We start from the raw sequence: 107,077 nt of genomic DNA, 5'->3' as shown, positions 1-107,077 counted from the left end.
TTTGGCGCGACGGTTACCGTTATCAGAAGGGGGGCGTCATGCTGAGTGAGTTCACCCCCAAGGGGCAACAACAGGCCGATCTGTTTGCCCCGTCATCCGCTCAATCGGATGCGCTGATGGCAGTGATGGACCAGATCAAAGCCAAGGGATTGGGGCGCGTAGGCTTTGCCAGCCAAGGCTCGGGGTCGCCTGAGTGGATGATGCGACAAGAGCACCTGAGCCCCTGTTACACCACCCGCTGGGAGGACCTGCCGCTGGCGAGGTAAAAGCCACAGAAGGTTGAAACAGTCTATTCAAAGCTCGCTGGACAGGTAAATTTTGGACGGGAAATTTTTTTCCAAACGAGGAACTGATACAACAGAGAGCGCCAACTTTCGCAAGAGTCAGTTACCTTTTGAGAAAGGTGAGAGTTAAAATTTCCTCCACGGCCAATTAACCACATATGACCATTCCAGCCCAGATGACACTATGTTATTGCAGAAGTTCTGATGTTAGGCATACGGTTAGGCATACATTAATTTTCTGAATTGGCGATTTTAATTTAAGATCAATTAGTTAGTCATTAGGTTCAACATCCCCCAGCCCACCAAACGTTTGGAAAGGGCCGCCTCGCAAGAGGCGGCCCTTTTTATTTCTCCGTTTTCGGCAAACACCCAACCCGCACAATATCACCGCTGATCTAGCTATGGCTTACAAAGTGTTGTCGGTTCAGGCATCAGGGTGATGGTCATGGCGATGCTCATGGTGTCACCGCGCTGCAGCAGACGCAGGCCGGGGTGACCGGCCATATGGTGGGCATTGGCGGCATGACTCTGGGGCTCAAGACAAACAAAACCGCTCGCTTCATCCGGCTGATAGAGCATCAGGAAGGGGGCGTCGCTGGCCACCTTCAACCGCTGCCGACGAGCGGGATGCTCCAGCTCGGCCGTACCATGCCAGCCACCGTAACAGTGGTTGAGCCACCCTTGTGGGCGCTGCCACTGGCGAAAGTCGAGGTGGGGTGCCAGCCTGCTCGACCAGTCGGTCGGCAGATGATCCGGCCCCTCTTGCCAGACGCCGCTCGCCAGAAAGCGAATCTTTGTCTGCTCGTCGCGCCAGAAGAAGGGGTGAAAACCAGCGCCGTAGAGACAGGGCACCTCCCCCAGATGGGTCAGACTGATGCGAGCCAGCAGGCTCACCCCCTGTAACCGATAGTCAATCTCGGCCAGATAGTGAAAAGGGCCGCATTGGCTGGCAAGCTGCAGCGTCACCGAACTGGCTGAGCCTGCCACCCGCTGCCATGGCAGCAACCAGCCATCGCCATGCAGGAAGAAGTCGGGATCAACCGGGCTTTCTGGCAAACGATGCTCCTCCCCCCACAACTCAAAACAGTTGCCTGCTACCCGGTTGGCCAGCGGCACCATGGGAAGGAGGGCGCTTTCGCCGGGATGACAAGATGCACCGGGGTCACTATCGCGCAGCAACGGTCGCCCCTGCTCATCCTCCAGCCCCAACACACAGGCTCCTTGGGTTGAAACCCGCATCCGAAGATGCGGGTTGCTCAATGTGTAAACCGTCATGCCGAGGCGCTAGCCTTGGTCGGCGTCAGCTCAACCTTACCTTGGGCCAGTTGGGCTTCCAGTGCCTCCAGCGTCACCCCTTTGGTCTCAGGCACCTTGCGGTAGATGAAGATCAGCCCGGCAAAACAGATGATGCCGTAGAGCAGGAAGCTGCCTGCGGCCCCCAGCCCGGCGTTAAGCAGCGGGAAGGTGTAGGTCAGCACGAAGCAGGCGATCCAGAGCGCCAGCGTACCGGCCGACATCGCCAGCCCGCGTACCCGGTTCGGGAAGATCTCCGAAAGCAGCACCCAGGTCACCGGCGCCAGCGTCAGCGCATAGATGGCGATGGCCGCCAGCACCAGCAGCAACACCGGCAAGCCCAACACGCCGCTAGCATAGGCCGCGGCCATCATGCCGTAGATGATGGTGAGACCAGCCGAGCCAATCAGCATCAGCTTGCGACGGCCAAGCTTGTCCACCATGGGCAGCGCAATCAGGGTAAACAGCAGGTTGATAAGGCCGGTGGCGACGATGGATTTGAGGGTGCTGTTGATGTCAAACCCGGCGGAAGCAAAGATCTCCTGCGCGTAGTTGAAGATGACGTTGATGCCGCACCACTGCTGGAACACCGCCAGCACCATGCCGATGATGAGGATGGGACGCACCGAGGGTTTGCCCAGCTCCGCCAGCGATACCTTGTGCGCCGACTCACCCACCAGAGTCTGGCTGATCTCGGCCAGCGTCTGCTTGGCATAGCCATCCCCGCCAATCTTGCCGAGCATGCGGGCCGCCAGCTCATACTGACCATCTTTGGCCAGCCAGCGCGGTGATTCCGGCACGAAGAACATCAGCACCAAAAACGCCAGCGCCGGCACCAGTTCGGCACCGAACATCCAGCGCCAGCCGGACTGGCCGTTCCAGGTCGCCAGAATATCGGCTTGGGTGGCGTTGCTCGCCACCGGATCGGCGATCATCAGGTTGACCAGCTGAGCCGCCAGCACACCGATGACAATGGTGAGCTGGTTGATGGCAACGAACTTGCCCCGCTTGTCGGCTGGGCTTATCTCGGCGATGTACATGGGCGAGAGCGCAGAAGCCAGACCGATACCGATCCCCCCCACGATGCGATAGACCACGAACAGATCGAAGTTGCTGGCCGCAGCCGTGCCCCATGCCGAGATGGTAAACAGGATGGCGGCCAGGATCAGCGGCTTCTTGCGGCCGAAGCGATCCGCCGACCAGCCGGAGATAACAGCCCCCAGCACACAGCCCACCAGCGCCGAGCTCATGGCCCAGCCGGACTGGGCCGGATCGGTGATGGAGAAATAGGCCTCATAGAAGGGCTTGGCCCCGCCGATGACCACCCAGTCGTAACCAAACAGCAGACCTCCGCAGGCGGCCACCAGGCAGATCATCCAGACGTAGCCCATGTTGAGCCGGTGCGTATCCGAGCGATGTTGAGTGTGTTCCATGACTCATCCTTATTATCTTGTCGATTGTAGGGTGCAGTGGCGCCCCGTACCGTGGCAGGGCGCCCGTCGTTGTTATGGCAGTGATGGATTGAGTGACAGCTCGCGGCAGATCAGGGCAAACAGCTGCCCCTTGTCGTGGGCCGGGTTGAGGGTCAGCAGCTCGCGCAGGGTTTGGGCACACGCTTCGCGCTGATCCAGCCCCAGCAGGCCGAGGGCCCGGACCAGCAGGCAGTGCTGGTGGTGTTTGTGCTGCGGATCGTCATCCAGCACGATGAGGTCGGGCAGTGAGACGGCGAAGAAGTCCGCCTCGACCGACTCGCCCATTGCCTGCTCGGCCCAGCCGACCATCCCTTCAAAGAGACGCTGCGCCTCGGCAACCCGTCCAAGACAAGCCAGCGCCATACCCTGATAGAAGAGATAATCCACCGGCTGATCGTTGTAGTAGCGGCTGGCCCCCAGTGAACCCTGACCCAGACAAGCCGATTGCAGGCACTGGGCCGCCAGACTCTGGTTGTCACAGGCCAGATGGCAGAGCGCCAGCAGGTAGTGGATGTCGTTGTCGGTCTGTCCCACCAGACGCCCCTCTCCCAGATTGAGAGGGTAGTGCAGCGCCTGTTGCAGCAACGGAATAGCCTGCTCGTGGCGTCCCTGAGTCATCAATGCCAACGCCCGGCGCTGCTGATTGATGAGGTACTGACCGGTCACCTTGCCCTCGCCCCCCTCCCAGGGGTGAAATTCGCGCAGCCGCAAGATCTCCGCCGCAGCCTCCAGCTGGCCGGTGATGTGATAGAGGCTGAGCAGTTCGGCGGTCAGGTCATCGCGCTTGAGGGCCACCTCACGATGCGCCTCCAGCAGCGCCAACCGCTCGCTTGGCGCCATAGCGCAGCGCTTGTGCAGTTGATCCAGCTCGAACAGCAGTCGCGCATCGTCCGGCTTGAGAGCAAAGGCCCGACGGAGGCACTGCTCGGCCGCCGCCATATCACCCGCCTTGTTGAAGTGGTGAATACCGAGGTTGCGCCAGACCGGGGCAAAGTCCGGTGCCTGCTCGCACACCCGCTGCCACAAGGCAATCGCCTGCCCGTAGTTGCGCTTGCTGTAGTGAAAGCAGCCCAGCAGATAGCTGGCAAACCAGCTGTGGGAAAGCTGCGCCAGCATGGCCAACTCGCCTAGGGTGTTGGGGAAGCGCACCTTGCGGCCAAACGCCTGCTCGGCTCGCGCCAGCAGGGCATCCTGCGCCTCACCTTCCGGCAACAATGCAGCCTCGAACAGCAGCGGCAGGGTCTCCTCCACCTGCAGTGTTGAGAGCAGTTGCTGCGCCAGCTCGGGGCGACCCCAGCTCAGCAGTTCGCTGACGAGGAAGCAGAGGTTGGTGCCACGCCCGTTGCACAGGGTGCGCAGCGCTTCAAGATCGTTTGGCTGCTCGCTTGCCAGCCAGCGCAGGAAGGCCAGCTGATAGTGAAGTGGATAACGAACGCGTTGCTCGTCGATATAGGCGATGGCTGCCTCCGGCTCACCAGACTCCAGCAGGGCCAATCCCTTGAGAGCGATGGCGCCGTAGTGGGTGCCGTTGACGGCAAGACTCTTCTCGACAAATTGCAGTGCCTGCGCGGGATCCCGGCGCACCATGGCGATGCGGGCTAGTCCGAGGAAGCCGCTGTCGCGGCAGTTGCCACTCCAGGTCGCCTTGTAGAAGTCATCGAAGGCGGCATCGAACTGGCCGAGTCGCTCCTCGATATGGGCCCGCAGCAAGCTCGCCTTGCCACACTGGGGGTTCTTGTTGAGGCGATGGGCACGGGTTAGCGCCTGATTGACGTAGACCAGCGCCGGCTCATAGTTGGCACGGTTGTACTCCAGGGTCGCCAGCGACAGATTGCAGCGATAGTCGCCGCCATCCAGCTCCAGCGCCCGCTGGTAGTAATCAAAGGGCGAGCGGCTGGCGTGCAGATACTGCTCAAGATGCTGACCGATGAAGTAGAGCTCGTCGACCGAGTTGAGATTGACGGCGGGCTCCGGCGCCGTGGCCGGATCCGGCAAGGCTTCGCCTGCGGGCTGATGCTCCAGATAGCAGAGGATCGTCTGACCCTGCTCATCCAGCAGACGAACCTGTAAACGCCCCTCGCTGGTGATAGCGAACGGCTCCAGCCAGGCCTGACCCGGCTGCAGATCCAGAGGTTGCGTAAACAGCACGCCCCCCTCGTCGCTTACCTCGAAGCTGGCCCCGAGAAGTGGCGCTACCGCATAGACCCCGCAGACGAGGCCGTCATCGCTGCGCTCCAGCTTGATGGCGGCGCGGGTGTTGGCGTTTTGCAGAGTGCCCAGGGTGTTGTAGGGCAGGAAATTTTGCACGAACACCTTCTCTTCACCAGCATCCAGCCAGGTGAAGTCGGGCTGGTTGTCGGTATAAACCCCGGTCATCAGCTCGATATAGGGGCCGTTGTCATCGGTCAGGTTGCGATCCCAGGCCAGACCGAAGTCACAATTGCCCCAGCTCCACTGCTTCTTGCCCGGCGACACGTGGTGATCCGCCACGTGCAACAGGCCGCCCTGTTCATCATGGCAGTAGGCGCCGACGAAGTCGTAGTCAGACTTGTCCGCCATGTAGGAGGTGGGCACCGGAATATTGCGATAGCGGGAGATATCGACCCCGGCGGAGTAGTCCACCTTGTAGTAGGTGCCGCGGGCGATGGGAAAGGCACTGACGTCACGCTTGCCGTGGTCATAGACTGCGGTCACATCGGGCGGGAAGACGCTCTGGTGGGCATCGCCCCCTTTCACCGCCGGGTTGGACCACCAGAGGAAATGGCGCGGCGTGTCATTGCCGTTGAACATCTTGCCGGTGATCTCGATAAGCGCCTTGTCGGGATAGAGGGTGAAACCCGCCATCACCTGCAGACCGCGCATCGGTTCCACCTCACCGAGCCAGACGGTCTTGGCGCCGCCCTCATGCTCCGCGATGGTGAAATCCACCGGCATGAAGGTGGTGGGTCTGTGGTGCTGCGGCCAGTTGAACTCGATGCCGCCGGAGATCCAGGGGCCCACCAGCCCCACCAGTGCCGGCTTGATCACTTCGTTGTAATAGACGAAATCACGATTCATCACCTTGTCGTAGGCACGGTGGATGCGACCGCCCAGCTCCGGCAGCAACATCACCTTGATGAAGTCGTTCTCCAGCCAGACCGCCCGATAGGACTTCATCTGCTTCTGACCGGTGAGGGTATCGATCACCCCATAGGGATAGACGGCCCCCGAGGAGCCCTGATAGACCCGCTTCTCGAGAAACATGGGGTTGGGATCTTCGGCGCCCACCTCGTAGGTCGGCAGGGTGATGGTTTCGACCCAGACCTTGACATCAGCTCTCATCAATCTCGCCTCACTTAATACTTGTTAGTAAAAATTTCAGTGAGACCAGATTAGAATGGTTAAACCACCATTAATTGCTGAAAGATCACGCAATACAGTAAGCGGAGTTTAGTGAAGTGATGAGCACAGGGTTGAACAACCAGAAGGTACGCCACCACAACAAGCAGGTGCTGCTGGCTCTGCTCTACCAGCTCAAGGAGGCGAGCAAGTCCACCCTGGCGCGCCATTGCGAGCTCTCCATCCCGGCGGTCAGCAAGATCCTCGACGAGCTGGTGGCCGAGGGGGCCATCAGCCACAGCGAGCAGAACCTCTCCCAACGCGGCATCAATGGCGGCAGCTACCGCATCGCCAGCGGCCAGGGGGCGATCCTCTGCCTCAATATCAGCCCCACCAGTCTGGAGAGCATCCTGGTGGACAACCTGATCACCCCCCTCGACGACTACGCCGGCCAGAAAATTGCGCCGCAAACCCCGGACGAGCTGCTGCGCCTGATCGAGACCTGCTACTACCAGCACAAGCGCCGCCACAAGGGGCTGGCGATCCGGCTGGCCATCGCGGTACACGGTCAGGTCAACCCGGCCAGCGGGGTGTCGCAGACCATGCCACAAGCCCCCTGGCACGCACCGGTCGAGCTCAAGTATCTGCTGGAGGAGCGCCTCGGCTGCGAGGTGATGGTGGACAACGACTGCATCATGCTGGCGCTGGCCCAGAAGTGGCAGGGAGCGGAAAACGTCGGCGATTTTTGCGTCATCAACGTCGACTACGGCATCGGTTCAGCCTTCATCATCAACGGCCAGATCTACCGGGGTGCCCTGTTTGGCAGCGGCCAGATCGGCCACACCATCATCAACCCGGATGGCAGCGCCTGTGCCTGCGGCCGTTACGGCTGCCTGGAGACGGTCGCCTCCCTCTCGGCCATCAAGAAGCGGGCCCGGGTCTTCCTCAAGCAGCAGGGGGCGGATCCCGCTGCGCTGGCGGAGGGGCGTGTCGGCACAGCCCAGCTGCTGGCACGCTATCAGCAGGGAGAACCCATGATCCGGGCCATGGTGGATGAGGGTGCCCGCGCCATTGGCCTGAGCCTCTACAACTTTCTCAACATCCTCAACATCAACCGTATCTGGCTCTATGGTCGCAGCTGCGGTTTTGGCGAGGAGTGGCTGCAGACCATCATCCACCAGACCGGTGCCAACCCGTTCGACTGCAGCGATGCCGTCAACGCCACCCACATCCGTTTTGGCCAGCTCAGCCGCGCCCAGCAAGTGATGGGGATTGGCTATCTCTACGTTGAGCGCGAGCTGGGAGCGAGTCAGCCCGCCACCCGATAGCGCCCCCCTACAAGTTGAATGCAGGAAAAAGGAGTAGCCAGCACTGCCAGTTCGGCTGCTCCCAATGTCGCTTGTCGCCCCACAAACCGAAACAAAAGTTGCACGCTTTATGGTGTACTTCACCATTTCACCACGGATAAGCACCATCAAAAATACAGTTTAAAGCTGCTTGAAGAGCCATAAACATCAATACAACACCATGTTTTAACTAGATATAGGTAGCCAGCACCGGGTTATCGTTCCACAGAGTGCGCCACCAGTGAAATCGTTTTCTTTTTAGACAGAGAACCTGAGTTAAATCAAATAAAGTTGCATATCATCTTTGGTATGGTGAGGAGATACCAAGCGATCCTCTCTGTCGCTTCCCTGCTGGCTCCGCCAGATGCAGCATTTTCTGCGCCTTGAAAGCGAGTTATGACGCCATGATCACCATCACCCTCGATGGGGCTCAGTTGACGGTTGACCCGACCAGAACCCTGCTCCAGATAGCAAAACAGCACCAGATCGATATCCCCTCCCTGTGCAGTGACAACACCAGCGCTCCCAAAACGCCGTGCGATCTCTGCGTGGTCGAGATTGCCGGGCTCGGCATCCGGTGCGCCTGCGAGACGCGCCCCAAGGCAGGGATGATGGTCACGACCCAAAGCGATGCCCTGCGCGCGCACCGTCAGCAGGCGCTCGGCCGCATCCTCGCAGATCACTACGCCGATTGCGAAGCCCCCTGCCAGCGCGCCTGTCCGGCCGGAGTGGACATTCAATCCTATCTGCACCACATCGCCATGGGGGAGCACGAGGCAGCGATGGCCGTCATCAAACAGACCCTGCCGATGCCCCTCTCCATTGGACGGGTCTGCCCCGCATTCTGCGAGGCGGAGTGCCGCCGCGCGCTGGTGGATGAGCCGCTGGCCATCCGCCAGCTCAAGCGCCATGCCGCCGATCTCGATCTGGCCGAGGTTGCCCCCTATCAACCGGCAAAGAAGCCCGCCAAGGGCAAGCGGGTGGCCATTATCGGCAGCGGCCCGGGCGGCCTCACCTGCGGTTACTATCTGGGTTACGAGGGGTTCGAGGTCGACCTGTTCGAGGCGATGCCCGAAGCGGGTGGCTGGCTGCGCTACGGCATCCCCGAATACCGGCTGCCCAAGGCGATCCTCGATCAGGAGATCGACCTGATGTGCCAAAGCGGCATGCGGATCCACACCAGGCAACGACTGGGCCACCAGATCACCCTCTCGGCGCTGTGCCGCGACTATGATGCGGTCTGTCTGGCGGTTGGCGCTTCCAAGGCGGTGCCGATGGATTACCCGGGCAGCACGCTGGCCGGCTGTTATCTCGGGGTCGATTACCTCAAGGATCGGATGCTGGCCAAGCGGCTCACCACCGGCAAGAAAGTTGCGGTGATCGGCGGCGGCAATACCGCTATCGACTGCGCCCGCACGGCGGTCAGGCTGGGGGCTGACACCACCCTTATCTACCGCCGCACCCGTGCCGAGATGCCCGCCGAGGCATATGAGATTGACGAGGCGGAGCACGAAGGGGTTCGCTTCATGATGCTGACCAATCCGGTGGAGAATCTGCCGGACAACCGTGGTCGCGTCTGTCAGGTGCGCCTCGAGAAGATGGCCCTCGGCGAGCCAGACGCCTCCGGTCGCCGCCGCCCGGAGCCTACTGGCGAGTACCTCATTGAAGAGTTCGATACCGTGATTGCGGCGGTGTCGCAGCAGCCGGATCTCAGCTTTATGGAAGGAGAACCCCTCACCCTCCCCTTCACCCGCTGGCAGACGCTGGAGTCCCACCCCGACACCATGCACAGCGGCCACGGCAACCTGTTCGCCATCGGCGATCTGCGCCGCGGGCCCGCCACCGCCATCGAAGCGGTTGCCGATGGCCGCAAGGCCGCTCTGGCCATCGATCAGTTCCTCCATGGTGACATGATCGATCCGGTTCGCCCCTTCAACGCCTGCAAGGCTCCCACACTCAAACAGGTTGATCCCGCCCAGTTTGCTCACCTGAAAAAAGTCGCCCGCACCATCATGCCCCATCTGGCAGAGCAGGATCGCGAGGGCAGCTTTGCCGAGGTGGAGCGTGGTTTGAGTGATGCCGATGCCCGCAGCGAAGCCAGCCGCTGCCTCGAGTGCGGCTGTCAGGCCAACACCAATTGTGCGCTGCGCGACTACGCCACCGAATACAAGGTCGATCAGAGCGCTCTCGATACCAGCCAGTGCCAGAAGTTTGCAGTGGATAACAGCAGCGAATTTATCGTGTTCGATGCCAACCGCTGCATCGGCTGTGGCCAGTGCGTGCAGACCTGTGGCGAACAGGCGGTACAAGGGGTGCTGCGCTTTGCCAAAAACAACGATGGCTCCCTCTCGAACCGGCCGCAGTTCGACACGGGACTCTCGATGGGCGACTCCCACTGCGTGCAGTGCGGCGCCTGTGTACAGGTCTGCCCCACCGGCGCCCTGGTGGATGCCCGCGACAAGTCGCAGGGGCGCACCGAGCTGCTCACGCCGGTCAATACCATCTGTACTTACTGCGGGGTCGGCTGTGGTGTCACCCTCTATGTCGATGAGGCGAACAACCGCATCCGCTATGTGGAGGGGAATCGCAACTCGCCGGTCAATCAGGGGCTGCTCTGCGTCAAGGGGCGCTTCGGCTTTGACTTTATCCAGAGCGAGGAGCGCCTCACCACCCCGCTCATCCGCAAGGATGGCGAGCTGGTGCCCGCCAGCTGGCAAGATGCCATTGAGTTGGTTGCAGAACGCTTCACCGCCCTGCGCCAGCGCTATGGCAGCGATGCGCTGGCAGGTTTCTCGTCGGCCAAAACCACCAACGAAGAGAACTACCTGTTCCAGAAGTTCATGCGCCGGGAGCTTGGTACCAACAACGTGGATCACTGCGCGCGGCTCTGCCACGCCTCCACCGTTACCGGGCTGGAGGCGTCGCTAGGCAGTGGCGCCATGACCAACGACATCCCGAGCATCGACCACTCGGATCTCATCTTCATCATCGGCTCCGACACCTCGGCCGCCCACCCCATCATCGGCTCCCATATCAAGCGAGCCGTCACCACGGGCAAGGCGCGGCTGGTAGTGGCCGATCCGAAGCGGATCGAGATGGCCGACCACGCCAGCCTCTATCTGGCCCACCGCCCCGGCACCGACGTGATGCTGCTCAACGGCCTCATGCAGCAGATCATAAAGAACGAGTGGCACGACAAGGCCTATATCGCCGCGCGGGTGGAAGGGTTCGAGGAATTGCAAGCAGAGGTGCTCTCCCCCGCCTATACGCCGGACAAGGTAGCCCTTGTCACCGGCGTGCCGGCCGAGCAGGTGATCGAGCTCGCCCGCCTCATCGGCACCGCCGAACGCACTGCCATCTACTACTCCATGGGGATCACCCAGCACACCACCGGGCACGACAACGTGCGGGCCATCGCCAACCTGCAACTGCTGTGCGGCAACATCGGCATCGAAGGGGGCGGCATCAACCCGCTGCGGGGCCAGTCCAACGTGCAGGGGGCCTGTGACATGGGGGCGCTGCCCAACTGCCTGCCCGGCTATCAGAAGGTGGCCAACCCCGAGGTGCATGCCCGCTTCGCGGCCGCCTGGCAGCAGCCAGAGTTGCCGCGCACACCGGGCCTTACCCTCACCGAGACCATAGATGCCGCCTGTGCGGGCAGCATCAAGGGGCTCTATGTGATGGGTGAAAACCCGGTGTTGAGCGATCCGGATCAACATCACGTCATCGAAGGGCTCAAGCAGCTGGAGTTTCTGGTGGTGCAGGATATCTTCCTCTCCGAAACTGCCCAGCTGGCCGATGTGGTGCTCCCCTCCTGCTCCTTTGCCGAGAAGAGCGGCCACTTCACCAACACCGAGCGGCGGGTGCAGCGCATCTCCCCCGCCCTCAAGGCGCCGGGTGAAGCACGGGAGGATTGGTGGATCATCCAGCAGATCGCCAACGCCATGGGTGGCAACTGGCGCTATCAAAACCCGCAGGAGATCACCGCCGAGATCTGCCTGGTTACCCCGCAATACGCCGGCATCCAGTGGGACAAGGTGGGAGCGCAAGGGCTGCAGTGGCCTTGCAACGATGTGGCGCCCGAAGGCACTCGCCTGCTCCACGGCAAGCAGTTCACCCGTGGCAAGGGGGAGATGGTCGCGACCCCGTTCCGCTATGCCGCCGAACTGCCCGACGAGACCTATCCCATCGTGCTCACTACCGGCCGCCTGCTGGAGCAGTTCCACACCGGCACCATGACCCGCAAGACCAGGGGGCTCGACAAGCTGGCTGGCCCTCGGGTGATGATGAGCGTGGCGGACGCCCAGCGGTTGGGGATCAGCAACAGCGAGCGGGTGAAGGTCACCAGCCGCCGCGGCCATATCGAGCTGCCCGCCTTCGTCACCAAACGGATGCAGCCAGGAGTGGTCTTTATCCCGTTCCACTTTGCCGAAGCACCGGCCAACCGGCTCACCATCAATGCCACCGATCCCCACGCCAAGATCCCCGAGTTCAAGGTGGCGGCGGTGCGCATCGACAAGCTGGAATCCCCGTCGCAAGCTGGAGAGCTATCCATGCAGAAGGAGCCAGCCAAGCCAGACATTGAGGTTGCCTGAGGGGAGTAGCAAAACCTGAGTAGCCGCCTGCCGGGAGAGTTGGCCCACAGGCCTTCCTCCTTGGTATTGCGATAACAAAAGAGGGGTATGAGAAGGGGCTACCAACCAAAATGCACAAAGGGTTAGCTTCGCTGAGAAGCTAACCCTTTGTTTTATATGGTGCCGATAAGGGGAATCGAACTCCTGACCTTCGCATTACGAATGCGCTGCTCTACCAACTGAGCTATACCGGCTTGTTGCCAGTCAGATTCATGAAAAATGGCTGGCGTGTCAATCGAGCCAACTCAATTTTATGAGTTGGCTCATGGTGTTAGCGCCCGATTTACAGATCGGTAAACTCGGGAATATGGGCCCGACCGCGACTCTCGAGGAAATCGAGCAGGGCTCGGGGGGAGCGCACCAGGATCCGCTCCAGCGGAAAGCCCGCTTCGGTCACCAGACGGTGGCAATGGTCAAAATCGCCGAGGCTGAAAGCGACATGGGAATCGGAGCCGAAAGTGAGATAGGCTCCCAGATCTCGCGCGGCTTCAACGATGGCGCGGCAGTTGCCTTCGCTCCCCGGGCGCGAGTGAATGAAGGAGGAGTTGTTGATCTCCAGCGCCACCCGATAGTCCGCAGCCGCCTTGACCACCGCCTGAATGTCGATGGGAAATGAGGGGTTGCCCGGGTGGCTGATCATATCGACCCGGCCGCTCTTGATGGCGTTGATCATCGCCTGGGTGTGGGTTGCTTGGTCGCAGGGAGGGAATACCTGCTCATGAAAACCCGCCATGATCATATCGAGACGCGACTCATAGCGCTCTGGGAAATCGATCTCCCCGTCGAGGTTTTTGATGTTGGCCTCGATACCCCGCAGGATCCCCACCCCGTCCACCACTCTTGGCAATATCGGCAAGTTGGCAAAATGCCAGACATGAGGGGCATCGGCCATCTCGGGGCCATGATCCGTGGTGGCGAACAGCTTGATCCCCTTGGCTCTGGCGATGGGCAGATAGTCGTGGATGGTGCTGTAGGCGTGGGTGCTGGCAATGGTGTGAGTGTGGGTATCGACCGGGTACTTCATCTTCTCTCCCCTCATATTTTGAAGGGGCAGCATAACAAAGTAGGGGGAATTGGGCCACGCCGGCACTTGCCACACTTTGTCACAAAATACCGAGGAACTGACATAGTCTGAGCCGGACTGACTGGCATACTGGCTCCCGTCGATACATGCCTGAACTCGCATCGACAGTTTGCCGTCAGGATGATGCAAACTCACTTTCCCCACCGTCGCTCCCCGCGGCGGTTTTTTTTGCCTGTTTGTTACCCTCTGCCACCGTCCACCGGGCAAAAAAATGCCCAACTAGCAAGAAGCAGGTTGGGCGAGACTTAATGTTTAATTGCAGTGGCATAGATATAGAGTCTCGCGCTGTGGAGTTAGTTCCGACCTTTTTGTGCTTTTTCACAAAAAACATTCTGCTAACACCCGTTCACAATCTCTTGACACCTCGCGTTATGAAACGTACTTTTTAAACATTCGTTTAAGTGAGGTGTCCAGTGAGTAAAATCGATACCAAAAACCGTATTCTCGACGCCGCTGAAGTGCTGTTTGCCGAGCGGGGATTCGCCGATACCTCTTTGCGTCTGATCACCAGCGAGGCCGATGTCAATCTGGCTTCCGTGAACTATCACTTCGGCTCCAAGAAGGAGCTGATCCAGGCGGTGCTCGACCGCTATCTGAGCCTGTTCATGCCCGATCTGGATGCCCGCCTGCGGGTGCTGATGGAGCAGGAGCAGCTGACCCTGCTGCAACTCTTTGAAAGTTTTGTCGAGCCGCTGATGAAGCTCTCGGCCGTGCGGGCCAACGGCCCGGCCATCTTCATGCAGTTGCTGGGGCGCGGCTATATCGACAGCCAGGGCCACCTGCGCCGCTTTATCACTGCCCACTATGGCCCCATTTTGCAGCGGATCACCCAGGCGATCTCCAAGGCCAACCCGGCCCTCTCGCCGGCGGATCTCTTCTGGCGCCTGCACTTCACGCTGGGCACCGTCGTATTCACCATGGCCTCTGCCGATGCGCTGCGCGACATCGCCCTGGCCGACTTTGGCCAGCAGCTCGATGTGGAAGGGCTGGTGCGCAACGTTATTCCTTATCTGGCGTCCGGAGTCGGGGCACCAGTGGAGTCGACCAGGCTCTCCCTGGCCGTGTAACAACCAACAATAAATCAACGGAAACAGTGAAATAGAAGGAACTTCGGTATGATCACATTGCTTATCCTGCTGGTGCTGGCGATTGCCGTTGTGCTCGGCGTCCCCTCACTGCGCAAACAGTGGGTAACCCGTCCTGTGTTCGGCATCTTCAAGAAGATATTGCCGCCCTTGTCGGCCACCGAGCGGGAGGCCATGGAAGCCGGCTCCGTCTGGTGGGATGGCGAGTTGTTTCGCGGCAATCCCGACTGGAAAAAACTGCACGGCTACGGCAAGGCCGAGCTGACCGCAGAGGAGCAGGCCTTTATCGACAATCAGGTCGAAACCCTGCTCGCCATGGTTGATGACTTCAAGATCGTCAACGAAACCAAAGACCTGCCAGAACCGGTCTGGGACTATCTGAAGAAGGAAGGCTTCTTCTCCCTGATCATCCCGAAATCCTACGGCGGCCGCGAATTCTCGGCGATCGCCAACTCCACCATCGTCACCCGCATTGCCACCAAGAGCCTGAGCGTGGCGGTTACCGTCATGGTGCCGAACTCCCTTGGCCCGGGCGAGCTGCTGATGCACTACGGCACCCAGGCCCAGAAAGATTTCTGGCTGCCGGGGCTGGCCAATGGCAAAGAGGTGCCCTGCTTCGCCCTGACCGGGCCGGAAGCGGGCTCCGATGCAGGTGCCATTCCTGACAAGGGAATCGTCTGCAAAGGGATGCACAAGGGTGAAGAGGTGCTGGGTATTCGCCTCAACTGGAACAAGCGCTACATCACCCTGGCGCCGCGCGCCACCGTGCTGGGACTGGCGTTCAAACTCTATGACCCGGAAAAACTGCTGGGTGACAAGGAAGAGCTCGGCATCACCTGCGCGCTTATCCCCACCAGCCACCCCGGCGTGCGCGTCGGCGATCGCCACTACCCCATGGGTCTGGCGTTCCTGAACGGCCCGACCTTCGGCAAGGATGTGTTCATTCCGCTCGACTGGATCATCGGCGGCCCGGATTACGCCGGCCGTGGCTGGCGCATGCTGGTGGAGTGCCTCTCCGCCGGTCGCGGCATCTCGCTGCCTGCTCTGGGCACCGCTTGCGGTCACATGGCGAGCCGCACCGTGGGCGCCTACTCCTACGTGCGCAAGCAGTTCGGCATGTCCATCGGCAAGTTTGAAGGAGTGCAAGAGGCGCTGGCCCGCATCGGTGGCCTCACCTATCAGCTGGAAGGAGCCCGTCGCATGACTGCAGGTTCGCTGGACTTGGGGCAGGCACCGGCCATCGTCACCGCGATTTCCAAGTACCACATGACCGAGATGGCGCGCCAGATCATGGATGACTCCATGGACATCCACGCCGGTCGTGCCATCCAGCTGGGCCCGAAAAACTACACCGGCTACGCCTACATGGGGATTCCGGTCGCCATCACGGTGGAAGGGGCCAACATCCTGACCCGCAACCTGATGATCTTCGGGCAAGGGGCTACCCGCTGCCACCCGTATGTCTTTGCCGAGCTGGAAGCGGCCGCTGATACCGACGTGGAGCGCGGTCTTGAGAAGTTTGACGCCCTGCTGATGAAACACATCGCCTTTGGCGCCGGCAACTTCTTCGGTTCCCTGTTCCAGGGGCTGACTCTGGGTCAATTCAACAGCGCGCCGGTAGCCGGTGAAACCGCTCGCTACTACAAACAGCTCTCCCGCATGAGTAAAGGGCTGGCCCTGTGCGCCGACGTCTCCATGCTGATGCTGGGTGGCGATCTCAAGCGCAAGGAGATGATCTCCGCCCGTCTGGGTGATGTGCTGAGCCACCTCTATCTGGCCTCCGCAACCCTCAAGCATTACGAGGATCAGGGCCGTATGGTCTCCGATCTGCCGTTCGTGCAGTACGCGGTGGAGCGCAACCTCTACCTGATTGGTAAGGCGTTCGAGGGCTTCTTCCAGAACTTCCCGAACAAGGTGGTGGGTGCCGTGCTCAAACGCGTGGTGTTCCCGTTCGGCGTCGGTTACAAGATGCCGGCCGACGATCGCTGCCACGCCATCTGTCTGGCCATGATGAAGCCGGGTGAGTTCCGCGACCGTCTGACCGCACTCTGCTACGTGGGTAAGGACGAGGCGGATCCGGTCGGCCTGATGGAGCGTGCCTTCCAGGCCATGGTCGCAGTGCAGCCCTACGAGAAGAAACTGGTGCAGGCCCAGAAAGAGGGCAAACTGCCCCGCAAACTGGCGCTGCCTGAACTGGTGGAAGCTGCGCTGGCCAAATCGGTGCTGAGCAAGGATGAGGCAGACAAGCTGCTGGCCGCCGATGCCCTGCGCTACGAAGCGATTCAGGTAGACAACTTCGCCCCAGGCGAGCTGGAGGGAATGGCGCAGTCCAGCCCCATCCATCACGCCGCCTGACAAGCGATAATCAAAAAGGCCCCTTTCGGGGCCTTTTTTTATGGCAATAGCCACGCACTGACCGTTCGCACATCCTGCGTACAGCCAAGCAGGCCGGAGTTTGCTATCTTGCGGCCATCATTTGCGTTTAGAGCAAGCACAACCCATGAGCATTATTTTGGGCATAGACCCGGGATCGCGGATCACCGGTTACGGGGTTATCCGGGTCGTCGGCGGCAAGGCCGAATATCTGGGGTCGGGCTGTATCCGCACCGATTGCGGCGAGCTGCCCGAGCGCCTCAAGCAGGTCTATGACGGGGTATGCGAGATCATCACCCAGTTCAAACCCACCGAATTTGCCATCGAACGGGTCTTTATGGCCCGCAACGCCGACTCGGCCCTGAAACTGGGGCAGGCCCGTGGCAGCGCCATCGTCGCGGCGGTCAACGCCTATCTGCCGGTGAGCGAATACTCTGCCACCCAGATCAAGCAGGCGGTGGTCGGTACCGGTGGCGCCAGCAAGGAGCAGGTGCAGCATATGGTGACCCATCTGCTGAAACTATCCGCCACCCCGCAGGCGGATGCGGCGGATGCCCTCGGTGTGGCGCTCTGCCACCTGCACACCCGCCAAAGTCTGATCAAGATGGCAGGGCGCGCCAGCAGCTCGGTACGTGGCCGCTATCGCTAAACCTTGTTCACCCGCCCCGCTCACCTCGGGATCGCCAAATAAAAAAACCGCCCCGGATATCCGGGGCGGTTTTGTTTGGCCCATCAGCAAGCCGGGACGTAGCTAAAGACGAAATAGCTCGGCTTGGCACTCTGCGTTTGGCTAGACGAACAAGCTACCCGAGCGTACCGGAATACTCTCCTCCTGAGCTTGCAATAAAGGCAGCAGTTCGTGGTAACCGGCATGCAGCTTGTCGCAGGCAGCTTGGCATACTTCTGGATCCGCATGCTCATCCAGGGTGCACCACAACAGCAAATGCCCTCGACCATCCACCGTCAGTCTGGCCGGTTGCAAGGTAGAGAGTGGGCTGTTGACCTGCAACAGCAGCAACATGACGCCGGAGAGCATTCTGGTGGGAAGCGGGGCGAGCGGCAGTGCCAGCACATATTGTCCGTCGATCTTCTCGAACCATAGCTCTGGCGCATCCTCAAACCTGATCACCCTGCTCTCGCCCGCGGCGGGTAGAGCCAATCCCAGTGAACCCAACCAATCAATCAGCATATTTACTCCTTCATCATCCAGGAGCGAGCCTGAGTCACGGTGGTAGAGGAGAGAGGCTTGCTCCACGGTTTATTGCGGGCCCCATAGTTATCAGCCAGCTCCCGCAGGGCCTCATTGACCTCGACCGACGTGGTAGCGCCGACAAGTGCGTGCTCGGTTTTACGCAGGAGCGCCACATTGCTGTCCGGCTGACCGGGACGGAACAGGGAGGGGTAGATCACCTCATGAATGATGTTGTTCGCGACCGTTGCCACCTGACGACGGCTGGCCTCTTCCTTGCCCAGATCCAGCGCGGCGAAACGCCCTGCCGGGCTCGGTGTATCGAGCAACCTGGCCAGCGCAGGGTTGTCTGCCTGATTGAGCTGCGCGGCAAGCCACTGCTGCCGGGCCGGCGAGTCTGCGAGTGTGCCGAGCTGCTCCAGAGCCTGCGTCAGCGAGCCAGAGAGATCGAGTCGCGCCGAGGGATCCTGCTCCAGCACAGATGCAACCAGCACAGAGAGTTGCTCCTGAACTTCCTGACGAAAAAGGGCCGTGGTCTGGACATCCGGGGTGCGCTCTTCGGCCACCGCGGCAAAGTCCCGATCCGGGAGCGCCAGCAGCGCCGACTCCAGATCCTGGAACTGATAATCCTTGCGGCTGCTCTCCCGTCCTTCCAGATGCTGCCCAACCACATCGGCCAGCCTCTCCTGCAGATGCTGCTTGTCCGCATCGCTCATGGTGAAGTTGAGGGTGCCACTTAACGTGCCGCTGAAATCACCGCGCTCTGATTTGAGCGGTACGGTCACCACTTGATCGGTCAACCCGTCAAGCCCTCTGGTTTGCAACGCCGAGCGTGCACCGACGGGAGCCCCAACTACCCAGTCTGCAATCGCCCCCTTGCGAGTACCGCGATCGGCCGGTTTCCCGCCCTCTTCTTCAAACTTGAGGATCAGGTTCTCGTGCTCGGCGATGGTGGCGCCCCGGGCCTCGGGATGGATAAGTTCAGGCACCGGGACGTTGAGCATGACGCCACCATCTTGCAATGACAGCTTCTCCCCCTGCGCCAAGAAAGGTTGATGCTGCTCCTCCGGGCGACTGAACACCACCGGGAATGAGCCCGATATGTGCGCGGCGCGGGCAATCTCCATGTCTGGCGTCAGGCCGGCGTTAAACAGGATCATCTGGGGACGACCATCAAACATGCCAGTCCCCGTGATGTTCAACTCCTTGATGGCCGGGATGTGGCGACCAAGCAGAGCCAGATCGCCGAAGGTCACACCGCCCCCCTGTTCGAGGCGCTGACGAATGGCTGCGACGTCGGGTCTGGCTGCCAGCTCGGGGTGAGACTTCAACTGCGCCAGAACCGAACTGCGTGACTCCTGCTTGAGTATCCTTTCGAGCGGGACGGCATCCGACTGCAGACGCGGGAAGATGTTGCTCAACAGCTGTACGAAGCTGCCAAGTTTACCCAGCTTGAGTTTTTCGAGCACGCTGGCGATCGCTTTGCCCGCTTCGCCACTCATGTGCTGGGCCAGGCTGATCTTTTTAACCGGCGAATCAAGCAGGCTGATGAAGTCCATCTCGTCAGAGAGCGCCTTGAACTCGCTCGCGTTCATACCGGCAGCAAGCAGTGCGGCGGTAATGGCGCCGGCCGAGGAGCCAGAGAGTGTGCGGATCCCCTCCAGCTTCCCCTGCGCCTCCAGTGCCTGGATGGCGCCCGGATAGGCAGCCCCTTTGGCGCCGCCACCGCTGAGCACCAGGCTGGTGATGGGCGGCCGGGCCAGAGTAACGGATGCCGAGCCATCCTGCTGGCGGGTAATGGTCACCTGACGCGGGCCGCAGCCCTCACAGATCACATCGCGCTTGGCAGAAGCCGCCAACGGGGCATGGCTCACACTCTCCAGCCGGGGGCCGGATACGCCACCCAGAGTCGCGACAAGGCTGGGGGCACTCTCCTGCGGTCGGCCAGGTTGCGGCTCGACAGCAGGCGTGTGGGTCGATGGTGAAAGACTGGGGGCTTGCTGAATCTGCATGGCGCTTCTCCTGTTACGATGGAATTGTCCCCATTCTAGGGATGCAACCCATGGTCGTTTGGCAACAGAAGCCGCGATTTTGTCAATGGGGGGATTTATTTTCTCTCGTGAACATCGGCGCGCTCCAGTGTCACCGCCATCGCCCGCGAGAGCGCGTCGAGCTGGCCATCGAGGCTGGCATCGATGATCCCCACCTCGGTTTCGAGGATGCAGCCTCCCTGATCGAGGCGGGCATCTGCAGAGATCTCGAGATACCCGATCTCGGGGAAATCCTTGTGTACCCGGGCAATCTGATCGCGTACCGCCTGCACCTGCTCGGGATTGACCCGCACCGTCACCTGCTTCTGGTTGCTCACCAGCGAGAGCGCCTCGCGCACCACCTTGAGGGTGAGCGCCACCTGATCGTAATCGTGCAGGATCTTGCGCACCGCCTGCAGCACCACCTCGCTCATCTGTTGTTCCACCGTGCGGTAGTATTGCTGGCACTGCAGCTGGGTCTGGTGCACCAGCACAGCCTGCTCGAGGCTAGCCTCCTCGATGCCGGCCTGCCAACCGAGCTGCTTCTGCTCCTCATAAACGGCACGCGCCTCCTCGACGATATCGGCAGCCTGTGCCCGGGCGGCATCGACCAGCGCCTGAGCACTCAGATAGGCCTGATAGTCGTGACTGCGCAGGATCCGCTGACCGGGAGCCAGTTGCAGGTGTTCACTCTTTATTTCAACAAATGGCAGCATTGTGGCGTTACCTGTTTGGCAATTTTGAGACAGAGTGCGCGAGCGAGTGGCAGCTCGGCATCAGCCAGTGACCAGCCTGGGCGCAGGGGTGATACCGGCAAACGTAGCGCAAGGCGACGGGCCCAGGCGGGATGAGCGGTCCCCGCCGCAGCCAGCCAGAATCCCAAGCCTGCCGCCTCCAGCGAGGCGCTATCGAGCGTGGCGGGCAGCGGTTGCTGCCAGCCGGCAGGCCAGGGGCCAATCAAGAGGTCGAGGCGGGCGAGCAGCGATCTGTGCCCCTCCTCCCCCAACACCGCGATTATTTGGCGCAGCACAGGCGCTTGCAGGCAGTGGCGGATCGCCTCGCCATGGAGCACGGCGCCAAGCTGGCGCAGCACGAGCGCCAGCGCCTCGGCCGGAAAGAGCGCCAGCCCTCCAAGCTGCGCGGGCAGTTCGTAGTCGATAGCCAGTGCCAGCTCGTCGAGCAGGGCCTGATTGCAGGCAGGCAGAGTGCGCCACTCGGGCACGCTCGCCTGCAGCCAGCGCCACGAGGCGGGGAAGTGCTCCTCGTGCAGGTAGCTGGCCGGACAAAAGCGCAGTTGATAGGGGGTAAGGCCGACCGCCATCAACGACTCCGACGCCGGTGCCATATGAATTGGGCCAGGTTGGTGGTCACCACCAGCGCCAGCAGGAGCGCGATCAGTCCACCCAGCCGCCATCTGGATCCTTCACTCACCTCGATGGAGAAGAGGGTGGTATTGCGCGGCATCAGGGGGCTCTGGCGTACATCGGCCGAGGGTACCAGCACCACGCTGATCCGGTCGTAGGCAAGCCCTTCAATGCTGTTGTTGACCAGCTGCTTGATCTGCGGGATGTAGGTGTCGAGCTGGATATCCGCCGCATGCTTGATAAAGACCGAAGCCGAGGCGGGCGATGGCTTCTTGCTGATCCCCTCGTTCCCTTCGGGCAACACCACATGGACGCGGGCTACCAGCACGCCGTCGATCTCCGAGAGGGTGTGGGAGATCTCCTGGGCCTTGGCGTAGTTGAGACGAGCCCGCTCCTCGGTGGGCGAGGAGATGAGGCCATCCTTGGGAAAGACATCCTGCAGGGTGGAGAAGCTCTCGCGCGGATACCCCTTGCGCTTGAGCAGTTCAACCGCCTGCGCCACATCGGACTCCTCGACCAGCAGCTTGATGTTGCCATCCTTGTCAGGCTGCTTGTCCGAGGAGATCCCCTCGGTGCGCAGCAGCGCCAGCATCTCGTTGCCCTCTTTCTGGTTCACCCCGGTATAGAGCTCCACCTTGCAGCCACTGAGCAGCAGGGAGGTGCACAGCACCCCCATCAGCATCGATCTCTTCACACTACCTCACTGGGTCTTCAACAGGGTTTCTACGTTCTGGCTCATCTTGCCCACTGTCTTGGCAATGAGCTCCTCCTGCATGGTGATCCGCATCAGTGACCACTGCATCTGCATCAAACTGTTGGGGTCATCACCCGGCGTTGCCAGTTCGGCCTGCAGGCTCTGCTTGGCCTCGACAAACTGCTGCTTGATCTCGCCGATTTCGCCAAGCAATGTACCGCCGATCCCCTGAGCGCTGCCGCCCATCGCCTGCTCGAAGGTAGCGATCTGGGCACCGGGAACATCCGCCGCTTTCAGCTCATCCAGGCTGGTCACCACGGCCTGCGCACTTTGTGCTATCTCCATCACTCCTCCAGATCCAGTTTGTGTGCGTGACGCACCAGATTGTTGACCATGCCGTTGTGCGGGATCAGGGTCATCAGTTCGCGTCGGGCCAGCTCGGCCAGATAGTCGTTACCGGACAATGCCCCCTGCCCCCGCAGCTCTGCCATCACCTTGAGCAGCACCGTCTCCCGCCGCGACGAGAGCGGGTCAAACTCCCGCATCAGGGTACGCAGCTCTGGCAAGTCGATGGCCGCCACCACTGGCAGCTGGCGCTCGCCAAAGCGCTCAATCAGCTTGCTCGCAACCGGCTTGAAGAGCAGGTCGGCGACCCCGGCCGTTTTCTCATCCTGCTGATAGACCTGCCAGAGCAGCTCGCGCCGGGTGGCGGGAGAGTGTCCCTCCAGCAGCGCTTCCAGTGGAGTCCCCTCTTTCCAGCGCGTCAGCAGGGCACTGCTCTCCTCTTTGGCCAGCAGCCGCTCAAAATGTTGCCGCTCTGCCGCTGCAGGCGGGGGCAAGCCAGGCGGCGTTACTGCCAGCGGACGGATGCCCTGCTCGTTACCATCGACCTTCATGAGGCAATCTGTTCGCGCATGCCGGCGGCAAACTGCTGCAAGGAGGAGAGCTCGCTCTGCTCAAGCAGGGCCAACCGGCTCTGCAGTGCATCCAGCCGCGTCAGCCGCCATTCGCACAGGGCGAGCCAGGGTTCCAGTTCGGGGGTATCGCACCCTTTGCCCAGCGCCAGAGCCCCCTCGTAATCTCCCCGGTTCATCAGGGAGGAGAGGCGGATCAGGGTGACACACTCGCTCATCTGCGGATCGCTTGCGAGCCAGTCGGCGATAGCGGCGGCCTGCGAGTGACAATGATGACCGGTGCCGGCCACCGCCAGTTCGGCCAGTTGCCGTTTCAGTTGGCGATCCATCGTCACACCTTCTGCAAGATGCCCTGCATCAAATCTTTCATGCTGCGGGTCACGGTAGAGTTGATGTTGTAGATCACCGACCACTTGTTGATTTTGTGCTGCAGCTCGGCCAGCCTGGCGGGGTCATCGGGATTATCTTTAAGTGCGTCAATCGCAGCTTTTACGTCATTGTTGGCATCGTTCGCCTGCTTCTTCAGCGCCTCGGCGACGTTATCCAGGGTATTCCCCGGGTTAAAAATGGGTTCTGCCATATCTTATGCTCCTTTGATCTGCTCAAGTATCTGCATGCCCGCCTCGATGGCGTCCGCTTCCTGTTGCCACTGCCGGTACTGCTGCGGAGATCCCCCGCGCATCAGCTGGCGCTTGACCTCCCCCAGCGCCTGCACCAGCTGCTCCTGCAGCGTGCGGGCGAAGGCGGGATCAGCGCCGGACAGTCGCGTTTCCAAACTGGTCATCATGGCTTTCGCCCCCTTTCAATCTGACGATGTATTGCTGCTTGCCCTTGCTCACCACCACCGCATCGCGCTGGATAGAGAGGATGCGAACTCCGTTGGCTGTCGCCCCTCCGACCGGGTAGCGGCGGTTGTCCGCCAGGGTGACGTAGGGCACCCGACCGAGGGAGACACTGCGCACCTCGAACTCCAGCTCATCCTGACGGGGAGTTCGGCTCTGGTTGATCAGCTCCAGCATGGGGTGAGAGCCGAACTCGCGGCGAAACTGCAGTTGCAATTGCTGAAATTGCGCCAGCCTCGCCTCATCCAGCTGACCTGACAGCTCGATCCGGTCGCGCGATTCACTCACCCGCAGCAAACCGGCCAGTCCCTGCTCCTGCAACATGGCATCGAGTCGCTTGCGGTGGGCACCGGCTACCTGCACCCGGTTTTCGATGCCGAGTAGCCCCGGCACCTCCTGCTTGAGCAGGGATTCAATGCTGTTCCAGCGTTCATCCTGCACACTGATGGCTCCGCTCAAGCGCAGCCAGCCTGGCTCCTTGCCATTGCGGATCTGCAACTGCTCGTGACCGAGTTTTTGCAGGATGAAACCGGCGCCCTGACGCAGATCCTCCATGGTGCGCAGGTCAAGGCGATAGCTGAGCCCCTTGCCATCGAGATACTGCTGCAGGGCGAGGCGGTTGCCGTTCTCATCCACATAACCAGAGAGCAGCCAAAGTTCGGGGTCACTGCTGTTGAGCACCACCTGGCGATAGGCTGGCGCGGTCAGAAAGCGCTTGAGCTCCTGCTCATTGCGAGCGGTATCGCTCTCGCTGCTCCCCTGCCACCAGCCGTGGCCAAGCATCACGACCACCGCCATGACCAGCGACAGGCAGAGGCCAACCAGCCACCACTCGGCACTGCCGGCACGCCGCCGAGGTCGCGCCGGTGCCGCCATGGCAGGCAACGCCTCCAGCTGTTCGGGCAGCAATCGGCTGCTGTCGCAAAAACTCCAGAGCAGGGGGCCAGCCTCCAGCCGAGTACCGGCCATCAGCTGGGCGCCAGCCTCCAGTGCCGCGCCATCCTGAGTTGGCGTGATACCCTCAGCCCACCCCTGCAGGTTGATCCCTTCGGCCGACACCAGCAGCACCAGATGCTCGGCAGCCATCCCCTCGTCCACCAGCACCAGATCGGCCAGCAGCGGATCGGAGCCGATGACCAGACGCCCTTCCGGCAGGGCTACCTCTACCCCGCGGTTAAGCCCGCGATAAACGCGGCACTTCCAGCTCATCGACCAGCTCCGGCCGGAGTCGCCTGCATGCACCAGCTGGCCGCCGGGGTGCATTTTTGATCCTTCGCCATCTCGACCAGACGCCAGCCCAGCTCATTGCCCATCCGGCACTGGGTAAGGGCGGAGCTCTTGCCCCCCTGACGCAGCAGTTTCTGCACATCCCGCGCCGCTGCCAGCGGCTGGCACTGGGCGCCGCCCAGCACCTTGCCAAGGGAGAGACTCTGGTTGGAAATCTCGTCGACACCCAGCACTCCGGCGCGCAGATCCTGGCCATTGCCCAGCGCCAGATAGTGGGCGATACCGTCATCGATCAGACGAGGCTCAATGATAAAGAGCCGCACGGAACGACGGGTCTGGGTCTCCTTGCTGCGAAACAGGGCTCCCAGATAGGGGATGTCGCCGAGGAAAGGCACCTTGCTCAGGTTTTCACTCATCTCGTCGCGGTAGATACCACCGATCAGCAGGCTCTGGCCGTGGCCGACCCGGGCTATGGTGTCCACCACGGTACGGCTGATGGTCGGGATGCCGTCGATGCCGGAGCTGTTTGGCTTCTGATTGCCATCCTCGATATGGAGGCTCAGGCTGATCTCGGGCTTGTCGCCCATCTGGATCACCCGTGGCGTCATCCGCAACATGGTGCCGTAAGTAATGTCTTTCAGTTCTGCCACTCGCTCCCCACTGATCTTGACGTAGTAGGTTTCGCTGTGGTCGATCACCGCCTGGGTATTCTCCTGAGTCAGCAGGGTCGGACGGGAGACCACCTGGGCATTGCCCTCGTTCTCCAGCAGATTGACCCGGGCCAGCAGATAGTCGAGTCCTTTGGAATCCACCAGACTGCCGAGGGCGGCGCCCCCTTCAATGCCCTTGCGATCGCCGGTGGTCTTGATGATCACCTGCTGGTTGGATCCGGTGCGGATCCCCACACGCCAGTCCACCCCGAGCTGGGAGAGATCCTCGGCATTGATGTCGATAATGGAGAGAGCCACTTCGATGCGGGCCGCCGGTTTGTCTAGCGCCGCAATCAACTTGCCGTACATCGCCATCCGCTCCGGCGCATCGCGCACAATCACGGCGTTGAGAGAGGGGTCGGCCTGTACGATGGCCTGACCGGAGGCAACTTGCCCCCCCTTGCTCCCCTCGCCGTTCACCATCTGCACACCCGCATCGGAGAGCAGTCGGGAGAGGATGGTTGCCACGCCGGGGGCATCCACGCTGGTGTCGCGATACTGGATGGAGCGATCGGTGGCTGAGGCATATTTGAGCGGGAAGATCTCGATGGCGAGCGGCCCGGTCTTCTCGCTGCGCAGTTGGGACTGCTGCTCCAGTGCCACCGCCGTCTGCTCGATGAGTTCGAGATAGCGCGGCGGGCCCGAGACATAGACCAGCCGGTTATCGGCATCGGGGCGCCAGCCAAAGCGGGGTTCCCAGATACCGGCACGCTGCAGCGCCTGTTTCAGCTCGGCGGCACCGGTCTGTTCCAGATTGATGAGGCGAGACTGCACTTCGCTGTTCTTGAAGACGTAGAGCACGTTGCCGTCGTAGTACCAGACCAGGTTGTAGAGAGAGGCAAGCTGCTGCAGGAAGGCGAGCGGCTCGTCGTGCTCGAACTGGCCGTTGACCTGATCGTTGACCTTGTCGCTGACGACCACGGAGACCTCATAGTTGGCCCCGAAGTTGACCAGCACATCCCGCAGGCTCTCCCCCTCCGCCACATAGCTGTAGGGCATGGGCACCCAGTCGAGCTCCTGCGCTATCAGCGGACGCTGCCAGGCCATACAGACCAGCACCAGCCAGCAGAGTGGGCGGATCACTCTTTGCACGCTCAAGGGTGCCATATCATCTGTCTCCATTGCGGGGCCAGCACGGCCTCGGTCAGCTGGGGCTCCAGCCGCTCCAGCAGGGTGATGTGCTGGCTAATCCTGAGCTCCAGTTGTGCTTCGTCGAGCCACTCCAGCGCCAACCGGGCTTCCAGCTGCAGGTTGCCCAGCTCATCCAGCACCAGGGCATGCGGGGTGTGACGCCCCCAGGCCACCACCTGTTGCAACAGGCGCTTGAGCAGGGCCGGATCATGGCTCTCCCCCTCACCGTGACGGGTTGAGGTGAGAGGGGTGCTGAGCAGCAACTCGCTCGCTCCGGGGGTCAAAAAGAGGGGATAACCATCGAGTCGCAGATGGTATCTACCCTGTGCGTCGGCAACAAAAGGCCCTTGGCCAAGTTTTGCGGCCAATCGATTCAGTAGCGTTTGCATAGTTCCTCGGGCTATCTAAGGCGCGGGAGGCTGCCAGTAGAAGTGATCCTGAGCGAGGGCGATGCCCCGGCCCGTCAGCCACTCATGCAGTGTGTCACCAGCAGCGGCATCGTCGGGCAGTGCCTGCAGGGCTTGCCAGCAGGTGCCAAGCTCAAGCGGTACCGGCAGCAGCCGCTCAAAGGGGACCTGCTGCCCCTGCTCTGCGTACCAGGCCGGCCAGGCCTGTTGCAACCGCGCTTCACACTGCACCTGCAACTGCGCCAGCTCCTGCTCGCGTTCGCTCACGCTGGCGAGCTGTTCAGCAATCCGGCGCTCGAGGCCGGACGGTACATCGACCACGGTTTGCCAGAAGATAGACTGGGCATGGAGCTGACGGCGCATCAACTGCAGTTGATCAAGCTCATTGAGCCAGGCGCCATACAGCGGCTCCAGACGTTGTACCCACCAGCGGTGAAGGGGATAAAGCACCCAGTGCCACAGCCGCTGCGGATCGGCCAGATTGATGCTATCCCCCAGTTGCTGCAACCAGTCATCACGCTCACTGCCAGCAAGGCGCAGCAGCTGTTGCAGCTCATCACGGGAGACGGCCAGCGCAATATCGAGACGGCGCTGAAACCAGATGGACCCGAGCAGGCGCTCCAGACGGGTTCTTGGCAGCAGACGCTGCAGCAACGCCATCTGCTGGGAGCTGATCACGCCGGCGTCCTGATAACGGAGCACGGACTGTCGTCCCACCAGCTGGGCCAGGTTGAGGCTCTCTGGTTGGACAACGGCAACCCGGCGACCTGCAAAGAGGCCCTGATTGGGTGATGTGTGATCTTGCTGACTCATGCTATGCCTTGCTCATCTTGCTGCGGGCAATTTATGGAATAATGTTTCGGTATGCTGACTATTCTACCCATGGCTCTGCCCTGCGACTTATAAAAAACGTCAGATTATTTTAGTCCGGCGTTAATCTTTGCCATGACGGGCACGGCTCGGGGTACAGCCAAAACGGCGCCGATAACTCTGGGTGAAATAGGACTGGCTGGAGAATCCCGCCTCCATCGCAATATCGACGATGCTCATCTCGCTATTGAGTAATAACTGATGAGCGTAGAGGATCCGCTGTTCGCTGATCCAGGCTCGGGGCGATACGCCATATATTGCGCCAAACAACTCCTTGAATGTGGTTAGCCCCATGCCGAACTCTTTGGCAAATTCGCTGAGCTTCCACTCCATCAGATAATGTTTTTCCATGAACTGCTGCAACCGCTCGACCTGGCGATTGCTCAGCTGGCGCAAAATAGACATCAATTGCGGTCCCTGTTCGCCAAAGGCGAGCAGAAAAAGCAGCTCTTCGGTTCGCAACCGGGCCAATTCGGGAGGATGTTCATGCTCGATCAACCCCTGCAAGCCCTGGATGGACTGGTTGATCAGAGGGGATGCATGAAACGGCAGCAGGCTGGGAGCAATACCCTCAACCCGGCTGACCTCGCTCAGCAGTGAACCGAAACGCTGCAGAAAACCCTGCAAAAAGGAGTTGGAAAGGGGGATCCAGAGCAGGTGACAAGGCTCATCGCCGGTTGCAACCGCATAGCTGCCACGGCGCACGAATATCAATTCGTTGGGGGATAACTCATAGGTATCGGTGCAGTCCTGCCAGCTCATCGCGCCATCCAGGAGAACATATATTCCCTCCTGGCGGTGTTCAATGACGCTGAAAGCAGACATGCACCACTGGAGCAGGGCCATATCGCCCTTCTCTGTGGTTGTAATGCCCTTCATTTTTGTTTTCCTGAATCTGCGTGTATTGCAAGTAGCACCTCGGCAGAAAAAGGCTCCGTCCGGGTGGTTTATTATTGGTGTTTATTTTTCTTAGTTATGAATGTCATCATTAAGCGAAGACCATGAATTTAATCAACACTTAAATCAGAAGAAAATCCTACAACAATCACCAGCATAAAAACCAGCCAAAAATTAGAGTCATGACACTACTGATACAATTGATAACGCATTTATCAGGCCTTTTTCTTACGTCATTAAATAGTTCGTTACAGAAAGAAACGCTGCAACCCAGCTGATAAATTAATAACCAGTTGATTTCCAGCTTGTTTATTAGATACGGCTTATTATTGACACAATGGATAACAAGGGCGTGGCTGCAATGAAATTACCAATGGGCGACTATTTAAAACCTTAAAAACTTTTTGCTGAGCCGTTGCCTGAATCGCGCCATTGCCAATAAACCGCAACCGGGTACGCACATAGAGTTCACCCTCTCCCCACTGCAGAGGCGTCAGCCGCATATCAAAAACCAGAGGCAGCATGGTCAGCTCATAACGGGTTGAGGCTACCTGCAGTGGCCGTCCTTCCATCACGCTCAGAACTGTCACCTCCACGGTGGCAGGGCGAGGTAAATCGGCATTGAGGTGCACCTCCCCTGTCAGGCTCTGCGACACAGGAGGGACAACCGTGGTACTGACACAGCCACCGAGAGTCAGCAGCGCGAGCAAGAGCAGCGTTCTCATAACAACCGGATCCTTCTCTCGGTCAGCGGCTTGTGCTCGCCCTGCTGCAGGCGATCCAGCATCTGCTCCTGCGCTCTGCTCAGCGCAAGAGTGCGGCGCAATGCCGCCGCCAGCGGCACAGGTTCAACCAACGCATCACGGCCGCTCACGGCCCTACCGGCAAAGCAACCCGTCGCAGAGCGTTCTGCCGCAGATGCCAGCTGGCTGGCGCTCGATTCCTGGATCTTCATGGTCACACCCGTACTCCCATCACCTCGTCACTCTTGCTGAGCGGGCCAGGTCGTGGCTGCAGCAGCTCCTGCCAGAATTCGGCGTGCTCCAGCATGCTGGCCAGACTCTCTTCAAGCTGGGTCAGGGTCAGCCGCGAGGCCGACATCTGGCGGTAGAGTTGCACCGTCAGGCTCTCTTCATCGAAACCAAAGTGGAGATTGAACTGATACCAGTTGCGGTTGAAGCTGGCCAACTGGCGAAAGATCCCCTCACCCACCTGATGCAATTCGGCCACATCGACCTGCATCACCAGGTGATCCCGTTCGGGCACCAGAATGAGAGAGAGCTGCAAGTGCTCGTCAAAACAGAGTGCTGCCACCCCCTCCCGGTTCAGGGTCAGGGAGGGCAAACCATATTTGGTGGCAAACTCGGCGAGCAGCCGATTGATGATGACAGTGGCGTCCATGATTTCCTCCAGCAGAGAGGAGAGGATGGTAGCTCGCCATCCCGATGGCGGCTGTCACTCAGAGGCGGCTCTTTTAAGAAAAGTGGTCGGCACACGAAAAAGGCGCCCGTCGGGCGCCTTGCTGCCTGCTCGCGTCAAGCAACCCCGAAGGCTGCCTTGAGCGTCTGGTTGAGGGTCTGGGAGTACTGCTGCATCAGCTGCAGCACATCCTTCATGAAGTTGGCATTGAAGGCCATGTTGTCTTCAATCTTCTGCTTCTCGGTCTGGCTGATGGTCGCCTTGACTTCATCTTCCTTGGCCGTCGCCTGACTCTCGCCCTGGGCAACCTGCACCGCCGAGTTGCTCATCTGCCCGATGGACTGGATCACGGTACTGGCAATCTGTTGTCGGCTGTTATTGGTCTCAAACGATTTGTTCAGCGTATTGATGGCTGCTTCGTCGCTCTTGATCCTTGCCGTCAGTTCTTGTCCCGCGTCCCCCATCTCGAGGCCAGCAGACTTCTTCATATCCCCTATCTGCTTCAGCTCCTGCTGGCGCCCGGCGATATTGGCATTAAGCGCCTTGTCCTGCTTGATCGCCTTGGCAGACTTGTTCAGAGAGAGTCCTCCCGTAATGGCCGAAAAACCGGCCATTACACCGGATACCACCGCCATGACGATCATCAGCTTGGCGCCGCTGCGCATCTCGGCGACCTGCGCTTTCTGGCTGTCGATCACCTGCTGGTTCTCCATGTCGCGCTGGGTCAGTCCCATCTGGCGCGCCAGACGAGCGAGCTGGAAGAGCTGCGACATCAGGTCGAGAGTATCGTTGAGCACCGCACGGGCCTGTTCCAGCTTGGCACCGTCCAGCCGCTGGGTCGGGGCCGGCAACTCGGGGCCGCCCTGACGCTTGACCTCACTGCCGGAGGTGATGCCGCCGGCCGCATGGGTCGTTTCACGATTGCCTGCCGCAAGGGGCTGCTCGACCCCTTCGCTAAACAGGGCATTGGCACGGATCGGATTGAAGGTGCTGTCGTTAATGTTCATAGATCCATCTCCTTATATGGCGGCCGGTCTGCGGGCGAGATTGCTCATCATCTCGCCCCTTGCGCTGATCATCTCGAAGATCATCTCCATGGTCTGCTGGAACGCCTCCATGATCTGTGAGATAGCCTCCTTGAGCTTGTCGATCACCGCCTGCAACTGGGTCATCTCGCTCTTGCTCTGTTGCAAATCGGCCTGCGCATAAAGCGCAGCAGACTCTTTGGATGACTGAACCGATTTGGTCACCCCTCCGCTCACATCGAGCAACACGTCAGTGCCCTGGGTGCCCATCTTCATCACCTTGGCCGTATTGCCTGTCAGTTTCATCGCCTCGACCGACCCCTTGGCCGCAAATCGACCAGCCAGATCACCCACTTTGGTCACCAGCTTGGCGCTCATCTCCGCAGCCGTCCCGCCAATCTTCGCCCCCACCTTGGTAATGAGGCTACCGATGGAGGAACCGAAGCTGGCCACCATGGAGATGACGGCAAGGGCTATTTCGATCCCCATCAGAGCGGGCCCCAGCTTCTCCATCACCTCCTTGGAGATCAGGCCTGCTTCGGCGGCATGCTGCACTGCCATATTGACCATGCCGACCACGCCGGCGGCGATCATCAGGGCGCCAGCGGCAGCACCCACCCCGGTCGCCACCATGATGGCGCCGATAACCACAGATGCGATGGCGCTGAGCCAGCCAAAAATCTTGCCGAAGATGCCCGCTTTCTTGGCCTCCTTGGCACTCTCCTCAGCCTCTTTGATCTTCTCCTGGTTCTCGCCAATCTTCTTCTCGTTCAATTCACGAGCGCGCTTGATATCGTCGAGCTTCAGCTTGGTCTGGGTCCGCTCCAGATCGCTGGTGAGCTTGCCCAGCTCAATCTCGAAGGCGGCCGGCGAGGTAAAGGCCGCAGTCACCAGAGCGCCGACGCGGGGCAGCAGCTTGCCGCTGTTCTCCACGGTCTCGCGAACCAGCCGGCTGATCTCTGCCAGCACTTTCTGGCCGGGACGATTATTGCTGGCCGCCAGCGGAGGAGTCAGAGCGACACCGGCTGTACGGGCTGCACCGCTCGCCTGCGTAACCGCGGCATCGAGCCGGGTTTCACTGCGCGGCTCGGCAGCTGGCTGCAAGCCAGCTACATTACCGATGTTTCCCAGCGGGGAAACGCTTCTTTCATTGCTGATCGGGTTCATCTTGCTGATCCCTTCTGATTGCGATGGCTTCCAACATGACCTTGGCGCTTGCCGCCAGATCAGCCAGCTGCGGGTCACTGCCCGCCAGCAGGTGGGCCGAGTGGAAGCCACTCTCGGCCCCTGTCAAATCCCCCTGTTGCAACCGGCACTCGGCTGCATGAAACGGGAAACGGGGATCTTTCAAATCGAGCATGGCGCCGAAGCTGTAGCTCTGAACTGCCGTTTCGTACTCACCCATCGCCTGACGGCAGGCACCGAGCCCGAGGAAGTAACGCGGCTCGTAGTGATCCAGCATGCAGAGGGCCTGAAAAATCTTGTGGGCATCTTGCCACTTGCCTGACTGGTACTGCCCGAATGCCAGCGCATAGAGCTGCTCCAGGGTATCGCCGGAGATATCCTTCAACATGGCGATGGTGCCGCCATCGGCAAGGAAGGACTCCAGTTCGGCTTCATACTCCGGGGTCAGGGTGGTGTCGGTCTGCATGTAATCTCCTTAAATGGCGGCAAGAATGTCGCGCATGATGCTGTCGTATTTCTGGATAAAACGGTTGAGGGCTTCGATGGCCGAGTTGTAGCGGGAGCTGACATCGTTGAGCCGGGTGGTCTTCTCGCTCACCTGATCGTTGAGCGGACGTGAGCGGTCACTCACGCTGGTGGCAAAGTTGCCCAGCTTGTTGTTGTCCTTGTCGTACTTGTACTCGTTCTCGACCCCTGCCATCGACCCACTCTGCTTCTTGTCGCTCTCGAGGAATGTCTTGACCGACACATGACCGGAGGCGTCCTTGGGCATCTGATCCAGCAGCTTGAACTCGGGGCCCTCGCGGAACTTGGCGTCGTTCTCATAGCCATAAAGCTTGTAATCCATCAGATTGAAATCTGTCTTGAAGGTCTGGCTGGATGAGGAAGAGAGCGCCTTGTTGATCTCTGACTGGATAACCCCGTAGATCTTCAGCTCGGCGGTGAGCGCCTTGAGCTCTTCGTTGATACCGGTACGCTTGTTGTTCTGGGTAAACATCACCCAGGTGAAGGCGTCGATGACCTCCTGATCGATACGATCATCGGTATAGCGACTGATCTGCGCCACGACATCGGGGAGCGCCAGCGGTAGCACTAGGGTGCCGACTTGCTTGCTGACCTCATCGAGCACGTCATCGTTGCTCAGGTAGCGGGCAACCAGCCTCTCCAGTTGTGCCCGGGTCAGCCTGGTCGAATCCTCCTTGCTGATGGAGACGTTGTCTTTCAGCTTGTCGACCAGTGCCCGCTGTTTTGCATTGAGGGTGCCTGACTCGCTGGTTAGCCACTGATCAATCTGGATATGATTTTTGTTGCGGGTGTAATCAGAGATAATGCTCATCACGTCTCCTTAAATCATCAGTCCACGCATCATGGTGGGGCGCCGGCTCTTGCGGCTCTCCCCCTGCTGTTCCGGCAACATCGCCTGCCTGCGGCGAAACTCTGCAAGCAACTCCTGTTCGGCCACGGCGACCTGTTCGCCAGGTGCATTGAACAGCAGCTGGCAGGTCTGCTCCGAGAGCGCCAGGCCGGCCAGCATCTCCTGCAGCAGGGCATTGCGCTGCTCGCTGTCGGCGATGGCCTGTTCGGCTCGCTCGATCACATCGCTGTGGTGGGCAAAACGGGGTTGTTTCATCATGGCTCCTATTCTATGAGGCCCTTTTGGGCATGCCTGTCACGCAAGGCCGTCCTTTTGTCGTTTTCGCATCTCGCGCAGGGAGCAGACCTGCTCGGCCGCAAGCGCAAACCAGCCGGGTTCGGCTTCGCTGGCACCGGTCCAGTGGCGATAGAAGCGGCCCAGCCGCTCAGCGCTGAGGGAGCTGCCACGAAACACATCGACGTTGCCGTAGAGCTCGTAACCCGCTCCCAGCACCGCCAACGTCGCCTCAGCCAGCAGGTAGAGGGCGGCAAACGAGTTGGCAAGGCCATCCCGCTCGCCCTGACGGCGCACCAGCAGGATCCAGACCCGGCGCGTGTCGCTATCGACCCGCCAGGCGAGAGAGATGTGGCGATAGTGCAGGGCATAGCCGAGCTGGATCGGGGTCGCCCCCAGATGGTGAGGAGTCACTGTCACGCCGCGGGCCTGCAGCCAGGGGATGAGCGGATCGCCGTTCACAGGCAGACCCTGCCAAGCGGCTGGATATTGATCTGCTGGGTCAGCTCCTGATAGGAGAGCACCGGCAGGGCGTGGTAATCCCCCTCGATGAGCTTGCGAACATAGCGGCGGATATCCATGGAGACGATGAGCACCGGCTTGTTCTGCATCCGGGCCAGATCCCCCACTGTGTGGCGCACCTGATCAAGGAAGCCCTGGGTCACGGCGGGGTCGAGGGCAAGATAGCTGCCGGCGCTGGTCTGGCGAATGCCACCGCGGATCTGCTCCTCCACCTGCTGATCGAGCAGATAGGCGGGCAGGATGTTGTTGCCGTTGGCGTACTTGTAGCAGATGTAGCGCTTGAGGCTGCTGCGGATGTACTCGGTGAGCTGCACCACATCCTTCTCCTTCTGGCCCCACTCCACCATGGCCTCGAGAATGGCGCGCATGTTGCGGATCGAGATATCCTCCCCCACCAGCCGCTGCAGGATCTCGGTCATCCGTTGCAGCGGAATGATCCGTTGCGCCTCCTTCACCAGCTCGCCATAGCTCCCCTCCATCTGCTCCAGCAGATAGCGGGTCTCCTGAATGCCGATGAAGTCCTCGGCGTATTCGCGCAGCACATGGGAGAGGTGCCAGGTCATCACCTGATCCGGGGTGAGCGCGGCAAGGCGCGAGGTGTCGAGCCGAGCCTGATGTTCGCTGGCCACCCAAAGCGTGGGCTGCCCCGGCAACAGCGGCGTTCCCTCCTCGTAGGCGAGTCCCAGCAGATCGAGCTGAGAGGCGCTCTCCTGCACCAGCAGATGGCCCGGCCGCAACTGGCCGCGGGCCACTGGCACCTCCTGCAGCTGGATCAGGTATTCGCCCGCCCCCATCCCCTCGTTGAAACGCAGGTGAATGCCCGGGAACGGCACCCCGAGATCGAGATAGAGGGCACGGCGCACCCGTACCAACTCATCGTTGAGGGCGATGGCCTCCAGCTCGGCCTGCAGGGCGGCATCCACATCGATCAGGAGAGGCACCGTCATGGCAAACTCCTCCTTTTCACCCAGCTTGCCACGCGGTTTGCTGCCCGCCTTCGGCTTGCTGCGGGCGGCAGGGGCACCGGCCCCCTGTGCCAGCATGGTGGGCAGATCCTGGCTCTGCTGACTCTGCGCCTTGCGCTGGCGCAGGCCGATAAAGTAGCCCCCCGCCGTCACCACGGCGGCCAGCGAGAAGAAGGTGATCATGGGGAAGCCCGGGATCAGGCCAAACAGCACCAGCAACAGGCCGCCGATCAGCATCGCCTTGGGCTGGGCCACCACTTGGGCACCGATATCGGAACCGAGATCGGAGGACTCTTCGGACGACACCCGGGTCACGATAATGCCCGCGGTGATGGCGATCAGCAGGGCCGGCACCTGGGAGACCATGCCATCCCCCACCGTCAGGATGGAGTAGAGCTGCAGCGCATCGGCCGCCGACAACCCCTTCTGGGTCACCCCTATGGTGACCCCGCCGAGGATGTTGACGAAGATGATGATGAGGCCCGCGATGGCGTCCCCCTTCACGAACTTCATGGCGCCATCCATGGAGCCGAACATCTGGCTCTCCTTCTCGATGACACTGCGCCGCTCGCGCGCCTCGTTGACATCGATCACCCCGGCGCGCATGTCGCCATCGATGCTCATCTGTTTACCGGGCATGGCATCGAGCGAGAAGCGGGCACTTACCTCTGCCACCCGCTCCGAGCCCTTGGTGATGACCAGAAACTGGACGATGGTGATGATGAGGAAGATGACGATCCCCACCACCAGATTGCCCCCCACCACGAAGTTGCCGAAGGTGTAGACGATCTGTCCCGCATCGGCCTGCAGCAGGATCATCCGGGTGGTGCTCACCGAGAGGGCAAGCCGGAACAGGGTGGTGATGAGCAGCACCGCCGGGAAGGCGGAGAACTGCAGCGGCGAGTTGATATAGACCGCCATCATCAGCAGCACCACCGAGATGGTCATGTTGATGGCGATAAGAATATCGAGGGCCACCGGTGGCAGCGGCAACACCATCATGAAGACGATGGCCAGCAGCAGCACCGCCAGCATGATGTCCTTGCGCTCGCCAATCCGGCGCAGCAGCTCAAGGGAGCGTTGGTTCATTCTGCTCTTCCAGTTCGAGATATTGTTGATAGGCGAAACGGGCTTCATCCAGCCTGCCTGCCAGCTGGCAGGCGCGGCTGCGGCAGAGCCAGAGCGGGCCATCAGCCTCTCCTTCTGCCATCAGTAGGTCGGTATGACCGAGCGCCTCTTCGCCAACCCCCTGCCTGAGCAGGGCCACCAGCAGAGTGCGGCGGGCCGCCTGATTGGCGGGGTGGAGCTGCAACAACGCCACCAGCAGGGTGCTGGCACGATCAGGATGACCATACTGCAGGTGCAGCCAGCCGGTGAGCAGCAGCGCATCCTGCTGCTGTGACGAGAGGATCATGGTCATACCTTGTGCAGCAGATGGAGGGTCATTTGCATCAGTTGTTCATCCCCGTGCAGCTGCTCGAGCAGCTCACTGGCCGCCTGCAGCTCGGGGGTGGTTCCTTCGGCCAGCACGGCCCGCAGCCCCGCCATCGCCTGCGCAAAATCGCGCGGGCGCAGCAGATCGTGAAAGCCGCGATCCGGGGTGGCGAAGTCGAGCAGGGTGCGCTCCGCCAGATTGGCGGGATAAAGCCTGCTGATGTGGGGTTCGATGGAGTGGCCATCCGGCAGCAGGGCGTAGCGCCCCGGCAGGCTCTGCTCCTGCTCGTCGAGGCGGATGGCGCTGAGCTGCTCAATCCCGATATGGGCCGCGGTGATCCGGCTCATGGCGCTACCACGTCCTGTTGCAATCGGGTCAGGGTGCGTAGCGCCTGATGGAGCAGCGGCAGGGTTACGGCCCGCTCATCGAGGGTAACGAAGAGGATCAGCCGATCCTCCCCGAGCCAACCGCAGCGCACCGGCAGGGCGGGCGCCCGGGCGGCGGCGGTGAAACTCATGGCGCGGCGAATAGCCTCGCCGCTCTGGTGCCACGGCAGCGTGCGGGCCAGCCAGAGCGTCAGTTGCCCCTGATGGCGCTCCAGTTGCAGGGTACCGCTCTGCTCCAGCTCAAGCTGGATCAGGTAGTGGGGGTTATCCCCGATGGTGATGCCCAGATCCTGGCAAAACTGCACCAGCTGGGGTTCAATCCAGTTCATGACGACTCTCCGGACAACTCATCCTCTTCCCGCTCGATGGCGTTATCGAGCGCCCCCTGACAGCACTGCAGCAGGTTCTGGCGCTGATCCTCCTCACTGAACAGCTCCACCGGCAGCAGGCGGATCAGCCGCTTGAGCTCCTGATAGAGCTGCACCTGCTGATGTGTTTGCGTCAGCTCCAGAGCGACGCAGATCTGCTCCACGTCGTGCACCGAAGACCAGCGCTTCTCCACCAGCGCAATGAGATCGCCCATCAGATCAGAAGGCCCGTATGCCATGGGCCGCCCCCTCCTTCACCCGCAGCCACAGCTCGTCCACTTGGGCCGAGAGAGTGTTGAGCAGCCGCAGCTTGTGCATGTCGCTCATCACCCGCTCCAGCTTGACCGGGTCGAGCCAGCGCTGCTGACTGTCGAGATCGGCGCTCAGGGCCTTCATCATGAAGCCGGTCACCTTCTCCAGCGCACCGTTGCCAAAACGGCTATGAATATCGCGCCAGGCGGTGGAGAGGGCGCGATAGTCCTGCACCGCATCGCGATAGAGATCCCGCAGATCCTGCACATGGCCGAGCCCCTCACGGGCAGCCTCTTGCGCCGGGCCGGTAATGCGGGCGCCCAGCACGATGGCGCTGCCCTGCTCGTCGGCCAATTTGGCCAGCGCCTGTTCAACAAGTGCCAACGTACCCCGCATTTCGGGGCGACCGGCGAGGGCCTTGCGTGCCTGGGTAAGCGCCTCGAACTGCTCGCTCACCTCCCCCGAGTAGCTCTCGAGGTAGGCCAGCAGCTGGGAGAGGTTGGCCAGCCGGCCGCTACCGAGGTGGCTGATCATCTCCTTGATCTTCTGCTGGCGTTCGAGCTCCGGTACCTTGTCGAGGTAGTCTCCCACCAGCGCCTCTATCTCGCTGATGCGGGCCTGACTGTCACTCAGCTTGCGCTTGGCAAGGGAGAGCTCGGAGCGCTCGGAAAAGACGAAGGTGAGCTCTTCTGCCATGTCGCCCAGCGACTGGGTCGCGCTGGCCAGCACGACCTGCTCCCCTTGAAACTGTCCTCCCTGCAGGGGCACCTGACGGGGGGCATTCTCGGCGCCACGGGCTTCAGGTTGAGCGGTGGGAAGATAGGGATTGCTCTGGATAGTGGCCATGGCGGCTCCCGTAATGAGTGGATTGACGAGGATGGCATTATAAAAATCGCCCTCGGGCGCCTATGCCAAAATCGGCCGTGAATTTTTAGCCAGCTCGCAACGCTTTTCTAAAAAGTCCCGACTCGCGCTGAAATCCCCGCGTGCGACCATCGCCTATAGTGGCCACCGTTTTTAATGGTGCAGATCTCCCGATGTCCCTCTCCCTCGATCACATTCCTGGCCAGCTGCGTCACGCCATCGACGAGTGCCGCCTGATCCAGATCCGCGGCCGGGTCACCCAGGTGACCGGCACCCTGCTCAAGGCGGTGGTGCCCGGCGTGCGGATCGGCGAGCTCTGCCATCTGCGCAACCCCGACAATACCCTCTCCCTGCAGGCGGAGGTGATCGGCTTTGCCCAGCATCAGGCGCTGCTCACCCCGCTGGGGGAGATGTTCGGCATCTCCTCCAACACCGAGGTGAGCCCGACCGGTGCCATGCATCAGGTCGGGGTCGGTGAGCACCTGCTCGGTCAGGTGCTCGATGGCCTTGGCAACCCCTTTGGCGGCGGCCAGCAGCAGGAGCCTGCGGCCTGGTATCCGGTCTATCGCGATGCCCCCGCCCCCATGAGTCGCAAGCGGATTGAGCAGCCCATTTCGCTGGGCATTCGCGCCATCGACGGTCTGCTCACCTGTGGCGAGGGGCAACGGATGGGGATTTTCGCGGCCGCCGGCGGCGGCAAGAGCACCCTGCTGGCGTCGCTTATTCGCAGCGCCGAGGTGGATGTCACCGTGCTGGCGCTGATCGGTGAACGGGGCCGCGAAGTGCGCGAATTTATCGAGGCAGATCTGGGAGAAGAGGGGCTCAAGAAGGCGGTGCTGGTGGTGGCCACCTCGGATCGCCCCGCCATGGAGCGCGCCAAGGCGGGCTTTGTCGCCACCTCCATCGCCGAATATTTCCGGGATCAGGGCAAACGGGTGCTGCTGTTGATGGACTCCGTCACCCGCTTTGCCCGTGCCCAGCGCGAGATTGGTCTGGCCGCCGGTGAACCGCCGACCCGACGGGGCTATCCGCCCTCGGTGTTTGCCGCCCTGCCCCGCCTGATGGAGCGGGCCGGTCAGTCGGACAAGGGCTCCATCACCGCCCTCTATACCGTGCTGGTGGAGGGGGATGACATGACCGAGCCGGTGGCCGACGAGACCCGCTCGATCCTCGATGGCCACATCATCCTCTCGCGCAAGCTGGCGGCGGCCAACCACTACCCGGCCATCGACGTGCTGCGCTCTGCCAGTCGGGTGATGAACCAGATCATCGCGCCTGGGCATCAGGCACAAGCCGGTCGCCTGCGCAGCTGGCTGGCCAAGTACGAAGAGGTCGAACTGCTGCTGCAGATCGGCGAATACCAGAAGGGACAGGACAAGGTGGCCGACGAGGCGATCACCCGTATCGAGGCCATTCGCCAGTGGCTGAAACAGGGCACCCATGAGCCGAGTTCACTGCCCGAGGCGCTCGCCACCCTGGAGGCGCTGACCCGATGATCGGCCGCCTGCAACGAATAAAAGAACTGCGGCTGGAGCGAGCCGAGCAGCAGCTCACCGCACAGCAGGCACGGCTGCAACTCGCCCGCATCCGCCAGCGCGAAGCGGAGCAGGAGAGTCTCGACTACCGCCAGTGGCGCCAGGCCGAAGAAGATCGGCTATTTGCCATCTGTCAGGCGGAGCAACTCGATCGCAAGGGGCTCAAGGCGTGGCAACAGCAAGTAGCTCTGCTGCGGGAGAAAGAGGCCCACCTTGAGCAACTGGCCGCCGAACAGGGCGAACGGGTTGCCGAAGAGCGCATCCGCTTGCAGGAGCGCCAGCAGGCGGTACACCGCTCCCGCCAGCAGCAACAGAAATTTGCCGAATTACACCGTCAGGAGCTGGCCTCACAGCAAGCCCTGCGCGACTACAACGAAGAGCAGGAACAGGAAGAGTTCCGCCAGCAGATCAGGATGTAACCAGAGATGAACCGACTCACCGCCCCCCGCGCAGAACCCCGGGTTGCTGACGAACAGCAAGGCTTGCCGCGCGAACCGCACAAGGCGGATCTGGCGCAGCAGCAGCGCTTCGAGCAGGCCCTGCGCCTCGAGTCCGCACAACAGAAGAGAGCACGGGATCACAAAGCGCTGACCGGCAACCCCATCGGCAAACGGGATGAGCACCGCCGGACAAAGCCGGATGTCCCCCTTGCCAGCAACAAAGCGGCGGACAAGGAGAAGGAGCTGGCGGAAAGAAGGCTGACACGCCCAGCCCCGCGCAGCAAAACCCAGCATGACAAGCAGGAGGGCAACGATCGGCAGGAACTCCAGCCGCTCCCCGCGACCTTGCCGCAGATACGTGAGGGCATGCAGGCTCCCACTGCACAGCAAGGGCGTGAGACAGCACCCGCTGCTCTGGCCTGGATGTTACCGCGTGATGTCGCTGGCGGTCGTGAGTTGCTGAGCGCAACCGAGCCTGAGACCAAAGAGTGCTTTGATGAACATACCGCAGAGCTACCAATGGAGCGCCTCCCTCTGGCCAATAGCGACAGACGACCCGACGCTGCCGACTCTAGCACTCAAGAGCGTGTCGATGAACATCCCGTTGACCTGCCACTGGCTATGCCAACCGAAGCACTCATCAAACGAGAGCAGAGTGAACAACCAATGGAGAGCAGCCAGCTGACCGATAGCCACAAGCTGCAGGAGCACAGCGAGCTAGCCGCCCTGCTTGAGGTGGGGGAACGGCTGCAGATAGCAGACGAGCCTACCGAACAACTATCTGCGACCAGCGAGGAGGCGTTGCTTGCGCAAGAGAGCTTTGCCAGCTCGGCCATCCGGGTTCCACCTCTCAGTGCAACTCCGGGGGATCTGCTGCTGGCACGGGTTGCCCCGCGCGTCGATCATCACGAGCTGGGTCAACTACTCAGCCGGCTGGCGGTGGATATTCACCTTGAGCTGGGTCGCCCGGAGCGCCCCCCCATGCTCCAGCTCACCCTGCCCGCACTCGGGGAGCTTGCCATCCGCATCGAGCACCATCAGGGCTCGCTGCAGGTGGAGATGCTGGCCAGCGAACAGGGTTCCCAACTGCTCAATCAGGGACGCGGCGAGCTGATCGACCGCCTGCAACGGCTCTACCCCGGCGAGCGGATCGCCTTTGATCTCTTTACCCGGGGCGACAGCGAACAAGGGTCGCGCCAGAAACGATCCATCTATGACGAGTGGGATGCCGACGCATGACATCGATAGTCTTTCCCTCTGCCTCGGCGGCGGAGCTGACCCTGCAGCAACGGCTCAGCCAGTGCCGCCACCACTATGGCTGGAGTGGCGGCGAGCTGACGCTCGCCATCGCGCCGCTGCCAGCGTCCCTCGACTGCCGGTTGCAACTGCAGTGGAAGGGGCTCTCCCTGCCGCTGTTTTGCCATGGCGCCGAGCTGGCCCGCTGGCTTGCGCCAGACCTGCAACAGGCTGCGCTGTTCAGCCTGCCCGAGCCGCTGCAACTGGCACTGATCGAGCGCCTCGGGCAACCCCTTGGCGGCCTCAGCTGCTCGGCGCTGATACCGAACACCACCTGCGAAGCGGCCGGTGAGGCCGCGCTGCAACTGCTGCTCAAGCGGGAGGGGGCGACCCTAGCCCTCTGGCTGGCCGAGCCGGGGCCGCTGCTTGGCAAGTTGCCTGCGCGACCCGGCCAGCAGCGCCTGGCGCTCCCTCTCACCCTCTCCTTGCAGTGGGGGGCGATGGGCGTTGCCATCAGCGAGCTCGAGACACTGACCTGTGGCGATGTGCTGCTGCCGCCGCCCCACCCTCTGCTCGGCCAGCAGCTGCAGCTCTGCATCGAGGGACGCCCCTATGCCTACTGCCAACCCCATCAACAACATCTGGAACTGACCGCCATGCACAACGCCGCCCCCGATGATGCCCTCGATGCCACTATGCTTGAGCACCTGCCGGTGCAGGTCACCTTTGAAGTGGGCCGCCAGACCCTGGACTGGCACACCCTCACCACCCTGCAACCGGGCTCACTTATCGATCTCGGCGCCCCCATCGATGGCGAGGTGCGGATCATCAGCAACGGCCATCTGCTCGGCAACGGTCGGCTGGTGGAGATCCAGGGACGACTCGGGGTGCGGGTCGAGAGCCTCAAGAGCGAGTCGCCGTCATGATCCAGCTGCCGGACGAGCTAAACCTGATCGTCGGGCTGGCGCTGCTGGCCCTGCTCCCCTTTATCGCCGTGATGGCTACCTCTTTCGTCAAGCTGGCGGTGGTCTTCTCGCTGCTGCGCAACGCCCTCGGGGTGCAGCAGATCCCCCCCAACATGGCGATGTACGGGTTGGCCATCATCCTCAGCATCTATGTGATGGCACCGGTCGGTTTTGCCACCCAGGATTACCTGCGCCAGAACGAGGTGTCGCTGGCCAAATCCGAATCGGTGGAGAAGTTTCTCGACGAGGGGATGGCCCCCTACCGCGCCTTTCTGAAAAAGCAGATCAAGCCGCGGGAGCACGCCTTCTTCATCGACAGCACCAAGCAGCTCTGGCCCAGCGAATATGCCGACCGGCTGGAGCCCGACAGCCTGCTGATCCTGCTGCCCGCCTTTACCGTGAGCGAGCTGAGCCGCGCGTTCGAGATCGGGTTTCTCATCTATCTGCCCTTTATCGCCATCGACCTCATCATCTCCAACATTCTGCTGGCGATGGGGATGATGATGGTCTCCCCCATGACCATCTCGCTCCCCTTCAAGCTGCTGCTGTTCGTGCTGCTCGATGGCTGGGCCCGCCTCACCCACGGGCTGGTCACCAGTTACGGAGGCTAGGATGAGTCACGCCGATATTCTCCATTTCACCAGCCAGACCCTCTGGCTGGTGCTGATCCTCTCGATGCCGCCGGTACTGGTGGCCGCACTGGTGGGCACCCTTGTCTCTTTGCTGCAGGCACTGACCCAAATCCAGGAGCAGACCCTGGGCTTTGTCGCCAAGCTCATCGCCGTGGTGATCACCCTGTTTGCCACCACCGCCTGGCTTGGCAACGAGCTCTACAGCTTTGCCGACATGGTGCTGCTTAAAGTGCCGCAGATCCAATGACCCTCGAGAGCCTGCAGGACCAGATGCTGGCCTACACCCTGCTGCTGCCGCGCTTTATCAGCTGCTTCGTCATGCTGCCGGTACTGAGCAAGCAGATGCTGGGGGGGGCGATGATCCGCAACGGCGTGGTCTGCTCGCTGGCGCTGTTCGCCTACCCCATGGTGGCCGACACCCTGCCTCCCGCCATCGATGCCCTCGATCTGGCGCTCTTGGTAGCCAAGGAGGTACTGCTCGGCCTGCTGATCGGCTTTGTCGCGGCCATCCCCTTCTGGGCCGTCGAGGCGAGCGGCTTTCTGGTGGATAACCAGCGCGGCGCGGCCATGGCGTCCCTGTTCAACCCGAGCCTCGCCAGCCAGACCAGCCCCACCGGTCTGCTGCTGACCCAGACCCTGATCACCCTCTTCTTTTCCGGCGGCGCCTTTCTCGCCCTGCTCTCGGCCCTGTTCCAGAGCTATGCCAGCTGGCCGGTGACCCGTTTCTTTCCCGCTATCGGAGATCTCTGGGTGAGCTTCTTCTACAGCCAGTTCAGCCAGATGCTGCTGCTCTGCGCCCTGCTGGCGGCCCCCCTGCTGATCGCCATGTTTCTGGCGGAGTTCGGGCTGGCCCTCATCAGCCGCTTCGCCCCCTCCCTCAACGTCTTTGTGCTGGCGATGCCGATAAAAAGTGCCGTCGCCAGCCTGCTGCTGGTCATCTACATCAAGCTGATGATGGATCACGCCTACCGCCAGGTGCTGGCGGTAATGGATCCGCTGCAACTGCTTGCCCCCATTCTGGAGGCGCGATGAGCGGCGAAAAGACCGAACAGCCCACCGCCAAAAAATTGCGCGATGCCCGCAAGAAGGGGCAGGTGGTCAAGAGCAAGGAGGTGGTCTCCACCGCCATCATCCTCAGTCTGGTGGGTATGCTGATGGCGATGTCCGACTACTACCTCGAACATCTGGGTAAGCTGATGCTGATCCCGGAGTCCCACCTCAACCTCCCCTTTGCCCAGGCCCTCAACCATGTGGTGGAGAACTTGATGCAGGAGATGGCCTACCTCTGCATCCCGATCCTGGCGGTGTCGGCGCTGGTGGTGCTCGCCTCCCATATCGCTCAGTACGGTTTTCTGCTGAGTGGCGAGTCGATCAAGCCCGACATCAAGCATGTCAATCCGGTGGAGGGGGCCAAGAAGATCTTCTCCATCAAGAGCCTGATGGAGTTCGTCAAATCCCTGCTCAAGGTGAGCCTCCTGAGCCTGCTGGTATGGGTCACCATCGAGGGCAACCTGCAGGCGATGCTGCAACTGCCCGGCTGCGGCATGAGCTGCATCACTCCGGTACTGGGGGGCATGCTGGGCCAGCTGATGGCGGTCTGCGCCATGGGGTTTGTGGTGATCGCCATCGCCGACTACGCCTTCGAACACTACCAGCACATCAAGCAGCTCAAGATGAGCAAGGACGAGGTGAAACGGGAGTACAAGGAGATGGAGGGGAGCCCGGAGATCAAGAGCAAGCGCCGCCAGTTCCATCAGGAATTGCAGTCGAGCAACATGCGCGCCGACGTGAAGCGATCCTCGGTCATCGTCGCCAACCCGACCCATATCGCCATTGGCATTCGCTACGAGCGGGGAGAAACGCCGCTGCCGGTGGTCACCCTCAAGTTCACCGATGCCCAGGCGCTGCTGGTGCGCAAGATTGCCGAAGAGGAGGGTATCCCGGTGCTACAGCGCATTCCGCTGGCCCGCGCCCTCTATCGCGATGCGCTGATCAACAACTACATCCCCGCTGACCAGATCGAGGCGACCGCCGAGGTACTGCGCTGGCTGGAGCAGTGGCGCCAGAGCGAAGGGCCGCAGTGGTAACTGCTTGCGGGAGATCACCAGAGCGCGTCACCTAAAAAACCGCGACCCGGGTTAATATCCGGCCGATCCCTCTTTTTGCGATCCTGTGCATCACAATCATCAACCCAGAGATGTGCATGGATCTCGATACTCTACTGACCCGGCTTGCCCGACAGCTCGATGCCGACCAGCTCAATCAGCTCTCTGCCGACGAGTGGCTGTTGCTTGCCACGGATGGTCTCGCCCTGCAAATCACCCGAACCGACACCGGCCTGGTGCTGGCTTGTCGCCCCGATGACCGGGAGCTGGATCCCCGCTGGATGCCGCTGCTGCTCAGCTATAACGGCCTGCTGACCACCACGGGAGGCATGGTGATGGGATTGACCGGCAACCAGCGCCTGCTGATCCAGTTACCGATCGCCATCGCAGATGCCGATGCACTGGCCAGCGTGACTTTCAACTTCCTGCAACTGGTACGGGAGTGGCAATTGCGACTGCTTGCGCCGTGCCAACCAACCCTGCCCGAACCCGGCTCTCTTAATATGCTGTCTGCCATCAAGGGATAACTCATGAATACCACCTCAGCGACCTCACTGACGTCACTTTATCGTGACCTCCACTTATCCTCCGCTGGCAGCCAGCAGGAGCTGCGAGCCAGCAATGGCAACCTCTATCTCAAGGAGGGCAAGGGGCTGGTCTCCGTCGAGAGCCACAGGCTGGCTCACCGGGACGCCGCCATTGCCCAGGTGATCACCGCCATGAGCCGGGAATATGGCATGAGCACGGAAGAGGCTGGCAGCCTGCTGCGCAGCGTACAGGCAGATAGCGGCAAAGTGACGGTGGCGGATGTGCGTCAGCTGCACAACGAACTCACCCTCGGGGCCCGGCACCAGAGCGAACGCTCGCAAGAGTTGCAACAGGTCGCCGACCTGCGCAAACAGCAGCTCGCCTCAGCTACCCGCGCTCAGGGGCTCGCCCCCGATATTCGCACCCATGAGCAGCTGCGCAGCGCCATCACCCGGCAACACGGTGAGCAAACGCTCGCCCTGCTCGACGAGAAACTCCCCTCTTTCATGCACAGCAAGGGGATGCTGACTCCGCGCCATATCGAGACCATCGGCCAACTGCTCAACTCCGGCGAAGTGGCCCGCTTCCAGCAAGCCATCACCATGGTCACGCTCAACGCCAAGAGCCCGGTCGACAGTCAGGCAGCCCGCGCCGTTGCCATCGAACTGGCCAAACTGCCCATGAATCTGCTCAAGCAGGCCGATGCCGAAGGGCTGACGATCCGGGTCACCCATGACAATGTGACCACCTACCATACCCATCTGGCCGGAACGAGCGCCCGTGGTCATGGTGGTGGCGGGTGGGACAAGCTGCCGGGCGTCGGTGCCTTCGGCGGCAGTAAAGAGACCGTTATAGCCATGGAGCAGGATCGCTCGGGCAAATGGCAAGTGGGTAGCCATCACGGCTCGGCCAATCTGGTGTTGCACGAATTTGGCCACTCCATCGATCGTCTGGTGGGTGCCAGCACCACAGGTGCCAACTTGAGCCAGGACAGCGCCTTCTATGCGGCCTGGTACAACGACTATCACAAGCTGGGGGATGCCTACTTTCAGCAGGCAGGCCCAAAAGGGAACTACGAACCGGGACTGGAGGAGAGCTTTGCCGAAGGTCTGGCTCGCCTTTATGGCGACAACAATGCCTTCGCTCACTGGAGCCATATCGAGGCACAACTGTTGACACTCTGACAGGCCTCCCCTGTCCGGCAGACCCGCCAAAAGAACGGGGCCATCACTGATGGCCCCGTTCTATTTCTCACGTTGAATGGATTTACCCTACCCCACCTCCCCCAGCGCACCGATCAGGGCGTCAAGCCCCTGGTCAACCTTCGAGCGAGGGCAGCCGACGTTGAGGCGGATATAGCCTGTGCCTTCCGGGCCGTAGGTGTCGCCGCGCATGATGGCGACCCGGTATTTCTCCACCAGCAAGGCTTGCAGCGCATCCATCCGCTCGGTCGTGTCGATGCCAAGGCCGTTCAAGTCAATCCAGGCGAGATAGGTTCCCTCGGGCACCCGATAGTCGATGGCGGGGAAGGCGGCGTTGAGTCGCGCCGCCACATGGGCGAGGTTGCCGTGCAGGTAGGATTTGAGCGCATCGAGCCAGGCAGCGCCGTCCCGATAGGCACTGATATGGGCCAGCACCCCGAGAATGGGCGGCGATGATAGGCCATGGGCCGCCTTGAGCCGTTGCAGATAGGCGGCCCGCGCCGCGGCGTTGGCAATAAAGGCATAGGCACCGCCAAGGGCGGGGATATTGAAGGATTTGGAGCCCGAACTCACCAGTGCCCAGTGATCGTCCGGTGCCACCTCGCTCCACGGCAGGTAGCGGGCAAAGCTCACATCCATATGGATGTCGTCCGAGATGACCTTGACCCCGTGGCGCTGGCAGATGACGGCCATCCGGCCGAGTTCATCCCTCGTCCAGACCCGGCCGGTGGGGTTGTGGGGGCTGCAGAGCAGCAAAATCCGGCAATCGGGGCGGGCAGCCTGTTGCTCGAAGCAGGCCCAGTCGATCTGGTAACTCCCCTCTGCTTTTTTGAGCGGGCATGGCAGCAGCACCCTGTCGTTGGCGGTCAGCATATTGCCGAAGGCATCGTAGGCGGGGGTATGCACCAGCACTCCTTCGCCCGGCGCCGACCAGAGGCTCACCAGCTGGGCAATCACATAGATGACCGAAGGGCCGTAGACCAGCGTCTCGGGGTCGAGGCTCGCCCCGTAGCGGTGGGCAAACCAGTCGCTCACCGCCCCCTTGAAGTCATCGTGATTCCAGCGGCTGTAGCCAAATACTCCATGCTCAAGGCGGGTTGCCAGCGTCTGGCGAATGCAGGGGGCGGTCTCGAAATCCATGTCGGAGATGGTAAAGGGGAGCAGATCGGCATGGCCAAAACGGTCGGCCACATAGTCCCACTGGGTACAGTAGGTGCCGTGGCGGTCGACCACATGGTCGAAGTCATAAATATCGTGCATGAAGTTTCTCCCTCCATAAACAGGAGACATATTGGGAGAGGCAAACAAGGGGGGCTTGCGCCCCCCGTTCGGATCTTATTGGCCGGTTCAGGCCCCCATCAGGCTCTGCAGCTGGTTTTTCACCAGATGCACCTGCGGGCCGATCACCACCTGCAGGTTGTGCTCGTCGAGCTTGATCACCCCGATGGCGCCGTTTGCTTTCAATACCTTGTCATCGACCCGGCTCATGTCCTGCACCGACATCCGCAGGCGGGTGATGCAGTTATCGAGCGCAAGGATGTTATCGGCACCGCCCAGGGCGTTAAGGATGATTTCACCGTTGTAACCGCTGTTGCCAGCCTTCTTGCCTGCGGGCTGGGCAGTCTCGCTGGTTTCAATCTCGCGGCCAGGGGTCTTCAAGTTAAAGCGCACGATGGCGAAGCGGAACACGCTGTAGTAGATGGCAAACCAGATGGCGGCCGCGACCGGCACCAGATACCACTTGGTGGCGGTGCCTTGCAGCACGCCGAACACCAGAAAATCGATGAGGTTGCCGTCGGTGTTGCCGATGGTGACGCCGAGCAGCCCCATGGTCATAAAGCCCAGACCGGTCAGGATAGCGTGAATAACGTAGAGTACCGGCGCCACGAACAGGAACAGGAACTCCAGCGGCTCTGTGATCCCACCGATGACGCAGGCCACCACGCCGGAGACCAGCAGCGCCTTGATCTTGCCGCGATTTTCCGGGCGAGCGCAGTGATACATGGCGAGCGCCGCGCCCGGCAAGCCGCCAAGGAAGGCTGGCATCTTGCCCTGCGAGAGGAAGGAGGTGGCAGAGACCGAGAAGCCGTTGGTGTCGGCGCAGGAGAGCTCCGCGTAGAAGATATTGAGGGCGCCGCTCACCTCGTGACCGCACACCAGCTGGGTGCCGCCCGCTTCGGTAAAGCGGATCAGCGCCACCAGAATGTGGTGCAGGCCGAGCGGCAGCAGCAGACGCTCACCGGTACCGAACAGGAAGGGGCCGAAGGGACCGGCGTGGGAGATGAGCGCCCCGATGCCATTGATGCCGGCAGCAAACCAGGGCCAGACGAACGGCACGACCAAGCCGACCACACCCAGCACCAGCGCGGTGATGATGGGCACGAAGCGGGCACCGCCGAAGAAGGCGAGCGCATCGGGCATCTTGTAGGTGTAGAAACGGGCGTGCAGTTTGGCGACGATCACCCCGACGATGATGGCCCCCAGAATCCCGGTGTCGATGGAGCTGATGCCGAGGATCGATTTCACCCCGTAGGCCTTCTCCGCCGCCGCGTCACCGATGACGTTGGCCACGGTGAGGTAGAAGTTGATGGAGAGGTTGAGCGCTGCATAGCCGACGAAACCGGCAAAGGCTGCGACCCCCTTCTCTTCCCGCGCCAGCCCGAGCGGAATGGCCACCGCAAACATCACCGGCAGATAGATAAAGGCCACCAGCCCCACCTTGGTCATCCAGAGGAACAGCAGTTGCAGCACGGTATTATCGAGGAAGGGCATGCTCTGCTTGACCGCGTCGCTGGTGAGCGAGCTGCCGACACCGAGCAGGATGCCCGAGAAGGCCAGCAGGGCGACCGGCAACATAAAGGTCTTGCCGAGGCTCTGCAGGAACTCCCAGATGGTGGATTTGGCTTGAGGCTTGGCCATGAAACGGCTCCTTGTGAATAGACAGCAATGTCTGCGGCTGCCCTCCCCCGCTCGAGGCAATCTCGAAGCAAAAGGCGCGGGTCAGCATCAGGTTTTTCTGGATGATAAAACGTTTTATCAACTTACAAGTGCCGACAGGATCACAGAATGAGGGGGCTGGCTGGCAGCAGGATCCAAATTTGTGAGCCGGATCGGCCAGATGGTGATGTAACGTTTCACTTGGCAACCCAAGCAGGTATGCTGGGGCCTCTCTCTCAACTGTCCGTCGTCCATTCGCCCTATGTCGCCCAAATCCCTCTCTACCAAAGCCACCAAGATCACCGATGTCGCCCAGCGGGCGGGAGTGTCGGTCACCACCGTCTCCATGGTGCTCAACGGCAAGGGGCGCATCTCGCCGGCCACCGCCGAGCGGGTGCAGCAAGCGATAAAAGAGCTCGACTACGTGCCCAACAGCGCCGCCGCCAACCTGCGCAGCCAGCAGTCCAATCTGGTGGGGCTGATCCTGCGCGACATCACCGACCCCTTCTATACCGAGGTGACCGCCGGGGTGAGCGAGGTGCTGGAGCAGCAGGGCTATCTGCTGTTTCTGACCCAGTGCGGCCACAGCCCGGAGCGGCTGCAGCAGAGCATCCACTCCCTGTCGCGCCAAGGGGTGGCAGGCATCATCTTCAATCCGGTGCGCGGCGCGGCGGCCAAAACCCTGGAGACCCTGCTCGACTCCGAGCTGCCGGTGGTGTGCGCCGCCCGCTCCTACTATCGCGATGACGTGGACTTTATCGGCCCCGACAACACCCACGCCGCCAAGCAGGCCACCACCTACCTTATCGAGCAGGGGCACCGCCATATCGCCTATGTCGGCGGGCGGGCCGACTCCCTCACCCGCGCCGAGCGCATCGGCGGCTACTGCGCCAGCCTGTTGCAATATGGCCTGCCCTTCAAACCGGAGTGGGTACTGGAGTGCGAGCGCACCCAGCGCAGCGCAGCCGACACCATCGCCCAGCTGCTGCACCAGCACCCCAAGGTGACCGCCGTGCTCTGCCACTACCCCGAGGTGGCCCTCGGCGCCATCTATGGCGTCGAGGCGAGCGGCCGCACCGTGGGCAAGGACAACTACATCGGCCAGCAGGTGGCCCTGCTCGGTTTTGACGACGTGGCAGAGGCCGAACTCACCTCCCCCGCCCTCACCTTTGTCAGCTCACCGGCCCGCGAAATCGGCCGTCAGGCGGCAAGGCGCCTGCTGACCCGGATGCAGCAACCCGAGCTCGCCCCCAACCGCCATATCATCACCCCCAATCTGCAAAAACGGGAGTCGGCCTGAACTGGCTGGACAGCCCAAGCTCGCCCCACCCGCCATATCATCACCGCTCACCAACAAACCGCAGAAGCGGGCATCGGCCTGAGCTGGCTGGGCAAGCCCGAGCTCACCCCACCCGCCATATCATCACAGCTCACCAGCAAACCGCAGAAGCGGGAGTCGGCCTGAGCTGGCTGGGCAAGCCTGCAGCAGCGCAAACGTGAGCCTGCTCACTGCGCCGGCAAGGAGAGATTGAGAGCCAAGTGGAGAGGGATATGATGGGCGCCAGCCTCACTTCACGAGCCCATGTATGAGCCACCCGCACGACCAGAACCCGCCGAGTGAAATCCATCGCTGTGACAAATGCAGGGAGCGTACCCGCCATATCGTGGTGCTGGTCGCCCGCGATCACAGCCAGGACATCATGCCCAAGGACCCGCGCAAAGCCTTCTGGCAAGCCTTTACTTCCAGCAGCATCACCAACTGGGCGTTTGGTGAAACACTGGCCTACCAGACCACCCATGTAAAACATCTTATTTGTGAGCGGTGCGGGGAGAAGTTTCTGGAGTATTGATGGCTCCAGCCTGTCATCCGTCACACAACCAACCGAATAAACTCCCTCCATCCAGCAAGTAGTTTGTTGATCCTTGGCAGGTTTTTACCTACTGCCGGTTTTGCATCGCCCCCACCTTGATTACCATGGCTCACTTGGCAACCGGGATTGGGAGGGACGTTGCCGAGATCGCTCTGGCCACCATAGCGCCATCCCCTCCCACCACATCGCCGGTTAACAGCAGCAGAGTGGAGGCTGTCGTCCAGGGGCGGTAGCGTGCCGCTTGGCCACACCTGGGCCACAACCCCTCTCCAGCAATCAGCAAGGATCCCCCGCCGTTATGTTTGAGTACGTCGAAAAACTGCAAGCGCGCATCGCTACCATGGTCAGCCAGAACGAAGCCGGGATCCGGCAGGCGGCCCACTGGTTTAGCGAGGCCATCGTTCACAACAAGATGATCCATATGCTGGGCACCGGGCACTCTCATATGGTCGGGCTGGAGGGGTTTATCCGTGCTGGTGGCCTTGGCAATATCAACGCCGTGCTCGACTCCACCGTCACCACCGCCGATGGTGCCCTGCGCAGCTCGGCGCTGGAGAAGCTGCCGGGGCTTGCCGCCATCCTGTGGGAGGAGCAGCCGATTGCGCCGGGGGATCTGATGGTGGTCATCTCCAATTCGGGGCGCAACGCCCTGCCCATCGAGTGGGCCCAGCTTGCCAGAGCACGCGGCCACAAGGTGCTCGCTATTACCTCAGTGGCACAATCGGCGCAAAATCCGAGTCGTCACCCTTCTGGCCAGAAACTGATGGAGCTGGCCGATCTGGTACTGGACAACTGCGTGCCGCCGGGCGATGGCCTGTGCGAGGTCAATGATCGGGTCACCGGCGCCTTCTCCTCCATCTCCGGCATGGTGCTGATCAATACGCTGGTAGTCGAAGCGCAGAAACTGGCGCTGGCACAAGGCGTAACCCCGCTTATTTTCTCCAGCCAGAATGTGGATGGCTTTAATAACGATGATGTTTACCGCCATTTCCAAGGACGATTGAAGTCGATGTAAGCAATTAAGATCTTGTCGCGGTAAACGTTGGGCTTCACTTCGTTCAGCTCCAACCTACGATGTTTGGCCCAACATACGAGATGTTCCATAAAAGAGCACTCATAGATGCAACGAATTCTGATTATTGGCAACTCGGGATCGGGCAAGAGCTGGTTAGCGGCTCGATTGGCTGAGGGACTAACCATCCGCGAGGTCAATCTGGACACTATCGTCTGGCAACCGGGCGGCTTTAACCAAAAACGGCCCCAGCATGAGATTGACCATGCCATCCAAACACTTGCTCAAGAGCCCTCATGGGTGGTCGAAGGGGTATTTGGTACCCTGGTCGAGCAACTGCTTGATGCCGCTGATACCCTGCTCTTTCTGGATCTCGACTGGTCGGTATGCCGTGATTCGCTGCTATCGCGCGGATCACAAAGTGCCAAGCAACGGGATGCAGTGGCAGCCGAAGAGAGCTTTCAACAACTGCTGGTGTGGGCATCGGAATATGGGCTGCGAGCCGACAAAAGCTCCCGCCAATTCCATCAAGAGCTGTTTGATCGATTCCCAAACGACAAACACCGTTTCACGACTCGGGCAGAGGTAAATAGCTATCTCACGCAACTGACCACTCATAGCTAACGGGATAGACCGTAGGTTCGAATAGCGGAGCGTATTCGAACGTTCGCGTTATCACCTCTATCTTTTCAGCCATCCCCTCTCTTACCCCCCCTGCCTGTACATACAGGCGGTGCAATTCACTTTGTTCATTGCACCCTACGGTGCGTCTATGGCTGTGGTTTTTCTTGCCCGTTGTGGTGAGCTGTCCGGCAGCGATGGTGCAACCCATTTATCCAGCTTGTTCTGCTCACGCCTCCCCTGCGCCCGCCCCTCGCTTCCCGCCAGCGGGACCATTTCTGTGCGTTGGCTCACATCCCGCAGCCATTTATCACCTCACAAATTTACAGACAGAGCGCCCCCATTCGCTGAGTAAAAACTCACCACACGGCCAAAGCGCTGAACCACGAACAAACACAACCAATTGATTTTAATCATCAATAAAAATATGAGCGATTCAATCCGCCCCCGTTTCAGCAGCTGTTCAGCTTTGCGATCAGGGTCACACTCAAGGTGATGGCGCACAAAAATCCAGTTATTCGCACATTTGTCCGATAGGGTGACCTCTGCCCCGGCGCGATAATAGTCGGGTCAATTTTGTCTGCATGCCGGCCTGCAAGGGCGGCATGCCAACAGGCTCCGGCAACGGAGCGGGGAGAGCGCCATGATAACCACCTTGATCAATGAACATCTGATCAACCTCGATTTGAAAGCGACGCGTAAGGAAGAGGTCTTCACCGAGATGGCCCGCCTGCTGGTCGCGCAAGGCAAGGTCAGCGACGAGCAGCAGTTCGTCAAGGATCTGTGGGCCCGTGAAGAGCTGGACAACACCGGCTTTGAAGAGGGTGTTGCCCTGCCCCACGCCAAGAGTGCGGCGGTCAGCACCCCGGCCGTCGCCATCGGCATCAGCCGCAACGGCATCGACTACGGCGCCGAAGATGGCAAGCCGTCCAAACTGTTCTTCATGATTGCCTCCCCGGCCGGTGGTGCCAACCACCATATCGAGGTGCTGGCCGAGCTCTCCGCCAAGCTGATTGAAGAGGGCTTTATCGATGCCCTGCTGGCAGCCAAGACTCCGGCCGATGCGCTGGCACTGCTGCTGGCCAAGAAAGAGGAAGCGGCTGCCGCACCTGCGGCCAACAAGGGGCTGATCATCGGTGTCACCGGTTGCCCGGCCGGTATCGCCCACACCTATCTGGCGGCCGAGTCGCTGGAGCGCGCCGCCAAGGAGCTGGGTTATGAGGTGAAGGTGGAGACTAACGGCTCCATCGGCGTCAAGAACAGCCCGACCGCGGACGAGATCGCCCGCGCCGCTGCCATCGTGGTGGCCTGCGACAAGCAGGTGGACATGGCCCGCTTTGCTGGCAAGCCCCTCATCAAGACCGGCGTAAAAGCCCCCATCAAGGATGGCAAGGGTCTGATTGAGCAGGCGCTGAAAGCCCCCGCCTATGTGGCGGACAAGGATGAGAAGAAGGGTGACGAGAAGCGCGCCAGCGGCGGCAGCTCGGATCTCTATCGCTACCTGATGAACGGCGTATCGCACATGATCCCGTTCGTGGTGACCGGTGGTCTGCTTATCGCCCTGTCACTGGCCATCGGCGGCAACCCGACCCCGAGCGGCATGCAGATCCCGGAAGGGAGCATGTGGAACCAGATCCTCAACGTGGGCGTGGCCGCCTTCACCCTGATGATCCCCATTCTGGCGGGCTATATCGCCTACGCCATCGGTGACCGTCCGGCACTGGCACCGGGCTTTATCGGCGGCTGGATCGCCAACAACGGCAGCTTCTACGGCGCTGACGCCGGTACCGGCTTTATCGGTGCCATCATTGCAGGCCTGTTGGTCGGCTATCTGGTGCGCTGGATTGCCACCCGTCAGTACCACAAGATGGTGCAACCGCTGGTGCCGATCCTGATCGCCCCCATCGTCGGTTCCCTGTTTATCGCTGCGGTCTTTATCTTCATCATCGGCGCCCCGATTGCCGACATGATGACCGGCCTCAACGCCATGCTGCTCTCCATGAGCGGTGGCAGTCTGGTGCTGCTGGGTATCGTGCTGGGTGGTATGGCCGGCTTTGATATGGGTGGCCCGGTCAACAAGGTGGCGTTCCTCTTCTCCGTCGGCATGATCGCCTCCGGTCAGACCCAGTTTATGGGTGCCATGGCCTGCGCCATCCCGGCCGCTCCCCTTGGCATGTCGCTGGCTACCGTGCTTGGTCGCAAGCTCGGCATCTTTGACGAGTCCGAGATCGAAGCGGGCAAAGCGGCCGGTGCCATGGGTCTGGTGGGTATCTCCGAAGGTGCGATTCCGTTCGCCGCCCGTGACCCGCTCGCCGTCATTCCGGCCAACGTGCTGGGCAGCATGACCGCCGCTGTGATGGCCTTCCTGTTTGGCATCACCAACAGCGTTGCCCACGGTGGCCCCATCGTGGCTCTGCTGGGTGCCGTCAACAAGCCGCTGCTGGCCCTGCTCTGCATGATCTGCGGTGCCATCGTCACCGGCGTGGTCGCGGTTGCCCTGAAAAAGCTGCGGGTAAAAAAGAGTGACGAGGTAACCCTGGCCAAGGCGGCCTGAGTTCCTCCTCCCCGAGCTACAAACGCTCGCGAACCATAACAATGAGGCCACCCCGGGGTGGCCTCTGCTTTTTCCTTGTCTTTTTCCTTATCGGCCTCAACACCCTCTTTATCGCGCCCTCTCTTGCCACGCCAAAGCAGCGCCTCGTTTGCCGCGCCATTCCCTCTCCTCCCACCCCGATACCGGCGGAAATATCGCCAATTCCGGGTCAGCTCTGTGATTGCTCTCACGCTTTGCCCGCGAAATTGCAAAAACTAGGAAATTTTCCTAATTGCCCTAGGGATGGCTCTCAAGCCATTTTTTCCACCCCTGATTAGAGTCACCCCACCTGATGTCGTGACCCGCACCACGACGGGCAACATGCCCCGTCCTTCGGCAGCGGGCCCGGGTTTACACGGGCAGAAGCAGGCCAGCTGGCCACCCTTTTGCCCCCTTTCCGTGGCGTGACCTCCCATAACTGCACAACAACGCAAGGGGCGCGGCGGAATAGCGTCTATCTCGCAGAGGATGAACGAAAATGTTGAAATTTCTTGAACAGGTCCGGGTCCCCACCCTCGACCTGCCGGTAGAAGCCCGGCGCAAACTCTGGTTCAAGCCGTTTATGCAATCCTATCTGGTTGTATTTATTGGCTATCTGACCATGTATCTGATCCGCAAGAACTTCAACATTGCGCAGAATGACATGATCCAGTCCTACGGTCTCTCCATGACCGAACTCGGCATGATCGGCCTTGGCTTCTCCATCACTTACGGGGTGGGCAAGACCATCGTCTCCTACTATGCCGACGGCAAGAACACCAAGCAGTTCCTGCCGCTGATGCTGATCCTCTCCGCACTCTGCATGCTGGGCTTCAGTGCCAGCATGGGTGGCACCGGTTTCAGCCTCTACTTCATGATCTTCTTCTATGCCCTGAGTGGTTTCTTCCAGAGCTGTGGTGGCTCCTGCAGCTACTCCACCATCACCAAGTGGACGCCCCGCAACAAGCGCGGCACCTATCTGGGGATGTGGAACCTCTCCCACAACGTGGGCGGTGCTGGTGCGGCCGGTGTGGCGCTGTTCGGTGCCAACTATCTGTTTGATGGCCATGTGCTCGGCATGTTCATCTTCCCCTCCATCATTGCGCTGATCGTCGGTTTTATCGGCCTGCGCTTTGGTAGCGATTCACCGGAAGCCTATGGCCTTGGCAAGGTGGAAGAGCTGTTTGACGAAGTGGCGAGCGAAGAGGATATCGCCACCGAGGAGCAGAAGCTGACCAAGTGGCAGATCTTTGTGAAGTACGTGCTGCTGAACAAGGTGATCTGGCTGCTCTGCTTTGCCAACATCTTCCTCTACGTGGTGCGTATCGGTATCGACCAGTGGTCCACCGTCTATGCCCACCAGGAGCTCGGCTTCTCCAAAGACGTCGCTATTCAGGGCTTTACCTTCTTCGAAGTGGGCGCTCTGGTCGGCACCCTGATGTGGGGCTACCTCTCCGATCTGGCCAACGGCCGTCGTGGTCTGGTTGCCTGTGTGGCACTGGCGCTCATCATCGCGACTCTGGGTCTCTACCAGCACGCCACCACCCAGTTCATGTTCCTGGGCTCCCTGTTCACCCTGGGCTTCCTGGTGTTCGGCCCGCAACTGCTGATCGGCGTCGCCGCCGTGGGCTTCGTACCCAAGCAGGGCATCAGCGTGGCCGATGGCGTCAAGGGCACCTTCGCTTATCTGATTGGTGACAGCTTCGCCAAGCTGGGTCTGGGCATGATCGCCGATGGTACCCCCATCTTCGGCCTGACCGGCTGGACTGGCACCTTCGCCGCGTTGGACATGGCAGCAGCCGCCTGTCTGGTGCTGATGGCCTGTGTGGCGATTGCCGAAGAGCGCAAGATCCGCCGCATCAAGCGCGAGCTGAAAGCCGCCGAACTGGCGACCCAGACCGCCTGATAGCCATAACAACAGACGCAGATTGTTCAGGGCTACCCGCAAGGGTGGCCCTTTTTGTTTAGCCAAACTAAATACTCATGTGGCCCTTTTGCGCCATTTTTGCGGCTCAAAGCCCTATCGAGATCCCACTTTTGGCCGGGGCTTTTGGCAAAAAATCCCCGCCGGCGTTATCTTGTTGGCCCCCCGTTTCGCACAGTTCAGAGCCAATGAAGATCATTGCCGTCACCGCCTGCCCGACCGGCATCGCCCACACCTATATGGCAGCCGAAGCGCTGCAAAAAGCCGCCGCCGCCCTCGGCCTCAAGATCAAGGTCGAAACCCAGGGCGCCATGGGGATGGAGAACTCCCTCACCGCCCGCGACATCGCCAGCGCCGATCTGGTGCTGATCGCCTCCGATATCGACATCGAGCAGAAGGAGCGTTTCCTCGGCTGCCATATCCATCGGGTGAGCCTCGAAACCGTGCTGCTCGATGCGCAGGCAGTGCTGAGATCACTGCCCCGGCCCAGCTGATGCTAAGCCGCGAGATCACCTTCTACTGCCATCAGGGGATGAGCATTGCCCGCACCAAGCAGCTGAGCCGGCTGGCGGGGATGTTCAAATCCTGCATTCGCTGCGCCAACCTCACCCGGCGCCAGACGGTTATCGCCAGCAATCAGCTCTCCCTGCTCACCCTCGCCACCCAGCCCGGCGATCTCTGCCAGCTGCAGATCGAGGGCAACGACGCCGAGCTGGCCCATATGGCCTTCACCTGCTGGTGCGGCGAGCTGGGTCAGCCGCTGGTGCGCCCCACCAGTGCTGCGCTAGCCGAGCTGCGTCTGGCGAGCGCCCTGCCCGACTACCACTTCGCCCTGCGCCAGCTGGCTCACAGTCCCGCCACTTTGACCAAGAGCGAGGCGCTCGAGCATCTTATCGACCTGCTGCCCGCCGAGCTGGTCAGCAACAGAGCCGCGCTGGAGGAGGCGATCAATCGGCGCGAGCAGATCGCCGCCACCATCATCTGCCCGGGCCTTGCCATGCCCCATGTGCTCTGCGAGGGGATAAGCCAGCCCGCCCTGAGCCTGCTCAGCAGCCCGGCCCCCATCGAGTGGGGCTCGCAGCTCGGGCCGGTGCAGACCATCATCCTGCTGGCGGTGCCGACCGGCTGCGGGCGCGACACCCTGCTCCCCCTCACCCGGCTGGCCCGCGCCCTGATGGACGAAGTGATAAGCGGCGCCCTGCTGCAAGCAAGCTCGGCCCCCGCCAGACAAGCCATCGTGATTGAAAACCTGCTCGGTTGACCCTCGGCCGAAAGCTGCCAATTTTCCCGGGATCTCTTTACCTACTCCTCCCATTCATCCTGCCGTCAGCCCCCTGTGGTACACTCGCTGCCATTCCCACTTGCCAATCCGCTATTCGATGAAATCTGCCCGCTCCCGACTCTCGCTGCCAAACCGTCCCGCCCGCGATGGCGTCCCCCGCTCTGCTGCCCGACCAGCCGAATCCCGCCACGTTGCGGCGCGCAAGCCGGAGCTGGCCCCCGAGGATCGCAAGCTGCTCCTGCTGAACAAGCCCTATATGGTGCTCTGCCAGTTCACCGACGAGGCGGGCCGCGAGACCCTCAAGGATTACATCAAAGAGCCCGGCATCTACGCCGCAGGCCGGCTTGACCGCGACAGCGAGGGGCTGCTGCTGCTCACCAACGATGGCAAATTGCAGGCGCGCCTCACCCAACCGGGGGAGAAGACCCCCAAGACCTACTGGGTGCAGGTGGAAGGTATTCCGAGCGAGGAGCAACTGGCTGCCCTGCGCGCCGGTGTGGAGCTCAACGACGGCATGACCCTGCCCGCCGGGGCGCGCATCATGGATGAACCTGCGGTGTGGCCGCGCAATCCGCCCATTCGCGAGCGCAAGGAGATCCCCACCTGCTGGCTGGAGATCAAGATCATCGAGGGGCGCAACCGGCAGGTGCGGCGGATGACCGCCCATATCGGCCACCCCACCCTGCGCCTTATTCGCTACGCCATCGGCGACTGGACGTTAGATGGTCTGGCCCCCGGCGAGAGCTGCGCCCTGCCCGCTCCCGAGCTGGCGCCCGCCCCGCGCAGGGCACAGACGCCAAACAAACCGCGCGGCCAAGGCACGGGCAGCAACAATCAGCGCTCAGCCCAACCGACCCGAAGCCCGCATGGTCAGGGCCAGGGGCGCGACAGCCGTGACGCGAGCCCGCGCCCGGCCAATCGCAACGCCGGCCGTGGCACCGCGCGCCGACCGGCCCGCAGCAAACCCTCGGAATAACGCGCAGCCCGCTGACTATCGAACAGTAAAGAACAGCGCTGAATCGATCCCCCGCTTCGGCCGGGGCCAAACCGGTAACGAGACAAGGAGTCCTTATGAGCGATAACCTTCCTGCATCGCAGGAGAAAACGCCGCACGAGCGTATGCAGGCCAGATTGACGGTCGCTGCGCTGGTGCAGTGGCAGGGCCGCTTTCTGGTGGTGGAAGAGGAGATAAAAGGCCAGCGCCGCTTCAACCAGCCCGCCGGTCATGTGGAGGCCGGTGAAGATCTGCTCACAGCCGCCTGCCGCGAGCTGAAAGAGGAGACGGGGCTGACCGCCACGCCGACCGCCTGGCTTGGCACCTATCTCTACAAACCGGCCGACAGCGAGGCCACCTATGTGCGCACCGCCATCATCTTCGACCTTGAAAAAGCGCCTGGTCAGCACCATCCAGAGGATCCTGACGGCGATATCCTCGCCTGCCACTGGCTCACCCTGGAGGAGATCGCCGAGTGTAAAGCGGCCCTGAGAAGCCCCTTGGTGTGGCAGTGCATCGAGGATTATCTGGCAGGCACCCGCCTGCCGCTCTCTGCGCTCAAGGCGTTTATCCAGAGCTAGGGACAGAGCAGGCATCCGCTGGCAATCGCCACAAGAAAAACGATTTTCTGCCGCAAGGTTCCTGATGGGGACAGTGGCATGGAGATGTGACCGGGGGCGCAAAACTCTGGTAGAATACGCCCCGTTTAAACGAACTGGTAACTTCGACTAATGACAGACAACAGCCAAATCAAGGTGATCGTCGGCATGTCCGGCGGCGTGGATTCTTCCGTCTCGGCCTACCTGCTCCAGCAGCAGGGCTATCAGGTCGAAGGCTTGTTCATGAAGAACTGGGAAGAAGACGACACGGACGAGTACTGCTCTGCCGCCCAGGATTTGGCTGATGCCAAGGCCGTCTGCGACAAGCTGGGGATGAAACTCCACACCATCAACTTCGCCGCCGAGTACTGGGACAATGTGTTCGAGCACTTCCTCGAAGAGTACAAGGCTGGCCGCACGCCGAACCCGGATATCCTTTGCAACAAGGAGATCAAGTTCAAGGCGTTCCTCGAATTTGCCGCCGAAGAGCTGGGTGCCACCTACATCGCCACCGGCCACTATGTGCGCCGTGACGACAGCACCGGCCGCCCGCGCCTGCTGCGCGGTCTCGATACCAACAAGGATCAGAGCTACTTCCTCTACACCCTGAGCGAGAAGCAAGTGGGTCAGAGCCTGTTCCCGGTTGGCGATCTGGAGAAGCCGGAGGTGCGCCGCATCGCCGAGCAGCTGGATCTCATCACCGCCAAGAAGAAAGACTCCACCGGTATCTGCTTTATCGGCGAGCGCAAGTTCAAGGACTTCCTGGCCAAGTTCCTGCCCGCCCAGCCCGGTAACATCGAGACCGTGGATGGCAAGGTGATCGGCGAGCATCAGGGGCTGATGTATCACACCCTGGGCCAGCGCAAGGGGCTCGGTATCGGCGGGCGCAAAGATGCCACCGAAGAGGCCTGGTATGTGGTCGACAAAGAGGTCGAACGCAACGTGCTGGTGGTGGCGCAGGGCGAACATCCCCGCCTCTACTCCGATGGTTTGATTGCCAGCCAGCTGCACTGGGTGGATCGCACCCCGATCCGCGAGCCGCGTCGCTGCACCGTCAAGACCCGCTACCGCCAGCAGGATATCCCCTGCCTGATCCAGCCCATCGACGACGAGACCATCCGGGTCATCTTCGACGAGAAGCAGGCTGCGGTAACCCCGGGCCAATCCGCCGTCTTCTACGACGGGGAAGTGTGTCTGGGCGGCGGCATCATCGAACAGCGTTTCAGCCATCCGGTTTGAGCCAATAGCAGAAGGCAGCATACGTGAGCGATAAATTCCAAGACAGAACCATGGCCTTTGCCGGCATCTGCCAGGCGGCTGCGCTAGTCCAGAAGGTGGCCCGCGATGGCAGCTGTGACGAGGCCGCCCTGCGCGAGAGCCTCTCTAGCATTCTGGTGACCAACCCGAGCCACCCGCTCGAGGTGTTCAACAACACCCATCTGGCCATTCGCGACGGTTACCGCGCGCTGGTCGAGCAGCTGGGTGCCGACGGCAGCCAGAAGAATGCCGAGCTGACCCGCTATGTGGTGAGCCTGATTGCGCTGGAGCGCAAGCTGGCCAAGCGCAAGGACATTCTCAACATGCTGGGTGAGCGGATCAGCCAGATTGGTCGCCAGCAACAGCATTTCGATCTGCTCGACGAGCAGATCCTGGCCAACATGGCGAGCATCTACAGCGACCTTATCAGCCCCATCGGGCCACGCATTCAGGTGGCCGGCACCCCGCTGTTCCTGCAGCAGCCGCTGGTGCAGCACAAGGTGCGCGCCCTGCTGCTGGCAGGCATCCGCGCCGTGGTGCTGTGGCGCCAGCTCGGTGGCAGCCGCACCCAGATCATCTTCGCTCGCAAGAAGATGGTGGAACTGGCCAAGCGTTACTAATCATTGGCTTGCGCGCAGGCAGAGGGAGACAAGGTGAACAGCCGCACATCAGCCTTGATACACCCCGGCCGGCGCGCAAGTGAATACGGATCCCCCACACCAATCATCAGGAGTTCACCCCATGGAGCTGTCCGCGCTGACTGCTGTTTCCCCGATTGACGGTCGTTATGGCGACAAGGCCGATGCCCTGCGCCCTATCTTCTCCGAATTCGGCCTGCTGCGTTTTCGCGTTGAAGTCGAGGTTCGCTGGTTGCAGAAACTGGCCAGCCACGCCGGGATCCCGGAAGTCCCTGCCCTGAGCGCGGCCGCCAGTGCCCTGCTCGATGGCATCGTCAGCAACTTCAACGAGAGCGACGCCGCCCGCATCAAACAGATCGAGCGCACCACCAACCATGATGTGAAAGCGGTGGAGTACTTCCTCAAAGAGAAAGTCGAAGTGAACCCGGAGCTGGCGGCTGTCAGCGAGTTCATCCACTTCGCCTGCACCTCGGAAGACATCAACAACAACTCCCACGGTCTGATGCTGAAAACCGCCCGCGAAGAGGTCATCAAGCCTTATTGCGAGAAGCTGATCGGCGAGATCAAGCGTCTGGCCCACGAGTACCGTGACATGCCGCTGCTCTCCCGCACCCACGGCCAGCCGGCGACCCCGAGCACCATGGGCAAGGAGATGGCCAACGTCGCCTACCGTCTGGAGCGCCAGTACAAGCAGATCATGGCGGTGGAGATCCTCGGCAAGATCAACGGCGCAGTCGGCAACTACAACGCCCACATCAGCGCCTATCCGGAAGTGGACTGGCACCAGTTCTCCGAGGAGTTCGTGACCTCCCTGGGTCTGACCTGGAACCCCTACACCACCCAGATCGAACCGCACGACTATATCGCCGAGCTGTTCGATGCCATGGCCCGCTTCAACACCATCCTGATCGACTTCGACCGCGATGTGTGGGGTTACATCTCCCTGGGTCACTTCAAGCAGCGCACCATCGCTGGCGAAATCGGCTCCTCCACCATGCCGCACAAGGTCAACCCCATCGACTTCGAGAACTCCGAAGGCAATCTGGGTCTGGCCAACGCCGTGTTCCAGCATCTGGCGAGCAAGCTGCCCATCTCCCGCTGGCAGCGTGATCTGACCGACTCGACCGTGCTGCGCAATCTGGGCGTTGCCATCGGCTATTCCCTTATCGCCTATCAGTCCACTCTCAAGGGTATCTCCAAGCTGGAAGCCAACGACGCCGCCATGGCCGCCGATCTGGATGCCAACTGGGAAGTGCTGGCCGAGCCGATCCAGACCGTGATGCGCCGCTACGGTATCGAGAAGCCCTACGAGAAGCTCAAAGAGCTGACCCGTGGCCGCCGCGTCGATGCCGAAGGGATGCGCACCTTTATCGACACCCTGGAGCTGCCGGAAGCGGTCAAGGTTGAGCTGAAGAAGCTGACCCCGGCCAACTACATCGGTGACGCCCAGCGTCTGGTTGACCTGCTGAAATAAGCGGATAAATGAGACCTCCGGGGCCCTGTGCATGATCTGCAACAGGGCCCCGGTTATTTTATGTGGCACCCTATACACGGTTTGCAAGAGGGCTTGCCCGAGGCCGGCAGCCGCCTCTGGCAAGACCTCTCCTGACCTTTGTCGAACCCTTTGACGAGAAGATCTATGTACGAACTCAATCTGGATATCGCTCACTTCCTCGAGCACTACTGGCAGAAGCGCCCACTCCTTATCAAGGGCGGCTTCAAAGACTTTCAGGATCCCATCAGCCCGGACGAGCTGGCGGGTCTGGCCATGGAAGAGGTGGTAGAGTCCCGTCTGGTCACCCGTTTCGACGGCAAGTGGGATGCGGCCCACGGTCCCTTCGAATCCTATGACCATCTGGGCGAAGAGAACTGGACCATTCTGGTACAGGCCTGCAACCACTGGGCCCCCGAGGTGAACGAGCTGGCGGTGCCGTTCCAGTTCATTCCGGGCTGGCGCTTTGATGATGTGATGGTGAGCTTCTCCACCCCGCACGCGGGTGTCGGCCCCCACATCGACAACTACGACGTGTTCATCACCCAGGGTATCGGCAAGCGTCACTGGCGGGTTGGCGATGCCAAGCCCCTCAACGAGTTTGCCGCCCACGCCGCCCTGCTGCACTGCGAGCCGTTCGAAGCGATCATCGACGTCATCATGGAGCCGGGCGACATCCTCTACATTCCGCCCGGATTCCCCCACGAAGGCTACGCCATCGAGCCCTCCATGAACTTCTCGGTGGGCTTCCGCGCGCCGGATGCCAAGGCGCTTATCTCCTCCTTTGCCGATCACCTGATCGACAACGAGGTGCGTACCGAGCGTTACGGCGATGCCGACCTCAAGCCCCGTGCCCGTCACGGCGAGATCCAGCCCCACGAGCTGCACCGTCTGCGCGAGCTGATGCAACAGGCCCTCGATGACGAGACCCTGTTCAAGGAGTGGTTCGGCACCATGATCTCCGAGGCCAAGCACGATCTGGATGTCAATCCGGTCGAGCCGGACTACAGCGCCGAGGAGGTAGCCGACCTGCTGACTCAGGGTGAGCCTGCCATCAAGGTGCCGGGCCTGCGCAGCGTCTGGTTCAGCGGCGAGAGCCAGCAGTGCTATATCGATGGCGAAGCCTGGACCCTGCAGAGCGAAGATGCGGCAGCCATTTCGCTGTTGTGTGACAAAGACATCATCACTCAGGCCGATATGGTGGAGCTGGCCGATCAGGCTGGTTTCCTGCAACTGCTGACCCGACTGGTCAACCGCGGGTACTGGTTCTTCAACTGATCCGACAACCGTCGCGCAGAGATAAAAAAGGAGGGGTATCCCTCCTTTTTCTGTTTAATGCAGCGCACATCATTTATGAAAAAGAAAGAGCACCAGCATAGTCGCGAGCAGGGCTCCAACCAGGATCAGGGTCGTGGATGAGAAATGCCTCTGACCGTCCCCCGCTTTCCAATTTGCATATATCGTTGCCAACACATCACTGACCACCACAATCCCTGCCGTCAGTACAATAAAGCTCGCCATGCTCAAACTTTGTCCCGGAATAGCCAAAGTCAGCCATGAAATGATCACCCAGTGAATGCAGTAAATCGGGGTAACATTTTTACTCCAGCGACCCGCGATATCCTTGATAAAACCAGGTACATAACGTACCAGATAACTCAATATAGCGAGTTCAAATATGACACCACCAGTAAAAGTGATATTATCCGTCAAGATATGATGGTAATAACCAGTCTCAAGATTCATACCTGTTGGAATAGAGAACAAAAAATTGAAAAGGTATATACCGAAGAAAAATACGACTGCCGCAACAACCCCCGATATCAGATAAAACTTTCTTTTATCAGTGCAGCGGATCAGATAATCGCCAAAAATATATCCAGCGATGGGGTAAAATGCCCATGTCAGGAATGGGAAATATGAACTTTCATTACTTCCCCAAAAAAGTCCAGCCAGAGAAGATACGGGCAGAGTCTGGGTTTGCACTGGCAATAGCAAGATATTTATCAAGGCAAACACCAATCCGGTGATACCGATAGCAATCTTGTTAAACTTGAAGAAATTGAAGCCAGCAAACATGATCATTGCCAACCCTGAAAATTGCAGGATATCCACGATCATCAGCTCATTGAATCCCTTGTAGAGATAGCTGATGTCTGCGCTATTGAATCCCATAATTACGTTTGGGATGAATCCACGTACAAAACTGAGCAGGTAGGCTGTACATAGCAGAGCAAGACCACGCCAGGCCATTGATGCCGGTTGATTCTTCCTGGAATAATTTATGCCGATACCAAGCAGAAACATGAACATAGGGGCTGCAGGAATATCCCCATTAAAATCATTTATATCAGCCAGTAGTGTGTCCCATACTCCTGCATTAGCAAAAACCAATTGTACATGGATGATAATCATAAATAGCACGGCTAAGCCTCTGGCTATATCTAGCTCAGGTTGCCGACCACTGTTTACTTTATCCGGAGAAAACATATCTCACCTGCCTTTAATTTATATCGCTGGTTACGGCATAGCCATGCAACAATATGGCATTGCTAACAATGCCATAACGTATCACCTCAAACTTATAGAGAAACTCGTCTTATATGGTCATTCCACCATAAACGTCATAAACATATCAAAGAACACACCAAAAAAGGCGATACTGATACCAAATATAAAAAGATAGAGAGTGTGTCTATAATAAGTCAGAGCATCATCATCCTGACGAACACTTAATATTCTGAACAATACAAAGATCATGCTCACTGTGCCAGAGAACACACACATGCCGATCAAATATGCCTGCCACGCAGAGCCAACATGTTCGACGTCACCACGCACCCATGTCGCCATATAATTGAGCAAAAAGCCCAAGATAATACCGTTGGCAGTTACCATTGGTGCTCGTAGATTGGTTATTTTATCATCTTTCATTTACTCCCCCTGAAACCGGAATTATATTCACATCACCATACTATCATCAGCGCTTATGAAATATAGATCCCGGTTGGTTACATGGCAAGAAGGAGCAATACCATGCAAGGTATTACTCCATCTCCAGATTTATATCTCCGTCTGCAGTTAAATTATTGTGTCAGTCGTGATCTGCCTCAAGGATTTTTTCTGCCGCATAGTAACCAGATTGCACTGCTGCCTCAAAAGTCGGGTAGATCATATAGTCGCCCGCCAACACTATCGAGTCATCATCACTGTTATTCAGTTTGAGCAATCTGTCATATGCCCCCAATGACATCACTGGATAGCCATATGGGAATCGCTCAATATCGTAACCTGTAATTTTTTTGCTTGCTGCGGAAAATATTTTATCCAAATCACGATAGACATTCTTCAGCAACTCATCATCGCTCATGGTCAAAATTGACTGGTCATGGCTGGTCTTGGGAGCGATGTAGACAGAAATGATATTGGCTCGTTCTTTTTTCTGCTGGTCGTAAAACCGCTCAACCCAAGTAGCATCATAAACATCAGTGAAGAAGTAACTGTCTGGCACGGCCAAATCAAACGCCTTGTCAAATATCGGCGTATCAGAGAATAGTGCGACCGTAACATAAGGAGCGTAAGTAATCCCCTTCATGATCTCTTTACGCTCTGACGACAAAACAGCATCAGCGATCTTCAGAGTCACCGGAGCCGGGGTCGCAATGACAACTCTCCTGGCCAGGATAGTGGCTTGCTTGCCCCCTTTTTGGGTGTATACCACTGCATAATTTTCACCTTGTCTGGTAATACCGGTGACTGTACTCCCGGCTCTGAGCTTGCCATTCAACGCCTGCCCCAACTTATCAGTCAGCTCGGAGATACCCTTGGTAAAGGTGTAAGAGTTGGAACTCTCTTTTTTCGCCTCTGCATACTGCTCCGCAGCACTGCCAGGTTCATCATCCAGCACATAACCATGTTCGTCATCGTCATAATCAAATGCGACCTCGGGGATCAGACTCAGTGCAGATATCTCCTGCAGACCAGCCCCAAAAAGCCCACGGCTGGTCACATTGTATTTATCTATATAAACCTCAGGAATTCCATTCGCTGTTAACCAGCTTTTGGCATCCATATAATCCATTTTTTTCGTACGATCATTATATTCCGTATCAGGTATTTCATCGTAATGCTTATATTCTGATGAAATTAGTTTGATAAAATTATTATATGTTTCCAGATCACTATGCTTTATCAAATGTCTGGCAATACCATCACTACCATAACTGATAGATTCCCCATCATAAATAGCATCCATTGGTGAGGGAATTTCTTTCATTTCAAGACCGAGCTTGCTCACCATACCTGCCAGCACATCATCGGGCTCCCCCAGATATTCTGTACCTTTGGCATAGGTAAACTGTTTATGGTGTCCTGAAGAGGTACGCCCACCAACAGTGTCATTTTTTTCCAACAAGACAAGATCTTTATCTTTCAGAAAATATCCTGCGGTAAGACCTGATATACCGCCCCCGACGATCACTATATCATGAAACTCAACTTGAGCTGGCTGCACGCCAGACTCACGAGCACAAAGAATAGTTACCGGCAGCAAACAACATATACCTATGAAGGCAACCTTCTTATTTAAACTATTTCTTATATTATTCTGCATAGTGTCACCTCTATCTTTTCCATCACCCATTTTACGTTCATTAAGGGATGCGATTTAGACCGGAGGAGATAACCTCATCAGCTGCCCTTACACCAGATAAATAGGCACCATGTACCGTCTGAAAGAAGTGTCTCTCGGTCGCCTCACCAGCAAAAAAGAGACGATGTGCAACACTCTTCGCCAAATCGTCCCGAGCCTTGGGCGTTGCGCCCAATCCGTTGTATGAATAAGCTCCGATAGCATAAGGATCCGCACTCCAGCGTGTAATCAAGTAGCTCACCGGGTCTGGAATATCTGCACCATACATGGCTCTCAATGCTGCCATCGCACTGGACACTGTATCCTGATCGTCCAGCTGCTCAACATGAAGCGCAAACTCGGCAGCATTAAAGCCAATCAAAACTGGCTGATTGGTATGTCTGGCCAAGCTGACCCATTCAACCCATTGTCCTTTATTGCCAGTATCGGGGATATTGTTAATCCAGTCGTAGCGAGTATCCCAAAATGCATAGGGGAAATGGAGACAACATTTATTCAGCGTACCGACACCAAGTTTTCTAATTGCTTGTGCTTTCCTGCTTGGCAATGGTGGTTGAAATTCCACACGACCTGATTTCAAAACGCCCAGTGGTAAAGTCAGTATTACTTGCGCAGCTTGATATGTCCGGCTTTTTGTTTTAACGATAACCTCTGCATTACTCTCATATTCAATTTTTATAATTTCCTGTTCAAGCCGGATATCTAAATCCTGAGCAAGGTACTCGACGACGGACTGATAGCCGTTATACAAAACCCATTCATCACCAGAAAAATCTTCATCACTATCAAACCAATATGAAGAGAGCTGTTCTATGGACCCACCATACTCATGCTCTATGGTGCTACTTAAAACAAAATCGATAATTCGTTGTTCTTCTTCAGAGCGTGAGGAGTAGGAAAGGCGAGAGTAAATGCCATCCCGCAATGAGACATCACGTTCCGCATCCTGCAAAATCATTATTGCAGCAGATATTTCATCTTCAATCAAAGTAAGGCGTGCATACTGGGATGAACTCAGTTTATGAGAACCACCATAAAAAATATCTGCGCTCTCCGAATCGGTGGAAAAGTGCTTGATACCCAGCTCATCAGCCAATCTTGAAACAGGATTTTGCGGCCCGGCACCGTGAATCCATGTTGCCCCAAGATCGATAGCAGGCCCCGCCCACTGCGAAGAGGTATGCAAACGCCCCCCAATACGATCCCGGGCTTCAAGTACCAATACGTGGTATCCGGCATCACGCAATTTTTTAGCCGCGACAAGACCTGCCACACCGGCGCCAATCACTATGACTTGCCATCTATCGGTAACCGCAGAAATCAACTCGCCCATGGTATTAGCATCTCCTCTACTATGACCAAGTTGCCAGTAAACCGATTGGTTAGAGGCAATATTGTCACTGCAACCTGTAAAGCATTTCAGACAACATTCACTCAGTTTGAGCGACCGCTCAAAACTACTGTAAGGGCTTGCTACAAGTCAATAGCAACATCGCTATCAAACGCTGTTTCTTGAATCATGCAGTGAGAAGAATGGGGATGAGCCATCCAGCAAGCAGCCGCATCCATGCAGTGAATGTGATGGGGATACAGACAGGGGCAGAGAAAAAATACTATTTAAAATCAATAGTAATGCATGATTGAACATGACAGATGGCTCGTTTCACCATCACTACTGCCCTATGTGAAAACCTGTACGACAAAAGGCGCCTTATGGCGCCTTTTTTATTGCTATGGGCCCAACGGTTCAGCCAGGAATGGCGCCGCTGTTGAAGGTAAAACTGTAGCTATCGCCGCGACAGAGGCTCTGGCTCACCTCCAGCAGCTCCCCCTGCGCCGTGTAGCTGCGCTGCATCACGGCCAGCACCGGCATGCCGACTGGCAATCCCAGCATGGCGCTCTCGGTCTGGCTCGGCACCTGCTGGCGGATCTGGTACTGCTGGGCGACAGGCTCAATCCCCTCCTCCCGCCAGTGGGCGTAGAGCGAGCCCTCCAGCAGATCGGGACGGGGCAGGAACTGGCGAGGGATATAGGTGGTCTCGATGGAGGTGGGGTCATCGTTGACGCAGCGCACCCGGCGGATCTTGGCGATCTCGGTGCCCTCAGCCACCCCCATCAGGGCGGCCTGCTCGGCGCTGGCGGCCACCAGCTCGCGCGCCAGCCAGCGATCGCTCAGCGCCCCGAGCTGGCTCAGCTGGGCGGTAAAGCTGCCACCGGTCAGGTTGTAGGTAAACGGAGCGTGCACGACGGTGCCCTTGCCCTGCTGCTTGATCACCAGCCCCTGTTCCGCCAGCAGGGAGATCCCCTTGACCACGGTGGCCCGGGAGAGGGCGAGGCTGTCGGAGAGCTGACGCTCGGAGGGGAGCACGCAGCCGTGGGGCAGCAGTTTGCGCTCGATAGCCTGCTGCAGCCCCTGCGCCAGAATGAGATAGAGCGGCTCATCCCCTGCACAGGCCAGCCGTTGTTTCAACTCGTCAAACAGGTGTTCAGCACTCTCTCTCTGCATGGCGCTCTCGTCTAAAGATGCAAAAACATAAACAAATGGGTCCAGTCCACTTTACTTTAAAATGCGTTATGGTTCACACTGGACTGGCACTGGATGTATATAATACCCACTGGACTGCAACTGGACTACACAAAAAGGTGATCGATATCGTCATGACCCCATCAAGCTCTACCTCACTTCAACAGCAGCGTATTCTGGGTTGTCTCTATGGACAAGCGGTGGGCGATGCCTTTGGCATGCCATCGGAGCTCTGGTCCCGCGAGAAAGTGCGTGCCTTCTTCGGCTGGATCCATGACTTCCTCGACGGCCCCGAGGAGAACATCGCCGCCAACGAATTCGTGCGCGGCCAGTTTACCGATGATACCAGCCAGATGGTCGCCCTTATGGATGCCATCATCGAGGAGCAGGGGGAGATCAAACCACTGACTATCGCCCGCCACATCATGAAGTGGGCCGAGGGGATCGACGCCTTTAGCAAAAATATTCTGGGCCCTACCTCCAAGGGAGCCCTTATCGCCCTGCAGCAGGGGATCCCCCTTGAGGAGATCCAGGCCAACGGGGTGACCAACGGCGCCCCGATGCGTATCGCCCCCATCGGCTGCCTGATGCCGACCAGCAACAAGGAGGCCTTTATCGAGGCCGTGCGCCTTGCCTGCGTTCCGACCCACAAGTCGGATATCGCCATCGCTGGTTCAGTAGTTATTGCCTGGGCCATCAGCCGCGCCATCGAAGGGGCCAAGTGGGCAACCATTCGTACCGAACTGCCCCCCCTCGCGCAAGAGGTGCAGAGCCGTTTCGCCTCCACCTTCAGCGCCTCCCTTGGCCGCCGCATCGAACTCGCCTTCACCGCTGTCGACAAGGCACCGACCATCGAATCGGGTCTGGACGATATCTATGACCTGATCGGTTCCGGCATGGATGTGATTGAATCTATCCCCGCCGCGCTGGGCATAGTGGAGCTCTCCGAAGGGGATCCCATGCTCTGCGCCCAGCTGTGCGCCAACCTTGGCGGCGATACCGACACCATAGGTGCCATGGCCACCGCCATCTGCGGTGCCCTCAGCGGCATCTCGGCCCTGCCGCTGGCAGCGCGCCAACTGATTGATCAAGCAAACCGGATTGACTTCGGCCCCTATGCCGAAGCCCTTGCTCACTATCGGCAACAGGACGTATGACTATGAGCCAGCAAGCAACCGAGATGCAGCCGGAACAGACTTCCAGCGGCATCGATCTCATCCCTCCCCACGAGCGAACCAAGCAACCGGCGGAGCTCTTCTTCGTCTGGTGTGCCGCCAATATCGGCATTCTGGGGGTCGTCTACGGCGCCGTGGTGGTCTCCTTTGGCCTCTCCTTCTGGCAATCGCTGCTGGCGGCGGTTGCCGGGGTCGCCTCCTTCGCGCTGGTGGGGATCACCAGCATGGCGGGCAAGCGCGGCCGCACCACCACCCTCACCCTCTCCCGCATCTGCTTTGGCAAGCGGGGCAATATCGCCCCCACCGCCTTCTGCTGGATCAACCTGATGGGCTGGGAAGCAGTCAATCTGGTCACCGGTACCCTGACGCTGGCGGCGCTGTTTTCCGCCATGGGGCTGGCGGAGTCCCACTGGATCACTGCCCTCTCCCTGCTGCTCTTTGGCGGCCTGACCGTGGTGGTCTCGCTGCTGGGGCAAAATACCGTGCTGATGATGCAGAAGTGGATCACCCGCACCTTCGGGGTGATGACCCTGATCGTGGTGCTCTATCTGATGGCCAACGCCAACTGGCAGGTGATCATGGCGCTCCCCTCCGGTGACTGGCTGACCGGCTTTCTGCCCGCCGTGTCGGTGATTGCCGCCGGTACCGGCATCAGCTGGGCCATCGCCGGCGCCGACTACAGCCGCGACCAGAGCGAAAAATCACGCCCCGGCACCATCTTCTCATCCGTGGTGGTGGGCGCCTCCCTGCCCCTCATCCTGCTGATGTTCGCCGGCATTCTGCTCACTGCCCAGATCCCCGATCTCGCCTCTACCGAGAACCCCATCGCGGCAATCGGCAAGCTGCTGCCGGCCTGGATGGCGATCCCCTATCTGGCCGCCGCGGTCGCCGGCATCGTCACCATCGCCGTGCTGAGCCTCTACTCCGCCAGCCTCAACCTGCTGAGCATGGGGGTCAAGCTGCGCCAGTCCCACGCCGTCATGCTGGATGCCGTGCTGGTCGTCGGCGTCGCGCTCTACGTGCTGTTTGTCTCCGGCGACTTCCTTGGCCCCTTTATCGCCTTCCTGATCTTCTGCGGCCTCTTCCTGGCCTCCTGGGCTGCCATCTTCATCCTCGATTATCTGGCGCTGCGCCGTCATCAGGGTTACGACTATCTGGCCCTCTACGGTGATACCGGGGTGCGCAAGGGGCCGCTGCTCTGCTGGCTCGCCGGCTCCATCAGCGGCCTGATGGTCACCAAGACCGGCTTTATCGACGGCCCGCTGGCCATCGGCGTCTTTGCCGACTCCAGCCTCGGCCTGTTTGTCTCGTTTGCCGTCAGTCTGGTGCTCTATGCCCTGCTGCTGCCCCGCATGAGGAGTCTCTGAGATGACTCCGCCCGTTCCGACCATGCCGGTCATGGTGATTGGCGCCGCCTTTGGCGACGTGATGCTGGAGATGAACCGCCTCCCCGTCTCGGGCGGCGATGAAGTCGCCCGCGAGAGCGGCCGCCAGATCGGTGGCTGTGCCTTCAACGTAGCTCGCGCCCTCGCCCGGCTCGGCGCCCCGGTGATCAACGGCATTACCGTCGGTCAGGGCAGCTGGGGAACGGCGGTGGAAGCAGCGATGGCAGCGGAGTCGCTGCCAGTCCAGTTGCGCGATCCGGCTCACGACAATGGCTGGTGTCTGGCACTGGTCGAGCCCGATGGCGAGCGCACCTTCATCACGGTGGAAGGGTGCGAGCAGTACTGGGATACCGCGGCACTGAGTCGTCTGCTACCCGCAGGCACAGGTTGGGTCTATGCCTCCGGCTACGAGCTGACCGGCACCCAGGGGGCGCCGCTGCTGGAGTGGTTGCTCCAGCTGCCCGAGCGCATCACACCATTCATCGATCCGGGCCCCCGCATCGGTGATCTGAGCGCTGACGAGATTGCCGCTCTGCTGGCCCGTCGCGCCCTCTTCTCTCTCAATCGTGAGGAGGCGGCCGTGCTGCTGGGGGCCCCCGCCAGCGCAGCAATAGTGGCCAGCTTCTGCCAGCAACACAGGGCTGCTCTTATCGTGCGGGAAGATAAAGAGGGTGCACTGGTCGGCACCCCGGATGGTCAATGTCAGCGGGTACATCCCGTTGCGGTGACCCTCTGCGATACCGTCGGGGCGGGCGATGCCCACGGCGGCGGCACCCTGATGGGGCTCGCCAGCGGCCTGCCGTTGGCAGAGGCGGTTCGCCTCGGCAATCTGGTGGCCGCCATCGTGGTCAGCCGTCCCGGCGCCGATGGAGCACCAACCCGCGCTGAACTGGTCAATTACGACTTGCCTGTGATCACCGCTGCGTGATCGCTTTGGCCCGCTCCGGCACCACCGGAGCGGGCATTTTTTTCAATGGCAGCAACCACTTCCCCCACACTGTTCACCTCACCCCTCTGTCACAGACGATTTGCGAAGCTGAACCGGATCTTGACGGCACTTCACTTGGTGTTTTATTGGCCAATGGAGAGCTAGTATTATGTGCAGGTTCCCGATCAGTCAGAGAAGCGATCATGCAAATCAACTCAGCCTCCATGCCCATCATGCGCCCCGATTACGGCAAATATCCCTCTTATCCCGAGGTCACACCGGAGCAGATCAATCAGGCTCAAAACAAGGTGCTGGACAAGAAAGACGAGGTTGAAACGCAGCGTGAGGATCAGGCAACCGCCCGCCGCACCATGGCGGTCTCCTACTCGGCTGCGCAGCAGAACAAGGCAGTGGTCGAACGCTATATGGAAGCCAGCGATACAGAGAGCAACGAAAATAGCGGCCCGAGCGCCAGTGACGTCTATCAGGCGGCCAACCGCTACCAGCGCCAGCAGAACCTGAGTGACTACCTGCAATTCCAGCAGAGCCCGCTCGGCCAGCAGATGGGCAGTATGATCGGTGAAGAGAAGCCCAAGGGCTCCCTGCTCGATATCACTGCCTGACAGACCAACATCCGCTAATGAAAAAGCCCTCTTCATGAGGGCTTTTTGCTATCAGTGAGATCCTTCCGCCACTTCGTCGGGCAGCTCGTCAAAGAGAGGATGGTAGAGCACCTCGCCCGCCACATTGGCAAGACCACCCGGCTGCAGCTCCATCGCCATAAAGCACTCTGCCGGCACCTCGTAGATGCAGCGCAGGCCAAATTCGCTGGCGGAACGGAAACCGAAGCGGCTGTAGTAGGCCGGATCGCCGAGCACCACCACCCCTTTCCAGTCCATCTCGAGCGCCGTATCCAGCCCTTCGCGGATGAGATCAGAGCCAATCCCCTGCCCCTGCCAATCGGGATGCACCGCAACCGGTGCCAGCCCAAGCCAGGGCCCCTCGACACCGTTAATGGTGATCGGGCTTAGCATCAGGTGGCCCATGAACTCGTACTCTTCCTCTTCGACCATGGTCACCACGGCGGCACCACACTCGCGCAGACGGTTAACCAGCTCGGCCTCATCGGTGCGGCCAAAAGCGGCAGTGACCAGCTCATAGACCGGCAGCATGTCACCGGGGCGCTCGGTTCTCAACATCAGGTATTACTCCTCGTACAGCAGAGCGGCCATTATTCCACAAACTGCCTCCGCTCCTGAGCACCTTTGTCCAGAAATGGGAGGGTGCACTCAGGAAAACGATCGGCAAACTGCTCTCGCAAGGCTCGCCAGTTGTCCGGTGCGGGCTGGGCCAGCACCCTCTGATAGGCCTTCAGCAAGGAGGGGGACTCCCGCGCCAGCCGCGCAAACGTCTGCTCCGGCCCCGGATGCCAGCGACCATCCAGCTCATCCATCAGCTCCGGCAACTCCACCAGCAGCCTCATCAGGCGATGGCGCAGGGGGAGCGCGCTCTCAGCCGTCAATCCATCCCCATCGGCAAGTAGCCGACTGATCCAACCCAGCCGCTCGCGCCGCTCTGTCAGCGTCAGCAACGTGGGCCCCTGACGCAGCAGTGCCGCGAATTGCAGCAACCACTCCAGCCCCATATCCCCCTCATCCTTTAGCAACAGGCCACCTGCATGGTGGAATAGCTCGGGCTCTGCTGCCTCCAACCGGGAGAGGGGATAGCAGTGCAGCTGATATCCCTCGGCCTCCAGCTGCGGATCAGCAAATAGCCGAGCCTCGTCAGCATCCATGTCGGCCAGAAAGAGGGAGATGACTGGCAGCGTCGCTTCGCACACAGCAGGATCGCAGAGGATCACTACCGCGATCCGCTCATCCGGCTGCCATCTGGCCAGCGCCTGCTGCAACGCTCCGGCCAGGGCTGGACGGCGATCCAGCCGCCAGTAGCGTACCTCGCACGGCTGATGGCCATCAATCAGACGCAGCCCCTGCTCAACCATGCCAAGCTTGGCCATCACCCGGCCGGAGGCCAGATTCTGCGGCATATGGCGAGCCGTGATGGCGGGCAGATGCAGCTGGTCAAAGGCAAATGCCTTGACCAGTCTGGCCGCCCGGGTCGCAATGCCGTGCCCCTGCCAGGGGACACCGACCCACCAGGCCAACTCGCCATTCCAGTGCAGCGAGATGACGCCGACAAGGGGCGATTCTGCCTCCCCCCCTTGCGGCAAGGTGATGGCCCAGCTCCAGCCAAGGCCAAGCGCCGCTCTGCGCCAGCATAGGGCCAGCCAGTCGCGGGCCCCCTCCGGTGGATAGGGGTGGGGAATATTGAGGGTGTAGCGGGCGATCGCCTCATCGCTGCAATAGCGCACGATCTCTTGTTCATCCTCGGCGCGCAGTGCCCGCAGTTGCAGTGGAGCATCGCAATCTTGTTCCCGTAAAGAGGGTATCCGCAGGCGACGCGCAAGCAGACGATTGAGCAGAGCGCCCAGATCCGCGTGTGCATCCAGCGTCAGATCGGCGCCAACCGTCCCCAGCGTGAGCAGTCCCTGCTCCCGGGCCAGCGTCAGCAAGGAAGCTGAACCACTGAGAAGGATCTGCTGGGTAGGATCGGCGTGGTGTTGCGGCAACAAATCCCCATCAAGCCAGGCGGCCAGCAGGGCGCCGGGACAGATCACGCCATCAGGGGTCAGACCTGCCCAAGGGGCACAGTGGTGATCAAGGGTGGCAGCAGCCTCATTGCCCAAGAGCAGCTGCCAGCGATGGCCCTGCTGCTGCCAGTGGCCCACCACCTCGTTCCAGTGGGGCTGCCACAGGCTCCCCTCGATCAATAGCTCCATCAGCCCGCCTGACAGGCCGCTGGCAAGCTCATGTGATGTGGATGCGCCTCGATGCGGGCAATCCAGTCACGAATGGCGGGCCACCCCTGCAGGGAGAAGATCCCCTCCTCCGCCACATGGGTGTAGGCGTAGAGAGCGATATCGGCGATAGTCGGCACCTCGCCGCACAGATAGGGGCTCTGTTTCAGTTGTTGCTCCATCACCGCCAGCGCCTTCTCGCCACCGGCCTTCAGCCCGTCGAGCCGCGCCTCCTGCGACTCGGGCCGCCCCAGATAACGGACGATAAAACGGGCCACCGCAATATAGGGCTCATGGCTGTACTGCTCGAAGAACATCCATTTGAGCACGTCGGCCTGTTGGCGCGGATCGGTCGGCCACAAAGACGAGCCCTGCGCCAGATAGAAGAGAATGGCATTGGATTCGGCCAGCAGATCGCCGGGAGCAAGCTCCAGTACCGGGATCTTGCCGTTGGGGTTCATCGCCAGAAAATCGGGGGTTTGAGTCTCCCCCGCCGCGATATCGACCGCCACCCACTCGAGAGGCAGTTCCAGCCAGCGCGCCAGCAACCACGCCTTGTAGCAGTTGCCGGAGCGCAGATCACCATGCAGACGCATGCACACTCCTTGTGAAAAGCAGATTTGAGAAACCGGTCAGGGAGCCAGACGCTCGATATGCCAGCCATCCCCTTCACGGGTGTAGTAGAAACGGTCGTGCAGACGGTGTTCACCCCCCTGCCAGAATTCGACCGTCTCGATCACCACCCGAAAGCCGCCCCAGAAGCTCGGCAACGGCACTTCGCCGTTGGCAAACTTCTGTTTGAGCTCGAGAAACTTGGCCTCCAGTACGCCGCGCGCTGAGATGCGGGTCGACTGTTTGGAGACCCAGGCGGCGATCTGGCTATCCTTGGGACGACTGTGGAAGTACTTCATCACCTCGAAGGTGCTCATCTTCTCCACCCGACCGGTCACATGCACCTGACGGTCGAGGGTGTGCCAGGGGAAGAGCAGGCTGATGCGGGGATTCCCCTCCAGCTGATGCGCCTTGCGACTGCCCATGTTGGTGTAAAAAACCATCCCCTGGGCGTCGTAGTGCTTGAGCAGCACGGTACGCTGCCACGGCTGGCCATCGGCATCCACGGTGGCAACCACCATGGCGGTGGGGTCGGTCAGCTTGGCTTCGCAGGCCTGTGCCAACCACTTCTCGAACAGCTCGAGGGGCTCGGCGGGCAGATCGGCCCGATGCAGCCCACCACGGGTATACTCCCGGCGCAGATCAGCAACATCCATCATCTTGATTTTCCTTCAAATAAATAATGGTTCCACGACCATCAAGAGAATGATTGCAGGCATTGTGCGCTGCCCTTCTGCCGGTGACAAGCCATAACGAACGGGGGAGACTTCCGCCTCCCCCGCTCACTCTATGATGGGCTAACCCTACTTTTGTGACTTTTGACAGTGCGGTAACATGCGCCGGTTATAGTCAGTGGCATAGGCTTCTAGCCTGGCATATTCCCCCTCCTTGCCCGGAGTGATCACATCCGCAAATCCTGTCAGATAACGCACTCCGCAACGGCTTTTTGCCTGTTCCTGCGCACTCTCGGCGATGCCGGGCGCACTGCCACCCCGCCCCGCCCTTACGATAAGCCGATAATCCTGCACTTTGAGGCTCTGCTCGACCGCCTGTTCGGCCCCATCAGGTATGGCATGACAACCCGATATGTAGATCAGCAGCAAACCAGCCGCTACGCGCAACATCTGCGCCATAAAAGACCTCCTGCCATCAGCACCAGCCAAAGCGGATCAACACTGCCGCCACCTCCCCCGCCGCCAGAACTACCAGAGCTTACAGTGGTAGTACTTCCTGTCGAACTACCGGAAGCTGAGCTCGCCCGCGCCGCCGTATTGAGAGCAAAAAAGATATTGTCGCTGCAAGAGAGCCGCAGCAAGGCCCCGCTCGCCAAAGGTGTTGGCAAAGTAATGCTGGCCGAGCCACTATTGGGTACACCGGCCACCAGCGTAGTCCAGTTGCTGCCGCTATCCTGGGTCAGGGCCACATCCACTTTCTGACAGTTGATAGGCGCCTGATTCGTTCCCGCCACATTCCAGCTCAACGTCTGGGTTGCACCAGCAACCATCTTGCCAGCAAGGGGAGCAGTGATGGCGAAAATGGCCCCAGTGTTGACCACTTGTACTATCATCTCGTCGCTGCTGACAGCCCCTTGGCCATCACGTACCGCAAGGCGAAAGTGAAGGTCACGACTGGTGGTTGGCCAGGCCTCTCCCTTGGCAAGCACACCCGCAATGAGTGAACTCATCGCAGGCAAGCTGCGGCTGGGGGCTTGGGTTGGCGACAACATACGAAACAGCGGCCGTGAACCGTCATCCATCATGGTGGCCGCACTGGTAGAGGCAGTGCCAAGATCCAGCTCCTCCCAGCTGTAGCTCAGCGGATTGCCATCAAGATCCACAGCACTGCCGCTCAGGGTGAACGCGGTGTTGGCGGGGATCACCCGATCCACGCCAGCATCCACGACCGGGGCATTGTTGGAGAGCACCAGATTGGTTCCACAAGATGGCTGCGAGGCCATCTTGGTGCGGATCTGCTCTATCGACTTGCTGTGAAAGAAAGGAGAGCTGTTGCTCTGCAGATCTTCATCTCCACAGATCCCGGCATACGCCATGATGGAGGAACCGCTGCCAGGCTCCCAGGCCGAGCTTGCCTCACGCCCGCTACCACAGCTGCCCGACGTGCCGTTGAAAGAGTGCTCCGCCCCCATCTGATGGCCCAGTTCATGAGCCACGTAGTCGATATAGAAGGCATCACCTGTCGGCTGCGGGCTTCCCGTCATCCCCTGAGAGCGGCTGAAGGGGTTGCAGAGCGCCCCGAGTGTAGCCAGCCCGCCTCCCGAAGTGGTCAATACGTGACCCACATCGAAACCAGGACTTAACAGTAAGGCTTGCTGGGTCTGGTTGATGGTCAGATCCTGAGTGGAGTTGGTGAAGGGATCGGTGGCCGGATCGGTAAAGATCACCTTGTCCGCATCCGCAGCCAACTGAAACTCGGCCCCTACATCGCGGCGATAGACCTCGTTGACTCGGTTAAGCAGGGTGGCAATGGCTGCCAGAGCTGCGGCTTTGGTGCCACCGTGAAACTGGGTATATTCCCCGGTCGCCGAGATAGCGATGGTATAGCGCTTGCGCTGGTTGCCACTGACCAGCACCGAGCGGGCGGCCTGCGCCCCAAGCTGCGACGAGAGCACTTCATCATCATCCAGCCTACGCCAGCTCTCCTGCTGGGTATAAACGGCGTACGAGGTACCATCAAAAAGCGGATCTATATAGAAGGTTTTCCCCCGATAGGTGAACATGCCGTGAAATCCCTGTGGTGTCAGGTCAAAACGACCGCTGCTCCGGAGATCGTCTGCGGCGCTGCCCGAATAGGTTTTGATGGCGGGGTAACGCAGTGCCAACGTGGGTGGCAGCAGGGCGTTGGGATGCAGGGAAAATGTGACAATACGACCATCGGTCAGCGGCAGACTAAGAGAAGATGGTAACTCCCCCGTAGCGAAAGGGGGTTCTGGCACCACCACCTTCACCTCATCGGCCCTCACATCAAAAGCGACGTTTGCAGCAGTTTTTGCATCCTGAAACAACCACTCCGGGGATGCCAGCACCGGCATTGCCAGGCAGGAGATAAACAGGGTCAGACCACACTTCATAGCGCCTCCATGCTCTATTGTTATCGCTGCAAGTATGGCCCAGCCCCACATGACTCGCCGAATATCCACCTTGCACCGCATCCCCCTTCCACCTATCATTGCGCCGTTTGTCTGTTTCAGAATCATCCCGCTACCGGGGTGATTCATCTTTATCTGGCCAAGGTTAATCTCATGCTCAAATCCCCACTGTTGCCCCGTTTCGGGGATCTGGTCGTTGCCATTGTTGATGACGTGCTGGGACAGGGTCTCACCCTGGATCGTGCCTATGCCCGTCACTTCTCCGGCATCGAACTCAAACCGCAAGAACAGGCAAGGATTGCCCTGGTCACCGGCGACCTGCTGCGTCGCCTGAGCCTCTACTGCGCACTGACCGGTATTCAGGTTCGTCAGGCCGAGAAGAACGTATGGCCACTGCTGCACAGCTGGCACGCTTTCCACAAGATCCCCCAGCCCAACCACCCGACACTGGATCGCTTCAACGAAGAGGCGTTCCGTCGCCGCCTGAACGAAGCCAAAAAGAACCCGGTGCTGATGGATGGCTGCCCGACCTGGCTGGAAAAACTCGGCAGCGAGCAGCTGGGCGAAGCCTGGCCGGCCGAGCGCGCAGCCCTGACCGCCATGCCCAAGCGCTACCTGCGGGTCAACACCCTCAAGTGCACCCGCGAGGAGCTGCAAGCCGCTCTGGCCAAAGAGCAGGTCAACACAGTGCCGGTAGCAGGGGTTGAGAGCGCTCTGGAAGTCACTTCCGATGCAGCCCTGTTTCGCACCAACGCCTTTGCCGACGGCTGGTTCGAGCAGCAGGATGCCGGCTCCCAGCACATCGCTGCCGCACTCGACGTCGCGCCCGGCATGCGGGTGATCGACGCCTGCGCCGGTGCCGGTGGCAAGACCCTGCATCTGGCCGCCATGATGAAAGGCAAAGGCCGCCTGCTGGCGATGGATGTGGAAGAGTGGAAGCTGGAGAACCTCAAGCAGCGTGCCCGCCGCGCCGGCGCCCACAACGTGGAGACCCGGGTCATCACCAGCAGCAAGACCGTCAAGCGCCTCAAAGAGAGCGCGGATCGCCTGCTGCTGGACGTCCCCTGCTCCGGTCTTGGCGTGCTCAAGCGCAATCCGGATGCCAAGTGGCGCGATACCGCCGAGCGTCTGCCGGTGCTGGTCGCGCTGCAGGAAGAGATCCTGCAGCGCTACAGCCAGATGGTGAAAGTGGGCGGCATGCTGGTTTACGCTACCTGCTCCATCCTGCCCGAGGAGAACCGCCAGCAGGTGGACAAGTTCCTCGCCGCCAACGAAAACTTCCGCCTGCTTGGTGATCACACCGTGAGTCCCGCGGCTACCGGTTTCGACGGTTTCTATCTGGCGCGCATCGAGCGGATCGCCTGATCCAGAATGACCCACTCCTTGCGCCCTTATCGCGCACGGCGGGTGCGATGAAAAAAGAGCGGCAGCCCTCGGGCTGCCGCTCTTTTTATTGATAAGGATCGCCGCGTCAGGACTCCAGCGCAGCAATTGCCTCTATCTCGATCTTCACATCCTTGGGCAGGCGGGCCACTTCCACGCAGGAGCGCGCCGGATACATGGCATCGTGCTCGGTGAAGAAGTCGTTGTAGACCCGGTTTACCTCGGCAAAGTCGTTCAAATCCGAGACAAACACCGTGGTCTTGAAGATATTGCGCACCTCACCGCCTGCCGCCTCGACAATCGCCTTGACGTTTTGCAGGGAACGCAGGGTTTGCGCTTCGATCCCCTCCGCAATGTCGCCGCTCACCGGGTCCAGCGGGATCTGGCCGGAGGTGTAGAGGATGTTGCCAATCCGGGTGGCCTGCACATAGGGGCCGATGGCGCCCGGCGCCGCTTTGGTAGTGATAACCTGTCGCATCTGTTACTTCCTCGTGCTGACAAACAAAAAGTAGGCCCGGAGCAAGCCTGCTCACCCCGGGCATGAGAGTTACATCATGTTGGTGAAGGTTCTGGAGATGACGTCCTGCTGCTGCTCGCGGGTCAGGGCGTTGAAGCGCACCGCATAGCCGGAGACCCGGATGGTCAGACTGGGGTACTTATCCGGATTCTCGATGGCATCCAGCAGCATCTCGCGGTTCATCACGTTGACGTTGAGGTGCTGGCCCCCTTCTACATCCCGCTCATGATGGAAGTAGCCATCCATCAACCCCACCAGATTGTTCTCGCGATTGGCGGGTTCCTTGCCGAGCGCCCCCGGCACGATGGAGAAGGTGTAGGAGATCCCGTCCTTGGCATATTTGAACGGCAGCTTGGCCACCGAGGCGAGCGAAGCGACCGCCCCCTTGCGATCCCGACCGTGCATCGGGTTGGCCCCCGGCGCAAACGGCGCACCGGCGCGGCGGCCATCCGGGGTGTTGCCGGTCTTCTGGCCATAGACCACGTTGGAGGTGATGGTCAGGATCGACTGGGTCGGCACCGCATTGCGGTAGGTTGGCAGCGCCTGGATCTTCTTCATGAAGCGCTCGACCAGATCGCAGGCGATAGAGTCGGCCCGCTCGTCGTTGTTGCCGTACTGGGGATACTCCCCCTCAATCACGAAGTCGACCGCCAGCCCGTCAGCATCGCGCACCGGCTTGACCCGGGCGTACTTGATGGCCGCCAGCGAATCAACCGCCACCGACAGACCGGCAATGCCGCAGGCCATGGTGCGATAGACGTCGCGGTCGTGCAGCGCCATCAGTGAGGCCTCGTAGCTGTACTTGTCGTGCATGTAGTGAATAAGGTTGAGCGCACTGATGTACTGCACCGCCAGCCAGTCCATAAAGCTGTCGAGGCTGACCATGACAGTGGCGTAATCCAGCACCTCGTCCATGATGGGCGCCACTTTCGGACCGACCTGGATCTTCAGCTTCTCGTCCACCCCGCCGTTGATGCAATAGAGCAGGGTTTTGGCCAGGTTGGCACGGGCACCGAAGAACTGCATCTGCTTGCCGATCACCATGGGGCTCACGCAGCAGGCGATGGCATAGTCATCGCTCTCGAAGTCGGTGCGCATCAGATCATCGTTCTCATACTGCAGGGATGAGGTATCGATGGAGACGCGGGCCGCATAGGTCTTGAAGGCCCGTGGCAACCCTTCCGCCCAGAGGATGGTGAGGTTGGGCTCGGGCGCCGGCCCCATGGTCTTGAGGGTGTGGAGGTAGCGGAAGGAGTTCTTGGTCACCAGAGTACGGCCATCCAGCCCCATGCCGCCGATCACCTCGGTCGCCCAGATGGGATCGCCGGAGAAGAGGGAGTCAAACTCGGGGGTACGCAGGAAGCGCACCATGCGGATCTTCATGATGAAGTGATCGACCAGCTCCTGGGCATCCTGCTCGCTGATGAGCCCCGCCTTCAGATCCCGCTCGATATAGATATCGAGGAAGGTGGCGGTACGACCGAGGGACATGGCGCCACCGTTTTGCGACTTCACCGCTGCCAGATAAGCAAAGTAGAGCCACTGCACCGCCTGCTGGGCAGTGCGTGCCGGCCCGGAGATGTCAAAGCCGTAGCTAGCCGCCATCTGCTTGATCTGCCCCAGTGCCCGCTTGTGCTCGGCCAGCTCCTCGCGCTGGCGGATCACCTGCTCCAGCTGCTCCCCCCGCTCGAGAGCCGGTTGCAGATCGGCAAACTGCAGCTCCCGCTCACGGATTAGATAATCTATGCCATAGAGCGCTACCCGACGATAATCTCCGATAATGCGACCACGGCCGTAACCATCCGGCAAACCGGTCAATACCCCTGACTTTCGGCAGCGCAGCATCTCGGGAGAGTAGACGTCGAACACCCCCTGATTGTGGGTTTTGCGCAATTCGCTGAAGGTATATTCAAATTCGGGATCCATCTCCCGGCCATACGCTTCAAAAGAGCTGCGGATCATATTTACGCCGCCAAACGGGTGCAGCGCTCTTTTAAGGGGCTTGTCGGTTTGCAGGCCAACGATTTTTTCCAGCGCCGGCTCGATATAACCCGGCCCGTGGGCGGTGATTGTGGTGGCAATATTGGTATCAAAATCAACAGGCGCGTGGGTGGCATTCTCGATGCAGATCCCCTCCATCACCTTGTTCCACAAGGTAGTGGTCGCTTCGGTCGCATCAGCTAAAAACTGTTCGTCACCTTCATAGGGGGTGTAGTTCTGCTGGATAAAATCACGGACGTTGATCTCGTGCTTCCAGTTCTCACCGGCAAACCCTTGCCATGCCTGACGGAATTTATCCTGATCCAATTGCATATCAACTTTCATCAAATAAACCTCATTCACTACTCATGACACTACAGTGGAAGATGTCAGACGCACTCGGCCTGACGAACCTGCTGCCCCAGACGAATGGCATCCAGCGCGATCATTTTCTCTTCATTGGTGGGAATAACCGCCGCCAGCACCATGGACTCTGCCGCCGAAATTACCCGGCAGCCCTCGCTATTGGGACGCTGGTTAAACGGCTCGCTGATCGCTACGCCAAATACCTGAAGTCGTTCGCATACCAGCTTTCTGATAAAGGCCGAGTTCTCGCCGATCCCACCGGTGAAAATAACGGCATCCAGCCGGCGCAATGAGGTGGCATGGCCGCCGATATGGCGGGCAATACGATGGACAAAAGCGTGAATGGCCAATTTTGCGCCGGGATGTCCTTCGTGATAGGCAACTTCCAATACCCGCATATCCGAGGAGAGCCCCGAAATACCCAGCAGGCCGGACTGCTTGTTCAATACCCGCTCGATATCCTCGATGGATTGCCCCGTCTTGCTGGCGATATAGGCCAGCGCGCCAAAATCGATATCGCCGCTGCGGCTGCCCATGATCAGCCCCTCCAGCGGCGTCATCCCCATCGAGGTATCGACGCTCTTGCCATCCTGCACTGCACAAATAGAGGCGCCATTGCCCAGATGGGCGATGACCAGACCGGCATGCTGCTCATCCAGCCCCATAAATACGCAAGCCTGCTCGGCAACATAGCGATGGGAGGTGCCATGGAAGCCATAGCGGCGCACGCCGTAATCCTGCAGATATTGGTAAGGCAGCGCATAGATATAGGCTTCCGGCTTCAGGGTCTGGTGAAAGCCAGTATCAAATACCGCAATTTGGGGCTGGTCGGGAAATAGCTGGCGGGCGGCCATCACGCCGCTCAGATTGGCGTGGTTGTGCAACGGGGCCAGTGGCGAGACCTGCCTGATTTTGGCCAGTACCCGCTCGTCAATGATGGCCGCTTCGCTGAACTCATTACCGCCATGGGCAATGCGATGGCCCACCAGGGTGATAGCATCGAGCAAACCGCGCAGTTTCAGCTCTTCTGCAATCGCCGCCAATGCACAGCTATGGTTGTTTTCCGGCAAGGGAGTGGCCGGGTTTTTATCAATTTTCAGCTGGGGATGTTCGGTCTCGATACCATCGGCCATGCCGGAGATCACCACCTCGCAGGTTTTACTATCCAGTACCGAGAATTTGACCGACGAAGAGCCGCAATTGATAACCAGAACCAACGAATCAAACTTCATTACATCGCCTCGATATTTATGATGCCGAGTCACTGCAGTCAGAACATATTTACCACTGCGTGGTGGCCAAATAACGGATAGCCTTGCCCTGGGCCCAAATAATTGGGCCAACCAAGAACCGGTTATTGCGCACTTCTGACTGCGCCATGCAGACCCCGCCAAGGGGTCAGGGTCTGAATGGCTGGTGACTTGCAGAAAAGGTTTTCAGAACAGCTTGGAAACAATATTCAGGATGGTCAGCACACCGATGATGGTGACAAACACGTTGCTGGCCTGGCCTTTATATTTGGCCAGCGCAGGTGTTTTGTTGACGGCATACATCGGCAGCAGACAGAGCAGGGAAGCGATGATCGGCGCCCCCATTGCCTCAATCAGGTCGAGGATGTTGGGGTTCACATAAGCGACCAGCCAGGTCGAGCCCATGATGAACAACATACTGACCATGTTGAGTTTTTTACTGGAAACCTTGCTCTTGTCGCCCTGGTATCCAAAGCGGAGGATGAGGCCGTTCAACCCTTCCAGCGTCCCCAGATAGTGGCCGAAGAAGGATTTGAAGATGGCAACCAGCGCAATGATGGAAGCGGCATACTCCAGGGTGGTGGCAAATGCAGACTTGCTGCCAGCCAGCGAGGAGAAGTGGTTGGCCAGATAGGAGAGCACCGGAATATTCTGGGCCTTGGCTTCCGCCATATTTTGCGGCGACAGGGTAAACAGGCAGCTGAAGGCAAAGAACATCACCACGGCCACCATCAGCATGCTGGCACCGGAGATAATCTTCGAGCAGCGCTTCTCGGTAAAATCACGACCGAACTCCTGCTCATACTCTTCCCGTTTGGAGACGATGAAAGAGGAGACAATCGGCGAGAAATTGAAGGAGAAGACCATGATGGAGATCCCCAACCAGACGGTGACCAGAATACCGTCGTGACCAAACATGGATATTTCACTCAGGTTTACCTGATCAAAGACGGCACTGTTCCAGTAAGGAACGAGGGAGAGGGAGATAACCACCAGGCTGGCGATGAAAGGAAATACCAGATAACTCATCACGCGAACCATCAGATCCTTGCCGAAATAGATCACGAAGGCCATCAACAGCAGCAGCCCTAGGGCGACAACACCCCGATTGAGCGGCGCCATTTGCAGTTGATGCTCCCAGAATGCCATGAAGGTATTGGTGATCGTCACACCATATATCCACAGCAGTGGACAGATGGCAAAGAAATAGAGGAAGGTAATCACTACCCCACCCATTTTACCAAAATGCTCTTCAACGGTCTCGGTAATATTTGCCGATGGATTGCTGCCGGAAAGACATAATCTGGCCAACGCCCTGTGGCAATAAAATGCTATAGGGTAAGCCAGCACCAACATGATTAATATTGGTATCAGACCACCATATCCGGCCCGAATTGGGAAAAATAGAACACCTGCACCGATCGCTGTACCAAATAGACCGAGCCCCCAAGTTGTATCTGACTTACGCCATGCTTTGACACTCTCTTTACTGCTGCTAACGACACTATCCAATATCATGACTGTATTCCTTACAGGCTAAATTGACGGATATTGTTCTGTTCGATAATTTCGGCGATCCGGGTCAGGTCAATATTGCCACCCGAAATAATGCTGACGGTCTTTTTGCCTTCGACATAATGTTTCAGCTTGCCGCTCAGCAGCGCTGCCGAGGCCAGAGCTCCCGCCCCTTCGGTAATCACCTTGTTGCGCTGAATAAGGTCAACCATGCTGTGGCGAATATCATCTTCAGTGACCAGAACGATGTCATCGACCAGCTCTTTGACAATTTCATAGGTCAGGGTGCCGGGTCTTGCCACGTCACAGCCATCAGCCAGCGTGCTGCTGGTTCTGTGATTGGTAATGGTACCTGCGTAGTATGAAGCCGCCATGCCGTGGACATTCTCCGACTGCACGCCAATCACCCGGATAGTCGGGTTGATGGATTTGATGGCCATGGCAACACCGGCAATCAGACCACCGCCGCCAATCGGCACTATGATGTTGTCCACATCATAGAGATCCTCGATGATTTCCAGACCAATGGTGCCCTGACCGGCAATCACTTTTGCATCGTCGAAGGGGGGGATAAATACGCGGCCTTCCATTTCCACGATTTCACTGACTTTGGCAATGGTGTCATTGAAACTATTGCCATGCAGAATAACTTCCGCCGAATAATCGCTGGTTGCTGCAATTTTTGATTTTGGTGCACAGCAAGGCATGACCACCTTGGCATCAATTCCCAGCATGGCACTGGACAAAGATACCCCCTGCGCGTGATTACCGGCAGAGCAGGCGACAACACCTTTTTGACGATCCTCCAGACTTAATGAACTGAGTTTGTTGAAGGCACCGCGAATTTTAAAAGAGCCTGTACGTTGCATGTTTTCAAGCTTAAGGTAAACCTCGCCATGGCAACGTTCGCTGATGTAGTTAGAGGGTAATTGCGCGGTCTTGTATATATGGTTGGTCAGTCTTTTTTTGGCTTCGGTAATATCATGAAGACCAATGGGCAGATTGCTATACATCTTCATCGCAAATCTCTTTTTATTTATTAATTTGTAGGGTTTTATTTCACTGGGCGAAGCGATACTAGGTTCTATCACCTGCAATTAATGTGAGCATAAACACAAAAAAATCTACAAAGAGACTGCGTTACGGTGAAATTATCAAAAAATGTGATGGCAGCAACACTTGAATCCAAATGGATTAAAAAAAGTAATCAGAGATTGGCGAACAATATAATTAACAACTCCAACACAAAGCCGCAAAGATTAGATTTTTCAGGGCAATTGCGTTGCTTTTTGCAACCGGCAATCAGTTGCTTGCCTGCCAGAACCGGGACAATAAAAAAGGGAGCCTGTGTGGCTCCCTCTCGACAACACCGGACCGATTACTCGGCTGCAGCATCATCTTTCTTGTACTTGGCAGCAGTCTCTTTGATCAGAGCCTGCAGCTCGCCGGCCTGGAACATCTCGATCATGATGTCGCAGCCACCGATCAGCTCGCCCTCAACCCACAGCTGCGGGAAGGTCGGCCAGTTGGCAAATTTCGGCAATTCAGCGCGGATATCCGGGTTTTGCAGGATATCAACATATGCAAACGGCTCACCGCAGGACATCAGCGCCTGGGAGGCCTGGGCAGAGAAGCCACAGCTGGGTAGCTTGGGAGAGCCCTTCATGTAGATGATGATGGGGTTGTCAGCCAGCTGCTGCTTGATCTTTTCGATAGTTTCCATAGATGCCTCACTAGAGCAATGATGGCGGCCATTCTACTGCAATCTGGCCCGATCACAACCGGACAAAGGGCAAGAACGGCACGAATTGCTGCCAGAATAGACAGATGATTGATCCTGATCATGGCGCCAATCAAGGGTTGTTAGCCCATCTTTGATACTGCTACAATCCCTTGGCTTTGGACTTTCCTGTCCCACCATTTTAAAAACAACTCTTTTCACATTGGAAAAGAGTACGCAATGTCTTGCAACCGTCGCGCTCGCACGGTCCAGCCAATGGAGAGTAGAAAATGGCATTCGAACTTCCCGCTCTGCCCTATGCAATCAATGCTCTGGAACCGCACATCTCCCAGGAGACCCTGGAATACCATCACGGCAAGCACCACAACACCTACGTGGTCAATCTGAACAATCTGGTGCCGGGTACCGAGTTTGAAGGCAAGTCTCTGGAAGAGATCATCAAGACCTCCACTGGTGGCGTCTTTAACAACGCAGCCCAGATCTGGAACCACACTTTCTACTGGCACTGCCTCTCCCCGAACGGCGGTGGCGAGCCGACTGGCGCACTGGCTGATGCCATCAACAAAGCATTCGGCTCCTTCGCCGAGTTCAAGGATGCCTTCACCAAGTCTGCCATCGGCAACTTCGGTTCAAGCTGGACCTGGCTGGTGAAGAAGGCTGACGGCTCTCTGGCCATCGTCAACACTTCCAACGCTGGCTGCCCGCTGACCGAAGCCGGTACTACCCCGCTGCTGACTGTTGACCTGTGGGAGCACGCCTACTACATCGACTTCCGCAACCTGCGTCCGAAGTACATGGAAACCTTCTGGGCTCTGGTTAACTGGGAATTCGTGGCCAAGAACTTGGCAGCCTGATAACGGCTCCTCTTCTTGCCAAAACGCCTCGCACCTGCGAGGCGTTTTTTTATATCTGTGTGGCAGCACAACAGAGATGAAAAAGGCGCCATGAGGCGCCTGTTTCAGGTCATCAGACAACCCATCTACTGGTCATCTATCTCATCCATATACTGGTCGAGATTGGCATCATCAGACTGCTCCTGCTTCGTCTCCTTGAGCTCGGCTTTCTTGCCCGTCACCTTGCTCTGGTTGTATTGCAGGTAGAAATCTTTGGTCAATGCATAAGGATCGAGCGAGTTGTCGATGATCCGTTCCTGATCGATCAGCTTGGAGCGGGAGCCTAGGCCATCGAGCGCCCAGTGCACCACTCGCAGTGGCAAGGTCAACAAGGCATAGGGGAAGTAGATGGTATCGACCGTATCACCTACCAGCTTGCGGGTCGTGGTCGGGCCATAGACCGGCACCATCAGGTAGGCACCTTCGCCAATATCCGCCTTGCCCAGTACGGTATCCATCTCCAGCTTGTCGCGCTCAAGACCGGCATGTTTGGCCACGTCGAAAATACCCAGCAGGCCGACCGTGGTGTTGAGGGTAAAACGACCCAAGTTGACCCCCGCCCCCTTCAAATCACCGGTGATAAGGTGGTTGACCATGCTGCTCGGTTCGTTGAAGTTCTCCACCAGATTTTCGATGCCATCCTTCATCCCCTGCGGTACGTAACGGGCATAGCCGTGTACCACGGGCCGGGCGACATAGGGCTCCAGCACATCGTAGTTAACTGCCCACATGGCCCGGTTTGGCCCCTGGAAGGGGTCACGAGGATCTGCTGCCGTACTGGTAGCTCCCGGATGATTCATTCCAGGATTGAGATCAAGGCTCTCTGGCCCCGGTTTGGGTGGGCCACCGGCGCAGCCAGCCAGCAACAGGGCTGACAGCAAGGCCCCTGCACGAAGATACATATGGAAGTCCCGACGTTTTATTTTGATTTATCAGAAGTATAGATAACCCGGCCGCCCTCCGGTGGCCGGGTTATCAAAGGACATATTAGAGGGCGTGATCGATACGGATGTCAATCGGAGCGCTTGGAATATCTGCACTCTTGATCGGTACAGATACCCCTTCAAAGGCCCCCTCCTTGTTCATGACGTTGCCGCCACGGGAGAGACGAGCCTTGAATTGCAGCTCGGGATAGGAAGCCAGCTTGCTCCCTTCCATCATGGCATCGCCATCACCCAGCGAGAGCGTCACGGGCAGGGTGGGCCCTGCAATACGCTTGACGGCAATCGGCATGGGCGGCCCGTTGGGCACCACGGCAAACACGAAGAGATAGGCATCTTCCGGCATCTGAATGCCGGCCGCCAGCGAGATATGGATCGGGAACTCGCCCTGCTTCACCTCAAGCTGAGTTTGCTGGTTATCCCGAGCATCCACTGCGCCAGAAGGCGTCACCGCCATACCACGTTGCTTGAGCTGCGCCCTGGCATAATCCATTGAGCGCTCAACCATCACATAGCGGGGAGAGCCCTTCTCCATCAGCGGCAGCATCGCCTGCCAGCGAGCAAGGGCGGTCTGGAAGTCCTCTTTTTGCAGCGCCATGAACGCGTAGACAGAGCGCGCCTCGATGTTGCCCGGCTCCTGAGCGATGGCAGCCTGCAACAGGGAATCGGCTTGTGCCTCATCCCCCGTCATCATCAGCGCCTGTGCATAGGGAACTGCCACCAGCGATTTTTGCGGGGCCAGCTTGTAAGCTCGCTCAAGCGCGTCGTTGGCCATCTCGGGATCGTTGCCATCCAGCGCCAAGCGCCCCAGCAGCAGCCAGCCACGGTAGTCGTTCGGTTCATCCTTGAGACGGGTGCGCAACCCCAATGTGAAGTCGAGCAGATCCTGTTCAGTCACCTTGGCATCGCGCTCCACCAGAATACGGTTACTCAGCTCGCCAAGACGGCTGTTGGCATCCTGCCAGCGGCTTACCTCCTGCCAGCTGCCCAACTTGAAGTAGAGGCCCAGACTCACCACCACCAGCACTACCACACCCGGGATCCAGATCAGACTCTTGCCGCTGCGGGCGGTCTGCTCCACATCGGGAATGTCATCGAGCAGGCTGCGCTGCAACTCGATGAGCGAGTCAGGCTCCTCGGCAAGCACACCCTGTTCGCGCTCCTCGCCGATCTCCAGCAGACGCTGGCGATAGAGCTGCTTGTTGAGGGCCGAACGGCTGATGCTCTGCTTGCCTTCACCACGCCACAGCGGTACGACCAGCGCCAGACTTACCAATACCAGCAGGGCCGCAATCACAATCCAAAAAGCGGTCATTGTTTCTCTTCCTCTTTGAGCAGCTCGGTGAGCCGGCGCTGCTCCTCTTCGCTCAGGGCACTATCCACGGGCCGGGCTGCAGCCACAGGTCGCCGGCTGCGCATCACCACCACCCCCAGGCCGATGACGATGACCAGCAGCGGGCCAAGCCAGAGGATCAGGGTTGATGCCATCAACGGCGGGTTATAGAGGATAAAGTTGCCGTAGCGGGCCACCATGTAATCCACTATCTCATCCTTGTCCTTGCCCTGACGCACCATCTGGTAGGTCTTGTCGCGCAGATCCTTGGCCAGCCCCGCATTGGAGTCGGCAATATCCTGGTTCTGACACTTGGGGCAGCGCAGCTCCCTGGTCAGCTCCCGAAAGACCTGCTCCTGGTTGTCATTGTCGAAGGTATAGACATCGATGGCGGCCATGGCCGGCGCTTGCACCACCCATCCCAGCAACAGCAGCAGGGAAGCAATTAACACTCTCATCAGCACGCCCCTCACTTCATGGCATCAAAGATGGGTTTGAGGGTCGATGCCCAGTTTTCGGGGTTGATATCCCCGACGTGGCGATAACGGATGATCCCCTTGCTGTCGATGAAGAAGGTCTCCGGCGCGCCGTATACCCCCAGATCCAGCCCCAGCATGCCGTCCGGATCATAAAGATTGATCTGGTAGGGATTGCCCAACTCAGCCAGCCATTTGATCGCCTTGTTGCGTTCATCCTTGTAGTTCATCCCGACGATGTAGATCCCCTGCCCCGCCAGCTCCTTGAGATAGGTGTGCTCGCCATAGCAGGTCGGGCACCAGGTCGCCCAGACGTTGAGCAGCATGGGACGACCGGTCAGGATGCTGCGATCGTGCTGTTTGCCCAGATCGTAAATGTCCTGCAGGGTGAACACCGGCACCTCTTTACCCACCATCACGGATTCGAGTTTGGTGGGGTCAGAGTAAAGTCCCTTGAACAGAAAGACGGCGCCCAGCAGAAAGACGATAAAGGGAATTAAAAACAGCCAGGTCTTGCGATTCATGCCTTGCTCTCCTCCTCACGACGACCAAAACGGTAGCGTTTGTCCAGCATCGCCAGTACGCCGCCGATAGCCATGAACACGCCGCCAAACCAGATCCAGCGCACGAAAGGCTTGTAGTAAATCCGCATAGCCCAGGCACCGTTGTCGAGCTGTTCGCCAAGGGCTGCGTAAAGGTCACGGGTAATACCGGCATCGATGGCCGCCTCGGTCATCGGCATCCGGGTCACCTTGTACATCCGCTTCTCCGGCTTGAGCAGGGCCACCTGCTTGCCATCCTTGTGCACTTCCAGCACGCCCTTGAAACCATCGTAGTTGGGGCCGTTCTTCTCCTTGATGCCGGTGAAGACAAACTCGTAATCGGCAAAATGAATCCGATCCCCCGCCTGCATCCGCAAATCTTTCTCGATGCTGTAGTTCTGGGTACAGGCGATACCTATGATGCTGACTGCCAACCCAACGTGACCCAGGATCATGGCCCAGTGGCTGTTGCCCAGCTTGCGAACTCCGCTGGCAAAACTGTGCTTGTGGGTAGCCCGCGCCCAGGTCTCTTGCGCACTGGTGACGATTATCCAGGCGCCAAGACCGATGCCCAATGCCGCCCACGGCTTGAATGTCTCGGCAAGGGTCAGCGGCAGCAAGAAGGCCGCAGCCAGACTCAGGAGCAGCGCAATCACGACCTTGCTCTTGAGCTCGCCCAGCTCCTGGCGGCGCCAGCGAAACAGCGGGCCAATCCCCAGCAACAGGGCGAACGGAATGATGAGCCAGCTATAGATGTGGTTGAAGAAGGGGGTACCGATGGAGATGCTGCCCAGCCCCAGCTCCTTGTGAACCAGCGGCAGCAGGGTGCCAAGCAGCACGGTCAACAGACCCGCCACCAGCATGATGTTGTTGCAAAGCAGCAGGGTCTCGCGGCTCCACAGCTCATGCTTGCCATGGCTCTTCACTTGCGAGCCCTTGAAGGCAAACAGCAGCAAGGATGAGCCGATTACCGCCAGCAGGAAGCCCAGAATGAACAAACCGCGGGTCGGGTCGGAGGCAAACGCATGCACCGACACCAGCACGCCGGAGCGCACAAGGAAAGTGCCGAGCAGGCTCAGGGAGAAAGCAGAAAGCGCCAGCAGCACGGTCCAGGCCTTGAAGGTGGCGCGCTTTTCACTCACCGCCAGCGAGTGCAGCAGGGCAGTACCCGCCAGCCAGGGCATAAAGGAGGCGTTTTCTACCGGATCCCAGAACCACCAGCCACCCCAGCCGAGCTCGTAATAGGCCCACCAGGAGCCCAGCACGATCCCCAGCGTCAGGAAGACCCAGGCGGCCATGGTCCATGGACGAGACCAGCGCGCCCAGGTCGCATCGAGGCGACCAGTCATCAGGGACGCGATGGCAAAGGCAAAGGCGACCGAAAAGCCCACATAGCCCATGTAGAGCATCGGCGGGTGGAAGATGAGACCCGGATCCTGCAACAACGGGTTGAGGTCGCGGCCATCCACCGGGAAGTAAGGCAAGGTTCGAATGAAGGGGTCGGAGGTAAACAGCACGAAGGCGGTAAAACCGACCGAGATGAGGCCTAGTACGCCGAGTACCCGCGCTACCGCGTCGAGCGGCAGACGGCGGCTAAACATGGCGACGGCCGCAGTCCAACCCCCCAGCGTCAGCACCCACAGCAGCAGAGAGCCCTCATGGGCCCCCCATACTGCAGAGATACGATAAGCGAGCGGTAGCAGGCTGTTGGAGTTGGTGGCCACATACTGCACGGTGAAGTCGTTGTCGATAAATGCCCAAGTCAGGCAGAGGAACGACAGCAACAACAGCAGGAACTGAGCATAGGCGAGCGGACGGGCCGCCGACATCATGCCAAGGCGCCCCCAACTGGCGCCAAGCAGCGGGTAACTGCCCAGCAATATGGCGGTGGCAAAGGCCAGGATCAGTGCAAACTGTCCTAATTCCGGGATCATTGCTTGCTCCCCTTCAACTGCGCCTCGGTATATTGCGGCTTGAAGTGCATGCCGTTGGTGGCATCGGCCACTTCAGGCGGCATGTATTTCTCATCGTGTTTGGCCAGCACCTCGAAGGCCTCGACTGTAGTGGCATCCTTCAGGGTGCCCTGCGCGACAATGCCCTGCCCTTCGCGGAACAGATCCGGCAGAATGCCGTCATACTCCACCGTCACCAGATGACCGCCGTTATCCACCAGCTTGAAGGCCACCTTGAGGCTCTGGGGATCCCGTTGAACCGAGCCGGGCACAACCAGCCCACCGATGCGCAGACGCTGCCCCTCTTCCGGCTTGATCTTGTCCGGCCCTTTCCCTTCCACCAACTCGCTCGGCGTGTAGAAGAGATCGATGTTCTGACTCAGGGCATAGAGCACCAGCCCACAGACGGTTGCGAGCCCCAGCGTGATGGCCAGGATAATGGTGAGGCGTTTTTTACGTCTCGGATTCATAGGGTGTTCTCCATCTGCTGGGCCGCCTTGCGACGAGCCTCGCGAGCCTGCTTGCTGCGCAATTCGCCGAGCAGGCTGCGGGTTTTCATACGGGTGGAAATGACGATACCGATGAGGCAGACCAAAGTCAGGCCAAAAGAGAGCCAGACATAGAAGGCGTATCCGCCCATTGCCAGGAAGTCACTGAAAGAGGCAAAGTGCATGCTTACTTCTCCTGCTCGGCTATCTCTTTGACCCAGGGACGGTGCCACTCCCGCATCAAGAGCTCGTTTCTAAAGCGCATAAGGGTCAACGCACCGAGGAAAGTGGCAAACGCCAGGATCATGACGAGCAGCGGCCACAACATGTCGGAAGAGATGGAGGGTTTGGCAAACTTGGTGATGGTGGCCCCCTGATGCAGGGTGTTCCACCACTCTACCGAGTAGTGAATGATGGGCAGATTGATCACCCCGACCAGCGCCAGAATGCCGGCAGCACGGCCAGCCAGCACCTTGTCGCTAAAGGCGTTGTAGAGGGCGATGACGCCGAGGTAGAGGAACAGCAAAATCAGTTCGGAGGTGAGACGGGCATCCCAGACCCACCAGGTTCCCCACATGGGCTTTCCCCAGGCCGCACCGGTAAAGAGAGCGATAAAGGTAAAGATGGCACCGACCGGAGCAATGGCTGCTACCGTCATGTCAGCCATCCGCAGCTGCCATACCAGCCCGATAAACGCAGCAATCGCCATGGTGGAGTAAGCCCCCATGGAGAGGATGGCGGCAGGGACGTGGATATAGATGATCCGGAAGGAGTCACCCTGCTGATAATCTGCCGGGGCAAAGGCCAGCCCCCAGACAGAACCGATGATGAACGAAAGCAGACTAATCACCGCAAACCAGGGAAGCAGGGTACCAGCCAACTGATAGGCCCGCTCCGGTTTGGCATAAGGGTGCAACCATTTCCACATAGCTCACAAAACCTTTTTGTTATTAATCATTTGGCGAGGCCTACCATACCGACCGCAGGGCTGCATCAAATACCCCGAAAGCAATAAGCGGCGCTCTCCTTGATCCATCGCAACTTAATTTTTCCAACATTGCCCCATACGAGGCTTGTTACTCTTGCACCAACATAATCAGTTGAGGCTGACTCGCAAAGCGGCTGACACCGCCAGCGGGGTCAACGTCAATGCCCCCACCAGCATGGCTGCCAGAATGGCAAGCTGACCCCCGTAAGGCAGCCCCATCCCGGCCGCATCGATTGCCGAGGTCGCAAAAATCAGCACCGGGATATAAAGCGGCAGGATCAACAGACTGAGCAATACCCCCCCTTTACGCAGGCCAACTGTCAGGGCCACGCCGATGGCACCGAGCAGGCTCAATACCGGTGTCCCCAGCGCCAGTGTCGCCACCACCGCCAGATAACTCTGCATATCGAGGGAGAGCAGAATTGCGATAAGCGGCGAGATGAGCAACAGCGGCAAACCGGTCAGCAGCCAGTGAGCGACCACTTTCGCCAGCGCCAACAGGCCCAGAGGGTGAGGCATCAACATCATCTGCTCCAGCGAGCCATCACTGAAGTCATCGCGAAACAGCCGCTCCAGCGACAACATGGCCGCCAGCAAAGCGGCAACCCAGATGATGCCGGGAGCGATACGAGCCAGCAGTTTCGGCTCAGGGCCAATTCCCAGCGGGAAGAGCGTGATGACAATCAGGAAAAACCAGAGCGGGTTGAGAATGTCGGAACGCTGGCGCAGCGCGATCAACAGTTCACGTCGAATGAGATGAATGACGGCACGCAGCATGGTGTCACTCCTGCATCATGGGGGTTAGTGACAAGGTCTTGAGGCGCCCCTGCATCAGGGTGAGATCCTGATGGGTTGTGAGGATCACCATGCCACCCCGATCGGCATGGGCAAGGAAGAGTTGCTCCAGCACCTTGACCCCCTGTTTATCGATAGCGGTGAAGGGCTCATCCAGGATCCAGAGCGAAGGCTGGTTGCAGAGCCACAAGCGGGCGAGTGCTACGCGTCGCTGCTGACCTGCTGAGAGCTGACCGGTGGGGTTATCCTCAAAACCGGCCAGACCAACTCGAGCCAGGATCTGCCACAAGTCGCTCTCAGTCTGCGCTGAATGATGAAGTTGCTGATAAAAAGTCAGATTTTCAAAGGGTGTCAGGGCTGCTTTTACCCCGGGTTGATGACCCAGATAGAGTAAACTGGCGTGATACTCGTCGCGGCAAGCGCGAATATTCTCCCCATTCCAGAGCACTTCACCAGAAAAGGGTTGTGAGAGGCCAGTCAGCAAACGCAACAGACTGGTTTTGCCAACCCCGTTGGGGCCTTCTATTTGCACCAGATCGCCGGGTGAAACCGTAAATGAGAGATGTTCAAACAGAGTGCGATCTTCACGCACGCAGCTCAGATTGTTGACTTGAAGCAGCATGAGGATGTTATCAAATAGAATTAAGCGGCCTGCATCTTAACACAGTATTGGGATACGTCGTTTCATAGATGCAACAATTGGCGCAAGTCGCGATGGTGATCGCGAAAAGAGGTAAAGGGGATGTCGATATGGCTCTGACCTGTTCCCGTCACTACATATAAAATAAAGGAAGGCATGAGCCTTCCTTCACTATCAAGAAATCAAGAACGACCTTTTCGCAAGGATATCAAGAGTTCGGCTTCTGCCTTTGGCAACTCACACTCACTCATGACTTCATCCAGATCGGCACCCAATTCAACCATCTTGGCAGCACGGCTGTAGAGCCTGCGCTCTGGATCCTGCATGGTCAGCTCTTGCTGGCGATCATTGATCTGTTGCATCGCCCCCTCCACAGCTTGCAGGCGTTGCCCCATGCCAATGGCGCCGGTATGCAGCTCCATCATCTGTTTGCGCAAGCTTTCAAGTTGCCCCTGCAAAGTAGCTACGCTTGCCTCGGACTCCTGCTTGCTGCGCTTGCTTCTTGACCAGACATAAAAAGCAAACGCCAGTGCAATCAGGGACACCACCAAGGCAACTATCTCAATGATCAAAACATCACCTTATTGTTAGAGAGAACCAATTTCGTCCCACTCTTCATCAGAGAGCAACTTGTTCAGGTCAACCAGGATCAACAGTTGACCATCGCGGTTGCTAACACCCTGGATGAACTTGGCGCTCTCTTCGGTACCCACTGCGGGAGCGGCATCAATCTCGGAGGAGCGCAGATAAACAACCTCGGCAACGCTATCGACCATGATGCCAATCACCTGCTTCTCGGCTTCGATGATGACGATGCGGGAGTTTTCACTCACATCGCCGGAAGGCAAGCCAAAACGGGAACGGGTATCGATGACAGTCACCACATTACCACGCAAGTTGATGATCCCGAGTACATATTCGGGGGCACCCGGCACAGGCGCGATTTCGGTGTAGCGCAATACCTCCTGCACCTGCATCACGTTGATGCCATAGGTCTCATTCTCCAGTTGGAAGGTTACCCATTGCAGCACTTCATCTTCAGCCAGATTCTGTGCAATATTGCGCTTTTCTGTCATGTTTTTATTCCTTTTATGAAAACGTCTACTGCTAAAACTAGCAATAAAACAGCTCGATTGCAGAAGTTATCAGCGACCTTCTATGTTGACCCCACGCTCCAATAAAAGGAGCAATTCCCGAACATGCAACAGGGCACACATTTTTTCTTTAACCATGCCCGCGAGCCAAGGGCGCTTGCCCTCTTGATGGCGCCACTTGACCTGATCGCGGTGCAACAATTCGGTTCCTTTGAGGTGATGACACGCCAGCCCCCAAGGTGACTCTCCAAGCATAATCAGATATTTGTAAGGATCCATCTCCAAATGCTGCCCAGGCATCACCCACTGGGCTGTATCCACTACATTCATCTTTTGCTCGCGAGAGGTCATGATCCCTTTGTACCAGCCTGGCTGACCAAAAAGAGAGGTCACCTCTCCCAGCTGATGAATCCCGCCAAGATCGGTCAAGGGCACCGCAAACGTCACGCCAGAGACTTCAAAGAAGAGAGCCTGGAACTCCTTGCCCGTCTCTATATTTTCCCAACTTACGGGAGACTCTGCTACTTCCGGTGCAACTTCTACCGCCGTCTCGGTTACGACCATCGTGATCGGTTCTGCAATCTCAGGGCTCAATACCTCAGCAGGCCACTCAGGCTCTACTGGCGACAGAGACTCTTCAGCCACAATCTGCAGTGGCTCTGACACTGTTAGCTCATTGGTAAACGCGTCATTCTCAAATTGCACCTTCCCCACTTGAGCCAGCAATTCACTCAGTTGGGTAAGACGCGGGTCACTCTCCATATAGGGAGGAGCAACTACCTCCGGCACACTTTGAGCTTGTCGCTGCAACTGCACTACTGGCGCAGCAGGAGCTTCTTCGATTTCATCAAGCCCTGACGGGTCATCAAGGAGCAGCGAATGGAAATAATCATCCATTGCCCGAACTTGAATGGTATCTCTCATGCCGTCACCTCATGAGTCCGCTGCCGCTCAAGCGCGTCAAGATATTTGAGCAGAGTTTCGTAGGCATAGGTTCCACGACTCCCGGGTGAATAAATGGAGGGGGGAATATGCAGCAAACTGGCATCCCGAAATTTGGTATCGATAGGGATCACCGCGTTCCAAACCGCATCACCGTACTGTTCCTTGATTGATTTCAAAGTCATCAGCGATGCTCGGGTACGCTTGTCAAACATGGTCGGAATAACGGTAAAACGAAATTTATCCCGTTTTGAGCGCTGCATGATTTCAAACGTCTTCATCATCCGCTCCAGCCCTTTCAGCGCCAGAAATTCGGTCTGAACAGGCACCAGAATGCGGTCACATGCAGCAAGCGCATTGACCATCATCACTCCCAATACTGGTGGACAGTCAATGAGCACGTAGTCGTACTGATCCTGAATACGCAGCAACGCGCGTTTAAGTACCAACCCCATCCCTTCCCGGTTCCCCATGACCCGATCGAGCGTAGCCAGCGTGATAGATGCAGGCAGCAGATTGATATTGTCGAACTTGGTTTTGAGCGTCAGTTTATTGACAAGCTCGGTGGTCGGCTTGACTGCTTGAAAAAGCTCATAGAGCGTGCCATCAAGACGATCCGAATCGTAATCGAGATAAGCGGTCAACGAGGCATGCGGATCCGTATCAATCAGCAGCACTCGTTGGCCACGCTGAGCCAGGATCCCGGCGAGAGAGACCACTGTGGTGGTTTTACCGACACCGCCTTTCTGGTTGGCAACCGTCCAAACAATCACTGTATCAATCCTGCCTTGTTGTTATACGCATGCCACCACCGGGTAGCGAAATCACCTTGACCTCACCAGCATCCGCCGCTTTTTGCACTTCCGGCACAGCCTCTGTGGCTGGCGGAGTTTTGACTACAGGTCTTGCAGGTACCCAGGCAAACTTGGAGATAGCGACCACCACTTTACGGTTCTGTAGCCGCCCCTCTTCGCTACCATTGTCTGCAAAAGGAGAAAACTCACCATATGCCTCGAATGCCAAGCGCTGAGGTGCAATACCATTGGCAATCAAACCGTTTAGCACTGCCTCAGCCCGAGCCGCAGACAGAGCCCAGTTTGAGCGATAAATTTCATTATTAATCTGTTGGTTATCGGTATAACCCCTGACCCTTACATAGTTATCGACCGGTTTGAGAATACTTGAAAGAGTATTGATAACTGGCGCTGCATTCGGCCCCATAAATGCACTTCCGCTGCCAAATAACAGTCCTGAACTCAACTCGATAGTCAGCCAGTTCTCATCTTGGGTCAGTTTGACTATCCCGGACTCAACCAATGATCCCATGCTTGCCTGCAGCTGTGTACCAAGCGTCGCAAGTGTTGTGCCATTTTGCAAAATAGGGACACCGGAAATAGGCGCAAGAGAGGGAGCCGGCCCGCTTGTCCCATCAAGAATTGAAGGTGCGGAAGAGGCCGAATTTTCCAATAGCGAATGACCTTGGCCATCCAGCATACCGTCGCTGCGCGGCTGAATAACACTGAAAGCCTGACTCATACCGTCAATGACGGCACGATACTTGTCCTTGTTAACCAAAGCTACGGAATAGAGCACCACAAACAGGGCAAAGATGAGAGTCATGTAATCGGCGTAGGAGACCAGCCAGCGATCCAGATGCTCACGCCCTTGCAAGTGCAACCGATAACGCTTACGCATGGCTACTCTCCCTTCAGATATGCCTTGAGCCGCCGTTCTACCTGCAAACCATTTTCACCATGGGCAATCGCAATGAGCCCCTCCAGCGTCATCTCCTGGAAAAGCGCAGAATGGTAATGGAAAGCCCTTAATCTATTGGCAACAGGCAGATAAATCAGGTTGGCAAACCCCACTCCATAAATGGTTGCAACAAAGGCTACCGCAATTCCCGCGCCCAGTGCTGCAGGGTCTTCGAGATGGAACATCGCCTGGATAAGCCCCATCACGGCGCCAATGATCCCGATGGTGGGGCTATAACCCCCCATGGATTCAAATACCCTGGCTGCATGCTCATTGCGCTCTTGCTCGATGTCGATGTCGGCCTCCAGCAACATGCGGATATCTTCTGTCGACACACCATCAACAATCATGTTCAACCCTTGGCGGGTAAATTCATCTTCCTCTTGCTCCGCCTGATCTTCCAAAGCCAGCAGCCCTTGCTGCCGGGCAAACACAGCCCAGGATTGTAAACGCTCAGCCTGAAGCATCAGCTCCTGACGTGGGGGAACAAAAATCCAAAGAACCTGCCTGAGCGCAAGCAAGATATATCTGACGGGAGTTTGCAGAGTAACGGCACCGAAGGTGCCGCCCAATACGATCAGAAAAGCGGGGCCATCAACCAGAGTCAGCAGGGAACCACCATGCCACAATTGGGCAATGGCAATGGCTCCCAAAGCCAGGAGCAGGCCAAACAAGCCCATGATCAGCGCCCCAACTCAACCAGGATACGCTGTGCCACTTTGTCCAAAGGAAGTGATTCACTGGCGATACCTGCCTTGGCAACAGCCTGAGGCATCCCATATACCACACAAGATGCTTCATCCTGAGCCCAGATAGTAGAGCCTTGCTCTTTCAGCAGCTTGGCTCCATCTCGGCCATCTGCGCCCATGCCCGTCAAGACTATCGCAAGCACCTTGTCGGCATAGGTTTTAGCTGCAGAAGCAAAGGTAATATCAACACAGGGTTTGTAGTTAACTTTGTCATTGCCATCAATTATCCGGATACGAGCACCAACGCCACGCCCTTCAAGCAACATCTGTTTGCCACCCGGAGCCAGATAGGCATGGCCAGGTTTGAGCACGTCACCATCCTCAGCTTCCTTGACACCGATCTGGCACAAGCCATTGAGACGAGCCGCAAATGCCGCAGTAAAGGTTGCCGGCATATGCTGGATCAGCAAAATCGGGTGAGGGAAATCACCTGGCAGCTTGGTCAACACATTTTGCAATGCAACCGGTCCCCCAGTGGAGGTACCAATAGCAACCAATTGATAAGTTTTACCACTACGCTTGAATGCCGGAGCAGGTGTTATGCGCGGTGTTTCTGGCACACGCTCAGCAGTTCGCGATGCAGCTGAGGAACTCAGTGGCGATCTGGCCATCGGCTCAGGGGCTTTGGGACGAGCAGAGCTCATCAAAAAGCGCTTGCGGGAAATCTCCTTCACCCGCTGCTGCAGCAATCTGACCGCTTCATCCTTGTCTCTGGCGATGTCTTCAAACTTTTTAGGTAAGAAATCGAGGGCCCCAGCATCCAGTGCATCCAGAGTCGCCTTTGCTCCTTCATGGGTCAGAGAGGAGAACATTAAAATAGGTGTTGGACATTTGGCCATAATCTCGCGCACAGCGCTGATGCCGTCGAGCACGGGCATTTCGATGTCCATGGTGATTACATCAGGGCGCAGCGACATCGCCTTGTCCACGGCCTCACGTCCGTTTTGAGCGGTATCAATCACTGTCAGCATGGGATCCTGACTAATGATTTCACTTACCCGACGGCGGAAGAAACTCGAATCGTCGACAACTAATACCTTGACTGCCATTGTTATTTTTCTAACTCCTTGGGCCTGAGCTATTAATGTCTACGCGCATATGCTTTGAGCAGACTCGGCACATCCAAAATCAGGGCGATTCCACCATCACTGGTAATTGTGGCCCCCGCCATACCTGGCGTTCCTTGCAGCAAGCTATCAAGTGGCTTGATAACCACCTCTTCCTGGCCAATCAGGCTATCAACAACAAAACCTATTTGCTGTGTCCCTATCTGCACAATAACTACATGACCTGTATCTTGACGGGAGCGTTTGTTGGGACCACGCACCAGCCATTTATGCAGATAAAAGAGCGGAATTGCCTTCTCACGAACAATGATGGTGAGCTGACCGTCCACCATATTGGCCTTTTTCAAATCCAGGTGGAAAATCTCATTCACACAGCCAAGTGGCAGAGCAAAAGTTTGCTCTCCCACCTCTACCATCAGGGTCGGTAAAATCGCCAGAGTCAGAGGCACCTTGATTTCAAGACGCGTCCCTTTACCCCATGTGGAATCGATGTGTACTGAGCCATTAAGGCCAACAATGCTGGTTTTCACCACATCCATACCGACACCACGGCCTGATATATCCGAAATCTCTGACTTGGTAGAGAAACCCGGAGCAAAAATCAGGTTGTAGGCATCATTGTCACTCATGCGAGCAGCAGTATCTGCATCCAGCACACCACGGCTGATTGCTATAGACTTGAGTTTTTCGGGATCCATACCTGCACCATCATCTTCGATACAGAGCAGGATATGATCACCTTGCTGAGAAGCACTCAGGGTGATTGTTCCCTGACGTGGTTTACCCGCTTTTTCACGGATCTCGGGCAACTCAACCCCATGGTCACAGGAGTTACGAACCAAGTGAACAAGGGGGTCAGCCAATGCTTCAACCAAGTTTTTATCAAGATCGGTCTCTTCACCGACCATGACCAATTCGATTTCTTTTTTGAGAGTACGAGCCAAATCACGAACAACGCGCGGGAATCGACCAAAGACCTTCTTGATCGGCTGCATCCGGGTCTTCATGACCGCTCCTTGCAGGTCCGCAGTCACAACATCCAGGTTGGCAACAGCCTTTGACATCTCTTCATCGTTGCTGGCAATACCAAGACTAACCAATCGGTTACGCACCAATACCAACTCGCCCACCATATTCATGATGACGTCGAGCGTCTTGGTATCCACCCGAACAGTAGTATCACTTTGTACGGCACTGTTTTCAGCCGGAGCGGGAGCTGTAGACTTAGCAGCTACAGGCGCTGCGGGCTTGGATGGCGACTCTGCAGGTTTTGCTGAGGCACTAGTCACGGGCTTGGATGCAGGAGCAGGCACAGCAGGTTTGGACTGAGCTGGCACCGCGGCAGGTGCGGCAGGTG

The 107,077-nt window shown here is 59.0% G+C and carries 106 protein-coding genes, 1 tRNA gene and 1 pseudogene; 36 read left to right on the top strand and 72 right to left on the bottom strand.

The features are described 5' to 3' along the window. Positions 1 to 266: DUF4113 domain-containing protein (locus AACR93_RS08130; protein ID WP_043850431.1), on the top strand; the 266-nt coding region annotated here is incomplete at its 5' end. A 417-nt stretch (positions 267 to 683) separates the two neighbouring features. Here the strand turns inward: AACR93_RS08130 and AACR93_RS08125 are convergent. The 3 genes from AACR93_RS08125 to AACR93_RS08115 all read right to left on the bottom strand — a co-directional run bounded on the left by AACR93_RS08125 (position 684) and on the right by AACR93_RS08115 (position 6,370). Further along, positions 684 to 1,559, bottom strand: coding sequence for an aldose 1-epimerase (locus AACR93_RS08125; RefSeq protein WP_043850430.1), 876 nt, complete (start codon positions 1,557 to 1,559; stop codon positions 684 to 686). Then, positions 1,556 to 3,010 (bottom strand): sugar porter family MFS transporter, encoded by a 1,455-nt coding sequence (locus tag AACR93_RS08120; RefSeq protein ID WP_043850429.1) that lies wholly within the window; start codon positions 3,008 to 3,010, stop codon positions 1,556 to 1,558. Before AACR93_RS08120 ends, AACR93_RS08125 begins: the two co-directional genes overlap by 4 nt. A gap of 72 nt (positions 3,011 to 3,082) precedes the next feature. After that, a complete protein-coding gene (locus AACR93_RS08115) occupies positions 3,083 to 6,370 on the bottom strand; it encodes a DUF5107 domain-containing protein (RefSeq protein ID WP_043850428.1) in 3,288 nt (1,095 codons plus the stop codon). A gap of 119 nt (positions 6,371 to 6,489) precedes the next feature. On the opposite strand from AACR93_RS08115, the gene AACR93_RS08110 reads away from it, so the two are divergent. Together AACR93_RS08110 and fdhF are read left to right on the top strand one after the other, a co-directional pair. Continuing rightward, positions 6,490 to 7,695 (top strand): ROK family transcriptional regulator, encoded by a 1,206-nt coding sequence (locus AACR93_RS08110; RefSeq protein WP_043850427.1) that lies wholly within the window; start codon positions 6,490 to 6,492, stop codon positions 7,693 to 7,695. 401 nt (positions 7,696 to 8,096) lie between these two features. Further along, on the top strand, positions 8,097 to 12,308 hold the full coding sequence (fdhF, locus tag AACR93_RS08105; RefSeq protein ID WP_231556908.1) for a formate dehydrogenase subunit alpha: 4,212 nt from the start codon (positions 8,097 to 8,099) through the stop codon (positions 12,306 to 12,308). 157 nt (positions 12,309 to 12,465) lie between these two features. Here fdhF and AACR93_RS08100 read toward each other — a convergent pair. Both AACR93_RS08100 and AACR93_RS08095 read right to left on the bottom strand, forming a co-directional pair. After that, a tRNA-Thr gene (locus AACR93_RS08100) sits at positions 12,466 to 12,541 on the bottom strand. 89 nt (positions 12,542 to 12,630) lie between these two features. Next, entirely contained in the window at positions 12,631 to 13,371 is a 741-nt protein-coding gene (locus AACR93_RS08095) for a phosphatase (RefSeq protein WP_042031479.1), read from the bottom strand. 473 nt (positions 13,372 to 13,844) lie between these two features. On the opposite strand from AACR93_RS08095, the gene AACR93_RS08090 reads away from it, so the two are divergent. From AACR93_RS08090 to ruvC, 3 genes are all read left to right on the top strand, one after another. After that, positions 13,845 to 14,498 (top strand): TetR/AcrR family transcriptional regulator, encoded by a 654-nt coding sequence (locus tag AACR93_RS08090; protein ID WP_005334507.1) that lies wholly within the window; start codon positions 13,845 to 13,847, stop codon positions 14,496 to 14,498. A gap of 48 nt (positions 14,499 to 14,546) precedes the next feature. After that, the gene (locus AACR93_RS08085) at positions 14,547 to 16,871 is read left to right on the top strand and encodes an acyl-CoA dehydrogenase (protein ID WP_043850425.1); all 2,325 of its coding nucleotides are present in this window, start codon (positions 14,547 to 14,549) and stop codon (positions 16,869 to 16,871) included. Positions 16,872 to 17,016: 145 nt separating this feature from the next. Next, positions 17,017 to 17,538 carry a crossover junction endodeoxyribonuclease RuvC gene (gene ruvC / locus AACR93_RS08080; RefSeq protein ID WP_043850424.1) on the top strand — a complete coding sequence of 174 codons (522 nt, stop codon included), beginning with the start codon at positions 17,017 to 17,019 and terminating at the stop codon, positions 17,536 to 17,538. A 141-nt stretch (positions 17,539 to 17,679) separates the two neighbouring features. Here ruvC and AACR93_RS08075 read toward each other — a convergent pair whose 3' ends face one another. The 30 genes and pseudogenes from AACR93_RS08075 to sctW form a co-directional block, all read right to left on the bottom strand. Continuing rightward, positions 17,680 to 18,078, bottom strand: a complete 399-nt coding sequence (locus tag AACR93_RS08075) for a hypothetical protein (protein WP_033113152.1) — start codon at positions 18,076 to 18,078, stop codon at positions 17,680 to 17,682. 2 nt (positions 18,079 to 18,080) lie between these two features. Beyond that, positions 18,081 to 20,090 carry a patatin-like phospholipase family protein gene (locus AACR93_RS08070; RefSeq protein WP_082044076.1) on the bottom strand — a complete coding sequence of 670 codons (2,010 nt, stop codon included), beginning with the start codon at positions 20,088 to 20,090 and terminating at the stop codon, positions 18,081 to 18,083. A gap of 95 nt (positions 20,091 to 20,185) precedes the next feature. Next, positions 20,186 to 20,824 carry an HrpE/YscL family type III secretion apparatus protein gene (locus tag AACR93_RS08065; RefSeq protein ID WP_043850423.1) on the bottom strand — a complete coding sequence of 213 codons (639 nt, stop codon included), beginning with the start codon at positions 20,822 to 20,824 and terminating at the stop codon, positions 20,186 to 20,188. Then, complete coding sequence (locus AACR93_RS08060) at positions 20,803 to 21,429, bottom strand: SctK family type III secretion system sorting platform protein (RefSeq protein WP_043850422.1); 627 nt, start codon at positions 21,427 to 21,429, stop codon at positions 20,803 to 20,805. Before AACR93_RS08060 ends, AACR93_RS08065 begins: the two co-directional genes overlap by 22 nt. Next, complete coding sequence (sctJ, locus tag AACR93_RS08055; protein WP_197077943.1) at positions 21,429 to 22,166, bottom strand: type III secretion system inner membrane ring lipoprotein SctJ; 738 nt, start codon at positions 22,164 to 22,166, stop codon at positions 21,429 to 21,431. Before sctJ ends, AACR93_RS08060 begins: the two co-directional genes overlap by 1 nt. 6 nt (positions 22,167 to 22,172) lie before the next feature. Further along, positions 22,173 to 22,511: a type III secretion system inner rod subunit SctI gene (gene sctI / locus AACR93_RS08050; RefSeq protein ID WP_033113156.1), complete on the bottom strand. Its 339-nt coding sequence runs from the start codon at positions 22,509 to 22,511 to the stop codon at positions 22,173 to 22,175. Next, positions 22,511 to 23,062: a YopR family T3SS polymerization control protein gene (locus AACR93_RS08045; protein ID WP_043850420.1), complete on the bottom strand. Its 552-nt coding sequence runs from the start codon at positions 23,060 to 23,062 to the stop codon at positions 22,511 to 22,513. Before AACR93_RS08045 ends, sctI begins: the two co-directional genes overlap by 1 nt. Beyond that, on the bottom strand, positions 23,059 to 23,409 hold the full coding sequence (locus AACR93_RS08040; protein ID WP_043850419.1) for a YscG family type III secretion system chaperone: 351 nt from the start codon (positions 23,407 to 23,409) through the stop codon (positions 23,059 to 23,061). The genes AACR93_RS08045 and AACR93_RS08040 overlap by 4 nt, the downstream gene beginning before the upstream one ends. A gap of 2 nt (positions 23,410 to 23,411) precedes the next feature. After that, entirely contained in the window at positions 23,412 to 23,660 is a 249-nt protein-coding gene (gene sctF, locus AACR93_RS08035) for a type III secretion system needle filament subunit SctF (RefSeq protein WP_042031485.1), read from the bottom strand. Positions 23,661 to 23,663: 3 nt separating this feature from the next. Beyond that, positions 23,664 to 23,867 (bottom strand): EscE/YscE/SsaE family type III secretion system needle protein co-chaperone, encoded by a 204-nt coding sequence (locus AACR93_RS08030; protein ID WP_043850418.1) that lies wholly within the window; start codon positions 23,865 to 23,867, stop codon positions 23,664 to 23,666. Further along, positions 23,830 to 25,131, bottom strand: coding sequence for a type III secretion system inner membrane ring subunit SctD (gene sctD, locus AACR93_RS08025; RefSeq protein ID WP_043850435.1), 1,302 nt, complete (start codon positions 25,129 to 25,131; stop codon positions 23,830 to 23,832). The genes AACR93_RS08030 and sctD overlap by 38 nt, the downstream gene beginning before the upstream one ends. Further along, positions 25,128 to 26,981: a type III secretion system outer membrane ring subunit SctC gene (sctC, locus tag AACR93_RS08020; RefSeq protein ID WP_197077942.1), complete on the bottom strand. Its 1,854-nt coding sequence runs from the start codon at positions 26,979 to 26,981 to the stop codon at positions 25,128 to 25,130. The genes sctD and sctC overlap by 4 nt, the downstream gene beginning before the upstream one ends. Next, positions 26,954 to 27,379: a YscB family type III secretion system chaperone gene (locus tag AACR93_RS08015; protein ID WP_043850416.1), complete on the bottom strand. Its 426-nt coding sequence runs from the start codon at positions 27,377 to 27,379 to the stop codon at positions 26,954 to 26,956. Before AACR93_RS08015 ends, sctC begins: the two co-directional genes overlap by 28 nt. A gap of 15 nt (positions 27,380 to 27,394) precedes the next feature. Next, complete coding sequence (locus AACR93_RS08010) at positions 27,395 to 28,210, bottom strand: T3SS regulon anti-activator ExsD domain-containing protein (protein ID WP_043850415.1); 816 nt, start codon at positions 28,208 to 28,210, stop codon at positions 27,395 to 27,397. 120 nt (positions 28,211 to 28,330) lie between these two features. After that, positions 28,331 to 29,146: a helix-turn-helix transcriptional regulator gene (locus AACR93_RS08005; RefSeq protein WP_042031490.1), complete on the bottom strand. Its 816-nt coding sequence runs from the start codon at positions 29,144 to 29,146 to the stop codon at positions 28,331 to 28,333. A gap of 344 nt (positions 29,147 to 29,490) precedes the next feature. Next, a complete protein-coding gene (locus tag AACR93_RS08000; RefSeq protein WP_041208846.1) occupies positions 29,491 to 29,889 on the bottom strand; it encodes a YscW family type III secretion system pilotin in 399 nt (132 codons plus the stop codon). After that, positions 29,886 to 30,119 carry a T3SS regulon translocated regulator ExsE family protein gene (locus AACR93_RS07995; RefSeq protein ID WP_033113166.1) on the bottom strand — a complete coding sequence of 78 codons (234 nt, stop codon included), beginning with the start codon at positions 30,117 to 30,119 and terminating at the stop codon, positions 29,886 to 29,888. The genes AACR93_RS08000 and AACR93_RS07995 overlap by 4 nt, the downstream gene beginning before the upstream one ends. 2 nt (positions 30,120 to 30,121) lie before the next feature. Further along, complete coding sequence (locus AACR93_RS07990; RefSeq protein WP_043850414.1) at positions 30,122 to 30,565, bottom strand: type III secretion system chaperone; 444 nt, start codon at positions 30,563 to 30,565, stop codon at positions 30,122 to 30,124. Positions 30,566 to 30,699: 134 nt separating this feature from the next. Then, positions 30,700 to 31,590 (bottom strand): YopD family type III secretion system translocon subunit, encoded by an 891-nt coding sequence (locus AACR93_RS07985; RefSeq protein WP_043850413.1) that lies wholly within the window; start codon positions 31,588 to 31,590, stop codon positions 30,700 to 30,702. 12 nt (positions 31,591 to 31,602) lie between these two features. Continuing rightward, positions 31,603 to 32,775, bottom strand: a complete 1,173-nt coding sequence (aopB, locus tag AACR93_RS07980) for a type III secretion system translocon subunit AopB (protein ID WP_043850412.1) — start codon at positions 32,773 to 32,775, stop codon at positions 31,603 to 31,605. After that, complete coding sequence (locus AACR93_RS07975; protein ID WP_043850411.1) at positions 32,756 to 33,259, bottom strand: SycD/LcrH family type III secretion system chaperone; 504 nt, start codon at positions 33,257 to 33,259, stop codon at positions 32,756 to 32,758. The genes aopB and AACR93_RS07975 overlap by 20 nt, the downstream gene beginning before the upstream one ends. Positions 33,260 to 33,268: 9 nt before the next feature. After that, positions 33,269 to 33,841: pseudogene (locus AACR93_RS07970) on the bottom strand (virulence-associated V antigen); the annotation flags it as partial. Between the two features lie 297 nt (positions 33,842 to 34,138). After that, positions 34,139 to 34,423: a type III secretion protein gene (locus tag AACR93_RS07965; protein ID WP_041208852.1), complete on the bottom strand. Its 285-nt coding sequence runs from the start codon at positions 34,421 to 34,423 to the stop codon at positions 34,139 to 34,141. Positions 34,424 to 34,462: 39 nt separating this feature from the next. Continuing rightward, positions 34,463 to 34,903, bottom strand: a complete 441-nt coding sequence (locus AACR93_RS07960; RefSeq protein WP_043850409.1) for an LcrR family type III secretion system chaperone — start codon at positions 34,901 to 34,903, stop codon at positions 34,463 to 34,465. Then, positions 34,900 to 37,065, bottom strand: coding sequence for a SctV family type III secretion system export apparatus subunit AscV (gene ascV, locus AACR93_RS07955; RefSeq protein ID WP_269429847.1), 2,166 nt, complete (start codon positions 37,063 to 37,065; stop codon positions 34,900 to 34,902). Before ascV ends, AACR93_RS07960 begins: the two co-directional genes overlap by 4 nt. Next, positions 36,998 to 37,342: a type III secretion system chaperone AscY gene (gene ascY / locus AACR93_RS07950; protein ID WP_043850407.1), complete on the bottom strand. Its 345-nt coding sequence runs from the start codon at positions 37,340 to 37,342 to the stop codon at positions 36,998 to 37,000. Before ascY ends, ascV begins: the two co-directional genes overlap by 68 nt. A 2-nt stretch (positions 37,343 to 37,344) precedes the next feature. Further along, a complete protein-coding gene (ascX, locus tag AACR93_RS07945; RefSeq protein WP_043850406.1) occupies positions 37,345 to 37,710 on the bottom strand; it encodes a type III secretion system protein AscX in 366 nt (121 codons plus the stop codon). Beyond that, positions 37,707 to 38,078, bottom strand: coding sequence for a SycN family type III secretion system chaperone Acr2 (gene acr2, locus AACR93_RS07940; RefSeq protein ID WP_043850405.1), 372 nt, complete (start codon positions 38,076 to 38,078; stop codon positions 37,707 to 37,709). Before acr2 ends, ascX begins: the two co-directional genes overlap by 4 nt. Then, positions 38,075 to 38,356: a TyeA family type III secretion system gatekeeper subunit gene (locus AACR93_RS07935; protein WP_043850404.1), complete on the bottom strand. Its 282-nt coding sequence runs from the start codon at positions 38,354 to 38,356 to the stop codon at positions 38,075 to 38,077. Before AACR93_RS07935 ends, acr2 begins: the two co-directional genes overlap by 4 nt. Beyond that, positions 38,337 to 39,215 carry a type III secretion system gatekeeper subunit SctW gene (sctW, locus tag AACR93_RS07930; RefSeq protein ID WP_043850403.1) on the bottom strand — a complete coding sequence of 293 codons (879 nt, stop codon included), beginning with the start codon at positions 39,213 to 39,215 and terminating at the stop codon, positions 38,337 to 38,339. Before sctW ends, AACR93_RS07935 begins: the two co-directional genes overlap by 20 nt. Positions 39,216 to 39,406: 191 nt before the next feature. Here sctW and ascN point away from each other — a divergent pair, with 191 nt between their 5' ends. The 10 genes from ascN (at position 39,407) to AACR93_RS07880 (ending at position 47,858) form a co-directional block, all read left to right on the top strand. Then, positions 39,407 to 40,729 carry a SctN family type III secretion system ATPase AscN gene (gene ascN / locus AACR93_RS07925; protein ID WP_033113180.1) on the top strand — a complete coding sequence of 441 codons (1,323 nt, stop codon included), beginning with the start codon at positions 39,407 to 39,409 and terminating at the stop codon, positions 40,727 to 40,729. Continuing rightward, the gene (locus tag AACR93_RS07920; RefSeq protein ID WP_043850402.1) at positions 40,726 to 41,187 is read left to right on the top strand and encodes a type III secretion protein; all 462 of its coding nucleotides are present in this window, start codon (positions 40,726 to 40,728) and stop codon (positions 41,185 to 41,187) included. The genes ascN and AACR93_RS07920 overlap by 4 nt, the downstream gene beginning before the upstream one ends. A gap of 6 nt (positions 41,188 to 41,193) precedes the next feature. After that, positions 41,194 to 42,447: a type III secretion system needle length determinant gene (locus AACR93_RS07915; RefSeq protein ID WP_043850401.1), complete on the top strand. Its 1,254-nt coding sequence runs from the start codon at positions 41,194 to 41,196 to the stop codon at positions 42,445 to 42,447. Beyond that, complete coding sequence (gene sctQ, locus AACR93_RS07910) at positions 42,444 to 43,370, top strand: type III secretion system cytoplasmic ring protein SctQ (protein ID WP_043850400.1); 927 nt, start codon at positions 42,444 to 42,446, stop codon at positions 43,368 to 43,370. The genes AACR93_RS07915 and sctQ overlap by 4 nt, the downstream gene beginning before the upstream one ends. Then, the gene (gene ascR, locus AACR93_RS07905) at positions 43,367 to 44,020 is read left to right on the top strand and encodes a SctR family type III secretion system export apparatus subunit AscR (protein WP_029302711.1); all 654 of its coding nucleotides are present in this window, start codon (positions 43,367 to 43,369) and stop codon (positions 44,018 to 44,020) included. Before sctQ ends, ascR begins: the two co-directional genes overlap by 4 nt. A gap of 1 nt (position 44,021) precedes the next feature. Continuing rightward, positions 44,022 to 44,288, top strand: a complete 267-nt coding sequence (gene ascS, locus AACR93_RS07900; protein WP_033113185.1) for a SctS family type III secretion system export apparatus subunit AscS — start codon at positions 44,022 to 44,024, stop codon at positions 44,286 to 44,288. Next, a complete protein-coding gene (sctT, locus tag AACR93_RS07895) occupies positions 44,285 to 45,073 on the top strand; it encodes a type III secretion system export apparatus subunit SctT (RefSeq protein ID WP_043850399.1) in 789 nt (262 codons plus the stop codon). The genes ascS and sctT overlap by 4 nt, the downstream gene beginning before the upstream one ends. Beyond that, on the top strand, positions 45,070 to 46,128 hold the full coding sequence (ascU, locus tag AACR93_RS07890) for a SctU family type III secretion system export apparatus subunit AscU (protein ID WP_042031509.1): 1,059 nt from the start codon (positions 45,070 to 45,072) through the stop codon (positions 46,126 to 46,128). Before sctT ends, ascU begins: the two co-directional genes overlap by 4 nt. A gap of 116 nt (positions 46,129 to 46,244) precedes the next feature. Continuing rightward, positions 46,245 to 46,673, top strand: coding sequence for a CesT family type III secretion system chaperone (locus AACR93_RS07885; RefSeq protein WP_043850398.1), 429 nt, complete (start codon positions 46,245 to 46,247; stop codon positions 46,671 to 46,673). A 3-nt stretch (positions 46,674 to 46,676) separates the two neighbouring features. Then, on the top strand, positions 46,677 to 47,858 hold the full coding sequence (locus AACR93_RS07880) for an anthrax toxin lethal factor-related metalloendopeptidase (RefSeq protein ID WP_052497058.1): 1,182 nt from the start codon (positions 46,677 to 46,679) through the stop codon (positions 47,856 to 47,858). An 87-nt stretch (positions 47,859 to 47,945) separates the two neighbouring features. Here the strand turns inward: AACR93_RS07880 and AACR93_RS07875 are convergent, their stop codons facing one another. Further along, positions 47,946 to 49,136, bottom strand: coding sequence for a MalY/PatB family protein (locus AACR93_RS07875; protein ID WP_043850397.1), 1,191 nt, complete (start codon positions 49,134 to 49,136; stop codon positions 47,946 to 47,948). An 87-nt stretch (positions 49,137 to 49,223) separates the two neighbouring features. After that, positions 49,224 to 50,795: a maltose/glucose-specific PTS transporter subunit IIBC gene (malX, locus tag AACR93_RS07870; protein WP_043850396.1), complete on the bottom strand. Its 1,572-nt coding sequence runs from the start codon at positions 50,793 to 50,795 to the stop codon at positions 49,224 to 49,226. A gap of 280 nt (positions 50,796 to 51,075) precedes the next feature. On the opposite strand from malX, the gene AACR93_RS07865 reads away from it, so the two are divergent. The 14 genes from AACR93_RS07865 (at position 51,076) to AACR93_RS07800 (ending at position 66,353) form a co-directional block, all read left to right on the top strand. After that, complete coding sequence (locus AACR93_RS07865; RefSeq protein ID WP_043850395.1) at positions 51,076 to 52,113, top strand: Mal regulon transcriptional regulator MalI; 1,038 nt, start codon at positions 51,076 to 51,078, stop codon at positions 52,111 to 52,113. Between the two features lie 286 nt (positions 52,114 to 52,399). Continuing rightward, positions 52,400 to 52,663 carry a hypothetical protein gene (locus AACR93_RS07860; protein ID WP_043850394.1) on the top strand — a complete coding sequence of 88 codons (264 nt, stop codon included), beginning with the start codon at positions 52,400 to 52,402 and terminating at the stop codon, positions 52,661 to 52,663. A gap of 319 nt (positions 52,664 to 52,982) precedes the next feature. After that, positions 52,983 to 53,699: a sugar isomerase domain-containing protein gene (locus AACR93_RS07855; RefSeq protein ID WP_043850393.1), complete on the top strand. Its 717-nt coding sequence runs from the start codon at positions 52,983 to 52,985 to the stop codon at positions 53,697 to 53,699. 105 nt (positions 53,700 to 53,804) lie between these two features. Next, positions 53,805 to 54,320, top strand: a complete 516-nt coding sequence (locus AACR93_RS07850) for an ATPase AAA (protein WP_043850392.1) — start codon at positions 53,805 to 53,807, stop codon at positions 54,318 to 54,320. A gap of 640 nt (positions 54,321 to 54,960) precedes the next feature. Continuing rightward, positions 54,961 to 56,871 (top strand): PTS fructose transporter subunit IIABC, encoded by a 1,911-nt coding sequence (locus tag AACR93_RS07845; protein ID WP_019446857.1) that lies wholly within the window; start codon positions 54,961 to 54,963, stop codon positions 56,869 to 56,871. Between the two features lie 517 nt (positions 56,872 to 57,388). Next, positions 57,389 to 58,795 carry a hexose-6-phosphate:phosphate antiporter gene (uhpT, locus tag AACR93_RS07840; protein WP_041208873.1) on the top strand — a complete coding sequence of 469 codons (1,407 nt, stop codon included), beginning with the start codon at positions 57,389 to 57,391 and terminating at the stop codon, positions 58,793 to 58,795. A 206-nt stretch (positions 58,796 to 59,001) separates the two neighbouring features. Continuing rightward, a complete protein-coding gene (locus AACR93_RS07835) occupies positions 59,002 to 59,307 on the top strand; it encodes a PTS fructose transporter subunit IIB (RefSeq protein WP_033114409.1) in 306 nt (101 codons plus the stop codon). After that, positions 59,307 to 60,074, top strand: coding sequence for a PTS sugar transporter subunit IIA (locus AACR93_RS07830; RefSeq protein WP_043850391.1), 768 nt, complete (start codon positions 59,307 to 59,309; stop codon positions 60,072 to 60,074). The genes AACR93_RS07835 and AACR93_RS07830 overlap by 1 nt, the downstream gene beginning before the upstream one ends. Positions 60,075 to 60,192: 118 nt before the next feature. Further along, positions 60,193 to 61,071 (top strand): 23S rRNA pseudouridine(2457) synthase RluE, encoded by an 879-nt coding sequence (gene rluE, locus AACR93_RS07825; protein WP_043850390.1) that lies wholly within the window; start codon positions 60,193 to 60,195, stop codon positions 61,069 to 61,071. 95 nt (positions 61,072 to 61,166) lie between these two features. Beyond that, positions 61,167 to 61,670 (top strand): NUDIX hydrolase, encoded by a 504-nt coding sequence (locus AACR93_RS07820; RefSeq protein ID WP_043850389.1) that lies wholly within the window; start codon positions 61,167 to 61,169, stop codon positions 61,668 to 61,670. A gap of 150 nt (positions 61,671 to 61,820) precedes the next feature. Continuing rightward, the gene (gene mnmA, locus AACR93_RS07815) at positions 61,821 to 62,927 is read left to right on the top strand and encodes a tRNA 2-thiouridine(34) synthase MnmA (protein ID WP_043850388.1); all 1,107 of its coding nucleotides are present in this window, start codon (positions 61,821 to 61,823) and stop codon (positions 62,925 to 62,927) included. A gap of 23 nt (positions 62,928 to 62,950) precedes the next feature. After that, positions 62,951 to 63,565, top strand: coding sequence for a high frequency lysogenization protein HflD (gene hflD / locus AACR93_RS07810; protein ID WP_041208876.1), 615 nt, complete (start codon positions 62,951 to 62,953; stop codon positions 63,563 to 63,565). Between the two features lie 121 nt (positions 63,566 to 63,686). Beyond that, positions 63,687 to 65,057, top strand: a complete 1,371-nt coding sequence (gene purB / locus AACR93_RS07805; RefSeq protein ID WP_043850387.1) for an adenylosuccinate lyase — start codon at positions 63,687 to 63,689, stop codon at positions 65,055 to 65,057. Positions 65,058 to 65,222: 165 nt separating this feature from the next. Further along, positions 65,223 to 66,353, top strand: coding sequence for a ribosomal protein uL16 3-hydroxylase (locus tag AACR93_RS07800; protein ID WP_042031527.1), 1,131 nt, complete (start codon positions 65,223 to 65,225; stop codon positions 66,351 to 66,353). Between the two features lie 69 nt (positions 66,354 to 66,422). Here AACR93_RS07800 and AACR93_RS07795 read toward each other — a convergent pair whose 3' ends face one another. From AACR93_RS07795 to AACR93_RS07775, 5 genes are all read right to left on the bottom strand, one after another. Beyond that, complete coding sequence (locus tag AACR93_RS07795) at positions 66,423 to 67,565, bottom strand: heparan-alpha-glucosaminide N-acetyltransferase domain-containing protein (RefSeq protein ID WP_043850386.1); 1,143 nt, start codon at positions 67,563 to 67,565, stop codon at positions 66,423 to 66,425. Positions 67,566 to 67,682: 117 nt separating this feature from the next. Beyond that, positions 67,683 to 68,009, bottom strand: a complete 327-nt coding sequence (locus AACR93_RS07790) for a hypothetical protein (RefSeq protein WP_104014220.1) — start codon at positions 68,007 to 68,009, stop codon at positions 67,683 to 67,685. Between the two features lie 160 nt (positions 68,010 to 68,169). Then, positions 68,170 to 69,717, bottom strand: coding sequence for a flavin monoamine oxidase family protein (locus AACR93_RS07785; RefSeq protein WP_052497057.1), 1,548 nt, complete (start codon positions 69,715 to 69,717; stop codon positions 68,170 to 68,172). Between the two features lie 10 nt (positions 69,718 to 69,727). Then, positions 69,728 to 71,059, bottom strand: a complete 1,332-nt coding sequence (locus tag AACR93_RS07780) for a flavin monoamine oxidase family protein (RefSeq protein WP_052497056.1) — start codon at positions 71,057 to 71,059, stop codon at positions 69,728 to 69,730. A gap of 414 nt (positions 71,060 to 71,473) precedes the next feature. After that, on the bottom strand, positions 71,474 to 72,232 hold the full coding sequence (locus AACR93_RS07775) for a GntR family transcriptional regulator (RefSeq protein WP_043850383.1): 759 nt from the start codon (positions 72,230 to 72,232) through the stop codon (positions 71,474 to 71,476). 152 nt (positions 72,233 to 72,384) lie between these two features. Here AACR93_RS07775 and AACR93_RS07770 point away from each other — a divergent pair, with 152 nt between their 5' ends. The 4 genes from AACR93_RS07770 (at position 72,385) to AACR93_RS07755 (ending at position 76,361) form a co-directional block, all read left to right on the top strand. Further along, the gene (locus tag AACR93_RS07770; protein WP_043850382.1) at positions 72,385 to 73,407 is read left to right on the top strand and encodes an ADP-ribosylglycohydrolase family protein; all 1,023 of its coding nucleotides are present in this window, start codon (positions 72,385 to 72,387) and stop codon (positions 73,405 to 73,407) included. A 2-nt stretch (positions 73,408 to 73,409) separates the two neighbouring features. Further along, positions 73,410 to 74,792: a purine-cytosine permease family protein gene (locus tag AACR93_RS07765; protein WP_043850381.1), complete on the top strand. Its 1,383-nt coding sequence runs from the start codon at positions 73,410 to 73,412 to the stop codon at positions 74,790 to 74,792. A gap of 1 nt (position 74,793) precedes the next feature. After that, positions 74,794 to 75,738: a PfkB family carbohydrate kinase gene (locus tag AACR93_RS07760; protein WP_043850380.1), complete on the top strand. Its 945-nt coding sequence runs from the start codon at positions 74,794 to 74,796 to the stop codon at positions 75,736 to 75,738. A gap of 203 nt (positions 75,739 to 75,941) precedes the next feature. Then, complete coding sequence (locus AACR93_RS07755; RefSeq protein WP_043850379.1) at positions 75,942 to 76,361, top strand: hypothetical protein; 420 nt, start codon at positions 75,942 to 75,944, stop codon at positions 76,359 to 76,361. Between the two features lie 51 nt (positions 76,362 to 76,412). Here the strand turns inward: AACR93_RS07755 and AACR93_RS07750 are convergent, their stop codons facing one another. From AACR93_RS07750 to AACR93_RS07725, 6 genes are all read right to left on the bottom strand, one after another. Next, positions 76,413 to 76,937, bottom strand: coding sequence for a GNAT family N-acetyltransferase (locus AACR93_RS07750; protein WP_043850378.1), 525 nt, complete (start codon positions 76,935 to 76,937; stop codon positions 76,413 to 76,415). Between the two features lie 32 nt (positions 76,938 to 76,969). Continuing rightward, positions 76,970 to 78,577: a GNAT family N-acetyltransferase gene (locus tag AACR93_RS07745; RefSeq protein ID WP_043850377.1), complete on the bottom strand. Its 1,608-nt coding sequence runs from the start codon at positions 78,575 to 78,577 to the stop codon at positions 76,970 to 76,972. Beyond that, on the bottom strand, positions 78,577 to 79,191 hold the full coding sequence (locus AACR93_RS07740) for a glutathione S-transferase family protein (RefSeq protein WP_043850376.1): 615 nt from the start codon (positions 79,189 to 79,191) through the stop codon (positions 78,577 to 78,579). Before AACR93_RS07740 ends, AACR93_RS07745 begins: the two co-directional genes overlap by 1 nt. A 36-nt stretch (positions 79,192 to 79,227) precedes the next feature. Further along, positions 79,228 to 79,866, bottom strand: a complete 639-nt coding sequence (gene pdxH / locus AACR93_RS07735; protein ID WP_043850375.1) for a pyridoxamine 5'-phosphate oxidase — start codon at positions 79,864 to 79,866, stop codon at positions 79,228 to 79,230. A gap of 144 nt (positions 79,867 to 80,010) precedes the next feature. Continuing rightward, positions 80,011 to 80,328: a hypothetical protein gene (locus AACR93_RS07730; RefSeq protein WP_041209015.1), complete on the bottom strand. Its 318-nt coding sequence runs from the start codon at positions 80,326 to 80,328 to the stop codon at positions 80,011 to 80,013. Beyond that, complete coding sequence (locus tag AACR93_RS07725; protein ID WP_043850374.1) at positions 80,319 to 82,295, bottom strand: reprolysin-like metallopeptidase; 1,977 nt, start codon at positions 82,293 to 82,295, stop codon at positions 80,319 to 80,321. Before AACR93_RS07725 ends, AACR93_RS07730 begins: the two co-directional genes overlap by 10 nt. Before the next feature lie 171 nt (positions 82,296 to 82,466). On the opposite strand from AACR93_RS07725, the gene AACR93_RS07720 reads away from it, so the two are divergent. Further along, on the top strand, positions 82,467 to 83,678 hold the full coding sequence (locus tag AACR93_RS07720) for an RsmB/NOP family class I SAM-dependent RNA methyltransferase (RefSeq protein ID WP_043850373.1): 1,212 nt from the start codon (positions 82,467 to 82,469) through the stop codon (positions 83,676 to 83,678). Between the two features lie 106 nt (positions 83,679 to 83,784). Here AACR93_RS07720 and AACR93_RS07715 read toward each other — a convergent pair whose 3' ends face one another. From AACR93_RS07715 to AACR93_RS07690, 6 genes are all read right to left on the bottom strand, one after another. Then, the gene (locus AACR93_RS07715; protein WP_043850372.1) at positions 83,785 to 84,174 is read right to left on the bottom strand and encodes a RidA family protein; all 390 of its coding nucleotides are present in this window, start codon (positions 84,172 to 84,174) and stop codon (positions 83,785 to 83,787) included. A gap of 69 nt (positions 84,175 to 84,243) precedes the next feature. Continuing rightward, complete coding sequence (pflB, locus tag AACR93_RS07710; RefSeq protein ID WP_043850371.1) at positions 84,244 to 86,538, bottom strand: formate C-acetyltransferase; 2,295 nt, start codon at positions 86,536 to 86,538, stop codon at positions 84,244 to 84,246. Between the two features lie 44 nt (positions 86,539 to 86,582). Further along, entirely contained in the window at positions 86,583 to 87,791 is a 1,209-nt protein-coding gene (gene tdcD / locus AACR93_RS07705) for a propionate kinase (protein WP_043850370.1), read from the bottom strand. A 204-nt stretch (positions 87,792 to 87,995) separates the two neighbouring features. Continuing rightward, complete coding sequence (gene tdcC / locus AACR93_RS07700) at positions 87,996 to 89,327, bottom strand: threonine/serine transporter TdcC (protein ID WP_041208894.1); 1,332 nt, start codon at positions 89,325 to 89,327, stop codon at positions 87,996 to 87,998. Positions 89,328 to 89,338: 11 nt separating this feature from the next. After that, positions 89,339 to 90,343, bottom strand: coding sequence for a bifunctional threonine ammonia-lyase/L-serine ammonia-lyase TdcB (tdcB, locus tag AACR93_RS07695; protein ID WP_041208895.1), 1,005 nt, complete (start codon positions 90,341 to 90,343; stop codon positions 89,339 to 89,341). A 359-nt stretch (positions 90,344 to 90,702) separates the two neighbouring features. After that, positions 90,703 to 91,047, bottom strand: coding sequence for a Grx4 family monothiol glutaredoxin (locus AACR93_RS07690; RefSeq protein WP_005353650.1), 345 nt, complete (start codon positions 91,045 to 91,047; stop codon positions 90,703 to 90,705). A 287-nt stretch (positions 91,048 to 91,334) separates the two neighbouring features. Between AACR93_RS07690 and sodB the strand changes: the two genes are divergently transcribed. Then, positions 91,335 to 91,919 carry a superoxide dismutase [Fe] gene (gene sodB / locus AACR93_RS07685; RefSeq protein WP_005331469.1) on the top strand — a complete coding sequence of 195 codons (585 nt, stop codon included), beginning with the start codon at positions 91,335 to 91,337 and terminating at the stop codon, positions 91,917 to 91,919. 125 nt (positions 91,920 to 92,044) lie between these two features. On the opposite strand, the gene AACR93_RS07680 is transcribed toward sodB, so the two are convergent. The 18 genes from AACR93_RS07680 to AACR93_RS07595 form a co-directional block, all read right to left on the bottom strand. Continuing rightward, positions 92,045 to 92,860, bottom strand: a complete 816-nt coding sequence (locus AACR93_RS07680; RefSeq protein WP_041208896.1) for an MlaA family lipoprotein — start codon at positions 92,858 to 92,860, stop codon at positions 92,045 to 92,047. Between the two features lie 85 nt (positions 92,861 to 92,945). Further along, complete coding sequence (gene ccmI, locus AACR93_RS07675) at positions 92,946 to 94,214, bottom strand: c-type cytochrome biogenesis protein CcmI (protein WP_043850369.1); 1,269 nt, start codon at positions 94,212 to 94,214, stop codon at positions 92,946 to 92,948. Then, positions 94,211 to 94,690 carry a cytochrome c-type biogenesis protein gene (locus tag AACR93_RS07670; protein ID WP_043850432.1) on the bottom strand — a complete coding sequence of 160 codons (480 nt, stop codon included), beginning with the start codon at positions 94,688 to 94,690 and terminating at the stop codon, positions 94,211 to 94,213. The genes ccmI and AACR93_RS07670 overlap by 4 nt, the downstream gene beginning before the upstream one ends. 11 nt (positions 94,691 to 94,701) lie before the next feature. After that, a complete protein-coding gene (locus AACR93_RS07665; protein ID WP_043850368.1) occupies positions 94,702 to 95,232 on the bottom strand; it encodes a DsbE family thiol:disulfide interchange protein in 531 nt (176 codons plus the stop codon). Continuing rightward, a complete protein-coding gene (locus tag AACR93_RS07660; protein ID WP_043850367.1) occupies positions 95,229 to 97,184 on the bottom strand; it encodes a heme lyase CcmF/NrfE family subunit in 1,956 nt (651 codons plus the stop codon). The genes AACR93_RS07665 and AACR93_RS07660 overlap by 4 nt, the downstream gene beginning before the upstream one ends. Next, positions 97,181 to 97,672 carry a cytochrome c maturation protein CcmE gene (gene ccmE / locus AACR93_RS07655; protein WP_033114435.1) on the bottom strand — a complete coding sequence of 164 codons (492 nt, stop codon included), beginning with the start codon at positions 97,670 to 97,672 and terminating at the stop codon, positions 97,181 to 97,183. The genes AACR93_RS07660 and ccmE overlap by 4 nt, the downstream gene beginning before the upstream one ends. Beyond that, complete coding sequence (gene ccmD / locus AACR93_RS07650; RefSeq protein ID WP_033114436.1) at positions 97,669 to 97,875, bottom strand: heme exporter protein CcmD; 207 nt, start codon at positions 97,873 to 97,875, stop codon at positions 97,669 to 97,671. The genes ccmE and ccmD overlap by 4 nt, the downstream gene beginning before the upstream one ends. A gap of 2 nt (positions 97,876 to 97,877) precedes the next feature. Beyond that, positions 97,878 to 98,618 (bottom strand): heme ABC transporter permease, encoded by a 741-nt coding sequence (locus AACR93_RS07645; protein ID WP_041208901.1) that lies wholly within the window; start codon positions 98,616 to 98,618, stop codon positions 97,878 to 97,880. A gap of 168 nt (positions 98,619 to 98,786) precedes the next feature. Then, complete coding sequence (ccmB, locus tag AACR93_RS07640) at positions 98,787 to 99,455, bottom strand: heme exporter protein CcmB (protein WP_041208902.1); 669 nt, start codon at positions 99,453 to 99,455, stop codon at positions 98,787 to 98,789. Between the two features lie 4 nt (positions 99,456 to 99,459). Beyond that, entirely contained in the window at positions 99,460 to 100,095 is a 636-nt protein-coding gene (ccmA, locus tag AACR93_RS07635) for a cytochrome c biogenesis heme-transporting ATPase CcmA (RefSeq protein ID WP_043850366.1), read from the bottom strand. Between the two features lie 200 nt (positions 100,096 to 100,295). After that, on the bottom strand, positions 100,296 to 100,682 hold the full coding sequence (locus tag AACR93_RS07630) for a DUF2802 domain-containing protein (protein WP_104014990.1): 387 nt from the start codon (positions 100,680 to 100,682) through the stop codon (positions 100,296 to 100,298). Positions 100,683 to 100,700: 18 nt separating this feature from the next. Continuing rightward, positions 100,701 to 101,189 (bottom strand): chemotaxis protein CheW, encoded by a 489-nt coding sequence (locus tag AACR93_RS07625; RefSeq protein WP_033114441.1) that lies wholly within the window; start codon positions 101,187 to 101,189, stop codon positions 100,701 to 100,703. A 69-nt stretch (positions 101,190 to 101,258) separates the two neighbouring features. Further along, positions 101,259 to 102,131 carry a chemotaxis protein CheW gene (locus tag AACR93_RS07620; RefSeq protein ID WP_043850365.1) on the bottom strand — a complete coding sequence of 291 codons (873 nt, stop codon included), beginning with the start codon at positions 102,129 to 102,131 and terminating at the stop codon, positions 101,259 to 101,261. Next, positions 102,128 to 102,922 (bottom strand): ParA family protein, encoded by a 795-nt coding sequence (locus AACR93_RS07615; protein ID WP_033114443.1) that lies wholly within the window; start codon positions 102,920 to 102,922, stop codon positions 102,128 to 102,130. Before AACR93_RS07615 ends, AACR93_RS07620 begins: the two co-directional genes overlap by 4 nt. 4 nt (positions 102,923 to 102,926) lie before the next feature. After that, entirely contained in the window at positions 102,927 to 103,844 is a 918-nt protein-coding gene (locus AACR93_RS07610; RefSeq protein ID WP_043850364.1) for a flagellar motor protein MotB, read from the bottom strand. 2 nt (positions 103,845 to 103,846) lie between these two features. Next, positions 103,847 to 104,584, bottom strand: a complete 738-nt coding sequence (locus AACR93_RS07605; RefSeq protein ID WP_043850363.1) for a flagellar motor protein — start codon at positions 104,582 to 104,584, stop codon at positions 103,847 to 103,849. Between the two features lie 2 nt (positions 104,585 to 104,586). Then, positions 104,587 to 105,702, bottom strand: a complete 1,116-nt coding sequence (locus tag AACR93_RS07600) for a protein-glutamate methylesterase/protein-glutamine glutaminase (RefSeq protein ID WP_041208908.1) — start codon at positions 105,700 to 105,702, stop codon at positions 104,587 to 104,589. A 32-nt stretch (positions 105,703 to 105,734) separates the two neighbouring features. Continuing rightward, the coding region (locus AACR93_RS07595; protein ID WP_043850362.1) for a chemotaxis protein CheA at positions 105,735 to 107,077 on the bottom strand (1,343 nt) is incomplete at its 5' end.

The sequence above is a fragment of the Aeromonas sp. L_1B5_3 genome (genome assembly GCF_963866575.1).
Classification (GTDB): domain Bacteria; phylum Pseudomonadota; class Gammaproteobacteria; order Enterobacterales; family Aeromonadaceae; genus Aeromonas; species Aeromonas jandaei.
The sequence above is the reverse complement of the archived record's forward strand: the minus strand, read 5'-3'. Positions and strand labels throughout refer to the sequence as shown.

Excerpts from the sequence above, each read along its gene's own strand:
- AACR93_RS08125 (WP_043850430.1), bottom strand. The coding sequence starts at position 1,559 with ATGACGGTTTACACATTGAGCAACCCGCATCTTCGGATGCGGGTTTCA.
- AACR93_RS08120 (WP_043850429.1), bottom strand. The coding sequence starts at position 3,010 with ATGGAACACACTCAACATCGCTCGGATACGCACCGGCTCAACATGGGC.
- AACR93_RS08115 (WP_043850428.1), bottom strand. The coding sequence starts at position 6,370 with ATGAGAGCTGATGTCAAGGTCTGGGTCGAAACCATCACCCTGCCGACC.
- AACR93_RS08110 (WP_043850427.1), top strand. The coding sequence starts at position 6,490 with ATGAGCACAGGGTTGAACAACCAGAAGGTACGCCACCACAACAAGCAG.
- AACR93_RS08095 (WP_042031479.1), bottom strand. The coding sequence starts at position 13,371 with ATGAAGTACCCGGTCGATACCCACACTCACACCATTGCCAGCACCCAC.
- AACR93_RS08085 (WP_043850425.1), top strand. The coding sequence starts at position 14,547 with ATGATCACATTGCTTATCCTGCTGGTGCTGGCGATTGCCGTTGTGCTC.
- ruvC (WP_043850424.1), top strand. The coding sequence starts at position 17,017 with ATGAGCATTATTTTGGGCATAGACCCGGGATCGCGGATCACCGGTTAC.
- AACR93_RS08075 (WP_033113152.1), bottom strand. The coding sequence starts at position 18,078 with ATGCTGATTGATTGGTTGGGTTCACTGGGATTGGCTCTACCCGCCGCG.
- AACR93_RS08070 (WP_082044076.1), bottom strand. The coding sequence starts at position 20,090 with ATGCAGATTCAGCAAGCCCCCAGTCTTTCACCATCGACCCACACGCCT.
- AACR93_RS08065 (WP_043850423.1), bottom strand. The coding sequence starts at position 20,824 with ATGCTGCCATTTGTTGAAATAAAGAGTGAACACCTGCAACTGGCTCCC.
- AACR93_RS08060 (WP_043850422.1), bottom strand. The coding sequence starts at position 21,429 with ATGGCGGTCGGCCTTACCCCCTATCAACTGCGCTTTTGTCCGGCCAGC.
- sctI (WP_033113156.1), bottom strand. The coding sequence starts at position 22,511 with ATGGAGATAGCACAAAGTGCGCAGGCCGTGGTGACCAGCCTGGATGAG.
- AACR93_RS08045 (WP_043850420.1), bottom strand. The coding sequence starts at position 23,062 with ATGAAGGTCGATGGTAACGAGCAGGGCATCCGTCCGCTGGCAGTAACG.
- AACR93_RS08040 (WP_043850419.1), bottom strand. The coding sequence starts at position 23,409 with ATGGATCGCCAACTGAAACGGCAACTGGCCGAACTGGCGGTGGCCGGC.
- sctF (WP_042031485.1), bottom strand. The coding sequence starts at position 23,660 with ATGGCAGAACCCATTTTTAACCCGGGGAATACCCTGGATAACGTCGCC.
- AACR93_RS08030 (WP_043850418.1), bottom strand. The coding sequence starts at position 23,867 with ATGATGACCAGTTTGGAAACGCGACTGTCCGGCGCTGATCCCGCCTTC.
- sctD (WP_043850435.1), bottom strand. The coding sequence starts at position 25,131 with ATGAGCTGGAAGTGCCGCGTTTATCGCGGGCTTAACCGCGGGGTAGAG.
- sctC (WP_197077942.1), bottom strand. The coding sequence starts at position 26,981 with ATGGAGACAGATGATATGGCACCCTTGAGCGTGCAAAGAGTGATCCGC.
- AACR93_RS08015 (WP_043850416.1), bottom strand. The coding sequence starts at position 27,379 with ATGCAAACGCTACTGAATCGATTGGCCGCAAAACTTGGCCAAGGGCCT.
- AACR93_RS08010 (WP_043850415.1), bottom strand. The coding sequence starts at position 28,210 with ATGAGTCAGCAAGATCACACATCACCCAATCAGGGCCTCTTTGCAGGT.
- AACR93_RS08005 (WP_042031490.1), bottom strand. The coding sequence starts at position 29,146 with ATGAAGGGCATTACAACCACAGAGAAGGGCGATATGGCCCTGCTCCAG.
- AACR93_RS08000 (WP_041208846.1), bottom strand. The coding sequence starts at position 29,889 with ATGAGAACGCTGCTCTTGCTCGCGCTGCTGACTCTCGGTGGCTGTGTC.
- AACR93_RS07995 (WP_033113166.1), bottom strand. The coding sequence starts at position 30,119 with ATGAAGATCCAGGAATCGAGCGCCAGCCAGCTGGCATCTGCGGCAGAA.
- AACR93_RS07990 (WP_043850414.1), bottom strand. The coding sequence starts at position 30,565 with ATGGACGCCACTGTCATCATCAATCGGCTGCTCGCCGAGTTTGCCACC.
- AACR93_RS07985 (WP_043850413.1), bottom strand. The coding sequence starts at position 31,590 with ATGAACATTAACGACAGCACCTTCAATCCGATCCGTGCCAATGCCCTG.
- aopB (WP_043850412.1), bottom strand. The coding sequence starts at position 32,775 with ATGAACCCGATCAGCAATGAAAGAAGCGTTTCCCCGCTGGGAAACATC.
- AACR93_RS07975 (WP_043850411.1), bottom strand. The coding sequence starts at position 33,259 with ATGCAGACCGACACCACCCTGACCCCGGAGTATGAAGCCGAACTGGAG.
- AACR93_RS07965 (WP_041208852.1), bottom strand. The coding sequence starts at position 34,423 with ATGAAACAACCCCGTTTTGCCCACCACAGCGATGTGATCGAGCGAGCC.
- ascV (WP_269429847.1), bottom strand. The coding sequence starts at position 37,065 with ATGAAGCCCGTTTCGCCTATCAACAATATCTCGAACTGGAAGAGCAGA.
- ascY (WP_043850407.1), bottom strand. The coding sequence starts at position 37,342 with ATGATCCTCTCGTCACAGCAGCAGGATGCGCTGCTGCTCACCGGCTGG.
- ascX (WP_043850406.1), bottom strand. The coding sequence starts at position 37,710 with ATGAGCCGGATCACCGCGGCCCATATCGGGATTGAGCAGCTCAGCGCC.
- acr2 (WP_043850405.1), bottom strand. The coding sequence starts at position 38,078 with ATGAACTGGATTGAACCCCAGCTGGTGCAGTTTTGCCAGGATCTGGGC.
- AACR93_RS07935 (WP_043850404.1), bottom strand. The coding sequence starts at position 38,356 with ATGGCATACGGGCCTTCTGATCTGATGGGCGATCTCATTGCGCTGGTG.
- sctW (WP_043850403.1), bottom strand. The coding sequence starts at position 39,215 with ATGGCCACTATCCAGAGCAATCCCTATCTTCCCACCGCTCAACCTGAA.
- ascN (WP_033113180.1), top strand. The coding sequence starts at position 39,407 with ATGTCCCTCTCCCTCGATCACATTCCTGGCCAGCTGCGTCACGCCATC.
- AACR93_RS07920 (WP_043850402.1), top strand. The coding sequence starts at position 40,726 with ATGATCGGCCGCCTGCAACGAATAAAAGAACTGCGGCTGGAGCGAGCC.
- AACR93_RS07915 (WP_043850401.1), top strand. The coding sequence starts at position 41,194 with ATGAACCGACTCACCGCCCCCCGCGCAGAACCCCGGGTTGCTGACGAA.
- sctQ (WP_043850400.1), top strand. The coding sequence starts at position 42,444 with ATGACATCGATAGTCTTTCCCTCTGCCTCGGCGGCGGAGCTGACCCTG.
- ascR (WP_029302711.1), top strand. The coding sequence starts at position 43,367 with ATGATCCAGCTGCCGGACGAGCTAAACCTGATCGTCGGGCTGGCGCTG.
- ascS (WP_033113185.1), top strand. The coding sequence starts at position 44,022 with ATGAGTCACGCCGATATTCTCCATTTCACCAGCCAGACCCTCTGGCTG.
- sctT (WP_043850399.1), top strand. The coding sequence starts at position 44,285 with ATGACCCTCGAGAGCCTGCAGGACCAGATGCTGGCCTACACCCTGCTG.
- ascU (WP_042031509.1), top strand. The coding sequence starts at position 45,070 with ATGAGCGGCGAAAAGACCGAACAGCCCACCGCCAAAAAATTGCGCGAT.
- AACR93_RS07885 (WP_043850398.1), top strand. The coding sequence starts at position 46,245 with ATGGATCTCGATACTCTACTGACCCGGCTTGCCCGACAGCTCGATGCC.
- AACR93_RS07880 (WP_052497058.1), top strand. The coding sequence starts at position 46,677 with ATGAATACCACCTCAGCGACCTCACTGACGTCACTTTATCGTGACCTC.
- AACR93_RS07875 (WP_043850397.1), bottom strand. The coding sequence starts at position 49,136 with ATGCACGATATTTATGACTTCGACCATGTGGTCGACCGCCACGGCACC.
- malX (WP_043850396.1), bottom strand. The coding sequence starts at position 50,795 with ATGGCCAAGCCTCAAGCCAAATCCACCATCTGGGAGTTCCTGCAGAGC.
- AACR93_RS07865 (WP_043850395.1), top strand. The coding sequence starts at position 51,076 with ATGTCGCCCAAATCCCTCTCTACCAAAGCCACCAAGATCACCGATGTC.
- AACR93_RS07860 (WP_043850394.1), top strand. The coding sequence starts at position 52,400 with ATGAGCCACCCGCACGACCAGAACCCGCCGAGTGAAATCCATCGCTGT.
- AACR93_RS07855 (WP_043850393.1), top strand. The coding sequence starts at position 52,983 with ATGTTTGAGTACGTCGAAAAACTGCAAGCGCGCATCGCTACCATGGTC.
- AACR93_RS07850 (WP_043850392.1), top strand. The coding sequence starts at position 53,805 with ATGCAACGAATTCTGATTATTGGCAACTCGGGATCGGGCAAGAGCTGG.
- AACR93_RS07845 (WP_019446857.1), top strand. The coding sequence starts at position 54,961 with ATGATAACCACCTTGATCAATGAACATCTGATCAACCTCGATTTGAAA.
- uhpT (WP_041208873.1), top strand. The coding sequence starts at position 57,389 with ATGTTGAAATTTCTTGAACAGGTCCGGGTCCCCACCCTCGACCTGCCG.
- AACR93_RS07835 (WP_033114409.1), top strand. The coding sequence starts at position 59,002 with ATGAAGATCATTGCCGTCACCGCCTGCCCGACCGGCATCGCCCACACC.
- AACR93_RS07830 (WP_043850391.1), top strand. The coding sequence starts at position 59,307 with ATGCTAAGCCGCGAGATCACCTTCTACTGCCATCAGGGGATGAGCATT.
- rluE (WP_043850390.1), top strand. The coding sequence starts at position 60,193 with ATGAAATCTGCCCGCTCCCGACTCTCGCTGCCAAACCGTCCCGCCCGC.
- AACR93_RS07820 (WP_043850389.1), top strand. The coding sequence starts at position 61,167 with ATGAGCGATAACCTTCCTGCATCGCAGGAGAAAACGCCGCACGAGCGT.
- mnmA (WP_043850388.1), top strand. The coding sequence starts at position 61,821 with ATGACAGACAACAGCCAAATCAAGGTGATCGTCGGCATGTCCGGCGGC.
- purB (WP_043850387.1), top strand. The coding sequence starts at position 63,687 with ATGGAGCTGTCCGCGCTGACTGCTGTTTCCCCGATTGACGGTCGTTAT.
- AACR93_RS07800 (WP_042031527.1), top strand. The coding sequence starts at position 65,223 with ATGTACGAACTCAATCTGGATATCGCTCACTTCCTCGAGCACTACTGG.
- AACR93_RS07795 (WP_043850386.1), bottom strand. The coding sequence starts at position 67,565 with ATGTTTTCTCCGGATAAAGTAAACAGTGGTCGGCAACCTGAGCTAGAT.
- AACR93_RS07790 (WP_104014220.1), bottom strand. The coding sequence starts at position 68,009 with ATGAAAGATGATAAAATAACCAATCTACGAGCACCAATGGTAACTGCC.
- AACR93_RS07785 (WP_052497057.1), bottom strand. The coding sequence starts at position 69,717 with ATGGGTGATGGAAAAGATAGAGGTGACACTATGCAGAATAATATAAGA.
- AACR93_RS07780 (WP_052497056.1), bottom strand. The coding sequence starts at position 71,059 with ATGGGCGAGTTGATTTCTGCGGTTACCGATAGATGGCAAGTCATAGTG.
- AACR93_RS07775 (WP_043850383.1), bottom strand. The coding sequence starts at position 72,232 with ATGCAGAGAGAGAGTGCTGAACACCTGTTTGACGAGTTGAAACAACGG.
- AACR93_RS07770 (WP_043850382.1), top strand. The coding sequence starts at position 72,385 with ATGACCCCATCAAGCTCTACCTCACTTCAACAGCAGCGTATTCTGGGT.
- AACR93_RS07765 (WP_043850381.1), top strand. The coding sequence starts at position 73,410 with ATGAGCCAGCAAGCAACCGAGATGCAGCCGGAACAGACTTCCAGCGGC.
- AACR93_RS07760 (WP_043850380.1), top strand. The coding sequence starts at position 74,794 with ATGACTCCGCCCGTTCCGACCATGCCGGTCATGGTGATTGGCGCCGCC.
- AACR93_RS07755 (WP_043850379.1), top strand. The coding sequence starts at position 75,942 with ATGCAAATCAACTCAGCCTCCATGCCCATCATGCGCCCCGATTACGGC.
- AACR93_RS07750 (WP_043850378.1), bottom strand. The coding sequence starts at position 76,937 with ATGTTGAGAACCGAGCGCCCCGGTGACATGCTGCCGGTCTATGAGCTG.
- AACR93_RS07745 (WP_043850377.1), bottom strand. The coding sequence starts at position 78,577 with ATGGAGCTATTGATCGAGGGGAGCCTGTGGCAGCCCCACTGGAACGAG.
- AACR93_RS07740 (WP_043850376.1), bottom strand. The coding sequence starts at position 79,191 with ATGCGTCTGCATGGTGATCTGCGCTCCGGCAACTGCTACAAGGCGTGG.
- pdxH (WP_043850375.1), bottom strand. The coding sequence starts at position 79,866 with ATGATGGATGTTGCTGATCTGCGCCGGGAGTATACCCGTGGTGGGCTG.
- AACR93_RS07725 (WP_043850374.1), bottom strand. The coding sequence starts at position 82,295 with ATGAAGTGTGGTCTGACCCTGTTTATCTCCTGCCTGGCAATGCCGGTG.
- AACR93_RS07720 (WP_043850373.1), top strand. The coding sequence starts at position 82,467 with ATGCTCAAATCCCCACTGTTGCCCCGTTTCGGGGATCTGGTCGTTGCC.
- AACR93_RS07715 (WP_043850372.1), bottom strand. The coding sequence starts at position 84,174 with ATGCGACAGGTTATCACTACCAAAGCGGCGCCGGGCGCCATCGGCCCC.
- pflB (WP_043850371.1), bottom strand. The coding sequence starts at position 86,538 with ATGAAAGTTGATATGCAATTGGATCAGGATAAATTCCGTCAGGCATGG.
- tdcD (WP_043850370.1), bottom strand. The coding sequence starts at position 87,791 with ATGAAGTTTGATTCGTTGGTTCTGGTTATCAATTGCGGCTCTTCGTCG.
- tdcC (WP_041208894.1), bottom strand. The coding sequence starts at position 89,327 with ATGATATTGGATAGTGTCGTTAGCAGCAGTAAAGAGAGTGTCAAAGCA.
- tdcB (WP_041208895.1), bottom strand. The coding sequence starts at position 90,343 with ATGAAGATGTATAGCAATCTGCCCATTGGTCTTCATGATATTACCGAA.
- AACR93_RS07690 (WP_005353650.1), bottom strand. The coding sequence starts at position 91,047 with ATGGAAACTATCGAAAAGATCAAGCAGCAGCTGGCTGACAACCCCATC.
- sodB (WP_005331469.1), top strand. The coding sequence starts at position 91,335 with ATGGCATTCGAACTTCCCGCTCTGCCCTATGCAATCAATGCTCTGGAA.
- AACR93_RS07680 (WP_041208896.1), bottom strand. The coding sequence starts at position 92,860 with ATGTATCTTCGTGCAGGGGCCTTGCTGTCAGCCCTGTTGCTGGCTGGC.
- ccmI (WP_043850369.1), bottom strand. The coding sequence starts at position 94,214 with ATGACCGCTTTTTGGATTGTGATTGCGGCCCTGCTGGTATTGGTAAGT.
- AACR93_RS07670 (WP_043850432.1), bottom strand. The coding sequence starts at position 94,690 with ATGAGAGTGTTAATTGCTTCCCTGCTGCTGTTGCTGGGATGGGTGGTG.
- AACR93_RS07665 (WP_043850368.1), bottom strand. The coding sequence starts at position 95,232 with ATGAATCGCAAGACCTGGCTGTTTTTAATTCCCTTTATCGTCTTTCTG.
- AACR93_RS07660 (WP_043850367.1), bottom strand. The coding sequence starts at position 97,184 with ATGATCCCGGAATTAGGACAGTTTGCACTGATCCTGGCCTTTGCCACC.
- ccmE (WP_033114435.1), bottom strand. The coding sequence starts at position 97,672 with ATGAATCCGAGACGTAAAAAACGCCTCACCATTATCCTGGCCATCACG.
- ccmD (WP_033114436.1), bottom strand. The coding sequence starts at position 97,875 with ATGCACTTTGCCTCTTTCAGTGACTTCCTGGCAATGGGCGGATACGCC.
- AACR93_RS07645 (WP_041208901.1), bottom strand. The coding sequence starts at position 98,618 with ATGTGGAAATGGTTGCACCCTTATGCCAAACCGGAGCGGGCCTATCAG.
- ccmB (WP_041208902.1), bottom strand. The coding sequence starts at position 99,455 with ATGCTGCGTGCCGTCATTCATCTCATTCGACGTGAACTGTTGATCGCG.
- ccmA (WP_043850366.1), bottom strand. The coding sequence starts at position 100,095 with ATGCTGCTTCAAGTCAACAATCTGAGCTGCGTGCGTGAAGATCGCACT.
- AACR93_RS07625 (WP_033114441.1), bottom strand. The coding sequence starts at position 101,189 with ATGACAGAAAAGCGCAATATTGCACAGAATCTGGCTGAAGATGAAGTG.
- AACR93_RS07620 (WP_043850365.1), bottom strand. The coding sequence starts at position 102,131 with ATGAGAGATACCATTCAAGTTCGGGCAATGGATGATTATTTCCATTCG.
- AACR93_RS07610 (WP_043850364.1), bottom strand. The coding sequence starts at position 103,844 with ATGCGTAAGCGTTATCGGTTGCACTTGCAAGGGCGTGAGCATCTGGAT.
- AACR93_RS07605 (WP_043850363.1), bottom strand. The coding sequence starts at position 104,584 with ATGGGCTTGTTTGGCCTGCTCCTGGCTTTGGGAGCCATTGCCATTGCC.
- AACR93_RS07600 (WP_041208908.1), bottom strand. The coding sequence starts at position 105,702 with ATGGCAGTCAAGGTATTAGTTGTCGACGATTCGAGTTTCTTCCGCCGT.